This window comes from Novosphingobium nitrogenifigens DSM 19370, from assembly GCF_000192575.1.
GTDB classification, from domain to species: Bacteria; Pseudomonadota; Alphaproteobacteria; order Sphingomonadales; family Sphingomonadaceae; genus Novosphingobium; species Novosphingobium nitrogenifigens.
Genome location: NZ_GL876935.1, coordinates 198,287 through 313,629, shown reverse-complemented (window position 1 = coordinate 313,629; position 115,343 = coordinate 198,287). Strand labels below are relative to the sequence as shown.

Genomic DNA, 115,343 nt, shown 5'->3' with positions numbered 1-115,343 from the left:
CTTCTTCGTCGGACAGCGATTTGAAGCGGACGATGGTCTCGCTCAACGCTTCGCGCAAGTGTCCGTCGGGCGTGATGACGGCAATCGCGGAATAGACGCGGTGGCGTCGTCCCGACAGCAGCGACAGGCAACGGCGTGCGGTCGCTTCGTCTTCGGCCTTGGGCAGGATGCGGGCGCCGACGCCGACAACGGTGTCACCTCCCAGAATGACGGCATCGGGGCGCAGCGCGGCTGCGACGCGCGCTTTTCCTGCGGCAAGGCGCACCGCATGGGGGCGGGGCCTTTCACCTTTCAGCGGCGATTCGTCGATGTCGGCAGGAACGATCGCATCGGGCGTGATGCCGATGCGGGCCAGCAGTTCGCGACGTCGCGGGCTCGCCGAAGCGAGAACCAGCGGCGCACGCGATGCGTTCGGTTCGGATGCCATGGCAGGCGGGGCCATGGGGGCTGGGCGCGGGCTCAGTACGAGCCGGGGCCGCCGCGACCGGGCATGAAGCGATAGGTGATACGGCCCTTGGTCAGATCGTAAGGGGTCAGTTCCACCAGCACTTCGTCCCCGACGAGCACGCGAATACGATTCTTGCGCATCTTGCCGGCGGTGTGGCCGAGGATTTCATGGTCGTTTTCCAGGCGCACGCGGAACATCGCGTTGGGCAGGAGTTCGACCACCGTGCCGCGCATTTCGAGAAGTTCTTCTTTCGCCATCGGCGGGGTCGGAAGCCTTGTGATGAATGGCACTGCCCGGCGGACCGGCCATGTGCAAAAGGGACAATAGGGTTGGCTTGAACGGGCCAGAGGTCCGCGCGTGGCGCCAATAGCCGCAGTTGCGCGAAAAGAAAAGCCCGCCGCTGTGTGCAATTCCGGTACATTGCCGGGAACGGCTGCCGCGATGGCACGCGCGGCAGGCGGCCGAGGCGACAAATTGATACCAATTGACCGTTGTCGCAGGGGCGTTCGATCCGCCAAGGCCGGTGGTGGCGGGAAAGGCGGCTGGAGCCTGAACCGTCCGGAAAAGACATCCACACGTTCGCGGCTTTGCCTCATCCGAGGCCGCGCGTTGCAGCCGAATTGACGACTGAAACCCTGTGAAACGCCATTTTCCTCCGGCTCGTGCCGTTCTTCTTCTTCCTCTTCTTGCCGCCGGTTTTTCGCCGGTGAGCGCCCGTGCGCAAGAGCAGGCGACTTCTCCCGAAGCGGGAGAAAGTGCGCCGACGGCGGAAACGGGGACAGGCGGCCATGGGCCCTGTCGTGTGCCGCATGGACCGGGGGAAGGGGCTCGGCCCGAAGGTATGGGGCCGCCGCCCGAGGGGATGGGGCCACCGCCTGACGGCATGGGCCCTCCGCCCGGCGGGATGCCGCCTGGTTGTCCGCCGCCCCATGGGAAAGCGGGAGCGCAAGGGCGGGTGCCATCGACGTCGTCCGCCGAGGTAAAGCCGGTTGCCGCGCCTGTGCCGGAAGCGCGGCCCGTGGTGGCGGCACCTGCCGCGCCGTCGGATACTGCGGTAGAAGGGAAAGCACCGGAGACGAGTGCGGCCTCTTCAACCGCACCCGAAATCTCGGTCAACGGCGAGGCGATCGAGACCGCCAATTCGCGCGGGCTGACCAAGAAAGGCGAAATTCTCGTCGTTGCCCGCCGTTTCAAGGGACAGGTGCAGGCCGATCAGCCGCCGATCGTGACGCTCGATGAAGAGGATATTGCCTCTTATGGCGTGTCCTCGATCCAAGAACTCGTTGCCGCGCTGGTGCCGCAGACGGGCACGGGGCGCGGTCGTGGCGACGGCACGCCGGTTTTCCTCGTCAACGGCATGCGCATTTCCAATTTCCGCGAAATGCGCGGGCTCCCGCCCGAAGCGATTCGTCGCGTGGAAATTCTGCCCGAGGAAGTCGCGCTGAAATACGGGTTCCGGCCCGACCAGCGCGTGGTGAACTTCATCCTCAAGGACAAGTTCCGCAGTTTCAACAACGAGTCGAATTTGAGCCTGCCCGGGCGCGGCGGCTATACGGCGTTCAGCGACGAGGCGACGATTGCGCGCATTGATCACGGCGCGCGCACCAATATCACCGGCACTTATTCGATCCAGACGCCCGAAACCGAAGCCGCGCGTTCGATCATCCAGTCCAATCCGGCAAGTGCGGGGCAGCCCGATCCCGCCAATTACCGCACGTTGCAGGCCGGATCGAAAAGCGCCGCGCTCAATGCGACGATGGCACGTCCGCTCGGGATCGGAACGGGGCTTACCATCAACGGCTTGATCCAGCGGGATGCGACCGATGCGCTCAACGGGATCAAGTCGACCGAGCCGCTGCTGGCATTGCTGACTTCGACCCGCACGACGACCGGATCGGTGGGGGTGGGGCTCAATATGCCCGCCGGGTCATGGCTGCTTTCGACAACGCTCGACGGAACGCACGTCAATGCCGACAGTTCGATCGATCGTTCGGCCTCGCTGACACCGCAATACGCCCACAGCGTGACCGACACGCTGACGTCGCTGGCGACGCTGGTCGGGGCTCCCGCGACGTTGCCTGCGGGGCAAGTCGCGCTGACCATGAAGGCCGGTTACACATGGTCGGGCATCGCCAGCAGCGATACCCGCACCGACAACGGTGACACCCATTTGCGCCGGGGCGAGACCCAGGCCGGGTTCAGCCTCGACCTGCCGATTGCCAGTGCCAAGAACCATGTTCTTTCCGCGATCGGCGATCTGTCGCTCAATCTGAATGGTGAAATCCATTACCTGTCGGATTTCGGCAGCCTGTTCGACTGGGGCGGGGGCGTTACCTGGAAGCCGACGCAGAAACTGGCGCTGACGGGGACGTTCATCGGCACGGCGGCCGCGCCGACGCTGTCCAATCTGGGCGCGCCGAGCACGGCGACGCAGGGCGTCTCGGTCTATGACTTCGTGCGCGGGGAAACCGTGCTGGCAACGGTCATCAGCGGCGGCAATCGCGATCTGCGCCGGGAACAGCAGCGCGACCTGAAATTCGCGGTCAACTGGACGTTGCCCTTCGGTGGCGGGTACGACACGCTGGTCGTCGAATATTTCCGCAATCATTCCGACAACGCGACAAGCAGCTTTCCCTTGCTGACCGCGACCGTTCAGGACGCCTTTGCCGATCGCGTCACGCGCAATGCGGCAGGCCAGATCACCTCGATCGACGAAACTCCGGTCACGATCGCAATGTCGCGCAGTTCGCGCATCCGCACGACGCTCAATCTTGCCGGGACTTTAGGTAAACCCGATCCCAACATGCAGCGGCGCGGTTTCGGCATGCGCGGGCCGGGTGGCCCCGGTGGTCGTCCGCCGGGCGGGGGCTTCGGTCGCGGCGGCGGCGGTTTTGGCCATTCGGGCGGCGGTGGTGGTCCCGGCGGTCCCGGCGGTGGTCCCCCGCCCGGTCCTCCGCCGACGGATGGGCGCGGACGCTGGAACGTCTCGCTCAGCTACAGTCTCGAACTCTACAACACGGCCCAATTGGTGTCGGGCGGGGCGGTTCTCGACATGCTCGGGGGGGATGCGCTGACCGGAACGGGCGTGGCGCGCCATACGATGAACCTTGACGGCGGCGGTTTCTATCGCGGGATCGGCCTGCGCGTGAATGCCAGCTATGCCAGCGGGACCAATGTCTCGTCGAGCGGGGCGGACGGCACCACCGCGCTGCACTTCGGATCGCTGGCGACCGTGAACATGCGCCTGTTTGCCGATATCGGACGCATGCCCAAGCTGATCCGCCATGCATCGTGGCTGAAAGGCGCGCGGCTTTCTCTCGCGGTCGACAACCTGTTCGACGGACAACAGAAAGTGACCGATTCCACCGGCGCGACGCCCTTGCGATATCAGGCGGGCTATCTCGATCCGGCAGGGCGCGTGTTCAAGCTGGAATTGCGTAAGCAGTTCTGAGTTTGCGGATTAAAGAACGGCACGGCGTCCCTGCACGAATTCACGTGCCTGATCGAGACGTCGGTCCTTTTCGATGGTGTCGTAGTAATCGTGCACGGTGCGCAGCGCGACGACATCAGGCATGGGCACGCGCTCGTCGAATTTCACTCCGAATTGCGAGGCCCGGCGCCAGACGACGGTCCCGAAGGCCTCGATTCCGTTGACTTCGAGGACGACGGAGGCCCCGATGGCCGGAGGAATGCCGGGAACGCAGATACAGGCCCCGGTCTGTGACATGTCGATCAACTGGCAGGGGAAATGCCCGGTGATCAGCACGATCCGTGCAGGGAGATTGAGCCGCAACCGTGCCGCATCGCGCCGGCCCGGTGGCTGGGTGCTGGGAGCAAAACGGAAAGACGGTACGCTCATGGCGCGAGGGTATGGCGAGGATGCCTAATCCGGGATCGCCGGGGGCATCCGTATGTTTACGGGTGATGTGCGGAGCGGCACCTGTGAAATAGAGGTTGTGGAACGGGTTGGGGGGCTTCTGGTCAAGACCGGCGCGACGTCCTATCTCGGGCCGGCCATGGCTCGCTCATCTTCTCCCCACAGTCCTGCTGGAACGCCGCCTTCGCCGCACGGGGCAGAGCGTTTCAACGAGGAAAAGGCGACATCGGCCATTCGCGGCGCCGACCAGCCTGACATGGATCAGGGCATCGCCGTCATCCGCGAGGTCGTGGCGACGCTCAAGCCGCAGCCGGGCGTCTATCGCATGCTCGATGCGCGCGGTGACGTGCTTTACGTGGGCAAGGCGCGCGCGCTGAAAAATCGCGTGGCGAATTACACGCAAGTCGATCGTCTGCCCAATCGCCTGCGCCGGATGGTCAGCCTGACCCGGTCGATGACGATCGTTACTACCAATTCCGAAGCCGAGGCGCTGCTGCTCGAAGCGCAGCTGATCAAGCGCTACCGGCCTGCGTACAATGTCCTGTTGCGCGACGACAAATCGTTTCCGTTCATCCTCTTGCGTTCCGACCACGCCTTTCCCCGGATCATGAAGCATCGCGGCGCGCGCAAGGCGAAAGGGAATTATTACGGCCCCTTTGCCAGCGCCGGGTCGGTCAACACCACGATCAACGCCTTGCAGAAGCTGTTCCTGCTGCGCAGCTGCAACGACGGGTTCATGGCGCGGCGCGACCGCCCGTGCCTCTTGTACCAGATCCGCCGTTGCTCGGCCCCTTGCGTCGGGCGCATCGACGAAGAAGGCTATGCCGAACTCGTCCGGCAGGCCCGCGATTTCCTGTCGGGGAAGTCCGGTGCAGTGCAGCGCGAGATCGAGGCGCAGATGAGCGAAGCGGCCGAAGCGCTCGATTTCGAACGCGCGGCGATGCTGCGCGATCGCTTGCGCGCGGCGACGTTCATTCAGGGGAGCCAGGCGATCAATGCCGAAGGGGTCGGGAATGCCGATGTCTTTGCCGTCGCGGCCAAGGGTGGGCATGTCGGCATCCAGGCCTTCTTCATCCGGGGCGGGCAGAACTGGGGTCATCGCGCCTTTTTTCCGACGCACACCGATGGGCTGGAGGAAGCCGAAGTGCTGACCAGTTTCCTTGCCCAGTTCTATGAGGATGTGCCGCCGCCGCGCCTGATCCTGGTCGACCGGCTCTTGCCCGAAGCCGACTTGCTGGCCGAAGCCTTGCAAGGCGGAGCTGGCGGCAAAGTCGAAATCTCGGTGCCGCAACGCGGGGACCGCCGCCGTCTGATGGAACAGGCCGAACGCAATGCCGTCGAGGCGCTCGACCGGCGGCTGGCCGAAACCGGAACCAAGGCAAAGATCTTTCGCGAGATTGCCGACTTTCTCGAACTCGGCGATCCGCCCGACCGCATCGAGATTTACGACAACAGCCATATTCAGGGGACCAATGCGGTCGGCGGCATGGTCGTTGCCGGGCCGGAGGGTTTCCGCAAGGGGCAGTACCGCAAGTTCAATATCAAGCGTCCGGAAACGCAGCCGGGCGATGACTTTGCCATGATGCGCGAAGTCATGGCACGCCGTTTTTCCCGTGCGCAGGACGAGGATCCCGAGCGCGACAAGGGCATGTGGCCCGATCTCGTCCTGATCGACGGGGGCAAGGGGCAGATGACCGCGGTGCGCGAAACGCTCGAGGAACTGGGGATCGAGGACGTTCCCCTGATCGGCGTGTCCAAGGGGCCCGACCGCAACGCCGGGCGCGAGGTATTCCATTTTCCCGACGGGCGGGAAAAGATGCTGCCGATCAATTCGCCGATGCTGTTCCATCTGCAGCAATTGCGCGACGAGGCGCACCGCTTTGCCATCGGAGCCCATCGCGCCAAGCGCAGCCGGGCGATCACGGCCAGTCCGCTCGACGAGATACCGGGCATCGGTCCGGCCCGCAAACGGGCTCTGCTGCTGCATTTCGGGACAGCGGGAAAAGTGCGGGCGGCCAGTCTCGAGGATCTTCAGCGCGCGCCGGGCGTCAGCGCGGCGGTGGCGCAGACGATTTACGACTTCTACCACCCCTAGGCTCAAGCCGATAAGGGGGAACCCGGAAACCCGGTTTCAGTCGGCTTGCACCATGCCTGATGCATGGTTCCGATGCGGGGGCAGCGGTCGTTCTGTCCGGCATGGGAGGTTCGACTGTGTTGGGGAAAAAGGGGCGCTTGGCGCTTTTCCTTGGTGTGGCCGTCTGCGCGTTGGGGTTTGCCGGAGCATCGTCGGCACAAGACGCCGATGGGGCGGGAAGCCCGTTCGAACTGGCATTCTGGCAGTCGGTGTCGGCAAGTCGGGATCCGGTGCTCTATCAGGCCTATTTGCGCGAATTTCCCGGCGGGACGTTTGCCGCCATCGCAAAGGAAGCGATCGCAAAGGGCGCTGTCGTGACGGCGCCGCCGCCTGCGCCCAAATGGACATCGCTTGCGCTGCCCTCGCCACCGGTCATGGCCGTTCCGTCCATGGCTCTCGTGCCCCGGCGTGCCCGCATGCAGGCGGCCGTCTATGTCACCAGCGGGCCGACCCGCATACCGACCACGGCGACGACTTCCCCCGCGATGGAGGATCTGACCACCGGCGTCGTTCCCACGGCATCCCCGCTCGGCATGATGCTGGGCTTGCCTATGGTCAGATGACGCCCGCGAGCGCGTCGGACCCGTCCGAAGCGATGACGCTGCCGATCCGTCCGGCGATGATGGCGGTTCCCGAGGTCAATCTGCCTGCCAGCTTTTGTTCCGACGAGGCGAGGAACCAGTTTCATGAAGGGCTTTACGATCGCTATATCACCGTGACCGCCAATCGGTACGGCGGCGGGGCAACTCGTGTCGAGGATTGCCAGATGCTGGATCAGGTTGTCGCGCAACTGGCGCGTATGCCGGACGGCGCGGTCCTGAATGCCGTGGCCGATGCGATGATCGCACATCCCCAGCTTGACGATTTCGCCTGTCTTCCCGGGCATTGATCCCGCTTTCTCCGATCCGGGGCAGCGGAGATCCTGTCTTGCAAAGCACAGGCTTAAGGCTTCGATAACCGGACTTCTTCAGTCGCTTCCTACCAACGGGAAATAGGGTATGGAGGAGTGGCGGGGCAGGGGGCGTCGGTAAAATCGTCCGTTGTATTCACGCAGGAACAATCAGGTCGGTCGGGTGCGCAGGAACAACCATAGGATCGTTTTGGCTCTGGCTGCGCTGCTTTGCGCAACGGGGATGAATCAAGTAAGCGCGCAGGCACAGATTGCCGCCGCCAACGGGGTCGGAACGCCGTTCGAACTGGCATTCTGGCAATCGATCGACAGCAGCGGCGATCCCGCACTTTACGAGGCCTATCTCGCCCGTTTCCCCAACGGGACGTTCGGCGAGATTGCCCGGGCAAAGATCCAGGTGTTGCGGGCTCGTCTGGTGCCTCCGGTGCAGACTTCGGTTCCGGCGCCCATGGCTCCTGCCGCAGCGGTTCCGTCCACAGTCGGAGGGAGCCTCCCGGTTCCCGTCGATGCCGCTCCGGCGCGTCCGATGCCCTTGCCTGCAACTGCCGCTCCTCCGTCCCCGGCGTCCTATGCCGCGGCAAGCGCTCAGGCTCCGGTTGCGCAGGTTCCGGCGGTTCCTGTCCCCGCAGCACAGGCGCCGGTTCAGCAGGCCATCGTGCAACCGGCTGTGGCGCAAGTCCCGACGCAGGACGCGCCCACCGCTCCTGCGGCACAATCGGCGACATTGGGGCAATTGCTTGCCGCTCTCGCCAACAGCCAGGCATCGGGACAGCCCTCCGCTCAGCATACGGCTGTCGCTTCCCCGGGAAGTGAGCCGGTTCCGCCCCCCGTTGCCCATGCGGCGGTTTCGCCCGGGCTGAGCCTTCCCCCGCAACCTGCTCTGGAACCCGTTCCGCAAGTCGTTTTGCCGACCAGCTTCTGCTCGGCCGATGCGCGCAATGCCTTTCACGACACGACCTATGTCACGGCCGTCACCATCGCTCGCCGCAACAACGAGGCGGCGGTTGCCTATATGAAGCAGTTGCAGGGTCTCTACGAACAATACCAGCTCAGCCATGATCCCGAGACGATGAACGCGCTTGCGGCAGCAGCGCACGCCTATCAGCCGGTGACCCAGACGACGTTCTCGACGCAGGCTGCCCTGGTGAAGCAGTTCGATGTGCTCATGGCTGTGCCGCTCCTGCCGTGTCAGGCCTTGGTCGCGAAGTGATCCGGGCGCGGGCCATGCGCGGGGGAATCGCTGTCCTGGCCGCTCTGGCGTTGCTCTGTTCGGGTGAGGCTCGGGCGGCCTGCATCGACGAACCGGTGACGACGGCGGCCCGTTTGCATGAATTCGAAATGATGATGATGGACGTGTCGTTGCGCTGTACCCGGCTGGGCATTGCGATGCAGGCCGATTTCGACGGCATGGTCACCGCGCATCGCTCTCTGTTCGACGAAGCGTCGGTCCGCTTGCGGCGCTTTTTCGGGGAAGGCGTCGATGGGCCCCGTCATGGCAGTGCCTATGACCGCTATGCGACGCTCCTTGCCAATCGCTATGGCGGGGGCAATACCAGCCTCGATGCTTGCCGCGTTTTCGACGGCGTGGCGGCCGAAGTGGCCAAGGCCGGGGACGGCGGCCGCATGCTCGGCGCCGTTGCAAGAGCGATGATCGAGCATCCCCTGCTCGAACGCGCGACCTGCTCCCCCGCGCCTTAGGTTTTTTTAGCCAGGGGGCGGATGAGCCCTTCCTGGGCGACGCTTGCGACATAGCGGCCGTCGCGGGTATAGATGCGGCCCCGGTTGAAGCCGCGCGCGCCGCCTGCCCAGGGGCTGTCGCAGACATAGAGCAGCCATTCATCGGCGCGGAAATCGTCGTGGAACCAGATGGCATGGTCGAGGCTGACGGCCATGACATTGCCGGTGATCCAGCTGAGCCCATGGGGCAGTGTGCAGGTGCCCAGAAGGTTCATGTCGCTGGCATAGGCGAGCACGGCGCGATGCACGCGCGGATCGTCGGGCAGGGCGGCTGCGGCTCGGAACCAGGTGTGCGAGCGGGCTTCGCGCGGGGCCGCGCCCATCCAGTGGCGCGCTTCGACCGGGCGCAATTCGATCGGACGCGTGCGCAACATGATCTCGCGCTTGTCCTCGGGCAAGCGATCGATGAATTCGGCGCGCAATTCAGCTTCGCTGCGCAGGCCTTCGGGCGGTGGCACGTCGGGCATGGGGTCGGCGTGAAAGGCGCCTTCCTCGCGACGGTGAAACGAGGCGAGCAGCGTCAGGATCGGCTTGCCCGCCTGCGCCGCGACCACGCGACGGTTGGCAAAGCTGCCGCCGTCGAGATCGCGTTCGACCGTGAAATCGACGGGCAGCGTTTCGTCCCCGCCGCGCAGGAAATAGGCGTGCAGCGAATGAACCGGACGATCGGGTGCCACGGTGCGTTCGGCTGCGACCAGCCCTTGCGCGATGACTTGTCCGCCGAACATGCGCCCCTTGCCGCCGGGGCGACGGTGGCCGGTAAAGGCATCGGGCCCGGCATCATCGACATCGAGCAGGCGCAGCAGGCCTGCGACAAGCTCTTGGGAGGTTGGTGCCGGGTGGGCAGGGGCCGTGATTTCGCTCATGCGAATCAGTCTGGCGCGACCTACCGTTTACGTCAACGTAAAAACCGGCGCCCGGATCGTGTCCGGACGCCGGTTCCTCCTCCCCAACCGGTTATGATGTGGCGTTCAGCCCGCCGCGTGCCCGGCGAGAGCCGCCAGCAGCAGCAGCGCAACGATATTGGTGATCTTGATCATCGGATTGACGGCCGGGCCTGCGGTATCCTTGTAGGGATCGCCGACCGTGTCGCCGGTGACGGCGGCCTTGTGGGCCTCCGATCCCTTGCCGCCGTGATGGCCGTCCTCGATGTATTTCTTGGCATTGTCCCATGCCCCGCCGCCCGATGTCATCGACAGCGCGACGAAGAGGCCGCTGACGATCACGCCCAGCAGCAGCGCGCCGAGCGCGGCAAAGCCGTTGGCCGACCCCGCCACCATGGTGATGACGAAATAGACGGCCACCGGGGCCAGAACCGGCAGCAGCGAGGGCACGATCATTTCCTTGATCGCGGCACGAGTGACGAGATCGACGGTGCGGGCATAGTCGGGGCGGCTGGTCCCGGCCATGATGCCCGGATTGGATGCGAACTGGTCGCGAACGTCGACGACGACATCGCCCGCCGCGCGCCCGACGGCGGTCATGCCCATCGCGCCGAAGAGATAGGGCAAGAGCGCGCCGAGCAGCAGACCAACGATGACATAGGGATTTTCGAGGCTGAAATCGACTTTCAGCGTCGGAAAGAATTCACGCAGGTCGGTGGTATAGGCGGCAAAGAGCACCAGTGCAGCAAGACCGGCCGAGCCGATGGCATAGCCCTTCGTCACGGCCTTGGTGGTGTTGCCGACGGCGTCGAGGGCATCGGTCTTTTCCCGCACGCTGTCGTCGAGCCCCGCCATTTCGGCAATGCCCCCGGCATTGTCGGTGACCGGCCCATAGGCGTCGAGCGCCACGACCATCCCGGCCAGCGCAAGCATGGCGGTCGCGGCATAGGCGATCCCGATCAGTCCAGCGAGCTGATAGGCGATGACGATCCCGGCACAGATGACCAGCGTGGGAAGGGCGGTCGCTTCCAGACTGATCGCCAGCCCCTGAATGACGTTGGTGCCATGGCCCGTCACCGATGCCTTGGCGATCGAGCGGACCGGGCGATAGGCGGTGCCGGTGTAATATTCGGTGATCCAGATGATGAGCCCGGTGATGACCAGGCCGACCATGGCGGAATAGAACAGCGCCTGTCCGGTCACGCCCTGATTTCCGAGCGGGGCGTGCATGTTGCCCAATGTCGTCGACATGGCGAACCAGATCGCCGGAACCGACAGGATCGCGGTGACGAGGAAGCCCTTGTACATCGCCCCCATGATGTTGTTCGAACTGCCGAGCCGGACGAAATAAGTGCCCACGATCGAGGTGACGATGCACACGCCTCCGATCAGGAGCGGCAGGCTCATCAACGGCAGCAGGAGATCGCCGATCCCTTTGACCAGCAAGGCGGTCAGGACCATCGTCGCGCCCACGGTCACGACATAGGTTTCGAAGAGGTCGGCGGCCATCCCGGCGCAGTCGCCGACATTGTCGCCGACATTGTCCGCGATCACCGCAGGATTGCGTGGGTCATCCTCGGGAATGCCCGCTTCCACCTTGCCGACGAGGTCCGCGCCGACGTCGGCCGCCTTGGTGAAAATACCCCCACCGAGGCGCGCGAAAATCGAGACCAGCGAAGCCCCAAGCGCCAGTGTCGACAATGCGGTGACGACCGTGCGGTCGGACGGCGCATGTCCGGCAGGCCCGATCAGGAACCAGAAGAAACCGGCAATGGCGAGCAGGGCAAGGCCCGCGACCAGCATCCCGGTAATCGCCCCGGCCCGAAAGGCGAGCGTCAGTCCGGCCTGTAACCCGTTCTGTGCGGCGGCGGCGGTGCGGACATTGGCCCGCACCGACACGTTCATGCCGATGAACCCGGCCACGCCCGAGAGGACCGCGCCGATGACGAAGCCGGTTGCCGCGATCTGTCCCAGGAAGGCCAGCACGATCCCGGCGACGATGACCCCGACCAGCGCGATGGTCGAATATTGGCGCTTGAGATAGGCCTGCGCGCCTTCCTGGATGGCGCCGGCGATTTCCTGCATGGCGGGACTTCCGGCCGGGGCGCCCAGCACTTGTCGGCTGGTGATGAAACCATAGACTATGGCCAGCAATCCCAATCCGATTGCGGTTTCGACAAGTATCACGATGGCACCCCCTTTGCATTCGGGCCGGACATGCCGTCGGGCAATGGTCCAAAGCTCCGTCCTCGTCGTTGCGAGGATTGAGAGAAGGCTACCTGTTTAATTGTCCCCCGCAAGCATTTCCTTGCGCAAGCTCAATGGTTTGGGCGATCGTGCCAATATCCGAGCCGACCCTGTGGCGGCGCACCATCGAGCAAGAGGCTGTAAGGCCCGGATTCTGTGACGCGGCCAATTGCATATGCGTCGATGGGCGGTCGAACGCCGGGGGGGAGAGTGAACAGCAACTGATAGTCGTCGCCCCAGCCCAGCGCTTCGCGCAGGCGTTCGGGCGGCAGGGTCTCGGGGACCGGAACAGCCGCCGATTCCAGTGCGATGCACACACCGCTGGCTTCGGCAAGCCGCCGGGCATCGATCAGCAGGCCGTCCGAAACGTCCATCATCGCAGTGACCAGCGGAGCCAGCGCGATCCCTTCGGCAAGGCGCGGGACCGGACGGCGGAACGCGGTCGTATCGATGTCACTGCGGTGATCGCGCAAGGCTTCGAAGCCGAGCATGGCGGCGCCGACCGGGCCGGTGATCCACACGCTGTCCCCGACATGCGCACCGTTGCGCGCCGGGACGGGAACATGCGTCGCGCGGCCGAGCGCGGTCAGGCCATGGCTGCGCCCGCCCGCAGGCGGCGTGATGGTGTCGCCGCCGAGCAGGGGCACGTCATAAGTGTCGAGCACTTCGCGCAAGCCTTGGGCAAAGCGCGCATCGTCGGGACCGAGGGCATAGCCGATCAAGACGCCGACCGGGCGTGCGCCTTTGGCGGCAAGGTCCGAGAGATTGGTGGCGACCAGTTTCCAGGCGATGTCGGCTTCGTCCTGTCCGGCCAGCCAGTGGACGCCTTGCGCCATCATGTCGTGCGTGACGACCAGCGTTTCGGTGCCGAAAGGAAGGACCGCGACGTCGTCGGTCAGCGCGCGCGCCGCAGGGTCGCGGGCAAGTGCGCGCATCATGTCGATAAATCGTGCTTCGCCGGAAGAGGCCATGTGCCCCCGGTGAGGCCTGGCGCGCATTTGTCAAGGACAGCCGAGTGGCTTGACGGCCTTCGGACTCCGATTTAATCGATTACTTAAACAAAGAATGGGTAGAGGAGTCGGGAAAGATGGCTACGGCCTATATCGTCGATGCCGTGCGAACGGCGGGTGGGCGGCGCAATGGACGCCTTGCCGGGGTTCACCCGGTCGATCTGGCGGCAACGACGCTCGACGCGCTGGTCGAACGGACCGGGATCGATCCGGCCGCGATCGACGATGTCGTCATGGGCTGTGTCAGCCAGGGCGGGCAGCAGGCCGGGCAAGTGGGGCGCAATGCCGTGCTGGCGGCAAAGCTGCTGCCGCAATCGGTTCCGGCGGTGACGATCGACCGGCAATGCGGCTCGTCGCAACAGGCAATCCAGTTCGCGGCGCAGGCGGTCATGTCGGGTGTGCAGGACATGGTCATCGCTGCCGGTGTCGAAAGCATGACGCGCGTTCCCATGGGCAGCACTGCGATCTTTCACCAGAAGGAAGGGCTGGGGACTTACAAGTCGCCGGGGCTGGAGGCGAAATATCCCGGCGTGAACTGGTCGCAGTTCGTCGGAGCGGAAATGATGGTCCGCAAATACGGCCTTGGGAAAGATGATCTCGATCGGTTTGCCCTGTCGAGCCATGACAAGGCACGCGCCGCGACGCAGGCCGGACTTTTTGCCGACGAAATCGTCCCGGTCGCGATCGAGACGCCCGAAGGCACCGATCTCCACACGATCGACGAAGGCATCCGGTTCGATGCCACTCTCGAAAGCATTGCAGGGGTGAAGCGACTGAGCCCCGAAAGCGCGTTGACGGCAGCGACGTCGAGCCAGATCTGCGACGGGGCAAGTGCGGCGCTGGTGGTGTCCGAAGCCGCGCTCAAGGCGCATGGATTGACGCCTCTCGCCCGTATTCACACGCTCACCGTGACTGCGGGCGATCCGGTCATCATGCTCGAAGAGCCGCTCTTTGCCACCGACAAGGCGCTGGCAAAGGCAGGCCTCACGATCAACGATATCGACCTTTACGAGGTGAACGAGGCTTTCGCTTCGGTTCCGCTGGCATGGTTGCAGCATACCGGGGCCGATCCCGCACGGCTCAACGTCCATGGCGGGGCAATCGCGCTCGGCCATCCGCTGGGCGCATCGGGAACCAAGCTGATGGCGACGCTGCTTCACGCGCTGAAAGCGCGCGGGGGCCGCTATGGCTTGCAGACGATGTGCGAAGGCGGCGGTGTCGCCAATGTCACTATTGTCGAAATGATGTGAAAAAAAAAGCCAGGGGAGGGATCGGCGCATGAAACTGGGAACCGGGATTGCCGCAATCGTTACCGGCGGGGCTTCGGGGCTGGGGGCCGCGACTGCACGGGCGCTGGCGGCCAAGGGCGTGAAAGTCGCGATTTTCGATCTCAACCCTGACAAGGGCGAGGCTGTCGCGGCCGAGATCGGCGGCATTTTCTGCGCTGTCGACGTGACGAGTGAGGAGAGCGTCGACGCTGGTTTTGCCAGGGCGCGCGCGGCGCATGGGCAGGAACGCGTCCTTGTCAATTGCGCAGGGACGGGCAACGCCATCAAGACGGCCGCTCGTGCAAAGGAAACCGGAGAAATTCGCCATTTCCCGCTCGAGGCCTTCGACCGGATCATCCAGATCAATCTCGTCGGCACCTTCCGTTGCATCGCGAAGTCCGCAGCGGGCATGATGACGCTCGATCCGATCGACGAATTCGGGGAACGCGGGGCGATCGTCAACACCGCCTCGGTCGCGGCCGAGGACGGGCAGATCGGGCAGGCGGCCTATTCCGCGTCGAAAGGCGGGGTCGTGGGCATGACGCTGCCGATTGCGCGCGATCTCATGAGCGAGGGGATCCGCGTCAACACCATCCTGCCCGGCATCTTCGATACGCCGCTGCTGCAAGGCGCGCCCGACGCGGTCAAGGCCGCGCTTGCCGCACAAGTGCCTTTCCCCAAGCGACTGGGCAATCCGCAGGAATATGCCGCGCTTGCCCTGTGCATGATCGAGACCGGCTATTTCAACGGCGAGCACGTTCGTCTCGACGGGGCGATCCGCATGGCCCCGCGATGATGCGGTTTCGTAAAAGGGGGCCGTTTTCCCTTGTGCGTATCGCAGACGTTACGGAATAGGGCTCCCGTTTTCCTGAAATGCGCGCACGCCGCTACCCTCGGCGCATTTCTTCGGATATGCCGACTTTTTATACGTGGTGGGAAGAACCAGGTTGGGAATGAACGATACCAGTCAGGATGTGGCGCAGGCCGGGACCGGCGAAGCGGCCGAACAGCAGGGCGCGCGCGACCTGTTGCTGGAAACCGCGTCGCAGATCATGCGCGAAGGCGACCAGGTCGACATTTCGCTTTCCGAACTGTCGCTGCGGTCAGGGCTGAATTCCGCTCTGGTCAAATACTATTTCGGCAACAAGGCCGGGATGCTCAAGGCCTTGCTCGATCGCGACATGGTGACAATCATCAAGTCGGTCGATGCCCTGCTGGCCAAGGACGACATGTCGCCGGTCGCCAAGCTGCGCCGTCACATCGGCAAGTGCATCGATACCTATTACGCCTATCCCTATCTCAACCGTCTGCTGATGCGACTGGTGCGCGACAGCGACGAGGCCGAAGCGCGGCGGATTGCGGACAAGTACCTGACGCCGCTCGGCGTCGCCTATGACCGCCTGATCAAGGCGGGGGTGGAAACGGGCGTGTTCCGTCCGGTCGACCCGCAGCTTTTCTATTTCACCGTGACCGGGGCGGCCGATCGCTTCTTTTCGGCGCGGCTGGTCCTGCGCCACTGCTATGGTCAGGACACGCTGACCGAGGAACTGCGCGACCGTTATCGCGAACATACCGTCGATTTCATCATGGCCGGGATTCTTGCCCACGGAGAGTGACCCGGATCTGCGGCGACGGGAGGGAAAAAGGGGGGGCTGCCGAAACGGTGCGCCCCCTTTTTTCGTCCGGAATGGGACGGGGAATTACGCGGAATGCCGCCGCTGCGCACAAGAATGACGCAATCGATGCCCTTGCCTTGCAAAATGTGTCTCTTGCCAGATGGCGACGAGTGATTAATGCGTGCCGGAATGACTGGAACGAACAGCCGTCTTCTCGATTTTCTTCCCTACCGCCTGGCGGTCACGTCGAATGCGGTATCCGGGATGATTGCGGATGAATACCGTGAGCGGTTCGGTCTCAAGATTTCCGAATGGCGCGTCATGGCGATCTTGAGCGATTGTGGTCCGCTGACCCAGCGCGAGTTGGTCCAGTGCACCGTGACTGACAAAGTTACGGTCAATCGCGCGTGCAAGGCTTTGGAAGAGCGTGGTTTTCTTCGTCGAAGTCCGAACCGGGCCGATGGGCGTTCGCACCATCTCGAGCTGACTGAGGAAGGCCGGGAAATCTGCGAGCAGATCTGGCCGCGCGTTTACGACGCCTATGACCGGGTCTTTGCCGCGTTGACGCCGCGCGAGACCGACCGCTTGCGCGACCTGCTCGACAAATTGCGCGAATCGGTGCGTGGTGAGCGGAACGAAAAGGCGCAGCGCGTACGATAACGCGCCGGAAAAAAGGGACGCTCCCCTGCGGGAACCGTCCCTTTCCCGAAAAATCACATCTTGCGATGGATGAAGTTGTCGCTGAGCGAGCAGGCCGCCGGGCCGAGAATGACGACGAACAGCGTTGGCAGGATGAACAGGATCAGCGGAATGGTCATGATCGCGGGAAGGCGAGCGGCCTTTTCCTCGGCGCGCATCATACGTTCGTTGCGGAATTCGGCTGACAGCACGCGCAGGGCCGAGGCCAGCGGCGTACCATAGCGTTCGGTCTGGATCATCGTGGTGACGACCCCGCGCATCGATTCGAGATTGACGCGATAGGCCAGATTCTCGAACGCGCTCCGCCGCTCGGTCAGGAACGACAGCTCGATCGCGGTCAGCGAGAATTCATCGCCCAGTTCCGGATAGGCGCGGCCCAGTTCGCGCGCGACGCGGGAAAAGGCGGCGTCGATAGTAAGGCCTGCTTCGGCGCAGATGACCAGCAAGTCGAGCGCGTCGGGCAATCCCTTGCGGATGGCGTTGGTCCGTTTGCCGATGAGATTGGCGACGAACACGTCCGGGCCCTTGTACCCGGCAAGGACCATGACCGCAAAGGCGCCGAATTTCTTGTAGTCGGGCCAGGTCGGGAAATAGTTGAGGCCATAGATGAACAGCGCGGCGAGCCCGCCGAGCACCATCGGGCCGATCATTCGCCCGAAAATGACGGCGACGCCCCATTCCTTCTTGCGGATGCCCGCCTGGGCCAGTTTCTGCTGCGCGGTTGCGAGCTGGCTGTCCTGCAGCACGCGCAGGCGTTCGAGAATCGAACGGATGCGGTCGGTCGTTTCGTTGCGCCGGACGATGCTCGTGCGTTTCTTGCTCGCGGCAACGACGATCCCGGCCTTGAGTTCCTCGCGACGTTCGTTGAGCGATTTCACGCGCTTTGCCATCGGATCGCGGACGGTGACCGCGGCATAGATGGCAAGCACGACCGCTACAGCGGCAAGACCAGCCAGGACCGTGCCGACAAAAACGACATCCACGCCCAGAAGGGTGGGACCATGATGGACCGGGGCCGAGGAAAAGGCGCTCATAAGAGGAGGCTCATCACAGGAGGGGGCTCAGATTTCGAAATTGACCATGCGGGACATGATGAAGGCGCCCATCGACAGCCAGATCAGCCCCCCGATCCCCGCAACCATCAGGCGTTCGTCGACGAAGAACTGGCCGAGGTAACGCGGGTTGATCGAATAGATCAGGGCAAAGACGATGAACGGCAATGAGCCGACGATATAGGCCGAGGCCTTGGATTCCGAACTCATCGCCTTGATCTTGAGCTTCATCTGTGCGCGTTTGCGCAGCACGTCGGCAAGATTGGCGAGCGTTTCGGCAAGGTTGCCGCCGGTTTCGCGCTGGATCGCGAGCGTGATGCAGAAAAAGCTGAATTCGGCCAGATCGAGTCGGTCCGCCGTTTCCTGCAGCGCGTCCTCCATCGTCCGTCCGAGCCGGATGCGATCGGTGACGATCTTGAATTCCTCGCTGACGGGGCCTGGCAATTCGTTGGCGACCACCACCAGCGTTTCGCTGATCGGCAGGCCCGAACGCAGGCCGCGTACCAGGAGTTCGAGCGCGTCGGGGAAGCGGGTGATGAAATTGTTGATGCGCTTGTTGATCGCCCAGGACACGGCGAAATGGGGGAGTCCCGCGCCGATCGCAATGCCAAGGGCAAGGCCGAGCACAAGCGATCCGCTTTTGATCCAGACGAACCCGCCGAAAAGGATGACCAGCCCGAGCGAAGCATAGAGATATTGGCTGATCGTCCAGCCTCTGCCGGTCCGATCAAGGCGCAGCGAGAGCGCCTCGAGCCGCGACGAGGAACCGGCAAGCTTGTAGGCCTTGGGCTTTCGTGCGGCGAGGGCCTTGCGATATTGCGCCTCGACTTTGTCGGTTGTGCTTTCCGAATGCCGCAACTTGACCGCCTGAAGCCGCCGGCTGCTCTCGCGCGCGGGATTGGGCCCCATGAACAGGGTGATGCCCGCCCAGGCGGCGACAGTGAGACCGATAGCCATGAGGATGAAGGGCAACGACGACATCACGGGTCCAGTCGCGAGGGGAGGAGGGAAGGGTGGCGCAGGGTCAGGCGGGGGCTCCGGTCTTTACCTTGCCGGGCAGGAATTTGCGGAAATCGAGGCGGTCGAGCAACGAGGCGCTCTTGCCCGCGCCGTTGTCGCCATCGGACCTGGGGCCTCCGCCCTTTCCGCCATCCTTGCCCTTGGGGGCCTTGCCGGTGGGCGCCTCGACGCGATCGGGATCGGTCGCGACGACGGCATCGGCGATGGTACGGATGGCCTGTCCTGCTTTTGCTGCGCGGTTGGCGCCGATGAACGTCTGGCCCAGTTTGCCCGCATTGGCGGCGGCCTTGGCGTCGAAGGGAATGACGTAGTTGATCTTGCGCTCGATCGAGCTTTCGAAATCGGCTTTGCTGATTTCAGCGACGCCCGACTGCACCTTGTTCGCGACGACGAACACCGTCGCGTGGGGCGCATTGGATTTCAGCCACGAAAGCAGGCGGATGCCGTCGCGCGCCCCGGCCAGTGTCAATTCCGTGACCAGCAGCACGACATTCACGGTGCTGAGCAGGTGGGGGAAATTGATCAGCATGTTGCGGGGCAGATCGATCACCGTTGCTTCGAAAGCGTGGCGAAATTCTTCGATCAACTGAACAAAGGCGCTGCCGTCGGTGAGCAGCGGGGAATTGATCGGCGCTTCGGCCGAGAGGATCGACAGGTTGTCGTTGGCGCGGATCATTGCGCGCTCGATGAACAGTCCGTCGATGCGGCTCGGGTTTTCGATCGCGTCGGTCAACCCGCGTCCCGGTTCGAGATCGAGCGTCAGGGCATCGGTGCCGAAGTGGACGTCGAGATCGAGCAGCGCGGTCGGCATCTTGTTATCAGTACTGAGCAGCCATGCGAGCGAAGTCGCCATCATCGAGGCGCCGACACCCCCGCGCGTGCCGACGATCGCGGTCGAGACGTGGCTCTTGGCAGCACCGCCCTCGCCATTGCGCGGGGCCGTGAAAATGGCTTGGGCCTGGGCAAGCGAATCGCGCAAGGCTCCCGGAGCGAGCGGCTTGAGCAGGTAGTCCTGAATGCCCGAGGACAGGAGGTCGCGATAGAGCCGGACATCATTGACCTGACCCACGGCGATGACGACGGTGCCGGGTTCGCACACCTCGGCAAGGGCATTGATGTCGTTGAGCGGGTCGCCGCTTTCGGACATGTCGACCAGCAGGATAGCCGGGCTGGCGGTGATGGCCAGCGACTGGATCGCGTTGCGCAAGCCGCCCTTCATCACCTTCTCGGGCTGCCAGCCCATGTCGATGACGACCGAGCGCAGCACGTCGATCGAGGCGTCGTCGCACACATAGGCGGCGAACATGTCGCGATTGCCCGATTTCCATGGAGCGTTCATGGTTCGCTCTGCTCCTGCCTTACTGGGTTGACTGCGAGGACGTCTGCTTGAGAGCCTGTGCCCCGGTCGCAGCCTTGTTGCGGTAGGTGTCGATCGCCTTGGTATTGCTCATGACGACCGTATCGCCGACGCCGGTCTGGCCGTGGACGAGGTCTTCCTTGTTGGCGACCATGGCAGCCATGTTGGCATTCGTCGCGCAGCCGAAATTGCGCGACGTCGCGTTGTTGAAATTGGCGTCGGAGCGCGCTTTCCAGTCGGGGCAGCCCGGGACGCTGGCATAAGTGCGCGAGACGACGATGCGGACGGTGCCTCCCGCAAGCGCGCCTTCGGTCACCGGCGCCGCTCCGTTCAGCATCAGGCCGAAACGGCTCATGACAGCCTCGACTGCAGCGCGGGTCACGGCCGAAGAGGCCGGATCGTCGATCGAGACGCGGTCGCCGAATTTCAGGCCGAGCGCGCTGAACCAGTCGGAGAGACGACGCAGTTGAGCCGGTTCGATCCCGCCGTCGGGAAGCGTCGGCACGTCGAACGTGTAATTGGTCCGTTCGATCACCGGCTGATGCGCGCTCTCGAGCGAGCGGTTGGTCGGCATCCCGCCGCATCCGGCGAGCGCAAGAGCAAGGCCGCCCACGATCGTGGCGCTGGCAAGACGGCGCAGACCCGAAGGGGCGTGGCGGGGAGAGGGCTGGTGCTGGGCCATGATCTTGTCTGTCCCCTTCACTGGATGCTGAAGCCGGGCTGGGTGTCGTTGCTTGCCTGCTTGCCCCGGCGCGGACGGTCCGCCGTATCGGGGGCCGATGCGCCGGAGGCATCGCCGATCCGGGGCGATGCGGCCTGTTCCGGAGCGGCCGGAGCCGGGGAGGGGGCCGGAGTGGCGGGCGTCGATTGCTGGGTTGCAGGCTTCTCGGTCGGCTTGGGGCGCTCGCCATCGACGACGCCGTCGCTTTCGAGATTGCCGAGGATCTGCTTGAGTGCGCCTGCGCTCTTGAACCCGTCGGTGGGCAAGTGGATCTCGCTCGGATCAACCGGATTGACGAGATAGGGGGTGACGATGATCACCAGCTCGGTTTCGCCGCGCTGATAGGAGGTCGAGCGGAACAGCGAGCCCAGGATCGGCAGGTCGCCCGCGCCGGGCATCTTGGCGATGGTGTTCTGGCTTGAATTCTTGAGCAGGCCCGCGATCATGAAGCTCTGGCCCGAACCCAGTTCGATTGTCGTTTCGGCACGACGGACGGACAGGGCGGGCACCGAATAGCCGTTCAGGGAAACCGCGCCATCGCTCGAAAGCTCCGATACTTCGGGGCGGACGCGCAGCGAGATGCGGCCGTTGGCAAGGACGGTCGGCGTATAGGCAAGGCTGACGCCATAGTTCTTGTACTGGACCGGCACGGTGCCGAGACCCGAGCTGACCGGGATCGGGTATTCGCCACCGGCCAGGAACTCGGCGGTTTCACCCGACAGTGCCGTCAGATTGGGTTCGGCCAGCGTGCTGACAAGGCCGATCGATTCGGCAAGGTCGAGCGCGGCCAGGAAGCTCAGACCGAAAACCTTGCTGGCAAGGGCCAGAGTGGTGCCGGTGCTGACCGGACTGACCGCCGTTGCTCCGGTCGTCGTGGCCGTGCCCATGCCAAGTGGGCCGCCGGGTACATATTGCGGAAAGAACGAGCGGCCCTGGCCCAGACCGAATTTCAACCCGCTGGTCGCGTCCGCAGTCGTCCAGTTCGACTGGATCGAACGCGTCAGCGTGCGGCTGACTTCGGCAAATTTGACGTGCAGGTTGACCTGCAACGGGGTGGCCATCTTGAGGCGGCTGATGACGTTGGTCTTTTCGCCGACGAAAGCCTTGACCAGGCGTTCCGCTTCGGCGGCGTCTTCGGGTGCGGAGACCGTTCCGGTCAGCAGCACCGTGTTGTTCATTGTTGCGGTCGCGATGTGCGCTTCGGGCATGGCCATGTGCAGCATCTGGTCGATGCTGTCGAGATTGTTGCCCACCCGGATATTGGCCGACCAGATCACGTCGCCGCGACCGTTGCTGGCATAGACGGTGGTTTCCCCGCCCGCCTTGCCGAAGATGTAGAGCTGGTTGCCCGACTTCACCTGCACGTCGGCGATGTTCTCGTTGGCGACGAACACATCGGTCATGTTGCCCGGCAGCGTGACCAGCTCGCCGCGCCCGATGCTGATTGCCAGCGAACGGGCGGGGGCGGTGACGCCGGGGGTCATCGGCGGCGTGGTGTGGAGGACGGCAAGAGCGCGGGGCTTTGCCTTCATATGCGGAGTTGCAGCCGAAAGTGCCGCAGGCAGTCCGGGCAGGATCGCGACGACGGCGACGCCAAGCGCGGTGGAAACGAGACGCTTCTTCATCGTCTGGCCTTTCGAGCCGATCGAGGCGGGAGTTTCGAGAATACCGGTCATCTCAGTTTCCCCCGTGCAGGCTGACTTCCTGCGTATCCTTGCCGCGGGTGATGCGGACGACAGGGCCACGATGGAAAACCAGCTGGGGTTGACCGTTGCCGGCGCCGGGGCGGCTGGGGCTGGCCTGCGAAGGCGAGCTGTCCGCGCTGACGCCGTTGATCGAGTTTGCCGAGGGCATCGTCTTGCGCTGGAAGCGCGAGACATCGCCGCCGGTCACATAAGTCGTGCCCTTGTCGATGGGCTTGCCCATGGCGGCCTTGATCAGGCGGTCTTCCTCGGCCTTGCTGGCACCGGCGGGAAACTTGACCTGGCCCGAGGCGACGGCCTGTTCGAGTTCAGAGGAATTGTCGGCGATCGAGCGCAGCGACAGGCTGATCGTGCCGATCGATTCGGCGACGGCGAGTTCTTCGGCAATCTTGGGCGTGGCTTCGACGGTGACGAGGCTGAAGCCCTTGACGCGAGTGTGGCCGTCGACGGTTTCCTGATCGGTCGACTGGTCGGTCGCCAGTACGCGCAGGTTCTTGAGAATGGTCTCGGTCGCCTTGAGCGCCTGCGATTCGCCGTCACCCTTGACCGACTGGGTCAGCAGCAGGTCGACGTGGTCGCCAGGGAAGACGAAGCCGGCAACGCCGGTGCGGGTGCTGACCGGGATCGTCACGGCGCGCATGCCCGGCCCGAGTGCGGCGGCAAGGAAGCCGCGATCGCCCGGGGCGACCAGCGAGCCGGTGGTGATCGGCTGTCCGGCGGTGATCGGATTGCGGACGACCGTGCCGAGCAGCTTCTGCATGTCGGTCTTGTCCTGCAGGAAATAGGCGTCCTGGACGAGGTCCTTGGGCCAGGCCTGGTACGACACTGCATCGGCGGTGATGATCGTGCCGACCGGCAGGGCGCGTTGGGCAACGAGAACCTTGGGGCCGTCGAGAACCTTGGCTGCGGCAATGGCCTGCGGCGTCGATCCTCCGGTGAGCAGGGCGCGTGCGGCAAGGCTGGTGGCGATGGCGAAAATCAACGCCCCCACCAGCAAAATGAGCTTCTTCCTGTCCATGACCTGCTTATCCCGCCCTGAGAACCTTTGCCTGAAATCCGCCAAACTGGTTAAGAATGGCCTAGTGCCCCACCGTAATCAGTCCGATTTCGCGTATTTTTGAACCTGTATGTGAAACGTTTGCTCAACTGGCCCATCGTCTGTCCGTTGTCTGATCGTCAGCCGAGGAGGGGATGGGCGTGAGTCCAGTCCGTGCTGGCCAGGATCCACAGGCCGGCCCCGGCGATGGCAACGCCATAGGGGATCTGGAGTCGATTCTTGCGGCGCCGCGTTACGTGCCACATGCCCAGAACGATCGTGAGCAAGCCTCCGGCCAGAGCCATGATCAGCAGCAGACGCAGGAACAGAACCACCGGCAGCCACAGTGCCAGCGCAGTCAACAGCTTCACGTCGCCGCCGCCCATCGCCCGAAGGGCAAAGAGTCCGGCGAGCACCGCGAAGGTTCCGACCGCCAGAGCAAGTTGCAGCGCGACGCCCGGCCACAGCGACAGTCCGCTGGCCCACCAGAACAGCGGCGCGCCCAGCGCGACAGTGGCGTTGAGCCAGTTGTCGATCTGCCGACGACGGAGGTCGGTGAAAGCTGCAACCAGCAGTGCGATTGCCAAGGCTCCTACCAGCCCGTAAACGATCCATGTTTCGTGCATGACCGAGGTTATGCAGGACGATCACTTACCAAACGGTAACCAACATCAGCCGCAGAAAACGGGGCAGATACGGACCCGAAGGCGGCATAGGGAGGCAGGCCTTGGCGGACCGACCCGAGATGTCCCGACTCGAAATATCCGAGCCCGAAATGGCGATGTCGGATCGTCCCTTGCCGATCAATCGGCGCGCGATTCCCGACCCGGCTTGCGAATCGATGTGGCTGACCGAGGACGGTGCGCCGATCCGCCGCATTGATTGGCCCGGTGCGCCCAGAGACGGGGAGGGGCTGCGCAGGGGGTCGATTCTCTTCCTGCCCGGGCGGGCCGATTTCTATGAGAAATACCTCGAAACGCTCGACGGCTGGCATCGTCAGGGCTGGCGGGTAACGGCGCTCGATTGGCGCTGGCAAGCCGGGTCAGGGCGATTCCGGGCCGATCCCAAGGTTGGCGACGTTGCCGATTTCTCGATATGGATCAACGATCTGGCTTCGTTCTGGCGGGACTGGACCGAACTGGTGCCGGGCCCTCACGTTCTTGTCGGGCATTCGATGGGCGGGCATCTCGTCCTGCGCACGGTTGCCGAAGGTCTGGTGCGTCCCGATGCCCTGGTATTGAGCGCGCCGATGCTCGGGTTCGTGACTGCTGTACCGGAATGGTTGCAGCTAACGTATGCCGGATTGATGTGCCGTCTGGGCGATCCCGGGCGCATGGCATGGACGGGTGGCGAGCGGCCGGGCGAGGACGCGGACCAGCGTGCACGCGATCTTACACATGACCCGGCCCGCTATGCCGATGAATTGTGGTGGCGGTCCCATCGTCCGCAACTCGATCTGGGACCGGCAAGTTGGCACTGGGTGCGCAAGGCTTGCGAATCGTTGCGGCGACTCGCCACGCCGGACTTGCTCGAATCGGTGAATGTGCCTGTGCTCTTGCTGGCAGCGCGTCACGACGCGTTGGTGTCATTGGTCGCAATCGAGCGTGCGGCGGCACGCTTGCCGGATGCGGAACTCTGCGCCTTTGGCGAGGAAGCCGCGCACGAGATCCTGCGCGAGTGCGACGCGGTACGAGAAAGGGTGCTTGCCACGATAGCCGATTTCCTCGACCGGAAGGCACCGCGTTCCCTCACGCGATGACGTCGATCAAGGATATGCCATGACTGAAACCAGCTCTGCCGATCTTTCCGCCGCGAATCATGCGTTCGATATCGCGATCATCGGAGCGGGGATGGCCGGGGCAAGCCTTGCGGCCGAATGTGCCGCCCATGCGCGGGTCCTGCTGATCGAGGCGGAGGACGCGCCGGGTTATCACACGACCGGGCGATCGGCTGCGTTCTGGGAAGAAAGCTATGGCGGGCCGGGCGTTTTGGCGCTGACCCATGCATCGGGCCGCTTTCTCGGGGAACTGGGCCTGCTCGAACCGCGCCCGGGCCTTACCATCGGGCGCGCCGGGGATCGCGAACGGATCGAGGCTTTCGTCGAGGACTATGCGCGCCTCGGCGTCGATATTCGCATGCTTGACCGGAACGCGATCGCGGCCCTGGTTCCGGGGTTGAAGGAGGCATGGCAATATGGCGCGATCGAAGGCCGGGGCGCGGATATCGATGTCGCCGGTCTGCATCAGCATTACCTTGCGCTGGGCAAGCGGACCGGGACTTTGCTCAAGGTCCGCGCGCGCGTCGAAGCTCTGACGCGGGACGCCGACGGCTGGCGGCTGGAATGGCGTGGGGGATCTGCCCGAGCAGGCGTGATCGCCAATGCTGCCGGGGCCTGGGCCGATACGGTTGCCGGGCTTGCCGGGGTTGCCCCGCTCGGCATCACGCCGTTGCGACGGACCATGGTGCAGCTGCGCACCGATCCCGCGCCGCCTGCGGACATGCCGCTGACCTTCGGGATCGACGGGGATTTCTATTTCAAGCCGCAGAGCGGGCGCTTGCTGGTGTCGCCGCATGACGAAACGCCCGATGTTCCGCATGATGTCGCGCCCGAGGAACTTGATGTCGCGATTGCCATAGACCGCATGGAAAACGCGCTCGACTGGCGGATCGGCGGGATCGACCGGCGCTGGGCAGGCTTGCGCAGCTTTTCGCCCGATCGTCTGCCCGTCTATGGCTATGATGCGCAGGTTCCCGGCTTTTTCTGGTTCGCGGGGCAAGGCGGCTTCGGCATCCAGACGGCGCCTGCCGCCGCGCGGCTCGGGGCCCAGCTCCTGCTCGATCGCGGCCGCGACGCGATGACCGACATGATCGACGCGGGCGTCTATGCCCCGGCGCGGTTCACCGTTCCTGCGTAAAAGGGCGATCCGGCCGGTATAAGGCCGCGCGCCGCTTGAGCGAGACGACCCGCAATGAGTTCATCTCATTGCGGGTCCGTATAAGAGCCGAAATTCGCAAAGCAGGCGATTTTCGGCCCTGATCCTTTCGGAATTACGCGGCGATGGCCGCGTCGCTGGCAAGGCGATCGACGCGTTCGTTCTCGGGATGGCCGGAATGGCCCCGGACCCAGACCCATTCGATCTTGTGCGGACGAGCAGCCGTAACCAGCGCGCGCCAGAGGTCCTCGTTCTTGACCGGCTTGTTGTCGGCGGTCTTCCAGCCCTTTTTCTGCCAGCCGAAAATCCACTTGGTCATGCCGTCGAGGACATAGCGGCTGTCGGTGTGAAGGCGGATCGCGCAGGGTTCCTTCAACGCTTCGAGAGCGCGCAGGACGGCGGTCATTTCCATGCGATTGTTGGTCGTTTCACGTTCGCCGCCCGACAATTCGCGTTCGTGCGCTCCTGAGCGCAGCAAGGCGCCCCAGCCGCCCTTGCCGGGATTGCCCTTGCAGGCGCCGTCGGTGAAGATTTCCACCTCTTTCATGCGAAAATCTCCGGGTGATCACGATAATATTCGAGCCGCCGGGCAAGCGGCAGCGGGTCCTTGCGGATTACCAGCGCATCGGCGGGAGTGTTGAGCCAGTCATAGGCGCGGCTCATCACGAAGCGCATCGCCGCGCCTTGTGCCAAGAGGGGCAGGGCCGCGCGTTCTTCATCGGAAAGCGGACGGACGCCTTCGTATCCTTCGAGCAGGGCACGGGAGAGGTCGGCCCGGAAGTTGCCGTCCGCCGGATCCCAGCACCAGGCCAGATGCGTGACCGCGACATCGTAGGCCGCCATGTCGTTGCAGGCGAAATAGAAGTCGATGAGGCCGGTGACCGTGTCGCCCAGAACGAGGACGTTGTCGGGAAAGAGGTCGGCATGGATGACCGTTTCGGGCAATCCCTTGGGCCAGGCGGCGGCAAAGCGGGGCAATTCCGACGCCACGAGGTCGGCGAGCCAGGGCGCGATCGTCGCAAGGCCGTCCGGGCCGCACGCCTGGGCAAGCCGTTGCCATTCAGCGATCCCCATGGCGTTTGCCCGCGTGGCGGGAAAGTCGGCGGCGGCCCTGTGCAGGCGGGCCAGTTCCCGTCCGGCGGCGCGGGCCTGTCCGGCGGTCGGCGTGCTGACCGAAACGCCGGGGAGGAATTCGATCAGGGCCACGGCCTTGTCGCCGATCATCCGGTAGAGCGCGCCGTCGCGGTCGTGGATGGTGCGTGGAACCGGGCACCCCTTTGCCGCGAGATGATCGAGCAGCGAAAGGAAATAGGGGAGGTCGTCGAGCTCGATGCGGAATTCGTACATCGTCAGGATGTAACGCGCGCCGTTACCGTCGCACCCGGTGGTTTCGATCAACCAGTTACTGTTCGAAACCCCCTCGGCAATGCCCTTGGCCGAAACCAGCGTGCCGACGTCATAGGTGGCGATCAACGCCGCCATGTCCTCGGCGCCGAGGTGGGTATAGACAGCCATGTCTGCAAAGCTCCCGGGTGTTCGGTGTGGCCGCGCGGTTCGCGGCATCGGTGGTCTATGTCGCGTTCACCGGTCCCGCGACCGACACGGGAACCGGTGGTGGTGTGTGGACCGGCAATGCCGGTCCGTGTCTCAGTCGGCCAGTTGGCGCGGCAGCTTGAACACCATCTTTTCGACTGTCGTGGTCACGGTTTCGGTTTCGAGTGTCCGCAGTCCGGCAAGGCGTTCGATGACTTCGCCGACCAGGATTTCGGGCGCCGAGGCTCCGGCCGTCAGGCCCAGGGCGGAAATGCCTTCAAGCCAGGCCGGGTCGATTTCCTCGGCGCGCTGGATCATGCGGGCAGGAGCACCGGCACGTTCCGCCACTTCGACGAGGCGCAGCGAGTTCGAGCTCATGGGCGAGCCGATCACAAGAACCAGATCGCATGCCGGGGCAATGGCCTTGACCGCCGCCTGACGGTTCGACGTCGCGTAACAGATGTCTTCGGCGCGCGGACCGGCAATGCCCGGAAACCGCGCACGCAAAGCCGAAACGATCCCGGCAGTATCGTCGACCGACAGTGTCGTCTGGGTCAGGAAAGCCAGCGGTACGTCCTGCGGCGGCACGAGTCGTTCGACATCCTCGATCGTTTCGACCAGAGTCATGTCGCCTTCGGGAACCTGCCCCATGGTCCCGATCACTTCGGGATGGCCGCGATGGCCGATGAACAGAATGTGGCGTCCGGCCTCGACATGGCGCTCGGCCTGGCGATGGACCTTGCTGACCAGGGGGCAGGTCGCGTCAAGCCATTGCAGGCCCCGATTGTCGGCTTCGGCCGGAATCGTCTTGGGCACGCCGTGGGCGGAAAACACGACCGGCGAACCATCGGGAACTTCATCAAGTTCCTCGACGAAAATCGCGCCTTTGGCTTTCAAGCCATCGACGACATAGCGGTTATGGACGATTTCGTGGCGGACATAGACAGGCGCGCCGTGACGCGCGAGCGTGCGTTCGACGATCTCGATCGCACGATCGACTCCGGCGCAAAAGCCGCGCGGCGCGGCGACAAGCACCTTGAGCGGCGCCTTCTCGGCCGCAGGGGTTGGGCTGGGAGCGTTCATTTCGGCATCCTTAGAGTCCGCCTCGACGATCGCCAAGAGGCGACCTTTCAAGGACAGTACCGGCCCGGCCGGCGTTTCGAACGGGACGCTTAGCAGGACGGGCGCTTCATCACAAATCCGCGATCGCCGGATTGCCCATCCGGACGCTGCTGGCTAGAGGTGATGCCGTCATCATGCCGGACAAGCGTTTTCCGGCGTTGGACGGACTTCGCCAATCAGGGATCTCGCGTACAGATGCTCGCCACCATTGCCCGTACCGCCCGGATCGGCGCCCTTCTTTCCCTGCCCATGCTGGTGCTCTCCGGCTGCACCAAGAATCACGGCGAACTCGTCGTCGATGACACGGTCGGCGTGACGGCCCTGCGCAGCCCGTGCCCGCTGGTCGAAATTCCCGAAATGACGGGCGATGTCACTTTGCTCGCGCCGGGGCGTACCGATGCCGGTGCCATCGATGTGGTTGCCGCGATCACCAATCTGCGCAGTTCGTGCGACGCGGCGATGCACTTGCCGCAGCTGACGACGACGATCGATTTCGATGTCGTCGCCCGTCGTTCGGACACGCATGGCGCCCGTCATGTCGAACTGCCCTATTTCACCGCGATCCAGCGCGGCGGGGCTTCGACCGTTGCCAAGCATGTTTCGACCATCGCGATTGATTTTGCCGACGGTCAGGACCGCGTTACCGTCCACGGCAAGACGGGGACCACGATCGCCCGCAGCGAAGCGACGCTCCCGCTCGAGATGCGCAACCGCCTGATGCGCAAGCGACAGGCCGGGGACGCCGACGCCGCCGTCGATCCGCTGTCGCAGCCCGACGTCAAGGCCGCGCTTGCCAAGGCGACGTTCGAGGCGCTGGTCGGTTTCCAGCTGACCGACAAGCAGTTCGCCTACAACGCAACCCGCTGATTTTTCGGTATCGCGACCGGGGCGGTCCGTCCCGGTGCGGCGATCCGGTCCGATCCGCCGCGCGGGGGTTTCCCTCGTGCGCCAACTTCCGCTATCCGCAAGAACGCCATGACCGATCTTCACATCTCCAAGTCGCCTGTCCAGCGGGCCCTGTTCGCCGAATTCGCGGCTGTCATCGACGCCGCCCTCAATGCGCTTGAAACAGCCGGGACCTTGCCCGGCGGCCTGGCGCGCGGTGCGGTCACGACCGAGCCGCCGCGCGATCCCGCGCACGGCGACCTGGCGACCAATGCGGCGATGGTGCTGGCCAAGCCTGCCGGAACCAATCCGCGCGCACTGGCAACGGCGCTGGTTGCCGAACTGGAAAAGGACCCGCGCGTCACGGCGGCCGAGATCGCCGGGCCGGGCTTCATCAATCTGCGTCTGGTTCCGGGCGCATGGCTTGACGAACTGGGGCTCATTTCTGCGCTGGGTGCCGATTACGGCCGCTCGACCGTGGGCGGCGGCAGCATCGTCAATGTCGAATACGTTTCGGCAAACCCGACCGGCCCGATGCACATGGGGCATTGCCGGGGTGCGGTCGTAGGCGACGCGCTGGCGAGCCTGCTCGATTTCGCCGGGCACAAGGTCGTCCGCGAATACTATATCAACGATGCAGGCGGGCAGGTCGACGTTCTCGCCCGGTCGGTCCACTTGCGTTACCGCGAGGCGCTCGGCCAAGACGTCGGAGCGATCCCCGAAGGTCTCTATCCGGGCGACTATCTTGTTCCGGTGGGACAGGCGCTCGCTGCCGAATTCGGCGACCGCTATGCCGCCGCCCCCGAAGCGGACTGGCTGGTCCTGTTCCGCACGCGTGCGGTGGCTGCGATGATGGACATGATCCGCGCCGATCTTGCGCTGCTGGGCATCCATCACGACGTCTTCTCATCCGAAGCCGAGCTTCAGGCGGCGGGCAAGCCTGCCGCTGCCGAAGCGTGGCTGCGCGAACACGATCTCGTCTATGACGGGCAACTCGAAGCGCCCAAGGGCAAGGTTGCCGACGACTGGGAGCCGGTGGAGCTTCCGCTGTTCCGCTCGACCCGTTTCGGTGATGACCAGGATCGCCCGATCCGCAAGTCGGACGGCAGCTGGACCTATTTCGGTGCCGACCTTGCCTATCACTTCCAGAAGGCGGAAACCGCCGATGCGCTCGTCGACATCTGGGGTGCCGACCACGCCGGGACGGTCAAGCGGATCAAGGCTGCCGTTGCCGCGCTGACCGGCGCGCAGGGCAAGCCCAAGCCGTTCGAGATCAAGCTGGTGCAGATGGTCCAGCTTCTGCGCGACGGACAGCCGGTGAAGATGTCGAAGCGGGCCGGGACGTTCGTCACGTTGGCCGATGTCGTGCGCGAAGTGGGCAAGGACGTGGTGCGTTTCACCATGCTGACGCGCAAGCCCGACGCGCAGATGGACTTCGATTTCGCCAAAGTGGTCGAAGCCTCGAAGGACAATCCGGTCTTCTATGTGCAGTATTGCCATGCCCGGGTGTGCTCGACGCTGCGCAAGGCTGCGGGCGAAGGGTTCGCTCCCAATGCTGCCGAGCTTGCCCTGCTCGGGGACGAGGAACTCGCGCTGATCCGGCTTGCCGCACAGTTTCCCCGCATCGTCGAAGGTGCGGCGGCGGCCCGCGAACCGCATCGTATCGCGTTCTTCCTCTACGACCTCGCCGCCGGTTTCCACGCCTATTGGAACCTTGGCAACGACCGTCCGGACAAGCGTTATATCGTGGCGGACAATCCCGCCCTGACCGGCGCGCGGCTTTTCCTGGCGGCGCAGGTCGGGCAGGTGGTCCGGAACGGCCTTGCCATTCTGGGCGTTACCGCGGCCGAGGAATTGTAATACCATTCGGCAAGAACTTTGGCTTATTGCGGAATGGAGTGATCCCTGCGCGGCGCGTGGGGGAAGCGATCCGCGATGAGTGGAACCCCGTGCGGGTCCATCCGGCGCGGGTCCATGCAAGGCAGAGATCGGATCGATGAACGGCGACGAGCACACGGCGGGCGGTTTCCGCACCGGCGGGGACACTTTCGGCAGCAAGCAGGCTTCCGGCAACTGGCAGAACGATCTCCCCGGCGATCGCCCGCATGACGCGGATGCGACACCGGGGCTCGATCTTGGCGGTGAAGACCGGCTGCCCTGGCTCGAAAGTGCCGACGATCTCGACGATGCGCCCGCCGCTGCCGGACATTCGCGCCTGATTTTGGCCGGGCTCGTCGCGCTGATGGTGCTGGGCGGCGCTGTCTACGGCATTTTCTGGCTGACCCATCGCCCGCACGAAGTGGCTGCTGCCGACGGCAGCCTGATCGAGGCGAGCAAGGAACCTTACAAGGTTCCCCCGTCCAATCCCGGCGGCAAGACGTTCCAAGGAACCGGGGATGCCAGCTTCAAGGTGAGCCAGGGTGAACATCCCAGCGCCAGCCTTGCCGGAAGCGCGGGCACGACGCCGCCTCCCGCTCCCGCAAGCAGCCCGGCGGCCGATGCGGGCAAGGGCACGCCTGCGCCCAAGCCGAGCGAGACTCCCAAGCTCGCCGAAGCGGCGAAGGCCGCTGCAACCGGCGGCATCGGGGTTCAGGTCGGCGCCTATTCGAACACGGCGACGGCCGAAGCGGGCTGGACTCGCCTGGTCGGCGCGCACGACATCCTCAAGGGCCTCAATCACCGCGTCGTCGAAGGCAAGGCCGACATCGGCACCGTCTATCGCCTGCAAGTGGTCGCAGGCGACATTGCTTCGGCCAACAGCCTGTGTGGCCGTCTTCAGGCCGATGGCGTGAAGTGTCAGGTCAAGCGCTGAGCCCAAGTCGGGGAACGCCGGGTTTCCCGACGGTTTTCCCCGGCGCAAGGCGTTCTGCGACTTGCCGCCGGGCTCTGCCTTGCGCCATGACATGATCCCATGCTTCCGGCGATTTTCGGCCTGTCCGGCCTCGAACTGACTGCGGACGAGCGCGCCTTTTTTCGCGATGTCGATCCGGCAGGATATATCCTGTTCGCCCGCAATGTCGGGACGCGCGACCAGTTGCGGGCGCTGACCGACGATTTGCGCGCGCTCTCCGGGCGCGAGCGCACTTTCATCTGCATCGATCAGGAAGGTGGCCGGGTTGCCCGGATGAAGCCGCCTGTCTGGCCCGTCTATCCGCCGCAGGGTGTGTTCGACCGCCTTTACGATCTGGCTCCGGCGAGTGCGATCGAGGCCGCCCGTGCCAATGCCGAGGCCTTGGGGCTCGATCTGGCCCGGGCCGGGATCACGGTCGATTGCCTGCCGCTGCTCGACGTACGAGTGCCGGGTGCCGATGACGTGATCGGGGATCGCGCGCTTGGCAGCGAACCGATGCGCGTTGCAGCGCTTGGCCGCGCGGTTGTCGACGGTCTTGCCCGCGCGGGCGTGACGGGTATCGTCAAGCATGTGCCCGGCCACGGACGCGCCCTGGCCGACAGTCACAAGGCCTTGCCGACCGTGACGGCAAGCGCGGCTGATCTCGAGATCGATCTTGCGCCGTTCCGCACGCTTGCCGACGCCAAGGCGGCGATGACGGCTCACGTCTGCTATACCGCCTGGGATGAAAGTGCTCCGGCGACATTGTCGGCCAAGGTCATTGCGCAAATCGTGCGCGGGACGATCGGTTTCGGTGGTCTTTTGTTGAGCGATGATCTCGACATGCAGGCGCTGACCGGCACGATTCCCGAACGGGCGGCGCGGGCTCAGGCAGCCGGGTGCGATCTTGCGCTCAATTGCTGGGCACGCATGGACGACATGGTGGGGATCGCCGCGGCGCTGGCGCCGATGAGTACGGAAACTAAAGCCAGACTCGACCGCGCGCTTGCCGATACCGACATTGCCCCCCTCGATCCCGACGGGCGGCAGGCGGAACTGACTGCCAAACGCGACGCCTTGCTGGCCCTGGTGCAATGAACGACGGCGCGGCGCCCCCGACAGGTGCGCCCGACAGCGATTCGTTCGGGACCGACGACTGGTTGCCGGCGGCGAGTGCGCCGACCGGTGACGAGGCGCTCTATCTCGAACTCGACGGCTGGGAAGGGCCGCTCGACTTGCTGCTCGACCTTGCCCGGCGGCAGAAAGTCGATCTGCGGCGGATTTCCATTCTCGATCTCGTCGACCAGTACCTCGCCTATATCAACCGGGCGAGCGAACTGAGGCTCGAACTGGCGGCCGATTATCTCGTCATGGCGGCCTGGCTTGCCTATCTCAAGTCGCTGCTGCTCTTGCCGCGCGATCCGGAAATGCAGCCCAGTCCCGAGGAAATGGCCCTGCGTCTGCAATTGCGGCTGCAACGGCTGGGTGCCATGCGCGAGGCGGGTGCGCGCTTGATGGCGCGCGACCGGCTGGGCCGCGATGTGTTCATGCGCGGCGCGCCCGAGGGGATCAGCATCGACCGCAAGATGCGCTGGACCGCGGGATTGTTCGACGTGATCCAGGCCTATGGCGGGGTCAAGGCGCGCAATGCCCCGGTTGTGCACATCGTCCGCGAACGACCGGTCTTTACGCTTGAGGCAGCGTTGGAACGGGTGTCCCGTCTGCTTGGTGTCGCCATCGACTGGATGGACTTGCGCCTGTTTCTGCCCCAGTTCGACAAGGCGACGACCGACCCGCGTCTGGCCCGGTCGGCACTGGCGTCCAGTTTCGTCGCTGCGCTCGAACTGGCGAAACAGGGGAAGGCCGAACTGGCGCAGGACGGCGTGTTCGGTCCGGTTCGCCTGCGCGCCGCGCGATCGGGGAGCAACGCGTGAACGAGCCCGACGACGATCTCGTCCGCGCGGTCGAGGCGACGCTGTTCGCATCGGAAACGCCGCTGACGCCTGAAGAACTCAGTCGCCATCTCGGCGGCGCGCCGGTGAAGCCGGCGCTTGCCAGTCTGGCGGCGCATTATGCGGGACGGGGCGTGCATCTGGTCGAGCGGGGCGGACGCTGGCATTTCCAGACGGCGCCCGATCTTGCTCATCTCTTGCGCAGGGAGCGCGAGGAGCCGCGCCGTCTGTCGCGTGCGGCGGTCGAGGCCTTGGCGATCATTGCCTATCACGAACCGGTCAGTCGCGCCGAGATCGAGGCGATCCGGGGCGTGCAGACGGCCAAGGGTACGCTTGACGTGCTGATGGAGGCTGGGTGGGTGCGGATCGCCGGACGGCGCGAAGTGCCCGGAAGGCCGACGATCTATGCGACGACGCCGGCGTTTCTGGCCCATTTCGGGCTGACCACACGGCGCGATCTTCCCGGGATCGATGAATTGCGGGCGGCCGGGCTGCTCGACCCGGTCGATGCGGCTTATGCCGCGCTCACCGGCAGCGAAGCGGGGAGCGCGGCGTCGGAGTCTGGGGCCGAAGAGTAACCTTGTGCGCGCCCTTTGCGAAAAGGGGCATAAATTGTCCCCTTGCGCGTCTGGCAGTCTGCACAAAAAGCGCCTATCTGGGGCGCGAAGGAGATTTGAGATGGGTGGCCTTTCCCTACCGCACCTGATCATACTGGCGCTGGTTGTTCTGATCCTGTTCGGTCGTGGCCGGATTTCCGAAATGATGGGTGACTTCGGCAAGGGCATCAAGAGCTTCAAGGAAGGCATGGCGGACGAAAACAACCGTCAGGTGCCCCCGCCGCCGCAGATCCAGCAGAACCAGGCGCCCCAGCAGGCCCCGGTTCAGCCTGCACAGGCTCCCGCTCAGCCTGCGGCCCAGAACGATCCCCAGAGCCCGGCTTCCTCGGGAACGACGTCTTCGGGAACCACCGGCGCGGCCTGAGCCGTTCCAGTTCGGACATACCCGGTCTTTTCCTGGATCATGCTCGTTTGAACCATGTTTGACATCGCCCCATCGGAATTCCTGCTCGTGGCGGTGGTCGCCATCGTGTTCATCGGGCCCAAGGACCTGCCCATGGCGTTGCGCACGGCCGGGCGGTGGATCGCCCGCATGCGCCGCGTCTCCAATCATTTCCGCAGCGGCATCGAAACGATGATCCGTGAGGCGGAAATGGAGGAGCTTGAGCGCAAGTGGCGCGAGCAGAATGCGGAAATCATGGCTGCAAACCCTGCCGTGCCCGAAACGACGCCTGCTCCGCTTCCCGACCCGGCTGCGGGGCAGACCGTTGCCGCCGCTGCCGACCAGCATGACGCGGTCCCGCATGCAGTGCCGGTGCTCGGGTCGATCGATCCGGTTCTTGCCGCCCATGCGCCGACCGAACCGGACCAGCCTCTTTCGACCGAGAGCGCAGCCGTTCCCCATACCGACAAGTCTGCATGATCAACGATATCGACGAAACCCAGGCCCCGCTGCTCGAACACCTGCTCGAGCTGCGCACGCGCCTTTTGCGTTGCATCTATGCGCTGACGATCGCGTTCGCGATCTGCCTCTATTTCTCCGACGGCATTCTGGGCATTCTGGTCCATCCGCTGGCCCGCGCCTTTCCTGAAGGCCAAGGGAAGCTGATCTACACCAAGCTTTACGGTGCGTTCTTCGTCGAACTGAAAGTGGCGCTGTTCGCGGCTTTCTTCGTCAGTTTTCCGATCATTGCCAACCAGCTCTGGGCTTTCGTTGCACCGGGTCTTTATGCGCGCGAGAAGAAGGCGTTCCTGCCGTTTCTCGTCGCGACGCCGATCCTGTTCGCGATGGGGGCGAGCCTTGCCTATTTCGTGGTCATGCCGACCGCGTTCCGCTGGTTCATCGGGTTTCAGGGGATGCACGGCGGGCTTCAGCTCGAAGCGTTGCCGGGGGTTGAGGAATATCTCAACCTGGTGATGCAGTTCATTCTCGCATTCGGCACCAGCTTTCTGTTGCCGGTGCTGCTGATGCTGCTCAACCGGGCAGGGCTGGTGACGCGGGCGCAGCTTGTGGCCGCTCGTCGCTATGTCGTCGTGGGTATCACCGCGCTCGCGGCGGTGATCACGCCGCCCGACGTCGTCTCGCAATTGATGCTCGCGATCCCTCTGCTGATCCTCTTCGAGGGCACGCTGATCGTCATGCGCTTTGCCGAAGCCAGGGAAGCGGCTGAAAAGGCCGCTGCCGAGCAAGTGGTCGAGGGCGGCGCGGCCTGATCGTCCGATGCGGGCTGGCAATGTGGGCGGGGTTATTTCCCGCCCGCTGGACTTTCCGCATCATAGACTTTGCCGCCGCCGATCCATGTCTGGAGCACATGGGTCTTGCGGATCGCTTCGGGCGAGGCAGTCATCGGGTCGGTGTCGACGAGGATGAAGTCTGCGCGCAGGCCCGGAGCAATGCGGCCGAAGCGGGTTTCGGCAAATCCGGCATAGGCGGCTGCACTCGTGTAACCGGCAAGGGCGGTCAGGCTGTCGACGCGTTCTTCCGGGCGCCATCCTCCGGCCGGGGCTCCGCTCGCATCCTGACGGGTCAGGGCGACGGCGATGCCGGTCCAGGGATCGGGCAGTTCGACCGGAGTGTCCGATCCGAAAGCGAGGACCGCGCCCGCCTGCTTGAGGCTGGCCCAGGCATAAGCGCCTTTCAGTCGATCCGGACCCAGCCGGGCTTCGGCCATGAGGCGGTCGGAGGTCTGGTGCACCGGCTGCATCGAGGCGACGATGCCTCCGTTTGCGGCAATACGTGTCACCAGCGGCCAGTCGGCGGGATCGATAATCTGCGCATGTTCGACGCGCCAGCGACGATCGCCGTGATAAGTGTGCGACAGGTCCTCGATCGTGGTCAAAAGGACGCCGTTGGCCTTGTCGCCGATGGCATGGACCGCGACCTGAAACCCGTCCATCGCCGCGCGGCTCATGAGATTGCCGAGCTGCGTTTCGCTGAGCAGCGACAGGCCATGGGTATCGGGCTTGTCGGCATAAGGCGCCTTGAGCCAGGCTCCGCGCGATCCGAGCGCGCCGTCGAGGAACAGCTTGACCCCGCCCATGCGCAAGCGGTCGGCATAGAGCCAGGGCGTCGGGCCGGGCCCGGCGATTTCGGCCATCGTGTCGGTTCCGGCCGCATAGGCCATGATCCGCAGGTACAGCCGGTTGGCATCGCCCGCGCGGCGGAACGTCATCCAGTCGCGCGTCGATGTCCCCATGTCGGCAATGCCGGTCACGCCGCGCCGGGCCAGATCGGCTTCCGCCGTGGTCAGGGCCAGATCGTCGTCGCGCGGCGTGGGCGGGGGCACGGCCTTGTCCACCAAGCCTTGCGCCTTGTCGACCAGAACCCCCGCCGGGCGTCCGTCGGCAAGCCGCTCGATCGCGCCGCCTTCGGGCGTCGGGGTGGAGGCGGTGATCCCCGCAGCCTTGAACGCCGCGCTGTTGGCCCAGCCGGCGTGATAGTCGGCGCGTTCGAGCCAGACCGGGCGATCGCCGACGGCACTGTCGAGCTCGGCAGCGGTCGGGAAACGGCCGAGGCCCCAGCGTTCCTGGTTCCAGCCGCTGCCGATGATCCACGGACGATCGGGATGCGCGGCGGCGAAGGCCTTGATCCTGGCGAGTGCGTCGGACAGCGAGGTGGTCTCGGACAAGTCCAGCGTCAGCAGCGCGTAGCCGGTTTGCATGACATGGCCATGCGCATCGATGAGCCCGGGCAGGAGCACCCGTCCTTTGCCGTCGATATGGAACTGGTATCCCTTGCGGCCCGGCTTGGGCAGCTTGTCGCCGGGGCGATAGACCGTCTTGATCACGCCGCTGTCGTCGAACAGGAACGCGGCAAAGGACTGCAGCGTTCCATCCGGGGCGATCGTCTCGCCCTTGATGTTGTCGACCAGCGTGTCGGCGTGGGCAGGGGCGGCCAGCGCGCTTGCGGCCAGCAGCATCGATCCGATCGTCCGGCGCATGGGGCGGGTCATTCCCCGTGCTTGCGCGGCAACCGCCGGATCAGGGCGCTGGTATCCTGACGGGCGCCGCCCATGGCCTGCACTTCGGCATAGAACTGGTCGATGAGCGCAGTGGTGGGCACGCTGGCGCCCAGATTGCGGGCTTCCTCGATGGCAAGCCCAAGGTCCTTGCGCATCCAGTCGACGGCAAAGCCGAAATCGAATTCGTCGCGGGCCATGGAGTGGAACCGGTTGTCCATCTGCCACGACTGTGCCGCGCCGCCGCTGATCGCCTCGAACACCTTGTCGAGATCGAGCCGCGCGGCCTGGGCAAAGCGGATCGCTTCGGAAAGGCCGGCGATGGCCCCGGCGATGCACATCTGGTTGGCCATCTTCGCGGTCTGTCCGGCGCCCGACTTGCCGACGTGGACGACACGCTTGGCATAGGCGGCAAGGACGGGGCGCGCCGCTTCGACCGCCTTTTCGCTGCCCCCGCACATGATCGAGAGAGTGCCCGCTTCGGCGCCCGATTGTCCGCCGGTGACCGGCGCATCGACGCAGAGCAGTTCCTTGTCCCGCCCTTCGACCGCGATCTGGCGCGCGATTCGCGCCGATACGGTGGTATGGTCGATGAATACCGCCCCGCGCCGCAAAGTCGAAAAGACGCCGGTGGGGCTCAGCACCACGTCGGCCAGGTCGTCGTCGTTGCCGACGCAGGTGATGACCGCATCGGCGTCCTGCGCGGCTTCGGCAGGGCTGCTCGCGACGCGCACGGTGATGCCGGGATTGGCTTTCATCCATGCCTGCGCACGGGCCGGGGTGCGGTTGTAGATGGTCAGCCGGTGGCCGGCATTGCCAAGGTGACGTGCCATCGGCGAGCCCATGACGCCAAGGCCGAGAAACGAGACGTGAAGCGGTTCGGTCATGGCGGTCTGTTTAGCCGGTTTGTCGCCGACTGCCAGCCGGTTTCCGGTCATATGCCCGCAAGGATGCAGGGCTGTGTGAAAAGGTTGTGGGAGCGAGGCGGCGTAAGGCGCGAAAGAGGCAAAAATCCTTGCCGCGCGGGGCTGCGCGCGTTTAGCATATGCAGCGATGCTCAATTCTGCGGCGCAACATTCGCTCTGGTCTCATCGGCTGTTCGTGGCCTTGTTCTGGGTCACGCTGGCAGGGGCCGTGACGATGGCGGTTCTGCCCAGTCCGCCGCATACCCCGATCGACGGCTTTGGCGACAAGTTCGAGCATATGCTGGCTTTCGCCACGCTGACGGTGCTTGCCGAATTCGCTTTTCCCGTGATGCCGCGCCTGCGGATTGCCGAGCGGCTTTCCTTCCTCGGCGCCTTGATCGAGGTCGTGCAGTCGATTCCCAGCCTTCATCGCGATTGCGACATTCGCGACTGGGTGGCCGACACGATTGCCATTCTTGTCGTCACGACCCTTCTGGCGCTGCTCCGGCGCAAGGGGTGATGTCCTCCGGCAAATCGCCGGGGCCATGCAAGGGCGCAAAGCGCGGTTTCCTTCGGGCTCGCTTTGGATTAGGGGCTTTGCGATGCAACAGTCTGCCCTTTCCGCCGCTCAGGACGCTTCGGCGCCGCTTCTGACTCTCGATGACGTTCGCGCTGCCGCCGGACGCATTGCCGGGCAGATCGTGCGCACGCCAACGCTTCACAGCAAGACGCTGAGCGCGATTACCGGCGCGGAAATCTGGCTGAAGTTCGAGAACCTGCAGTTTACCGCCGCCTACAAGGAACGCGGCGCGCTCAATGCCCTGCTCAACCTGACTGAGGAACAGCGTCGGCGCGGGGTCATCGCGGCTTCGGCCGGCAATCACGCGCAGGGGCTTTCCTATCACGGCACGCGTCTTGGCGTCCCGGTGACGATCGTGATGCCGCGCACGACGCCGACCGTCAAAGTGCTCCAGACCGAAAGCGTCGGGGGCAAGGTCGTGCTCGAAGGCGAAACCTTCGACGAAGCCTACGCCCACGCCCGTTCGATGGAGCGTCAGCTCGGGCTGACTTTCGTGCATCCGTTCGATGATCCGCTGGTCGCGGCGGGGCAGGGGACGGTCGCGCTCGAAATGCTCGAGGACGTGCCCGATCTCGACATGCTGGCCGTGCCGATCGGCGGGGGCGGGCTTCTGAGCGGGATGGGGACGGCCGCTCGCGCGCTCAAGCCCGGGATCGGTCTGGTCGGCGTTCAGGCGCAGCTGTTCCCGTCGATGTTCGACAAGCTCAAGCACATGGAACTGCCATGCGGCGGGGATACCCTTGCCGAAGGGATCGCGGTGAAGGAGCCGGGGCAGTTCACTTCGGCGGTGCTTGCCAATCTCGTCGACGACATCGTCCTTGTCGATGAAGCCCATCTCGAAGGGGCGGTCGCCCTGCTGCTGCAGATCGAGAAGACCGTCGTCGAAGGCGCAGGCGCAGCGGGCCTTGCCGCAGTGATCGCCAATCGCGAGATCTTTGCCGGGCACAAGGTCGGCATTGTCCTGACCGGCGGCAATATCGACACACGCCTCTTGGCCAACGTGCTGTTGCGCGACCTTGCCCGGTCGGGCCGTCTCGGTCGACTGCGCATCACCTTGCAGGATCGCCCCGGCGCCCTGTTCAAGGTGGTGGAGGAATTCAACCGGCATCAGGTCAACATTCTGGAAGTCTGGCACAATCGCATCTTCACTTCGCTTCCGGCCAAGGGGCTGACCGCCGAGATCGAATGCGAGGCGCGCGATCGCGAACAGATCGACCGCCTGGTCGAAGCCCTGCGTGCGCGTGGGTACGAAGTCTTGCAGGTCGAACTGGGCTGATCGCCGCGAAACAGGCTATGCACCCCCGTCCGGGTTAACGGTTTCGGGCGGGGGTGTCCTGTCTCGGGACAGTGCGTCGGCTTTCGCGAAAAACAGCATCATCAAATGCGTCGATAGCTCGTCTTTCGAGGCGAAATGCAGTTAACGGCCTTTAACCGCAAGGCGGGCTGGGGCATTGTCGGGCGGTCGGTTCGACATGTCGCAGGCCCTTCAACAAGGGTATGTGCAAGTCGGGCGCGGCACAGGACGCTTCTTCAAGAAAAGATGGTCAGGGTCGTGAGCGCACCGGTTCGTTTTCCTCGCTTCTTCGTCACCAGCCCGATGCCGTGCCCCTATTTGCCGGGCCGCACCGAGCGGAAGGTGTTTACCGAACTCAAGGGTGAGAACGCGGACGACCTTAACGACGCGCTGAGCCGCATCGGGTTTCGCCGCAGCCAGACGGTTGCCTATCGCCCCAGTTGCGTCGGGTGCACGGCCTGCGTTTCCGTGCGGGTGGTTGCGGGCGAGTTCACGCCTTCGTCCAGCCAGCGCAAGACCTTGCGTCAGAATGACGACCTTGTCGTCACGCTGAGCAAGCCATGGTCGACACCCGAACAGTACGAGCTGTTGCAGGCTTATCTCGCCGTTCGGCACCCCGGCGGGGGCATGGCGGCGATGGATGAAGTCGATTTTGCCGACATGGTGGAACATACGCCCGTTACAAGTTATGTGATCGAGTACAGGGAGCCCAATGCCGATGGCACTCCGGGGCGCTTGGTCGGGGCTTGCCTGACCGATCGTCAGGGGGATGGGCTTTCTATGGTTTACAGTTTCTACGACCCCCACCATCCGACGCGGACCGGGCTTGGCACGTTCATCATTCTTGATCACATCCGGCATGCGGCGCGGGGCGGGCTCCCTTATGTCTATCTCGGCTATTGGGTCGAGGGATCGGCACGGATGCAGTACAAGGTCCGCTTCCGGCCGATGGAGCGGCTCGACCGTGACGGTTGGGTGCGTTTCGATCCCGATGAACAAGCCCACGCCATCGACCGGGCGTCCGTGCTCTCCCGCGCAGAACTGCTTGCCGCAGCCGGGATCGATACCGACGGTAACAGCACCGGCGGGCTCAACAAGGATGGTCTCGCTTCGGCAGGTCTCGTCCGCGTTTGACGGCCGCGTGCCGCTCGGCCTCGATGGGCTCGCGGCGGTAGTGCGTGGAGTGGTCCTGCTCGTTCCAGGCTGTCTTGCCGGGATGGCGCTGATCCCGATCGGGGCTTTGGCCCAGACGGCAGCGACGCAGAGTGCAACGACTGAGGCGGCAACGGGGCAGGCAGTAACGGGGCAGGCAGTAACAACGGGGCAAACCCCTGTTGCGACTTCGGCGGCTGCAACATCGGTTCAACCTGGCGGCCAATCCATTGCCCAGCCTTCAGCCCCGGCTCCCTCGTCCGATGCCGCGCTCAATGACCTGATCCCCGATGCGGCGGTGAAGGATCCTGAACTCTGGGCGCTCGACACCGATGCGGCAAAGCAGGCTCCTGATCCGTCCACTTTGCCGTCGGTGAGTTCGCTTGATGGGGCGGGGCTTGACGGGACGGGCGCCACGACGGCGACGACACCGCCGACCGAGGTGCAGAAGTCGGAAGCCGTGAAAGGGGCACAGGCACCCGAGACCTTTCCCGGCATCACCATTCCCTGGCCGGACACGACCGACTTGCCTCCGGTTCAGCAGCTCGCGCCCGACCCCGACATCAGCGACGCAGAATCGGTCGCGCGCGAGGCCAGCGAGGCGCTCGATATCGCGCTCCCGCGTGGCGGATGGCGCGGTCCGTTCGGGGCCGACGCGGTGATCGAACATGTGGGGACAGGTGTCGAACTCGCGTTCCCGCGCGACGCGGTCATTCCCGAAGCCGATGACCTGACCGACCGTTTCGCGGCCCTGTCGTCACTGCGCGCGCTCGACAAGAGCAGCGACAACCTCGCCCAGATCTCGCGCCGGGCGCGGGAAGACAGTGCCGTCCTGCTGCAGGTCCTGCACCTTTACGGCTATTATGATGCCGAGATCAGTCAGTCGATGCCGGGGCTTGACGACGGCGTTGCCTCGGCGGCAGCCAACGACCCCACCAAGTCGGCCGCAGGCAAAGTCGTGGTGCGGTTCGAGATCGTGCCGGGTATGCGGTATCAGATCGGCGAGCTTGATATCGGTAACATCAACCATGTTCCCGATGCGCAGCAGATCCTGGCGGCATTTGCCCTCAAGACCGGGGATCCGGCCAATACCGAATCGATTCAGGCCGCCCGCGACCGTCTGATCGATAAGCTCGGAACGATCGGCTATGCTTTTGCCAAAGTCGATGACGCGGCGCTCAGTGTCGATCACGAGACCCATCTGGCGGATCTGACGATTCCGACCGCGACCGGTGGCAAATATGTTTTCGGGCAAGTCACCAGTTCGATGCCGCGTTTCATCAATGCGCGCCATTTGCAGCGGATTGCCCGTTTCCGGCCGGGACGGACATTCGACCACCGCCTGATCGACGATTTCCGTCAGGCGGTACTGGCCACCGGATTTGTCGGCTCGGTCAAGATCACCCCGCGCGAAGTGGTTGCGCCCACGGCAACCAGCCCGGGTGTCGCGGATATCGACGTAAAGCTTGCCAAGGGTCCGCAGCACACCATCGCCGGGCAGATCGGCCAGTCGAGCGGGGAAGGGTTCCGGCTCGAAGCGAGCTGGGAAGACCGCAATTTCTTTCCGCCCGAAGGGATGCTGCGGTTCCGCGCGGTGCTGGGCACGCGCGAACAACTTGCCGGGGTCACCTTCCGACGCAGCAATTTTCTGGCCCGGGATCAGGCGCTCAATGTCGATCTCTATGCCCAGACCCAGGATACCGACGCGTACAATGCCCATATCGTGTCGGCTGCGGCGAGCATTGCCAAGCAGACCACGCTTATTTTCCAGAAGGCTTGGTCCTATTCGCTCGGGGTTGAAGTGCTGGCGACGAGCGAACTTGCCGCAGGGTCGGCAGCGGGGACGGCTCGCACGACCTATTTCATCGGTGCCTTGCCGGGAAAAGTGTCGTTCGACCGCAGCGACAACCTGCTCGATCCGACCAAGGGGTTTCGCATCGCACTGGCGGTCTCACCCGAAATCTCGGTGCAGGACGGACCGAAGTCGACTTATGTGAAATCACAATTCGATGCCAGCGTGTACCAGCACGTGACGAGCGGCGTCGTGCTGGCCGCACGCACCCGGATCGGGACGATCCGGGGCACCGTGATCGACAACATCGCGCCCTCGCGCCGGTTCTATGCGGGCGGCGGCGCCTCGATCCGCGGGTTCGGCTATCAGTCGGTGGGGCCCAAGGATTCGACCGGAACGCCCGTCGGGGCCCTGTCGCTCAGCGAGTTCTCGCTCGAGGCGCGGATCAAGACCGGCATTTTCGGCGGTGGGTTCAGTATCGTTCCCTTCGTGGATGCCGGCATGGCGGGCAGCACGTCGACCCCGACGATGAAGGGCGCCAAGATCGGCGCGGGGATCGGCGTGCGTTACAAGACTCCTTTCGGCCCGATCCGTCTCGACGTCGGCACGCCGCTCAATCCTTCGCCAGGTGACAACCGCATCGGGGTCTATGTGGCTCTGGGGCAGGCTTTCTGATGGCGGAGGAGAACGACATCGTTCCCCCGGCGGAAGGAGGCGTCGCGGCTGTTCCGCCGCAGCGTGGTTTCGTGGCGACATGGAGCCGGCGGATCGCGCTCACCCTGTTCGGGCTGGCGGGGATCATGCTGCTCGGCCTTGCCGTGCTCGATTCCGCGCTCGGCCATCGCCTGATTACCGACCGGGTCGCCGCGCTGAAATTGCAGAGCGGTCTGGTCATTCATATCGGCCGGATCGAAGGATCGCTGTTCGGCCGGTCGCAGTTGCACGACATCGTGCTGGCTGATCCGCATGGCCGCTTCATGAAAGTGCCCGATGCGGAACTCGACTGGCGGCCGCTTCCCGCGATCCGGCTCGTGCTGGGGTGGGGCGGCGGTGGCCTCGACATTCGCACGCTGGCCTTGCATCGCGGCCTGCTGCTGCGGGCGCCACATCTTAATCCGGGCGATCCCAATTCGCCGATCCTGCCCGATTTCGACATCCGCATCGACCGCTTTGCCGTCGATGGACTGACGGTTGCCCCGGGTCTTGCCGGAGCGCGGCGGAAGATCGATTTCGTCGCCAGTGCCGACGTGCATGGCGGGCGTGTCAAAGTCCGGCTGGGCGGCAAGCTCGGCGGCAAGGACAGGCTGGCGCTTCATCTCGACAGTGAGCCCGACCGCGACCGCTTCGTGCTCGATCTCGATTATCGCGCGCCCAAGGATGGCGTTCTGGCCGGGCTGACCGGGGTGCATCGTGCCATCGTCGCGCGGGTCGGGGGTTCGGGCCACTTCTCGCAATGGCACGGCTGGGGGGCGGCTTATGTCGATGGACGGCGCCTTGCGGGCGCGGTGCTCGATAATCGCTCCGGAACGTACAGCCTGCTCGGGCTTGTCCGCCCCCAGACCGCGTCGCACGGTGCCCTTGCGCAACTGGCGGGCGATCGAGTGGCCGTGCGGTGGAACGGGACGTTCGCGGCCAGTCGCCTTGACGGTACGTTCCACGCACACAACGCACTGCTGCGGTTCGATGCAAAAGGTGCGCTCGATCTGGCCCGCAACCGCGCCGACGATTTTGCGCTGACCTTGCGCCTCGATCGTCCGGACTTGCTTCCCGTCGATTTTGTCGATGTGGTTCAGCCGGGGCAGGCCGTGCTCAAGGCTTCGCTCAACGGACCGTTCACGGATCTGGCCGTTCGTCACGATCTTACCCTGACACGGCTCGTGACCAAGGCTGCACGTTTCGATCAGATGCATACCTCGGGCGTGGCGCATTGGCGCGGCGGGCGGCTGACGCTGCCTTTGGCGGTGAGCGCGGCGCGGATCGATACCGACAATCCCTGGCTCGACCGGCATCTGGCGGGAACCACCCTCGACGGCACGCTGACGTATGGCAACGGGCGTCTTTCGGGCGACGGCTGGCGCGTGAAGGCGCATCAGCTCGACGGCAACTTCGCGCTCAAGGGTGATACCGGGCGCGGCGGTTACGCTCTTGCAGGGCGGATCGACAGTCATGGACTGGTCGTTCCCAAATTCGGCGTATTCGATGCGACCGGCAAGCTGGTGGTGACGTTCGCACGCGGCTTGCCGTGGATGATGGCTGCCAATTACGGCGGTACGGTCAGCCGGTTCGAAAGCGGCGGTGCAACAAGCCTCCTGGGACCAAAGGCGAAAGTGACAGGCGGTCTCCACTGGGGTGGGGGAACGATCCCTCTGCGCCTGACCGGCGTTCGGATCGAATCCCAGCGCGCGACGATCATGGGGAATGCGACCTATGGCGACGACAAGCGGTTCCAGCTCGATTTGACCGGACGTCACGCCGAATACGGGGCTTTCGATGCCAAGGCGATGTTCGGCGGACATGGGACGAGTGGAGAGATGCACCTTGCCAATCCGGTTCCGGCCGTCGGTATTCGCAATGTCACTTTGACGCTCGCGACTGCGCCGGGCGGGTATCGTGTGGTGGGCAAGGGGGATTCGCGCCTCGGGCCGCTGACCGCGACGGTCGACATTCTTGCTCCCAAGGATGCCCCGACCAACACTCCGACGCGGATCACGCTGACGGATGTGCGCGTCTATGATACACGTCTGACCGGGACGCTGACCTTGGGGGACAACGGTCTGGACGGGGATCTGGCACTTGCTGGCGGAGGCCTTGACGGGACCATTCGTCTTGCCGGGCGCACTGGCGGCGTGGGCGTCGGCGGCCAAGCGGTCGAGGCGACGATCAATGCCCGGGCAGCGAAGTTCGGTGGGGATCGTCCGATTTCGATAGCGCAGGCCAATATTACGGCCAACGGGCTGTTTTCCAATGACAACACCACGCTCGAAGGATCTTTGAAAGCGCAGGGGATCTCGGTCGGAAACTTCTTCATCGGGCGCCTGATCGCCGATGCGGCAGTGGTCAACGGCACAGGGTCGGTCACGGCTTCTCTGGCAGGGCGCCGTGGTACCCGCTTTGCCTTGCAGGGGACAGCGGCGTTCGCGTCCGACAAGGTCATAGTCTTTGTCGCGGGCGATTACGCGGGGACCACGATCTCAATGCCACGCCGCGCCATTTTCGAGCGCGAAGGCGCGGGCTGGCGGCTCGAACCGAGCCAGATCAGTTTCGGTAGCAGTGCGGTCATTGCTGAGGGGCATTTCGGCGGTGGGCCGACCGATCTTCATCTGGCGGTATCGCGGATGCCGCTCTCGGTTCTCGACATCGTCTACGCGGACCTTGGCATGGGCGGGCTCGTGTCTGGGCAGATCGACTATCGCAACGATCATACCGGGCGCCCGTCGGGGCACGCGGCGCTTCAGATCAAGGGGGTGAGCCGATCCGGGCTGGTGCTCAGTTCGCGTCCGCTCGATCTCGCCTTGGTTGCTTCGCTCGATGCCAATTCGTTGCAGGCGCGTGCCGTTGCCAAGGACGGCACCGCCTTGCGTGGCCGTCTTCAGGCGCTCATTTCCGACCTGCCTCGTGGCGGGACCATGCTCGACCGCATTCGTGCAGGGGCCTTGCGCGCGCAATTGCGCTATGCCGGACCCGCCGATGCCTTGTGGCGCATGGCGGCAATCGACGCCTTCGACTTGACCGGACCGGTCGGGATTGCCGCCGACATCAGCGGGAACCTCGACAATCCGCAGATCTCGGGGGCTGTGGCCAGCCACGGACTGCGTGCCCAGAGCGCAGTCAGCGGATCGGACATCAAGAACATCGACCTTTCCGGCAGCTTCAACGCGTCACATCTTTCGCTCGCGCACTTTGCCGGAACGACGCCCAACGGCGGTCGGATCGTCGGCAGCGGCTCGGTCGATCTCAGCGATGTCTCGACCCGGGGGCCGCGGATCGATCTGCGGTTGGGGGCGGTCAATGCCGAGTTGATCAACCGGCCCGAAATGGGCGGCACGATCAGCGGACCGGTACGGATCGTTTCGGATGGCCACGGCGGCACGGTCGCCGGACGCCTGCAGATAGAGAATGCGCGCTGGGCGCTGGGGCGTACCAGTGCGAGCCAGACTTTGCCCACGATCGCGGTGACCGAACGGAACGCCCCGGTGGATACGCCGCCGTCACGCCCACGTAACCAGCCATGGAAATTGTTGATCGACGCGAAGGGTTCGAACCGCATCGACGTTCGAGGTATGGGTCTGGAAAGTGAATGGTCTGGTGACGTGCGAATTCGGGGCGATACCGCAAATCCGCAGATATTCGGTTCGGCCGAAGTGATCCGGGGCAGTTACGAATTTGCAGGCAAGCGGTTCGACCTGTCGCGCGGGCGCATCCGTTTCACTGGAGAGGTGCCGATCGATCCCCAGCTGGACATCGTTGCGACCGGGGACGCCAACAGCGTCACCGCGACGATCAGCATTGCCGGATCGGCGCTCAAACCTTCGATCACGTTCTCCTCTACGCCGTCGCTTCCCGAAGAGGAATTGCTCAGCCGCATTCTGTTCGGCAGCTCGATCACCCAGATTTCGGCACCGGAAGCCGTGCAACTGGCGGCCGCACTGGCGTCGCTGCGCGGTGGAGGCGGGCTCGATCCGATCAACAAGCTGCGCGGCGCGATCGGGCTCGATCGCCTGCGCGTGATCAGCGCGGATACGACCACCGGTCGCGGAACTTCGCTGGCTGTCGGAAAATACCTTGGTCGACGTTTTTACGTGGAGCTTGTGACCGACGGTCGCGGCTATAGCGCCAGCTCGATCGAATTTCGTCTGACTCGCTGGATAGCCTTGCTGGCGACGGTTTCGACGATTGACGACGAATCGATAAACCTCAAGGTCAGCAAGGATTATTGAGCGATGATTGCGCCACCGGGCCTCGCGGATCTCCATGCATCGGGTGACGGTGATGTGACACCAAAAATTACAAAAGTTCACGTTCCTGCGTCACCAACATGTCATACCATCGGGGTTGTACTACTATGGTGAAAAACGTTGACCCTGGGCGCCCAATCTGTGACCTCACTCAAAGCTATGCCCCCCTCGGGGGCGGCGGTATCGGTACCTATCTGCGCGAGAAGCGGGATTATGTACTGTCCCATACCGACCTGAAGCTGTTGCAGATCGTGCCCGGATCCGAGGATCGCGTCATCGAGCATGGTCGCCACATCTGGGTTGAAATCCGCGCGGGAAAGGTGCGGGGAAGCCCGAATTATCGTTTCATCCTGAGGACTTCGGCCGTGCGCGAAGTGCTCGAACGCTATCGCCCGCAAGTCATTGAATCGCAGTGCCCGTGGGTCTTGCCGTGGACCGCGATCAACTATCGTCGCGCGCATCCCGAAACCGCATTGGTGGCCGGGTACCACACCGATTTCCCCAATACTCACGTCCATCGCGTAGGCTCGGCGCTGTTCGGCGATTTCGTGGCCGGAGGACTGCGGCGGCTTTCGGCAAGCTATGCCGAAATGACCTATCGCGAATTCGATCGCGTCTACACGCTGGGGCAGGACATGCGTTCGGTCCTTGCCGGGTATCGCGTGCCCCATGTGGACGTCTTGTCGCTGGGGGTTGATGCGCGGATTTTCCATCCCGAGCGTCGCGATCCCGGTCTGCGGGCCGAACTCGGCCTTCCTCCCGGCGATGGTCCGCTGCTGATCTATGCGGGACGCATAGACAATGAAAAGCGGGCCGATCGCCTGCTGTCGATGTTCCGTCTTCTGCCCCCCGAACTGGGTGCGGCCATGGTTTTGGTCGGCGACGGAAAGTTGCGGGCTTCCATGGCGGAAGCAGCGCAAGGCCTGCCGATCGCCTTGCCCGGTTATTGCGCCAACCGTCATGAACTGGCGCGCCTGCTCGCTTCTGCGGACATCTATGTCTCGGCAATGGCCGACGAGACATTCGGATTGTCGGTGCTGGAAGCACAGGCCTGCGGTTTGCCGGTGGTCGGTTTCGCGTCCGGCGCAATGGTGCAGCGTGTCTTGCCGGGGCTCGGCAAGCTGGTCCCGCTCGACGATGTCGAAGCCATGGCCCATGCCGTCATGCAGGTCTGGCAAGGCGATTGCGCGGCAACCGGACGTCTCGCGCGCGCCCATGTGTCGTCCCACTATGCGTGGGAGCGGACGTTCGAACGCCTGTTCAACGAAGTTTATCCGCAGGCCTTGTCCGAAGCCTGGCGCCGCCGCCGCCGTGCAGGCTGGTTCCGGCGTGGAGAGCAGGACAGTCTTGCCAGCGTCAAGGCGGGCTGATCTTTTGAAATCCTGACAGGTGGAACGATGCCGGGGCAGGACCCCGGCATCGTCCGTTTTTACCTGTCGTGTTTTTCCCTGTCGTTCAGGCGATCACGATCGTCTTGATTTCCATGAAGTCCTTGAGCCCGTGGCGACCGCCCTCGCGGCCGTTGCCCGACTGCTTGTAGCCGCCAAAGGCGCCGCCCTTGACGCCGCCCCACTGGTTCACCGCGACAAGGCCTGCACGCAGCTTGCCGACGATGCCCTTGGCCGTTTCCGGATTGCCGGTGACCGTCGCCGAGAGGCCGTAGCTGGTGCGATTGGCCAGTTCGATCCCTTCTTCGAGCGTGTCGTAGGTGGTGATCGTCGCCACCGGGCCGAAGGTTTCCTCGTGGAAAATGGTCATGTCGGGCGTCACGTCGGAAAAGACAGTCGGACGGATGAAATAGCCGCGATTGACGCTGTCGGGCAGGCCGGGGCCGCCTTGCAGCAGGCTTGCGCCTTCCTCGATCGACTTTTCGATCAGGCCCTGCACCTTGGACCACTGCGCCTTGTTGACGACCGGGCCGATATGCGCGCCTTCCTCGGCGGGGCTGCCGACTTTGACTGCGGCGAAATAATCGCGAACGAAAGCTTCGGCTTCGGCCTTGCGTGCGGTCGGCACCAGCAGGCGCGTGGGCGCGATGCAGCTCTGGCCGGTATTGGCCACGACCCCTTGCAGCGTTCCGGGCAGGTTCGCGGCAAAATCGGCGTCTTCCAGAACCAGATTGGGCGACTTGCCGCCCAATTCCTGATGCACGCGCTTGACCGTGTCAGCGGCGTTCTTGGCGATCTGGATGCCCGCGCGGGTCGATCCGGTGAAGCTTACCATGTCGACGTCGAGATGCGTGGTCAGCGCTACGCCGACGCCCAGGCCGTCGCCCTGGACGAGATTGAACACGCCTGCCGGAACGCCCGCTGCGTCGAGGATTTCCGCGAAGATGGCCGCATTCGACGGACATTCTTCCGAAGGCTTCAATACCACGGTGTTACCGGCCAGGATGCAGGGTGCGACTTTGGCGCAGATCTGGTTGAGCGGCCAGTTCCACGGGGTGATCGCCGCGACCACGCCGATGGGTTCATAGACGATCCGGGCATTGGGCGCGCCGACTACCGGTTCTTCCCATTCGAAATCGTCGACCGCTTCGAGCGTGCCGAGCAGATAGCTGATCCCGGCGCCGACCTGGGCGGTCGCGGCAAAGCTGATGGGCGCGCCCATTTCCTCGCTGATGACTTTGGCAAGGTCGGGGATGCGCTTCTTGTATTCGGCGATGATCCGCGCCAGCAAGGCCTTGCGCTCGTCGAGCGTGGTCTGGCTGTAGCTGACGAAAGCCTTGCGGGCGGCGGCGACGGCCTTGTTAACATCGGCCTGGCTGCCGAGCGTGATCGCGGCGCAGGGTTCTTCGGTGGCCGGATTGATCACCTCGTAACGGCGACCGCCTTCGCTCTCCACCCAATGGCCATCGATATAGTGTTTCAACAGTTCGCGCATGGTTCCTCCAAAGGCGTGGGCATCAGTGTGCTCCTGATTGCCTCATTGTCCGACAGTGTGAAGCCCTCGCCGGAAAATGCAAGATTGGTTGCGGTATGCAACTTTATTTTCGGGGCGAAGCGCGCTGTCCTGCCGGTGGCCGTCAAAGGGTCAGTATCGCTTGAAAAAACGGCGGATTTACAGCCGATCGGATGGTTGAAGTGGTGGAGCTTGTTAGCCGACGCTAACTGTTTGTTTGTCAAATTCATGCAAGTCTGCAGGCATGGGGTTCGCAGCTCGGAAATCCTATGATGCCGAACGGCAGATCGCGACCGGGGTACGAACCGGTTGGGTCGCTCTTGCGACGTTTTTCGGCCTTGTTGCGCTCTCACTCATCCTCATCGGTGCGCTCAAGCACGCCATCGACGGGGCCGACGACCTGGTCCGTTCCGACGAGCGCCAGCTTGTTCAGCGGTTCCTCATGCGCTCGCTTGAAAGCGAGGCGGTGGAGAACAGTGGCCTCTTCAAATGGGACGATGCCGTCATCCATGCCCAGCTTCTGGACAGTCCCTGGCTCGACCGTGAGTTTGGCGACTATTCGCTGGAATCGCACGAGAAACATCGTTCCTTTCTGGTTGCGTCGGACGGTCGCCTGCTGCGCTCGTGGAAAGACGGCGTCCCGACGGGAGACAGCAGTTACCAGCAGGTCCGTTGGTCGGTCGAAGCCCTGATCGCCCGGAGCGCGCAAACGGGACAGGTTCTCGGGAGTATCGCGGGCTATCGGACGCTGGCCGATCATGTGCGCTGGCCGATCGGGCGGGACGGGCTGATGTTGCCGCGCTGGGCAGGGGGGCTGGTCGGCGTCGAAGGGCGTCCGCAACTGGTCACCGTGGCGACGATCGTACCCGATCTCGATGCTCGCCTGCTGAACCGTAGTCCTGCCTATTTCGTGACCATGCAGCCGCTCGATCAGGCTGCGATCGTTGGCATGCGGCGCAATCTGGTCATGTCCGATCTCGTTGTCAGTGCCGCCGGGCCTGCTGCCCATGCTGAAAACGCGATTCCCTTGACTGGCGTTGACGGCGCTCGGCTGGGCTGGCTGGTGTGGCATGCGAAAAGCCCGGGGCCGACCATCCTGCGCCGCGCCGCGCCGATGCTGTGGGTCTGGTTGTTGTTCTTCGTCGGGGTCGTGGTTGGCGGCGGCGTCATTCTGCGCCGCATGTGGCGCGTGACGCGCGAATTGCTGGTCAGCGAAGCACAGGCGCGTCACAATGCCTTGCACGACGGGATGTCGGGGCTGCCCAACCGCATGTATTACATGCAGCGCCTGCACGAGGAACTGGCCCGCCATCTCGCGGGGGAAGTGCGGGGGGATGTCTTTGTCGCCTATCTCGATCTCGACGGGTTCAAGGGGGTCAACGATGCGCTCGGGCACCACGTCGGGGACGAACTTGTCCGGCAGGTCGCCATGCGGTTGCGCCATGTGCTGCCGGCAGGTGACTTCATCGCCCGGTTCGGGGGCGACGAATTCGTCCTGATGCGCTGCGCCGAAGGCGGACGAGCCCAGGCCGACGCCTTTGGACAGGATGTCATGACCTTGATGCGCGAGCCGTTTCTGGTCGTGGGGCATACGATCGAGGTTACGTGCAGTTGTGGGATCAGCTGGGGCCCCTCGCACAGCGAGGACCCGGGCGAACTGCTGCGTCGTGCCGACATCGCCCTTTACCGCGCCAAGCAGCTCGGCCGGGCGCGCTATCGGCGTTTCACGCGCGACATGGATGCCAGCGTCAAGCTTCGTTCCGAACTGGAAGTCGAATTGCGCCGCGCCATCGCTCGCGACGAGCTCACGATGGCCTATCAGCCGATCGTCAACGTCGGAGACGAGCGGATCGTCGGGGTCGAGGCGCTGTTGCGCTGGAACCACCCGGAGCGGGGAGCCATTCGTCCCGACTTGTTCATACCGATCGCCGAACAGAGCGGGCTGATGACGGTGCTGGGGACCTGGATGCTGCGGCGGGTCTTTACCGAATGTCGCGATTGGCCGACCTGCGACATTTCGGTCAATCTGTCGCCGTTGCAGATCATGGCCGGGAATTTCGTGGCGACGATGGCGGGGCTTGTTGAAGAGACCGGGATCGACCCGCGGCGCGTGGTTCTCGAAGTGACCGAGGGCATGATGCTCGACCGGTCCGAACATGTCGCGACCATGCTGGGCGAACTCAATGCGATGGGGTTCCGTATCGCGCTCGACGACTTCGGGATCGGTTATTCGAGCCTCAGTTATTTGCGCTCGTTCCAGTTCGAACGGATCAAGATCGACCGCTCGTTCGTCTCGAACATCGAGAGCGATACCGATGCTCATGCGATTCTGTGCACGATCGCCTCGCTCGGACGGAGCCTGCGGATGAAGGTCGTCGCCGAGGGCGTCGAGACCGACAGCCAGTTGCAACTGGTGCAGGCGGCTGGATGTGGGCTGGTGCAGGGCTATCTGTTCTGGAAGGCGATGCCCGGTAATGAGGCTCGCAACCTTCTCGTCGATCAACTGGCCGAAGCGGAGCGCCTGACGGCCAGAACGTGGATCGCGAAGGGCTGATACCCTGAATGAGTCCGCTATTATCCGTTGTCAGAAGTCCGGTCGCCGGCATTGCTGGCGGTTTCGGTCTTGGGGTAGATAAAGCCGAATGCGGACGAGGGGCGCATGCCGAGCGAGCCGGTCGGCGCATACCACACGCGAACCTGCGACCAGTCACCGGCATCGGAAACGTCGACGGCCATGACGCCGCGCTCGACCATGCCGGGGCGCGACCAGTTGGCGTGGCTGATCAGGATGTGGCGTCCGTCGATCACCTTGCTGACAACGGCAACGTGACCCATCGGCATCGAGTGGCTGGCGCGGAACGCGAGGACCGCACCGGGGCGGGGGGCATTGCCGCGGGTATAGACGCCGTCGGCGTGACCCCACCAGTCACGGGCATTACCCGAAAGCTGCACGTCGGAATTGGCGCGAGCATATGTGACGCACTGCAACCGGGCCTGTGCAGGAGCGGGCACGGCGGCAACGGTTGCAAGAGCAACGAGACCGGAGGCGAGGCGCAGGATGGGTGAACGCAACATGAGCGTATTCGTAAGGATTTATGCGGATTCGCGAACCCCTGGGCGGCTCGCTTCGCCGTGCTCGCCCAACCGTTCATCCCGCCTGTAGAGAGGCTGTGGAAAACCCACGGCAAACGTTACCAAATGGTTGCGCAGTGCAAAAAGAAACGCCCGGACCGAGGGGCCGGGCGTTCCTGAAACCGTCTTGCAGGCCGGGGCGACGAAGCGCCCCGGACGCAGGATCAGGCGCTGTAGTACATGTCGAATTCGACCGCCGACGGGGTCGTTTCCCAACGCGACACTTCCGGCCACTTCAGTTCGATGTAGGCATCGATCTGGTCCTTGGTGAACACGCCGCCTTCGAGCAGGAATTCGTAGTCCGCTTCCAGAGCGTCGAGGGCTTCGCGCAGCGAGCCGCAAACGGTGGGAACGAGCGACAGTTCTTCCGGCGGAAGGTCGTAGAGGTTCTTGTCCATGGCTTCGCCCGGGTGGATCTTGTTCTTGATCCCGTCGAGGCCGGCCATGAGCAGGGCCGAGTAAGCGAGGTAGGGGTTGGCCATCGCGTCGGGGAAGCGGAATTCGACGCGCTTCGCCTTGGCGCCAGCGCCATAGGGGATGCGGCACGAAGCCGAACGGTTGCGAGCCGAGTAGGCCAGCAGCACCGGCGCTTCGAAGCCCGGAACCAGACGCTTGTAGCTGTTGGTGGTCGGGTTGGTGAAGGCATTCAGAGCCTTCGCGTGCTTCACGACGCCGCCGATGAAGTAGAGGCAGGTGTCCGAAAGACCGGCATAGCCGTTACCGGCGAAAAGCGGCTTGCCTTCCGACCAGATCGACATGTGGGTGTGCATGCCCGACCCGTTGTCCGCCTTGATCGGCTTGGGCATGAACGTGGCAGTCTTGCCATAGGCCTGTGCGACCTGGTGCACGACGTACTTGTAGATCTGCATGCGGTCGGCGGTGGTGACCAGCGTGCCGAAGGTCAGGCCGAGTTCGTGCTGGGCCGAGGCGACTTCGTGGTGGTGCTTGTCGCAGGGCAGGCCCATTTCGAGCATGGTCTTGACCATTTCGCCGCGGATGTCGACGAGGCTGTCGACCGGAGCGACGGGGAAGTAGCCGCCCTTGGCGCGCGGACGGTGGGCAAGGTTGCCGACTTCGTAGACGCGGTTCGAGTTGGTCGGCAGTTCGATGTCGTCGATCTTGAAGCCGTTGCCGTCGTAGCCGTCGTAGAAGCGCACGTCGTCGAAGACGAAGAATTCAGCTTCCGGGCCGACATAGATGGTATCGCCGATGCCGGTCGCCTTGAGGAAGGCTTCCGCGCGCTTGGCGGTCGAACGCGGGTCGCGGGCGTAGAGTTCGCCGGTCGAGGGTTCGACGATGTCGCAGTTGATGATCAGCATCGGCGAGGCCGAGAACGGATCGACATAGACCGAGTCCAGGTCGGGCTTCAGGATCATGTCGGATTCGTTGATCGCCTTCCAGCCTTCGATCGACGAACCGTCGAACATCAGACCGTTTTCAAGCTCATCCTCGCCGAGCACCGAGGCAACCATCGTCAGGTGCTGCCACTTGCCCTTGGGGTCGGTGAAGCGAAGATCGACCCATTCGATCTCCTCGTCATTGATCCGGGCGACAATGTCCTTAGCAGTTGCCATCGCAAGTCCTTCTGGTTGCCCCGACGGGCGGGGCTTTCGTCTATAAAGGTTGGCGGGAATTCGGGATCGGTTCCGACGGCCGCCCCGTCTTCTCGGGCCGCCGGTGGAAGGAAGCCGGAGACATGCCTTGCAGCGCGCTCCGGTTCCGAAAAGGTTCAGATGGCGTCGTCGTCGCGTTCGCCGGTGCGGATGCGCAGCGCGCTTTCGACCGGAATGACGAAAATCTTGCCGTCGCCGATGCGGCCGGTCTGCGCGGCCTGGGCGATGGCTTCGACCACGCGGTCGACGAGGGCGTCGGCAACGACGACTTCAAGCTTCACCTTGGGCAGGAAGTCGACGACGTATTCGGCGCCACGGTAGAGTTCGGTATGTCCCTTCTGGCGCCCGAAGCCCTTGGCTTCGGTAACGGTGATGCCGGATGCGCCCACTTCGTGCAGCGCTTCCTTCACTTCGTCCAGCTTGAAGGGCTTGATGATCGCTTCGACCTTCTTCACTCGATCAGACCCCTGCGAGCCGGTCCCTGGTTAACACTTCGGACCGGCGGTTGTCCCAATGTGGACGATGCTAACAAGAATCGTGCCACGCCCAGATCCCGATCCCTAGGCCATCGCTGCGCACCGCGAAAGCCGCAAAATGCAGGGTTTGGGCAAGATTGGAATGGTGGCCACCCATTGGACATTATGCAAGTTGCGCGATCGCGGACAAATCCTGCGCAAAATTTGCGCAGGGGTTGCCTAAATATTGTGCACGCCGTGTCCGAAGGGGCTGTTGATGGATCAGGCGTAGGGCGGGTGGTGGCGTCCGGCCGGGCTCAGCGTGAAAATCTCGCAGCCGTCCTCGGTGATGCCCACGGTATGCTCGAACTGCGCCGACAGCGAGCGGTCGCGCGTGACCGCCGTCCAGCCGTCGTCGAGGATCTTTACGCCGGGCTTGCCCAGATTGATCATCGGCTCGATCGTGAAGATCATGCCGGGGCGCAGTTCCGGGCCGGTTCCAGCGCGGGCGGCGTGAATGACTTCGGGCGAGTCATGGAAGAGGCGGCCGATGCCGTGGCCGCAGAAATCGCGTACCACGCCGTACCGCTGGCGTTCGGCATGGGCCTGGATCGCGGCGCCGATATCGCCCAGACGAGCGCCAGGACGCGCCTGTTCGATCCCGATCATCAGGCATTCATAGGTGACGTCGACCAGCCGCTTGGCCTTGAGCGGCACGTCGCCGACCAAGTACATGCGGCTCGAATCCCCGTGCCAGCCGTCGAGCAGGGGAGTGACGTCGATATTGACGATGTCGCCGTCCTTGAGCGTGCGTTCGGACGGAATGCCGTGGCACACGACATGGTTGATCGAGATGCAGCAGGAATGGGTATAGCCGCGATAGCCGAGCGTTGCCGGGACCGCGCCCGCAGCAAGGGTCATATCGCGCACGACAGCGTCGAGGTCGGCTGTCACGGCGCCGGGAACGGCAAGCGGGGCCAAGGCGTCGAGGATCTCGGCAGCCAGTCGGCCCGCCTTGCTCATGCCCTCGAAGGCAGCAGGCCCGTGGAGCTTGATGGTGCCGTCGCGCGGCTGGATGTCGGTATCGTCGGCGATCACGTATTCGGTCATGCCCATACTATAGGGATGGCTGTGCGATATGGCGAGGGGGCATCAAATTCCGCTCGCACTTCGATAGTCGGTGGGGCAAGACTGTGCGCACGATGACTGACAGAAATGCCTTGATCCAGCCCGATCGCGGGCAGAAAGCCGTTTCCATCCAGCTGCTCGACAAGGCCGGATTGGAACCTTTTCTCAAGACCTTGGGCGAGGGGCAGCGCGCGGCGCTTGCCGCCCAGAAATTCGAGGCCGCGCCCGGTGAACTGGCGATCGTGCCTGATGGTACCGGGTGGTATGGCCTGTTCGGAATCAAGGCGGGCGAGGTGCTCGGGACATGGGCTCTCGCCCGTCTGGCAGAGGCTTTGCCGGGAGGCACGTATCGCCTTGCCGCGTCTCCTGCACGACCGTTGCCGCGGTTGGGCGACGCACTCGTCGGCTGGATCTGTGCGCAATACCGCTTCGACCGCTACCGCACCGAAAGTACCGCGACCGAACCGCGCATCCTGCTGTGTTCCGAGTTGCGTGCGATCGAGCCCGCGCTTGCCGAAGCGGCGGCGATCTCGCTCGTGCGCGACCTGGTCAACACGCCTGCCGAAGACATGGGACCGGCGCAGCTTGAAACCGAGGCGCGTTCGCTGGCCAAGGCATTTGGTGCGGAAGTCCACGTGATCGCGGGCGACGCGCTCGAACGCGATTATCCGATGGTCCATGCGGTCGGCCGTGCGGCCTCGCGCCATCACGCTCCCCGCCTGATCGAGCTCGAATGGGGCGATCCGCGCCACCCGCGCGTCGCCATCGTGGGCAAGGGGGTCTGCTTCGATACCGGCGGCCTTGATCTCAAGCCCAGTTCGGGCATGGTGCTCATGAAAAAGGACATGGGGGGCGCGGCTCATGCACTTGCGCTGGCGCGGCTGGTCATGGGCCATGCGCTTCCCGTGCGACTCCACCTCCTGATCCCGGCGGTCGAGAATGCGGTTGCGGGCAATGCCATGCGACCGGGTGACATCCTGCGCTCGCGCAAGGGGCTGTCGGTCGAGATCACCAATACCGATGCCGAAGGGCGCCTGATCCTGGGCGATGCGCTGACCCGCGCGAGCGAAGCCGAGCCGCAACTGGTGATCGACTTTGCTACGTTGACCGGCGCGGCGCGGGTTGCGCTGGGGCCTGATCTTCCCGCGATCTTTGCGCGCAAGGACGCAACGGCGGCGGAATTGTCGGCGGCCGGAGGCGAGCGGGAGGACCCGGTCTGGCGCCTTCCCTTGCATGAGGACTATCGCGACTATCTCAAGTCCGACGTTGCCGACATCGTCAACAGCCATGCCAACGGCTTTGCCGGGGCAAGTGTTGCGGCCCTGTTCCTCGATCGCTTTGTCGGCGAGGGGATCGACTGGGTCCATTACGACACCTTCGCGTGGCGACCGGTGGCAAAGCCGGGGCGGCCCAAGGGTGGCGAGGCACTCGGCCTGCGTGCGGCCTGGGGTCTGTTGCTGGCCCGTTATCGCGATTTGAACCCCGATACTTGAACCGGCACGTCAATTCCATTACGCGCCCGGCTCTGTTTTTACGGGGACACCGGACCTTTGAGCGCTCACATCACTTCTGCCACGGACCTTGCCGCCATCATCGGACGGGAGCTGCCGCTGTGCGGTCGCTCCGAAAAGATCGATCCGCTGCACCGTCCGGTGCGCGGTGATCTTGCCCATATCCGCTGTGCCGGACGCGTTTTCGTGCCGCATTATGCGGTGCCGATGCCGCGTGCGGCCAAGGCCGATGGGGCGGCACTGCGACGAACGGCAGGTGCCGACGCCGAAGTGCTGATCACTTTGGCATCGGGTGACGTGTTCAACGTTCTCGACATTGCCGGTGCCTGGGCTTGGGGCCAGCAGGGCGAGGACGGCTTTGTCGGCTATGTCGCGCTTGACGATCTGGAGGCCCTATGACGACCAGTGTTTTCATTGACGGAGCGGCCGGGACTACCGGGCTCGAAATCGCGGCACGTCTGGCCGGGCGCGAGGAATTCGCACTGGTCACTTTGCCCAACGATCGTCGCAAGGACGCGGCGGCCCGGGCTGAAGCGATCAACGACGCGGATGTCGTGATCCTGTGCCTGCCCGACGATGCGGCGCGTGAGGCGGTTGCTCTGATCGCCAACGATCGCACGCGGGTGATCGATGCCTCGACCGCGCATCGCGTGGCGCAGGGGTGGACGTACGGCTTTCCCGAGATCGTCGGGCGCGAGACGGTTGCCGAGGCCAAGCGGATTGCCAATCCGGGGTGCTATCCGACCGGCTTCATCGCGTTGCTGGCGCCGCTGGTCCGTGCCAATCTCCTGCCCGTTGCATGGCCTTATTCGTGCAATGCGGTTTCGGGCTATTCGGGTGGCGGCAAGGCGCTGATCGAGCGGTTCGAAGCCGATTCCGCGATCGCGTGGCGTGGATACGGTCTGGCGTTCGGTCACAAGCATCTGGCCGAGATGCAGGCCTATGCCCATCTCGCGATCGAGCCGCTGTTCCTTCCCGCCGTCGTGCCTGCCTATCGCGGCATGGTCGTGGAAATCCCGCTGCCGTTGTCGATCATTCCGGGCAATCCCGATCCGATCGCGCTGCGTGAAGCGCTGGCCGCGTTCTATGCCGGTTCGCCGGTCGTCAGCGTGGTCGAGGATGCGCCCGACAGCGGCGAGATCCTCATGCGCGACGGGGCCGAACCGTGGGACGGCCTGCGTCTTCACGTCATTGCCAGCAAGGACGGCGGTCAGGCCCGCCTCGTCGCCGAACTCGACAACCTGGGCAAGGGTGCGAGCGGGGCGGCGGTGCAGAGCCTGAACCTCATCAGCGGGCTGCCCGAAACGGCCGGCTTGCGCCTTTGATCATTTCGCCCGAGAGGTGAGATCAAGGGGAGCCGCTTCTGCATTGGGCAGGGCGGCTCCCATTTCATGGGCGAGGGTCGGGGCGATCGCGCGCATGTCGATCTCGCCCAGGTCGTGGCCCTTGGCGATGCCGGGGCCCGCAATCAGAAACGTCGAACGCATTTCCGGCGCAGCCGGGAAATAGCCGTGCATGCCCTTGTAGGCGCCTGACGGAACCGCAAGAGGCAGGCCGTTGCCGAGATAGGGCGCGGCAATCGCCCCGATTTTCAGATTGACGAAAAAGCTCGGCGGCGGGTTGCCGGTGGCAAAACCGACTTGTCCGGCGGTCACGACGGCGGCGATCCTTGCAGCCGGATCGGCGGCCAGTTTGTTGAGCAGGGCCGCGACGCGAGCCTTGAGTGCGGCGTCGTCTGGGCGCGCCAGCACGATGGCGAACGAGCCGCCGCAAGCCCATGGCGTTGCCTCCCATCCGGTGATCGCGCCCTTGGCATCGACCGTGACCAGTCCGGCCTCGATGAAGGCGTGGTAGAGATTGATCGCGGTATCGGCGGCGGCAAATCCGTGGTCGCTGACCACCGCGATGACCGCATCGGGATGGGCGCGGCGCTCGGTCGCGACGAGATCGCCCACGAGCGTGTCGATCCCTTCGAGCGTGTGGCGCGCTTCGGGTGTATCCGGGCCGGAATGGTGCTCGTCATGGTCGAGCGCGGCGAAATAGACGGTGATGAAGTCGGGAGCGTGGCGTTCGATCAGGGTGCGGGCAAAGCCTGCGCGGTTGCGGTCCCCGGCGAGCGTCTCGTCCTTGCCGTCGGCATAGGCTTCGCCGCGCGCGGCTTCGAGGTCGTTGACAAGGCCCGGCGTCGCCAGTGCGCGCACCAGTTTACGGTCGTCGGCATGGCCGGTGCGCCAGATCTGCGGCAGGTTCCAGGTGACGTGGGCTACCCCGACCGAGACCGGCCAGTGGACATTGGCCGTCGACAATCCGGCCGCATGGGCTGCGTCCCACAGTGTCTGCGCCTTGTTGTCCTCGGCATACCAGAACCAGCCGTCGTCGTTGATGTGCAACGGATCGAACGTCGTGTTGGCGACGATGCCGTGCCGGGCGGGGGCAACCCCGGTGATCAGCGTCGTGTGGCTGGGATAGGTCAGCGTCGGCAGGACGCCGACGACGCTGTGGGCATAGCTGCCGTCGGCAAGGAACTCGGTGAGATGGGGCAGCGACAGCCCGCGCGCCCTGGCGTCGAGCACGTCGGCCGGGCGCAAGCCGTCGATGGAAATGAGGAGGACCGGATGGGCCATGGCCTGTGGCGCGGCGCAAGCGAGCAGCGCCGCGCTGAGAGAGGTATGCAGGACACGGGAAAGCGACGGGAACGGCAAGGCGGGCATCGCGGTCATCCTCGGATGGGGGGTGTTCGAAGGGCGAAAAAAAGGCCCGCGTGCCGGTGAGCAAGCGGGCCTTCTGGTCATGTGTCCAGACTGGTCGTTCCGGGCTCAATCTTCCGGAGCGATAGTGATCCGGGCGCCGTCGAGAGCGTCGGTGATCGACAGCTGGCAGGACAGGCGCGACGTTTCGTTGCGGTGCTCCGAGCTGTCGAGCAGGTCGTTTTCGTCTTCGCTCATCGCGCCGAACTGACCCGCGAATGCCGGGTCCACATAGACGTGGCAGGTCGCGCACGAGCAGCAGCCGCCGCACAGGGCAAGGAGTTCGTCGAAACCGTTGTCGCGGATCGCTTCCATCACGGTAAGGCCGGTCGAGGCCTCGATGGTGGTCTCTTCGCCGGCACGGTTCACGACAGTCAGCTTCGGCATCGTCAAGGTCTCCGTCTGGTCTGGCTCAGCCATCGCGGTCGATCGACCGTAACGCGGCTGGTCGCCTTTGGGCAGGGCTGCTATCGCTCGGGCAGGGCTTTGGCAAGTCTGCCCCGCTGCGACGTCAAAAAGGAAGGGGCACCGGCCCGGCGACGGGACATGCGCAGGGCACGAGAGGATGACCACACGCAATGGGATTGACCGCAGACCAGATCCGTACCGGGATGGATCATGTTGCCGCACAGGCTCCCGCTCTGGAGCGGGCTCTGGCGCGCGTCGGCTATCCCGAGCCGCGCATCCGTGACCGTGGCTGGCGCACGCTCTTGCGCACGATCGTGGGGCAGCAGGTGAGTGTGGCGGCGGCTGCGTCGGTATGGTCGCGGCTCGAGGCGCTGCTGGGGCAGGGCATGGCCCCAGCAGCCGTGCTGGCGGCATCCTTCGACGATCTGCGGGCCTGTGGCCTGTCGCGCCAGAAACAGGGCTACGCGCGCTCGTTGTGCGAACTGGTCGAAGAGGGGGCGATCGATTTCGAGGCGCTCCCCGGCGATGACGAGGCAGCGATCGAACTGCTTACCCGGATCAAGGGGATCGGTCGCTGGTCGGCGGAAATCTACCTGCTCTTTGCCGAAGGGCGTCCCGACATCTGGCCGGCCGGAGATCTTGCGGTTCAGGTTGGTCTGGCAAAGCTGCTCGACTTGCCCGAGCGGCCCGACGAACGCACGACCCGCAGCCTTGCCGACGACTGGCGCCCGCATCGCGGCTCGGTCGCGATCTTTACCTGGCACTGCTATAACAATCCTGCGCTTTAGGCGCATTTCATCCCGCAAAGCGGTCGATTGCCGAGGCCAGGGCAAGGTCGCGTCGGGACAGGCCCCCGGCGTCATGCGTGGTCAGGCGAATGTCGACGCGGTTCCAGACATTGAACCATTCGGGGTGGTGATCGGCCTTCTCGGCCAGGATCGCCACGCGTGTCATGAAGGCAAAGGCTTCGGCAAAGTCGGAAAAGAGGAAGCGACGGGTAATGGCGAGGCCATCGTCGGCAAGGCTCCACGCGGGCAGCCGGGCAAGGCCTTCGTCGCATTCTGCGGGGCTCAGGCGGGTGAGGCTCATGGCGGGATAACTTCCCCTTGGCGGTTCTTGTTCGGGAACCGGGTTTCCCGTATCGCAGCCCGTCATGCAATCCTGCCGCCTTGCCGCTCATGACATTTCCTGCCGCCGTGGCGATCGGGTTCTCCTGCGCGGTGTGGGTTTTCGGTTGCGTTCGGGCGAGGCGCTCCATCTTGCCGGGCCGAACGGGATCGGTAAATCGAGCCTGCTGCGCATTCTTGCCGGGCTTTTGCGGCCGTTTTCCGGACATGTCGAAGCCGAAGGGGGCATGGCGTTGAGCGACGAACGTCTGCCGCTTGACGTGCACCGCCCGCTTGGCGCGGCGCTCGATTTCTGGCGTCAGCTCGACGGGGCGGCGGACGTCTGCAACGACTTCGGGCTCGAGGACTTGCTCGATGTGCCGGTGCGCTATCTGTCGACGGGACAGCGCAAGCGGGCGGCGCTCGCCTGCCTTGCGACCGGCGGCGCACGCATCTGGTTGCTCGACGAACCGCTCAACGGGCTCGATGCGCATTGGGCAACGGCGGCGCAAGCGGCGATCGAGGCGCATCGCGCGCGGGGCGGCATCGCCGTGATCGCGTCGCACCAACCGCTCGAACTGCAACGGCTGGAAGTCCTGCCGTTGCTGGATCATGTCGGCTGAGGGGCAATCATGGCACAGGCACCCCGGCAACTCGCTCTCATCTTTCGTCGCGACCTTGGGTTGCTCCTGCGCGGTGCGCGCGGGCGGGGCGGGGCCCTGCTGCCGCTGCTGTTCTTCCTTTCGGTCGCGATGCTCTATCCGTTCGGCGTCGGACCCGACGCTCGCCTGCTGGCCCGGACCGGGGCGGGGGTGGTCTGGATCGCTGCGCTGCTGGCGGCGATCCTGCCGCTTGACCGCCTGATCGAACCGGACATCGAGGCCGGATTGTTCGACCAGTGGGCCTTGCGCGGATTGTCCGAGGAGGCGCTGGTGCTGGTGCGGATCGCTGCCCACTGGATCAGCTTTGGCGGGCCGCTGCTGCTCGCGACTCCGATCGCGGCGGGCCTGCTTTCGCTCGACGGCTGGCAACTCGGGCGCGTGGAAATCGGCCTTCTGCTCGGGACGCCGGGGCTTGCTGCCATCGGCGTCACTATTGCGGCGCTGATTGCGGGGCTGCGCGGCGGTGCTGCGCTCGGCGGCTTGCTGATGATTCCGCTGGCGGTGCCCTTGCTCATTTTCGGTGCGGGGTCGTTGCAGCCCGATGGGGCGGACGGCCTCGTGCTCTTGGGGGCGGCCAGTCTGGTCGCTGTCGCCATTGCGCCCTTCGCGGCCGGGGCTGCAATCCGGGCTTCGCGCGAATAGGACGGCTTGCAGCCAGGGGGCTGGGGCGACAAAGCTGCGCTTTGGGGGGCAGAGCGCTTTTTCAATTGCCGAGCCCCGCGCTCTTTTCTACCTCGGGGCTCATGAATCCCAACACACCCTGCGTTACCGGCGTGCGCCCAGACACTCTCTCGCTGATCGGCAATACGCCGCTCGTCCTGCTGCGGGGGCCGAGCGAAGCCGCCGGAGCCGAGATCTACGGCAAGTGTGAATTCGCCAATCCGGGGGCCTCGGTAAAGGACCGCGCGGCGCTGTGGATCGTGCGCGACGCGGAAGAACGTGGTGCGCTTGGGCCCGGCGGCACAATTGTCGAAGGGACTGCGGGAAACACCGGGATCGGTCTGGCCTTGGTCGCCAACGCGCGCGGCTATCGCACCGTCATCGTCATGCCCGAGACCCAGTCGCGCGAGAAAATGGACACCCTGCGGGCACTGGGTGCCGAACTGGTGCTGGTTCCCGCCGCGCCGTTTTCCAACCCGGGGCATTTCGTTCACACCAGCCGCCGCATCGCCGAGGAAACCGAAGGGGCAGTCTGGGCCAACCAGTTCGACAATATCGCGAACCGCCGCGCTCACGTCGAAAGCACGGCTCCGGAAATCTGGGCGCAGATGGAAGGCCGCATCGACGGCTTTACCTGTGCGGCCGGGACGGGCGGCACGATCGCGGGCACCGGGCTGGGGCTCAAGGCGTTCGACGAGAACATCACCATTGCGCTGACCGATCCTCACGGTGCGGCGCTCTACAATTACTATGCCCATGGCGAGCTCAAGGCCGAAGGGTCGTCGGTTGCCGAGGGAATCGGGCAGGGCCGGATCACCGCCAATCTCGAAGGGGCGCCGATCGACACCCAGTTCCGCATTTCCGACGAGGAAGGCCTGAGCTGGGTTTCGCGTCTTCTTGCCGAGGAAGGGCTTTGTCTCGGCCTGTCGAGCGGGATCAACATTGCCGGTGCGGTGGCGCTCGCCAAGCAGTTGGGCAAAGGCAGCCGCGTGGCGACGATCCTGTGTGACACCGGCTTCCGCTACTTGTCCTCGCTCTACAATCCGGCCTGGCTGGAAGCGAAAGGACTGCCGGTCTTCCCCTGGCTCAAGCGTTGATGTAATCTGACGCGCGATGGCGCTGTTCAGCATGACATCGGAACGACTGACGCGGTTGCGTCGTCGTCAAGCGACGCCCGTGGCCGATGCCACGCTTCAGGCGCCGCACCATCATGTCCATCCCGGAGCCCGCGAATTGCGGTCGCAAGGTATTCATCGTCTTCAGGTCGGGATTTTCGGGCTTGCCGCGATGCTCCTGCTGGTCAGCCTTGCCAGCGTGATCATGGATCGGGTTCAGACCGCAGATCAGGGCGTGGTCGTCAGCGGCCCGAGTGCAACGGGGACGGCGTCCCCGGCCGCGGCCAATGATCCCCTGGCTGATCTCGGAGTCGCCCCGGAAGTTCCCGTAAACGGCGACTCCGCGAACAAGCAGGCCAAGCCCGCGCACTGACGTCGAGACCGGGGTTGGGGGCTTCTCGCTCGGCCTGATTGCCGACTGCATCTACGCACTGCGTTTTCCGGCGGCCCGCATTCTCCCGCATGCCTTTTGCGGGAAAATGCGGGCCGTTGTGATTCTCTGTCGTCGCGCGGCGCCGATTCGCACGGGTTGTCGGCCTGATCGCCTCTTTTGGGCGACTTTACGGGAAAACGCGGGACAATGACCTGAAATCCCTGCTTCCGCTTCTCTTCGCCAAGTTGAAATGACGGAAATCTGCGCTTTTGATGGTTATTCGGCGGGCAACTTTTGCGCCTTGCGCGATCACTCCGTTTTGGAGGTGCTACGGGTAGGCACGTAGAATCAACGTTTCACCGCTTTATCCCGTAAATTCCCGTTGTCGCCCGTCCTTGCCCGCGATAAGACTAAGTCCATCGGGACAGCAGCCTCATTGCATCTGTGGGGGAATGGCTGCCGTGCAGTGCGCACGGCGGGTCGAAGGTGTTTTGTCTCGACAAGTCGGGGGTTTCGCGGGTGACGGGTGTTCCGTCCAAGTATTGGGGGCAGGGCTTTTCGCCGCGTGGCGAGAAGAGCCGCTTTGTCCTGCCTGCAGATTTCCGGAATACTGTCCGCGCGGCTTCTGACGACCAGCGTATTCTTTGTCTCGACAAGCATCACAAGCTGCCCTGTCTCGTGGGTTTCGGCCTGTCCCGCGCCGAAAGCTTTGCCGATCAGATCCTGCACGAAGAGCGCGTCGCCCTTGAGCGCGGTGAGCCGTTCGATCCCGATGAACGCGCCGCCCAGCTTTACGGCTTTTTGCGCACGACCTTCGACGAATCGGGACGCTTCGTCCTTCCCGACCATCTCGCCGAACAGGCGCAGGTGGGCGAGGCGCTCTATTTCCATGGCGGAGGCAGCAATTTCACGATCTGGTCGCCCGATGTGCTGTTTGCGATGGGCCCGGGCTGGGACAGCGCCAAGGCAACCTGCCGTGCGCTCATGGCCGAAGGACAGGGACGTGGTGGACGGGGGAAGCGCAAGTGACCGGTTTTGACGCGACGTCCCCGCATATTCCCGTTCTGATCGATGAAGTGCTGGTCGCGCTGGGCGCCGGACCGGGCATGACCATGGTCGACGGCACCTTCGGCGCGGGCGGCTATTCGCGCGCGCTGGTTGCTGCGGGTGCGCGGGTCCATGCGTTCGATCGTGATCCCGACGCGATTGCCGCCGGGCGCTTGCTGGCCGAGTGCGCGGGCGAGGATCCGCAGCTTGTCCTTCATCACCGTCGCTTTTCCGAACTCGCCGAGGGCCTTGCCGAAGCGGGCGTGGAGCAGGTCGACGGCGTCGTCTTTGACATCGGCGTCAGCTCGATGCAGCTCGATCAGGCGAATCGCGGCTTTGCCTTTTCCAGCGACGGTCCGCTCGACATGCGGATGGCGCAGGAAGGGCCCAGTGCCGCCGATTTTCTCAATACCGCCGACGAAGCCGCGATTGCCGACGTTCTCTATATCTACGGCGAAGAGCGTCAGTCGCGGCGGATCGCCCGGGCGATCGTCGCGGCACGCCCGCTGACGACGACGCGTCAATTTGCCGAAGTCGTGCGCAAGGCACTCGGCTATCGCCCCGGGGCACCCAAGGATCCGGCGACCCGCAGTTTTCAGGCGGTGCGCATCCATGTGAACGGCGAGCTTGATGAACTGACCGCCGGGCTTGCTGCGGCCGAGCGCGTGCTTGCGCCCGGCGGACGCCTTGCGGTGGTTACCTTCCACAGTCTGGAAGACCGCATCGTCAAGCAGTTCCTGCGCGAAGCGGCGGGGCTCGTCCCTGCCGGATCGCGCCATCTGCCGGTGCTTGCCAGCACCGCACGTCCCGTTTTCGAAAAGCCTTCCTCACCGATCCGGCCGGGTGAGGAAGAACTGGCGCGCAATCCGCGCGCACGTTCGGCCACTTTGCGCTGGGCCGTCCGCAGTGACGCGCCCGCCCGTCAGTCAGGGAGCCATTCGGCATGATCGTCCCCGCTCAACGCCTGCGTTCGATCGGTTGGATCGCGGTGCTGCTGTTTTGCGCGGCGCTGGTGATGGTGCTGGCATTCCGGGTGAATGCGCTGCGCAGCCAGGTGCATCAGTCCCAGCTCAAGATCATCGCGCTCAAGCAGGAGACGATGTATCTCGAAACCGAATTCGAAACCCGCGCCAACCAGCAGCAGCTGAAGTCGTGGAACGATGTCGAATTCGGATATGTGGCGCCCACGGCCGCGCAATATCTCGACAACGAACGCCAGCTTGCCGCCTATTCGAAGCCGGTCGAGCCTGGTGCGCCTGCGCCGGTGCGGGTCGCGAGCGCGGATGACAGCGGGGTTCCGGCAGTATTCCCGGCGATGGTCTCGCCGCTGTCGGGCAAGCCCTTGGGCGAAGCGGTCGAGGCTGCGCGCGACACCTCGGATGCTCATGATTCGTCGGACACGCACGGAAGTGCCGACGAACCGGCTGCGCCTGAACATCGGGCACGTGCCGCAGGGGTGGCTGCTGCGGCCGGTGGCCTTGCTGCTCTTGGTGATCGTCTGGGAACCGTCCGGCATGTGGACAAGGTGAAGTCGACTGCGCCGGCACATTCCGCCAAGGACCATGCCAAGGCTGCCCATGAGAAGGGGGCTTCGGCCAAGAGCACCCACGAAAAGGCGGCTCATGAAAAGGCAGGCCATGAGAAGGACGCGAGCCGCAAGCCGAGCCATGAACGGCCCGCGCTTGCAACCGCAGTCAAGGCAAAGCCCGCCAAGGCGAAGTCGACGGTGGACAAGCCGCATGCCGGGGCTTTTGCCGCCCATGCAGCGCGGCCTAAGGATCGTGTGGCGAGCGCGGCGCCTGTCAAGGCGCATGGGCTCGATCCGCATCGCCGGGCGGCGAATGGTTCGCCGCTCATCAAACTTGCACTGAAGGACGCGAAGACGAAAAGGTGACCCTGGCCCATTCCACTCAGGTCAACGGTACGGCAAAGGCGACCGCGATAACCAGCGGGCGGTTGCACCTCGCCAACTTGCGTCAGCGTTCATTGGCAACGGCAAGAACCCGGTTGCTGTGGGTGGTGATCGGTTTCGTCTTCTTCACGCTGACCGCATTCGTGCGGATCGCACAGCTCGGTATCGTTCAGCAGGCGCCCGAACATGGTCCTCTGGGTGAGGCACTGGTGCCGCCGCGCGCCGAAATCCTCGATCGCAACGGGGTTCCGCTCGCGCGTGCCTTTCCGGCCTATTCGCTGTGGTTCAATCCCAAGGCACTCGGCGAAAACGGGTCGCCGCTGGTCAAGACGCCCGAGGAAGTGGCGCGCGCGCTGTCGCAGATTTTCCCCGATCTCGATTACGCGGACGTTCTGGGCAAGCTGAAGACGGGGAAGGGCACCTATCTGCGCCGTCGCGTCCTGCCCGAGGAAGCGAACAAGGTTTTCGCGCTGGGCGAGCCTGCTCTTGAATTCCCGCGCGAGACGCAGCGGTTCTATCCGCAAGGCTCGCTGGCCGCGCACGTTCTGGGCTATGTCGATGCCGACGGCCATGGCAAGCTCGGCATGGAAGAAGTGCTCGACCAGCGTCTGACCGACCCGGCGCATCGGGCTGAGCCGGTGACCTTGTCGATCGATTCGCGGGCGCAAGGCGCGCTTGAGGACGAATTGTCGCGCGGGATGCTCGAAACCCATGCCAAGGGCGCGGCGGGCATCATTCTCGACGTCGATACCGGCGAGTTGATTTCGATGGCCTCGTTGCCCTCGTTCGATCCCAACCGTGGGGATCTGGCGCGCAATGCGCTGGTATTCAACCGCGCCTCGAACGAAGTCTATGAACTGGGCTCGGCGTTCAAGCCGATCACTATTGCATCGGCGATCGACGCGGGTGTCGTGACCGATCTTGCCGTGCGCTATTCGGCCGCTCCGCTCAAGATCGACGGCTTCACCATTCACGACAGCCACAATTTCGGCGCCTCGCTCAATGTGCCCGAGGCGTTGATTCATTCGTCCAACATCGTCACCGCGCAAGTCGCTGACAAGCTGGGCGGCGCGCGCCTGCGCCAGACCATGCTTGCGCTCGGGATGAATGCCCGTCCGACGGTCGAATTGCCCGCACGCGGCTTCCCGATCTGGCCAAAGGGCGACTGGCCGCGCCTGCGCACGATGACGGTCAGCTATGGCCACGGCATCGCGGTTACGCCGCTGCACCTCGCAGCGGCTTATGCGGCGCTGGTCAACGGCGGGATCTGGCGTCCCTCGACACTCTACAAGGTCGATCCGGCACACGTTCCGGCCGGTCGCCGGGTGTTCCAGGCATCGACCAGCGCCCGCATTCGCCAGCTTTTGCGCCTGATCGTGGTCGACGGCACCGGGCGAAAGGCCGATGCGCCTGGCTTCCGCGTCGGGGGCAAGACCGGTTCGGCCGAAAAGGCGGGCGGCAGGGGCGCTGGGTACAAGAAGACGTCGTTGATCGCCACGTTTGCAGCTGCCTTTCCGATGGATCGTCCGCGCTACGTCGTCATCGCCATGCTCGACGAACCGCAGGCGACGGTTGCAACGTCAGGTCAGCGCACGGCGGCATGGAACGCGGCGCCGATCGTCGGCCGGGTCGTCGGACGCGTGGGGCCCATGCTCGGCGTGGTTCCCGATGCGGAACGCGATGTCGACGTGTCTGATTTGACGCCGCTTGTTGCCAATGGAGATGGCGAATGAAACTGGCCGCCCTCGTTGCAGCAGCCGGTCTCGACCCGGTCCCGGTCGAATGCGACGGGATCGACGTGACCGGCTTTGCCATCGACCATCGCAAAGTCGCGCCCGGTACGGTGTTCGGCGCCTTTCCCGGCGCACGCGTCAATGGCGAGGATTTCATTCCAGCTGCGATCGCCGCCGGAGCGGTTGCGGTCGTTGCCCGTCCCGAGGCGGTGGTCGAGGGCGCGGTGCATATTCCCGATGCGGAACCGCGGCGCCTGTTCGCGCGCATTGCGGCCGGTTTCTTCACGCCGGTGCCCGAAACGGTGGTTGCCGTCACCGGCACCAACGGCAAGACTTCGACCGTCGAAATGACTCGCCAGATCTGGCGCATGGCCGGGCATCGTTCGGCCTCGATCGGAACGCTGGGCGTCACCACTGCGGATGAGAGCATTTCGACGGGGATGACCACGCCCGACATCGTCACGTTTCTGGCGAATGTGTCGGGTCTCGCGCGTGAGGGCATCACGCATCTTGCCTATGAAGCCTCCAGCCATGGGCTCGATCAGTACCGCAGCGAAGGTCCTGTTGTGGCAGCGGGGGCCTTTACCAACCTGTCGCGCGACCATCTCGACTATCATCCATCGATGGAAGCCTATTTTGCCGCCAAGATGCGCCTGTTCGACGAAGTCGTCGGCGAAGGCGGTGCGGCCGTTGTCTGGGCTGACGATGAATGGTCGGACCGCGCGATCGACCATGCCCGTCGCCGGGCCTTGCGCGTGCTGACGGTCGGGGAGCGGGGCGAAACCATTCGCCTTGTCGGGCGCAAGCCGACCCTGCTTGGACAGCAGCTCGATCTCGTGCACGAAGGCCAGGCGCGGAAAATCACGCTTCCGCTGATCGGCGCCTATCAGGCGGCCAATGCGCTGGTTTCGGCAGGGCTTGTGCTGGCGACCGGTGGCGATCCGACACAGACTTTCGACGCGCTCGGGCGGTTGCAGCCGGTGCGGGGACGCCTTGAGCGCGCCGCGATCACGCGGACCGGCGCGCCGGTCTATGTCGATTACGCCCATACGCCCGATGCGATCACGGCGGCTTGCGCTGCCTTGCGCCCCCATGTCGAAGGACGTCTGATCGTCGTCTTCGGTGCCGGGGGGGATCGCGATCCGGGCAAGCGCGGACCGATGGGGGCTGCCGCTTGTGCGGGGGCTGATCTGGTCATTGTCACCGACGACAATCCCCGTGGCGAGGATCCGGCGGCCATTCGCGCGGCGGTTCTGGCCGGATGCACGGGCGTGGCCCGGGAAACCGGGGATCGCCGCGCGGCCATTGCAGAGGCGATTGCGCAAGCCGGAAAGGGCGACATCGTCCTTGTCGCGGGCAAGGGGCACGAGCAGGGGCAAGTGATCGGGCGTGGCGACGCGGCCCGGACTTTGCCATTCGACGATGTGGCGGTGGTGCGGGAGTGCACGGGATGAGCCGAGTGGAAGACGCGGTGCTGGATTGGCCGGTGGAACCCGACGACAATCGCGGGACGGCTCTGTGGCGTGCAGCGGACATCGCGGCGGCAACGGGCGGCAAGCTCGGTGGTGGCGACTTTGCCGTCTCGGGCTGCGCGTTCGACAGCCGCGAGGTGATGGAAGGGGATCTTTTCATCGCTCTCAAGGGCGAGAACGCCGATGGTCATCGCTTCGTCGACGGCGCTTTCCTGAAAGGGGCGGCGGGGGCTCTGGTCGAACAGGCCGTTGCCCATCCCCATGTGCTGGTCGCCGATACCATGGCGGGGCTCGAAGCTCTGGCCCGCGCGGCACGGGCGCGGCTCGATCCGGCTGCGCGAGTGATCGGCGTCACCGGCTCTGCGGGCAAGACCGGGGTCAAGGAAGCGCTCTTTGCCGCGCTTGACCGGTCGAGCCGGGGCCGGGCACATCGTTCGGTCAAGAGCTACAACAACCATGTCGGGGTGCCGCTCAGCCTCGCACGGATGCCTGCCCGGACGCGTTTTGGCGTGTTCGAGATGGGCATGAACCATGCGGGCGAGCTGTCCGCGCTGACCCGGCTGGTACGGCCGCATGTCGCCATCGTCACCACAATTGCGCCCGCGCATATCGGCCATTTCTCCGGCGAAGCGGCGATTGCCGAAGCCAAGGCCGAAATTTTCGAAGGGCTTGAGCCGGGCGGGGTTGCGATCGTGCCGGCCGACAGCCCCCATTGTGCGCTGCTGGTCGCCCACGCGCAGCGTCATGCGGGGCTGGTCATCACGTTCGGCACGGCAGAGCATGCCGATGTCCGGCTTGTCGACGCGTTGCCGACCGTGACCGGCGGAACCCTCGTCACGGCCGAATTTTCCGCCCGCACCGGGGCCGCTCGCAAGCTGTGCTATACCGTGGCGCAGCCCGGCGCGCATTGGGCCGCCAATTCGCTGGCGGTCATGGCGGCGGTCGCGGCGGTCGGCGGCGATCTCGGCGCGGCGGGGCTGGCGCTTGCCGAGATGGCCGGTCTGCCCGGACGCGGCGCCCGCCATGCGATCGCTGCGAGCGGCGGCGACGGTTCGGGCAAGGCGCTGCTGATCGATGAAAGCTACAACGCCAATCCCGCCTCGATGAGCGCGACGATCGCCGCGCTCGGCGCGACTCCGGCCCGGCGCCGGGTGGCGGTGCTGGGAGCCATGCGCGAGCTGGGCGAGGGCGAGGCGGCCTATCACGCTGCCCTTGCGGAACCGATTGCGGCGGCCGGGATCGATCGCGTCGTTCTCGTCGGCGCCGAAATGGCGGCACTCGCCGACGCGCTGGGGAAAAATGCGCAAGGCGCGCTTGCCGCCGGGTTTGACATGGTCCACGTCGCCACCGCCGCAGAAGCGGCAGAATGCCTGGCCGCAGCCGGTCCGCAAGGCGGGGACGCCATCCTCGTCAAGGGATCGAATTCGGTCGGGCTCGGCGCGTTGGTCAAGGCCTTGATCGCGCGGAACGGCGAAAGCGCGGATACGAACGGTGGCCACGGGGCGACCAGGGAAAACTGAATGCTGTATATTCTTGCCCAGTGGCTCCATTTCGAGGGCCTGACCAATCTCATCCGGTACCAGTCGTTCCGGTCGGGTGCCGCGTTGATGACGGCGCTGGTCATCGGGCTGGTCATCGGGCCGCGCTTCATCAACATGCTGCGCATCCGCCAGGGCAAGGGGCAGCCGATCCGCGCCGACGGCCCGCAATCGCATCTCGCCAAGCGCGGGACGCCGACTATGGGCGGGCTGATGATCGTCATCGCGCTCTCGGTCGCGCTTCTTTTGTGGATGGACCTGGGCAGCCGTTACGTCTGGGCCTGCCTCACCGTGACGCTGGGCTTTGGCCTCATCGGTTTCCTCGACGACTATGACAAGGTCACCAAGTACGCGCACAAGGGGGTTCCGGCCAAGCTGCGCCTGCTCGGCGAATTCATCGTCGCGGGCGTTGCGGTGGCGCTGGTGACGACCGAGACCAATCTCTACGTCCCGGTGTTCAGCAATCTCTATATCCCGATGGGGCCGTTCTATTACGTCTTTGCCGCTTTCGTCATCGTGGGCGCGGGCAATGCGGTCAATCTGACCGACGGGCTCGACGGGCTCGCGATCATGCCGGTCATCATCGCTTCGGGGACGTTCGCGATCATCGCCTATCTCGCGGGCCGCGCCGACTATGCCCATTACCTCGGTATTCCCCATGTGCCCAAGGCGGGCGAACTGGCGATTTTCTGTGCCGCGGTGATGGGCGCGGGACTTGCGTTCCTGTGGTTCAATGCGCCTCCGGCCGCCGTGTTCATGGGCGATACCGGCAGCCTCGCGCTGGGAGGGACGCTCGGGGTCATTGCGGTCTCGGTCCACCATGAAGTCGTGCTGGCGATCGTGGGCGGCCTCTTCGTGATGGAAGCGGTGTCGGTGATCGTGCAGGTCTTCGTCTACAAGCGGACCGGCAAGCGGGTGTTCCGCATGGCGCCGATCCATCACCATTTCGAACAGCTCGGCTGGAAGGAATCGACCGTCGTGATCCGCTTCTGGATCATCTCGATCGTCCTCGCCCTGCTGGGACTGGCAACGCTCAAGGTGCGCTGAGGCGCCCGGCTCAAACCGTGCTGAAAGCACAAGGAACGCGATGATCACTTCTTCCCGCTTTGCCGGACAACGCTATGCGGTTCTGGGACTGGCCCGTTCGGGCCTTGCCAGCGCCGAAAGCCTGCTTGCCGGCGGAGCGGAGGTGACGGTCTGGGACAGTCGCGAAGAACCCCGTGCCGCGTTCGAGGGGCGAGCGACGATCGTCGATCCGCTGACGATCGACCTTACTGGATTTGCCGGTGTGGTGGTTTCGCCCGGCGTTCCGCTCAACCGTCATCCGATCACGGCCCATGCGGCTGCACATGGTGTTCCCGTCATCGGCGACATCGAGCTTTTCGCCGCCATTCGCCCGGAATTGCCGCCTCATCGCGTGGTCGGCATCACCGGGACCAACGGCAAGTCGACGACGACCGCACTGGTTCATCACATCTGCCGCGAGGCGGGCTTCCCGGCACGCATGGGCGGCAATATCGGCCTTCCCGTTCTGGGGGAGGAAGCGCTTCCGGCAGGTGGGGTCTATGTCCTTGAACTGTCGAGCTACCAGATCGACCTCACGTATTCGCTGGAAGCCGATGTCGCTGCGCTGATCAATATCAGCCCCGATCACCTTGACCGTTATGACGGGTTTGCAGGCTATGCGGCGTCGAAAGCCCGGCTGTTCGCCATGCAGCGTCCCGACCAGCATGCGGTGTTCGGGACCGGGGACGCTGATACCGGCGCGATTGCCGACGCGGTCGCCCATGTGCGCGAGGCGCGGTTCGTTCACCGCCCCGATCCCGCGCTCCTTTCCGGGCAGGCCGATTGGCCCTCGCTGCAGGGGCCGCACAACCTTCAGAATGCGGCGATTGCCGTTGCCATTGCCGAGGCGCTGGGTATTGCCGAAGCGGTCTGGCGCCCTGCGCTCGCGAGTTTCGTCGGTCTGCCGCATCGCATGGAACGCGTTGTCGAGGTGGACGGCGTGCTCTTCGTCAACGACAGCAAGGCGACCAATCCCGCCTCGACCGCGCCCGCGCTGGCAGCCTATCCGCGCATCCACTGGATTTGCGGTGGCGTGCCCAAGGGCGACGATCTCGACGATTGCGCCCCGTGGTTCGACCACGTGGTTGAGGCCTATACCATCGGCGAGGCAGGACCGCGCTTTGCCGAGATCCTTCGTGATCACGTACCCGTCCGGCGCAGCGAGATGCTGTGCGACGCGGTGCGCGACGCGATGGCGGCGGCCAAACCGGGCGACGTCGTCATGCTTTCGCCTGCCTGTGCGAGTTTCGACCAGTTCCGCGATTTCGAGGCACGGGGCGACGCTTTCCGCGAGATCGTCGCGGCACTGATCGCCGATCGCGACGCACCCTGTCCCGACGGGACGGGGGCTGCTTCCCGCCCGCCGTCTGCGAGGTCGTGATGGCCACTGCTCACGCAACGCCCACCCGCGCCGTTCCCGTTCCCACCCGCGACGGCGGGGTGCGGGTCATCGGACGCGCCAACCGCTATCGCCGAAGCCGCCGCAGCGAGCTGGTCATCTGGTGGCGGGAAATCGACCGGGTCCTCCTTGGGCTCGTGCTCTTGCTGGTGACGATCGGTGCAGTCGCGGTGGCGGCAGCGTCTCCGGCCAGTGCGCATCGCCTGTCCACCCAGCAGAAGTCGCTCGGCGACCTCTACTTCTTCTGGCTGCACTTGCGCTGGCTCTCGCTCGGGTTGCTCACCATGTTTGCAGCGTCCGTCCTGCCCAAGGAAACGGCGCGGCGCGTGGCGATCATTCTGGCTGCGGCGATGATCATGGGGCTCGTTCTGGTGCCGCTGGTCGGGACCGAGGTCAAAGGGGCGCGGCGCTGGCTCAATCTCGGGATCAGCCTGCAGCCGTCGGAGTTCCTGAAACCCGGCTTTGCCGTGGCGCTGGCCTGGATCCTGTCCTGGCGCGCCCGCGATCCCAACATTCCGGTGATCGGGATTTCGATGGCCCTGATGGGGCTCGTTGCGGTCCTGTTGATGGCGCAGCCCGACTTCGGCTCGACCGTGCTGTTCATGGCGGTGTGGTTCGTGCTCGTTCTCTTGGCGGGCCTGCCGGTTCGGCATATCGTCGGGGCGATCGGCCTGATCGTTGTGGGCGTGATCGCGGCCTATCTCTTCTATCCCAACGCGACGCACCGCATCGACGCATTCCTTTCGGGCGGCAGCGAGTTCGACCAGGTCGACCTTGCCATGCGCACTTTGCTCAACGGCGGGTGGGGCGGCACCGGATTGTGGCTGGGTACGCGCAAGATGGCTTTGCCCGAAGCGCATACCGACTACATCTTCTCGGTGATCGGCGAGGAATTCGGTCTCATCATGTGCGGGGTGATCGTGCTGATCTATTGCGCGATCGTGATGCGGGTCCTGTTGCGGCTGCTGGACGAGGATGATCTCTTCACCGTGCTGGCGGCTTCGGGGCTGACCGCGCAGCTTGCCGGACAGGCGTTCATCAACATTCTCGTCAACCTTCAGCTCTTCCCGTCGAAGGGGATGACCCTGCCGCTGATTAGCTATGGCGGATCTTCGACGATCGCCTTGCTGCTCGGCGTCGGGTTCCTGCTCGCCATCACGCGTCGCAACCCTTATCTGTCGCGCGATACGCTCGATCCGAAGGACCGGCCCCAAAACATGACGGCTCAACTATGACCAGGGTTTCGCGCCATTACGTGCTTGCCGCAGGCGGCACCGGCGGCCATCTCATCCCCGCTTTCGCGCTGGCGACCGAGCTGGAGCGGCGGGGCCATCATGTGGCGCTCATCACCGATGATCGCGGGGCGCGCATTCCGGGCAAGCCTTCGTTCCTGCCAGCCCATGTCCTGCCTGCCGGGCGTCTGGGCAAGAACCCGGTCGCCCTGTTCAAGGGGCTGCGCGCGATCTGGCAGGGCAGGGCCATGGCGCTGCGCCTGTTCGAGAGCTTTCAGCCCTCCTGCGTGATCGGGTTTGGTGGCTATCCCGCGCTCCCGGCCTTGCTGGCGGCGCAGTCTGCGAAGATCCCCTCGGTCATTCACGAACAGAATGCGGTCCTGGGGCGGGTCAATCGCCTGCTCGCCGGACGCGTGAACGCGATCGCGACGGCCTATCCCGCTGTCGAACGCCTCGCCGCCAAGTGGGCGGATAAAGTCCACATGGTCGGCAATCCGGTGCGGGCCGAAGTGCTCGAACTGCGCAAGGAACCGTTCCCGCTGCTCGACGAGGACAGCGTGCTGCGCGTCTTGGTGACCGGCGGCAGCCAAGGCGCCTCGATCCTTTCCGAAGTGGTACCCGATGGGCTGGCGATGTTGCCGCCCGCGCTTCGCCATCGTCTGCAAGTGACGCAGCAGTGCCGCCCCGAAGACCTCGAGGCCGTGCGCGCGCGCTATGCCGGGCATCAGATCCCTGCTGAACTGGGCACGTATTTCGAGGACATGGCGAGCCGCCTTGCCGAAGCGCACCTGTTCATCGGGCGCAGCGGCGCCTCGACCATTGCCGAACTGACGGCGGTCGGGCGTCCGGCCATTCTGGTGCCCCTGCCGATCGCGACCGACGATCACCAGAGCGCCAATGCGCGTGAACTGGTCAGGGCAGGCGGTGCGCGCGCGATCAAGCAAACCAGCTTCACGCCCAAGGAACTCGCCAAGCAGATCCAGGCGATCGCGCTCAAGCCCGAGGCGCTGGCCAATGCGGCCCATGCCTCGTGGAATTGCGGATTGCCCGATGCGGTCGAGGATCTGGCCGATCTGGTCGAAAGTTTTGGGGGTGAACCGATCATGGATGTGATCCGCGTCGGGCGGTCGAAGGCGCAGGCGGCAACGGCCGCCGCTCCGGTCGCCAGTGCCCGGATCCCCACCGCGCGCGCCTCTGCCGGGCAGGAGAATGGGGCATGAAGGGTGTTGGCGTTGAAATCGGCACGATCCATTTCGTCGGGATCGGCGGGATCGGCATGTCGGGCATTGCCGAAGTCATGCACAACATGGGCTATTCGGTGCAGGGTTCGGACATTGCCGAAGGCTATGTCGTCGAAGGTCTGCGCAAGCGTGGGATTGCCGTGATGATCGGCCATGCGGCGGCCAATGTCGCGGGTGCGGCGGTGGTCGTGACCTCGACGGCGGTCCGTCGCGACAATCCCGAAGTGGTCGCAGCGTTGGAAGCGCGCATCCCGGTGGTGCGTCGCGCGGAAATGCTGGCCGAGCTGATGCGGCTCAAGAACACGGTCGCCGTAGCCGGGACTCACGGCAAGACCACGACGACGTCGATGGTCGCGTGCCTGCTCGACGCCGGGGGGATCGACCCGACGGTCATCAACGGCGGGATCATCAATTCCTACGGTTCGAACGCGCGTCTGGGCGACAGCGACTGGATGGTGGTCGAAGCGGACGAGAGCGACGGTTCGTTCCTCCGTCTCGACGGCACGATCGCGGTCGTCACCAATATCGACCCCGAACATCTCGATCACTACGGCAGCTTCGACCGGGTCAAGGCCGCGTTCGTCGAGTTCATCGAGAACGTCCCGTTCTATGGCGCGGCGATGCTGTGCATCGATCACCCGGTGGTTCAGGCGATCATTCCGATGGTCCGCGACCGGCGGGTCATTACCTATGGTTTTTCCGCCCAGTCGGACGTTCGCGGCGAAGCGGTGATCCCGGTCCCGGGCGGCAATCGCTTTACCGCCGTCCTGCGCCAGCGCGACGGCACGTTCCACCGGATCGAGGACATCGTCCTGCCCATGCCGGGGCGCCACAATGTGCAGAACGCACTGGCCGCGATTGCGGTCGCGCGCGAAATGGGCGTTGCCGACGACGTTATCCGGGACGGTTTCGCCAAGTTCGGCGGGGTCAAGCGCCGCTTTACCAAAGTCGGCGAGATCGAGGTCGACGGCGGTCTTGTTACCGTGATCGACGACTATGGCCATCACCCGGTCGAAATCCGGGCGGTGCTCGCCGCAGCCCGCGAGGGTGCGCGCGGACGGGTTATCGCAGTGGTGCAGCCCCATCGCTTCACGCGCCTGCGCGATCACATGGAAGAGTTCCAGAGCGCGTTCCACGATGCCGACGTCGTCTTCGTCACGCCGGTCTATGCCGCAGGCGAAGCGCCGATCGAGGGTGTCGATGCGGCGGTCATGGTCGAAGGGATCAAGGCGCGCGGCCATCGCAGTGCGCACAGCATTGCCGGAGTCGGCGAACTTGCCCGCGAACTGGCGCCGATGGTCCGCGCCGACGACATGATCGTGTGTCTGGGCGCAGGCGACATCACCCGTTGGGCGGCGGGCCTTGCCGATGCGATCCGGCGCGAAAGGGCCATGGCGTGAAAGCGCCGCGCGGCAAGTTGACGGCCGACGCGCCGCTCGCTCCGCTCGTCTGGTTCAAGGCGGGCGGTGCGGCGCAATGGTTGTTCGAGCCTGCCGATACCGCCGATCTTCAGGACTTTCTTGCCTTCCTTGCTCCCGAGATTCCGGTCATGGCGCTGGGGCTCGGCTCCAACCTGATCGTGCGCGACGGCGGTGTTCCGGGGGTGGTCGTCCGTCTGGGCAAGGCCTTTGCCGGGGTGAAGGCGCTCGACGGGGTGACGCTCGAATGTGGCGGTGGCGCTTCGGGGGTGCTGGTATCCTCGACCGCGCGCGACAACGGGATTGCCGGGCTTGAATTCCTGCGCTCGATTCCGGGAACCGTTGGCGGCTTCGTGCGGATGAACGGCGGGGCCTATGGTCGCGAAGTGAAGGACATTCTGGTCGATTGCGACGTTGTCCTGCGCTCTGGCGCCCTGGTCACGCTCTCGCTTGCCGATCTGGGCTATGCCTATCGCCATTCCGACCTTGCCGAAGGGGCGATCGTGGTTGCTGCGCGGTTCCGTGGCGAGCCGGGCGACCCGGCAGCTATTCAGGCGGAAATGGAACGGATCGCGGCGGCGCGCGAAGCATCGCAGCCCTTGCGCACACGGACGGGCGGTTCGACGTTCAAGAACCCCGACGGCCACCGGGCCTGGGAACTCGTCGATCGGGCCGGGTGTCGCGGCCTCGAACTGGGCGGCGCGCAAGTCAGCGAGAAACATACGAACTTTCTCATCAACACCGGCGAAGCCACCAGCGCCGAGATCGAGGCGCTCGGCGAACTGGTCCGTCAACGCGTGAAAGACGCGACGGGCGTCGAATTGCATTGGGAAATCAAACGCGTGGGTAACAAGAGCGAGGATCAGCAGTCGTGACTTTGCCGAAACTTCATGTCGCGGTGCTGATGGGCGGTTGGTCCAACGAGCGCCCGGTCTCGCTGATGAGCGGAAACGGCGTCGCCGACGCTCTGGAATCGCGCGGGCACAAGGTGACGCGGATCGACATGGGGCGCGACATCGCCCAACGTCTGGCCGAGGCCGCGCCTGATGTCGTGTTCAACGCGCTCCACGGGACGCCGGGCGAAGATGGCACGGTGCAGGGCATGATGGACCTGATGGGGCTTACTTATACCCATTCGGGCCTGACCGCCTCGGTCATTGCCATCGACAAGGAACTGACCAAGCAGGCGCTGGTCCCGCACGGCATTCCGATGCCCGGTGGGCGCATCGTCAAGAGCGAGGACATTTTTGTCCGTGACCCGCTGCCGCGTCCCTATGTGCTCAAGCCCGTCAACGAAGGCTCTTCGGTCGGCGTGGCGATCGTGACGGTTGAAGGGAACTACGGCAATCCGATCGGGCGTGAAACGGTGGGCCCGTGGCAGGCTTTCGATCACTTGCTGGCCGAGCCCTATATCCGCGGGCGCGAGCTGACGACGGCGGTCTTGGGCGACAGCGCGCTGCTGGTGACCGAACTGCGCCCGAAGTCGGGTTTTTACGATTTCGACGCGAAATATACCGACGGGATGACCGATCACATCTGTCCCGCCGACATTCCCGAAGAGATTGCGCAGGCGTGCAAGGACATCGCGCTCAAAGCCCATCGCCTGCTCGGATGCCGCGGTACCAGCCGGAGCGATTTCCGCTGGGACGATGAACAGGGCATCGACGGGCTGTTCCTGCTCGAAGTCAACACCCAGCCGGGGATGACGCCCTTGAGCCTCGTGCCTGAACAGGCGCGCGCGCTCGGCATGGATTATGCGACGCTGGTCGAGGCGATCGTCGCCGAAGCGCTCGAGCGCAAGAAGGGGGGCTGATCCATGGCGCAGACGATCCGGCGCAGCGGCAAGGGCGTACGGCGCGCCGCCGTCACGCGCGGGGCCAAGGCACGGGTCGCCACCGCACGCAAGCAGACCGGTACGCTGGTCGGGCAGGCGGTGCGCCGGATTCCGATTTCGGACGAGGCTCTGCATCGCCTTCTGATCGTGGGCATGGTCGGCGGGGTGCTGGCGCTGCTTGCGGCAGGCGCGATGGTGGCCGGGGTGCCCGACATGGTCGAGCAGCACTTCGCCGAAATCGCCGGAAACGCAGGGTTCAAGGTCAAGCGGGTAGAAGTTCGCGGCGTCAATCGCATGAACGAACTGACCATTTACGAAAAGGTCTTGGGCCAGCGTGACGAAGTCATGTCCCGGCTCGATCTTGCCGCCTTGCGCACCGATCTTTTGCAGCTGTCGTGGGTGAAGGACGCGCGGGTTGCCCGGCAATTGCCCGATACGCTGGTCGTCGATGTCGTCGAGCGCAGCCCCCACGCGGTCTTGCGCGAAAACGGGCATTTCACTCTGATCGACGAGACGGGACACGAACTCGAAGCTGTCCCGGCCTCGCGCGCCAAGGGCATGCTGGTCCTGACCGGAACCGGCGCCGAAGGGCAGATCGCCGGGCTCGACAAGCTGCTCGACACTGCGCCCGCCTTGAAGTCGCAGGTCGCGGAAGCCGAATGGGTCGGTAACCGGCGTTGGAACCTGACGTTCAAGACCGGCCAGGTCCTGGCTCTTCCCGAAGGGGACGATGAAGGGGCCGCCGCGCTGCTGACGTTCGCGCGGATGGATGGCGTCGATCGTCTGCTCGGCGGCAAGGTGGCTGCATTCGACATGCGCGTGCCCGATCGCATCTATCTGCGCATTCCCGGCCACGCCGATGAAATCGCGGCGGAAGCCAAGGCTGCTGCGGTTGCCAAGGCTGCGGCCAAGGCATCGGGAACGAGTGCGCCCGCCCGGACGGGCACTTCGGCCGATGGTGGTGGGCATGCCGCTCCCCGTCCGGCCGCGACGGCGAAGGATTGAGCGCAAGACAATGGCCATTCCTCGCATCACCAAGGTTTTTGCTGCCGTCAACATCGGTTCGTTCCGCACCTCCGCGATGATCGCGGGGCTTGCTGAAACGGGCGATCTGGTTGTTCTGGGTTCGGGGCATCGCGCTTCCGAAGGGGTCAAGCGCGGCTATGTCATCGACATGAGCGCCGCGACCCATTGCGTGCGCGATGCCATCGAGCGCGCCGAAAAGATGGCCAATGCGAGCGTCCAGTCGGTCTGGATCGGCTGCTCGGGCGCGGGGCTCGCCAGCACCACCGCCCGCGTCGAAGTCGACATCGGCGGCCGCCGGATCGAGCAGGACGACATCGAGCACCTGCTGATGGCGGGGCGCGAAGTGATCCAGCCCGAAGGGCGGCTGGTCCTCCACGCACAGCCTGCGCATTACACGCTCGACGGCGCGCATGGCGTGCCTGCGCCCAAGGGGCTTCATGCCGAACGTCTGGCGGTCGACATCCATGTCATGCTCGCCGACGGTGCGCCGGTCCGCAATCTCAAGGAAGCGGTCGAGCAGGCCCATTTGCGAGTCGAGGCGGTCGTCGGTTCGCCGGTCGCGGCAGGGCTTGCCTGTCTCACTCCCGAAGAACGCGATCTTGGCGTTGCCCTTGTCGAATTCGGCGCGGAAGTGACGACGGTTTCCGTCTATGCGGCAGGGATGCTGCTTGGAATGCAGGTCATTCCGTTCGGTTCGGGCGACATTACCGATGCCGTCGCGTCGGCTTTCGGCATCCGCCGCTATCAGGCCGAACGGTTGAAGTGCATGTCGGGCTCGGCGATCGCGAGCCCTGCCGACCATCGCGAAATGATCCCGGTGAATGCGCCCGGTGATCCCGAAGGGGCGGGGCCGATTGCCCGCCATGCCGACGACAAGAACCGGATTCCCCGCGCGGAACTGATTTCGGTCATTACCCAGCAGCTCGGATATTTCACCGAAGAAGTCTCCAAGGCTCTGAAAGCCATGGGCTTTACCGGACAGCGCGGGCAGCAGGTAGTCCTGACCGGCGGGGGCGCGCAATTGCCCGGCCTTGCCGATTTCGCGCAAGGGGCGCTCGGGCGTCCTGTGCGGATCGGATTGCCGCCGACCATGCTCGGGCTGCCGCCGGGCAATGCAACGCCCAGTTCCTCGACTCTGGTCGGGCTGCTGCTCTATGCCGCAGCAGAGCCGGTCGACATCCGCACGATCGGTCCCAAGGGGCGCACAGAGACGCGAACGGGATTCGCGGCTCTGCTGGCGCGAATCTGGCGTGCGCTGCGCGAGTATTTCTGAGCGATGTGCGGTGTGGGAAATGGGGCCGGAGGGGCAGGATGCGATGGATCGCACGAATTCGGCCCTTTCCGGAGGCAAATAAGCGCTCCATTCTGTGGAAAAGCCGTGATTGACTTTGATTCGACGAATCGATCCGTGCCAAAGCTGGCACTCGACATTGGTAAAGCTGGGAACCGCACCGGGAGACCGACATGAGCATCAACATCGGACCGCCCTCGATCGATGAGCTGCGGCCCCGTATCACGGTGATCGGGGTTGGCGGCGGCGGCGGCAATGCCATCGCCAACATGATCCGCGCCGGAATCGAAGGCGTCGACTTCGTCGTCGTCAACACCGACGCGCAGGCGCTGAACAACTCGATCGCCGAAACCTGCATTCAGCTCGGGCCGACGATCACACAGGGGCTGGGTGCCGGCGCTCGTCCTGAAGTGGGGCGCGCCGCTGCCGAGGAGACCTTGGCCGAGCTCGAACGTGCGCTCGAAGGCGTGCATATGTGCTTCATCGCGGCCGGGATGGGCGGCGGTACGGGAACCGGCGCTGCGCCGGTGATCGCCGAAGCGGCGCGTCGCAAGGGCGTACTGACCGTCGGGGTCGTGACCAAGCCGTTCCTGTTCGAAGGTACGCGCCGGATGCGTTCGGCCGAATCCGGGATCGAGGAGCTGCAAAAGCACGTCGATACCCTGATCGTCATTCCGAACCAGAACCTGTTCCTCGTCGCCAAGGCGGAAACCACTTTCAAGGAAGCGTTCCAGCTTGCCGACGAAGTGCTCCAGCAGGGCGTGCGTTCGATTACCGACCTCATGGTCATGCCGGGCCTCATCAACCTCGACTTCGCGGACGTCCGCTCGGTCATGGGCGAGATGGGCAAGGCGATGATGGGCACCGGCGAAGGCGAGGGCCCGAACCGTGCGCTCGAAGCGGCGGAACGCGCGATCGCCAATCCGCTGCTCGACGGCGTGTCGATGCAGGGTGCCAAGGGCGTCATCATTTCGATCATCGGCGGCGACGACATGAAGCTGCTCGAAGTCGACGAAGCGGCCAACCACATCCGCGAACTGGTAGATCCGAACGCGAACATCATCTGGGGTTCGGCGTTCAATCCCGATCTCGACGGTAAGATCCGCGTGTCGGTCGTCGCGACCGGCATCGATCAGTCGCCAGGGCAGGCCGAAATCGCGGCTCGTCCGGTGTCGCTCGGCGGTGCTCGCGGTCCGGCGATCCCGGGTGCGGCTCCCGCGCCTCAGGCGCCCGGCATTGCCCCGCGTCCGGCCGTTGCCGTTCCGCAGGCGCCGGTCGCGCCCGTGGCTCAGGCTCCGGCTGCGCCCCAGGCCGGTTTCGCACCGGTTCCGCCGGTGGCCGCTCCGGTCGAAGCCGAACCTGCCGCACCGGTTGACGAACCTTTCGATCTGACGCTCGACCTGAGCGAAGATCTCGGTGTCGAACCCGAAGCTCCTGCCGTGCCGCGCGTTGCGCGCGGTGGTCCGGCGGAAGGCGACTATCCAACGGCACCTGCGCCGGTGGCCCAGCCTGCTCCGCAGGCGGCTCCGGCGCGTGGCGCCGGGGGATCGACGCTGTTCGAGCGCATGGCCAATCTGTCACGGGGCAATCGCGCTCCCGAAGCCGAGCAGGGCGAGGACGAGCGCGGCGCGCTCAATATCCCGCGCTTCCTCGGTCGACAGAACAACCAGTAAATCTGTTCGGTCATCGCACCGGACTTAACCATTCGTCGGGCTGGGGGCAGCATCCATCGCATGCTGTCTCCGGCCCTTCGTATTCCCGCTAGGGCGGGCCAACGATGATTCGCTTCCCTCACGCGTCTCGCCTTTCCGCTCGCCGACTGTCATGGTCCGGCGCGCTGGTTGCTGTCGGTCTTCTTGCGGCGGTTCCTGCTTCTCTCTCTGCCCGACCTCAGGTCGAGGACGAGGAGGAACCCGCAACGGTATCGCGTCCCGTCATCCAGTCGACTGCGCCCAGTGCCGGACAGGCTCTCAATGTCGCGCTCGGGCGTCTCGCAAAGGACCCCCGGAACGTCGATGCCTTGGTTGACGCGGGCAAGGCGGCCCAGACGCTGGGTGACAACGAGGCGGCCCTCGGCTTTTTCACGCGCGCGGATCAGGTCGCGCCGGGCAATGCATCGGTAAAGGCGGAAATCGCCGGTGCGCGCCTCCACATGGGCGATCCCATCGACGCTTTGCGCTGGTACGAGGATGCGGAGCGCGTCGGCGCCGATCCGGCGACGCTGGCGCTCGATCGCGGATTGGCTTTCGATCTCGTCGGCGACAATGCCGCCGCCGTTGTGCAATATCGCCTGGTTCTGGCTCGGCCTGGTATCGATCAGGCCACGCGGGACGAGGCGACGCGCCGCTATGCGCTGAGCCTTGCCATCGGTGGCGACCGGCGTGGTGCCGATCTTGCCCTGGCGCCGCAGTTGCAGCGTCAGGACCGCGCCGCCTGGCGTGTTCATACTTTCATGCTGGCGATCGGTGGGCGGTCGGAAGAAGCGGTGACGCTGGCTCGCTCGTCGATGCCGGCCGACCTTGCCAATGCGATCGCGCCGTACTTGCGTTTCATGGGGCGCCTCACGCCCGCGCAGCAGGCTGCTGCCGCCAGCCTTGGGCGTTTCCCTCGTGCAGCTGATATCGGTCGCGACGATCCGCGTATCCTGACTTACGCGGCTGCGCATCCCCGGGTTCCGCTCGGGGCGTCGACGGCGACGCTGGCATCCAATGCGCAAGCAGCGAACGATTCGCGCAATGCGGGTCGTGGACGTCGTCAGCGCGGGCGAGGGGGTAATCCTCCGCGTCAGGAGCAGGTCGCAGCCGCCGAAGCGGCGGTCCCGCTTCCTCCGCCACCGCCGCCGGTCGCTTTCGCGACGCAGCCGGTGGTGCAGAAAGTTCCCGAACCCCAGCGTCCGGCGGTTTCCGTGCCTGCGCCGGTTACGTCCCAACCATCGATTGCTCAGCCGTCGATCAACGCGGCGTCGGCTGCTCCGCCCCTGCCGCGCCCGACCGTGCTGTCGAAGCTTGATATGCCTGCGCCGCGCCGGACATTGCTGCAGGCGCCCGTGGCCACACCCGCTCCCGCGCCCGTTGCGCTTCCACCTGCTCCTTCCTCAGCTGTATCGCCGCCGCCGGTGCCATCCGCGCCGGTGGTCTCGACGCCTGTGGCCGCATCTCCAGCGGCCCCCGCCGCTCCGGCATCCGCAGCAGTGCCCGTCGCCGGAACTTCCGCGCCGGTGCAGATGGTCGGCGTTCCGGTCGTTCAACCCACGCCTGTCGTTCAGCCCACACCGGTCGAGGTCGCGCAGTCGGCGACGCCTGCGCCGATCGAACGGATCGCGATTCCGGCGGCCGAACCGGTGAAGTCGTCGGCACCCGCAGCCAGGGATGTGCGCGATCATACGGTGGCCGCAAGGACCAGTGCGTCGAAGCCGGTCAGGGAAAAGCCCGAGGAAAAGGTCGTCAAAGGCAAGGCGGCCAAGGACGCCACCGTGCATGACAGTGCGGATAATGGCGACGACACTGGCAGCAAGGCGGGCAAGACGGCCAAGGGCAAGCAAGCCAAGGATGCTGCCGCTTCCGACAAGGGGGCAAAGGACAAGTCCGGTCGCGACAAGTCGGCCAAGGCGACATCTGAAAAGGACGCAAAGGCTGCCGACGAGAAGGCGGGCCGCAATGTTTCCGCGAAAGACGCCAAGGGCAAGGACGCCAAGGGTAAAGACGTCAAAGGCAGGGACGCGAAGGGGAAGGATAAGGCGGACGAGGACAGCTCGCTCGGCCCGTGCAAGCCGGAGCCCAAGGCTGCGCATGGGAAGGCGCCCCAAAGTCGGAATGCCAAGAGTCGGAATGTCCAATCCCGGACCTCGGCGCATCATGGTCGCGATGCCGAGACCTGCGTGCGCGAGGATCGTCCCGATGGGCCCAAGTCCGTGTCCCGCGACACCGATAGCAGTTCTGCCGATATCCCGGTCGCTAAGGGCAAGGGGGGCAAGGATCTCAAGGGCAAGGATGTCAAGGGTTCCAAGGGCAAGGACATCAAGGATGCGAAGGACACCAAGGAAAAGGGACGTGGTGCCCATTATGCCAGTCGGATCTGGGTTCAGGTCCTGACCGGCGGGGATCGCGACAAGATGGCGAGTGAATGGCACGGTCTTGTGCGGCAGGCGCATATGCTTCGCGCGCGCAAGCCCTACATCACGCCTTGGCGCAGCAATTTCCGCCTGCTGACCGGTCCTTTCGCCAGCGATGCCGAAGCGCAGGATTTCATTGCCGATCTGCGCAAGGAAGGGGTGTCGGGCTTTGAGTGGACGAGCCCTGCCGGACAGGCAGTCGACAGCCTGCCGCAGTAAGGATTTTCGCTTCTGCCGGGACTGCTCCTTTGGGTGATTGGGGTCGTTTCGGCAAAAAAGGCGGAGATGGTGACCCAATAGGGAATGGACCCTGGGGGGGCAGCATGCGATCTTTACTTCGTGTCCACAGGTTTTACACAGGCTTGTCGAGTTTTGCGCAACGGGTGCATCGCCTGTCATTGCCCAGACCCGGGACCTTGGCGATTGATTGGGGCAAGCGATGCCGTGGCTACATGGGCGGGAAAGTCCCGCAAGGTGGCGCCCGATGCTCTGGAGTGCCGATGATGCGGACTGCCCACGACGATCATGAACGCGAGGACGCCGCGCCGGTCGACATGCTGGCGTCTCTGTTCGAAGCGCGCGGATGGCCTTTTGAATTCGTTTCCGATGACGAGATCCACGGAGAGATCCAGGGGTCCTGGGCGAATTACCAGATCCGCTGCATCTGGCGGTCTGAAGACCATGTGCTGCAGATGCTGTGCCTGCCCGACATTCGCGTGGCCGACGACAAAAAACCCGCCGTGTGGGAAGTCATGTCGCTGATCAACGAGCAGGTCTGGGTCGGCCACTTCGACATGTGGTCGAACGGCGGCGTGTTGCTCTATCGTCATGGGCTCATGCTCGGTGACGAAGGCCTGCTCAGTCTCGGACAGGCGCAGGCCGCGATCGAGGCTGCGGTCGATGAATGCGACCGGTTCTATCCGGTGTTTCAGTTCATCCTGTGGGGGGACAAGAGTCCCGCAGATGCCCTGGCCAGCGCTCTTGTCGATGCGGTGGGCGAAGCCTGAAGGCTTGACGGGGTTCCGGGGCGGTCGCAGGGAGAGCATCGCTTTCCCGTAGACCGGCAAACAGGAGCCACCGACCCATGCAATTCCTCCAATTCGGCTGTGGCAACATGGGCGGGGCCATGCTGGCCGGATGGCTGGCGGGCGGCTTCGATCCCGCAGCCTTCACGGTTATCGACCCCTATCTCGACACCGCTCCCGAAGGGGTTGCGCTGCTGAAGGCAGCTCCCGAACAGGGCGGGCCGGTCGATGTCGTCCTGCTCGGTTTCAAGCCGCAGCAGCTGCCTGCCTCGGCCCCCGCGATCGTCCCATTCGTCGGGCAGAACACTCTGGTCCTGTCGGTTCTGGCCGGTGTCGATCTTGCGACGCTCAAGGCAACATTCCCGGCGGCCGGGGCTGTGGTCCGGGTCATGCCCAATCTTTCAGCAGCCCTCGGCAAGTCGCCGATCGCCCTGTGCGGCGATGCGACCGGTGCGTTCCGCGACACGACCGATGCGCTGATGGCTCCCTTGGGGCAGAGCGAATGGCTCGACGACGAAGCGATCATGGATCTGATGACGGCGCTGGCCGGATCGGGCCCTGCTTTCGTCTATCGCTTCATCGACGCGCTCGCGACCGGCGCGACGGCGCTCGGCCTTCCCCGGGCGCAGGCTGACCGGCTCGCCCTGGCCATGGTCGAGGGGGCAGCAGCCCTTGCCGCTGCATCGCCCCATGCCCCGGCCGAACTCGCGCGCCGCGTCGCCAGCCCGGGCGGCACGACGCAGGCCGGGCTCGATGTGCTCGATGCCGATGGTCGCATCAATGCGCTCGCCGAAGATACCCTGCGTGCGGCGCGCGATCGCAGTATCGCGATGATGGCCGAAGCAAAGGCGCGCGCTGCTGCGGGTTGATCGGCAGTTCATTCAGTCTTCGGCAATGGACCTTGCGCTAATGCCCATTTTCGACGGTTCTGCTTGAAAGCGCGGCAGTCCGGGGCGATATTGAGCGCAAGGGTCGGATTGCGGCCCACTGATGGAGACATGGAGCAAATGGCAAACTGGAACGATCCTCAGCCCTCGTCGACGGGCTTCGGCGCGTCTCCGAGCCTTTCCGGCACTTGGGGCCGTAGCACCGTCTACGATGCCGGTCTTCGCCGGCACATGCTTTCGATTTACAATTACATGGCCTCGGGCGTGCTGCTTTCGGGCATCGTCGCGCTCGGCTTTGCGACGTCGGGTCTTGCTGAAGCGGTGCTCATGACGCCGCTGCGCTGGCTGATCGCGCTTTCTCCGCTCGCTTTCACCATGGTCATGAGCTTTGGCGTGAACCGCCTCTCGACCGGTGCCATGCGCGGGCTGTTCTGGGCGTTCAGCGTGGCGATGGGGCTTTCGCTCTCGTCGATCTTCTTCGTCTACACCGGTCCTTCGATCGCGGTGACCTTCTTTGCGACCGCGGGCGCTTTTGCCGGTCTCAGCCTGTTCGGCTACACCACGCAAAAGAACCTGTCGGGCATGGGGACTTTCCTCCTCATGGGCCTGTTCGGCATCCTGATCGCGTCGCTGGTCAATCTGTTCCTGCATTCGCCGGGACTTTCCTGGGGCATCAGCTTCCTCGGCGTGTTCATTTTCGCGGGTCTCACCGCCTATGATACCCAGAAGCTGAAGGAACAGTACGCCTATGTCGCGGGAACCGACATGGCCGGCAAGGTGGTCGTGCTGGGCGCTCTCGAGCTCTACCTCGACTTCATCAACATGTTCATGATGTTGCTGCGCTTCATGGGCGACCGTCGCTGATCGGGACACCGTCTCGAGTGGCGATCCGTCCGATAGTCGGAAACGGATTTCGTTCTGTCGTGCCCGGCAAGGCTTATGCCTTGCCGGGCATTTCTTTCTGTGGGCGGCGAGCGTAAGGCTCGGGCAAAGGGGCGGCGATGCCGTTTCCGATGTGTTGCAACTGATGTGATTTGAGAAACAAGGGGGTACACCATGACCGACCGCACGCGTTCGCGCGGATGCCGACCGGAGCCTTCGGGCGTGGGTGAGGCCTGCATTTTCGGTGTTTCGTTCGATGGCCGCCGTCTCATGACCCGGATCGGCCTTGTCGGCGGCGCGGCGCTCGCCGTGGCGCTGGCATCCTGCGCACCCAAGGCGCCGCCTCCGCCGCCCGCACCGCCGCCGCCGCCGGTTGCGGTCATTCCGGCTCGGCCGACTCCGCCCGACGGCGCGGCCCCCACGATCGTTCCTCCTCCGGTGGAAGCGGACGGGACCCGCGATTCGGTCAATCGCAAGATCTCGACCAACCAGTATGTCTGGAACCTGCGTTCGGCCTACACCGTCGCCGCGCTCAATTGTCATGATCCGCGCAATGCCGGGATTCTTCCGCATTACGGCGCGTTCCTGAAGCGCAACGTCAAGGAGCTCAAGACCGTCTATGGCGAGATGGATCACGAGTTCCGCAAGAAGTTCGGCCGCAACGGCGAAGTGATGCGCGACGACTATCTGACGACGCTTTACAATCACTATGCCCTGCCGCCGACGATGTCGCAGTTCTGTGACGTGATCGACAAGGTCATGGTCGATGGTGAAGCGGTTCCGACGAGTGAGCTTGGCACTTATGCGCTGGCCAGCGTGCCCAAGATCGAGAAGATCTTCGACGATTTCTACGATCGCTATGACAAGTATCGCAACGCTCTTGCCGAGTGGGAAGAGAAGTACGGGCAGGGCGGGCGCGTGAAGATCGAGCCGCTGGCTGATCAGCCGCCGGTTGCTTCCTCGCCCCCTCTGGCTGCTGCCGGCCCGATCGGCTCGCGCTGATCGGGAAGGGAACCTCTAAAAAAGCGCGCTCTTTTGAAAAACTGTATTTTTGGGGCTTGGCAAGACTCCAAAACCTGCGCTAAGGGCGCGCCTCCCGACAGGCAAGGTTAGCCAGGTCAGTCGGTGAAACACTGGAACGGGGCCGTAGCTCAGCTGGGAGAGCGCGTCGTTCGCAATGACGAGGTCAGGGGTTCGATCCCCCTCGGCTCCACCAGTGTACCGTCAGGACATGGGCTTTGATGATCGCGGTCCATGCCTCTCCCGGCACAGCCTGCGTCTCGCGCTGACATCGCTGCCACGTTTGGTGGTGGTGTGAGGTGCGAGGGGTGGGCCGTTTGCCGTTCTTGCGCGGGTGATGCGGTATTGTGCCGGGGTCCTTGCGCGTATGCCGGACCGTTACCCATGCATTTTCTCGACCAGGCCAAGATCTATATCCGCTCGGGCGCCGGTGGCCCCGGCGCGGTCAGCTTTCGGCGCGAGAAATATGTCGAATACGGCGGCCCCGACGGCGGTGACGGCGGCAAGGGCGGCGACATCGTGTTCGAGGCGGTTTCGGGCCTCAATACCCTGATCGACTTTCGCTATACCCAGCATTTCAAGGCCCAGCGCGGCCTGGGTGGTGCGGGCAAGAACCGCACCGGCGGCGGGGGCCGGGATCTCGTCATCAAGGTTCCGGTCGGGACCCAGGTGCTGGACGATGATCGCGAGACGGTTCTGATCGACCTTGTCGAAGTCGGCCAGCGCGTGGTTTTCCTGCGCGGCGGCGATGGCGGGCGCGGAAACGCCAGCTTCAAGTCATCGACCAATCGTGCGCCACGTCAGTGCGGGCCGGGCTGGCCGGGGCAGGAAATGTGGGTCTGGCTGCGGCTCAAGCTCTTGGCCGATGCCGGTCTCGTGGGCCTGCCGAACGCAGGCAAGTCGACTTTCATCAACCAGATCAGCAATGCGCGGGCCAAGGTCGGTGATTACGCTTTCACCACGACTCGTCCGCAATTGGGCGTGGTTCGGCACCACAATCGCGAATTCGTGCTCGCTGACATTCCCGGTCTGATTGCCGGGGCGGCCGACGGGGCGGGCATCGGTGACCGTTTCCTCGGTCATATCGAACGCTGCCGGGTGCTCATCCACCTGATCGACATTCACGGGACCGATCCGGCCGAGGCCATGGCGATCGTTGCTGACGAACTCGAAGCCTATGGCGCCGGGCTGGATGAAAAACCGCGCCTTGTCGCACTCAACAAGATCGATCTTGTCGATGCCGAACTCGTCCGCGCTTTCACCGACGAACTGATGGCTGCCGGGGCTGAGCGGGTGTTCCCGATTTCGGGCGCGACCGGCAAGGGGATGGACGCACTGCTCGACGCGGTGCTCGAATATCTGCCTGCCGCGACGATGACCGAACGTCCCGATGGCGAGATCGAGGACGCGGAGGAACAGCGTCCTTGGTCGCCGATCTGATATTTACCATCCGACCCGTGCCTGTCGTGCGTCGGGACGGGGTGAGGATCGGGGCAATGCCCTTCACCTGCAACGGCAATTCGCATAAGCGGCATCGGACATGACCAATTCCACGCTTGCCCAGCTGCTCGACCCCGCCATCACGCCCCGCCTTGTCGTCAAGGTCGGTTCGGCGCTTCTGGTGGGCAAGGATGGCGAGCCGAGACGCGAGTGGCTGACGGCGCTGGTTGCCGAACTGGCGGCGGCGCGCGCGCGCGGGCAGGATGTCATCGTCGTTTCCTCGGGCGCGATCGCGCTCGGTGCGCGCCGACTCGGCCTTGCCAAAGGCGGACGCGGTAGCCTTGCCGATGCGCAGGCCGCCGCTGCCGTGGGGCAGATTGCTCTTGCCGGATTGTGGGCCGAATTGCTGGCCGGGCACGGGCTTACGGCGGCACAGGTACTGCTGACGCTCGACGACCTCGAGGAACGACGGCGCTGGCTCAACGTGACGGCCACTCTGGGCACTCTGCTGGCGCGCGGGGCGGTTCCGGTCATCAATGAAAACGATACCGTCGCGACTGAGGAAATCCGGTTCGGCGACAACGACCGGCTGGCCGCCCGGGTGGGGCAGGCTGCCGGGGCGAGTGCCGTCCTGTTGTTGTCGGACATCGACGGCCTTTATGATCGCGATCCGCGTCTGCCCGGCGCAACCCGCATTCCCGTGGTGCGCCGCGTCACGCCCGAGATTCGGGCCATGGCGACCGGAGGCTCGTCCTCGGGTCTCGGGTCGGGTGGCATGACCTCGAAGTTGCAGGCCGCCGAGATTGCCGGACTTGCCGGCATGGCTCTGGCGATCATCGATGGTCAGCCGGTCGCGCCTGTGGGCGAGGCTCTGGCTTCGGGACGGGGCACCTTGTTCATGGCTCGCCCGCGCAAGGGCGCGCGCAAGGCCTGGCTCGGCGGCAAGCTGCGCGTGCGGGGCAGCGTCCATGTCGACGAAGGCGCCGCTGCGGCTCTGGCGCGCGGGTCCAGCCTGCTTGCCGCCGGTGTGACGCGTGTCGAAGGCAGCTTTGTCCGTGGCGACGCGGTTTCGGTGGTGGGCCCCGGTGGCGACGTGCTGGGACGGGGCTTGTGCGAATACGATGCCGGCGAATGCGCGCGGCTGATCGGACGGCACAGTCGCGAGCACGAGGAAATCCTGGGCTATGCACCGCGTTCGGCGCTGGTCCATCGCGATCAGCTGGTCCTGATCTGATGAGCGATCTGCGACGGTCCCAATTGATTGCGATTACCGGGGCGACCGGCTTTGTCGGGCAGGCGGTGCTCGACCTTGCGTCACGCGAAGGGCTGGAAATCCGCGCTCTTGCACGTCGTCCGCAGGAAGCGCGGGCGGGTGTCGAATGGGTGCAGGGCGACCTTTCCGACGAACGCGCGCTTCTGCGCCTCGTTGCGCGCGCCAGTGTCGTCATTCACATTGCCGGTGTGGTGAACAGCCCCGATCCCGAAGGGTTCGAAACGGGCAACGTGCGCGGCACGCTCAATGTCGTCAACGCGGCGCTCGCGGCAGGGGTCGGGCGTCTGGTTCACGTGTCGTCCCTGTCGGCGCGCGAGCCCGAGCTGTCGCTCTATGGTTCGTCCAAACGGCGGGGCGAGAAGATCGTTGCCGCCTCCAGCCTCGACTGGACGATCGTGCGCCCTCCGGCCGTCTATGGCCCGCGCGACACCGAGATGTTCGAGCTGTTCCGCCTTGCCAGCAAGGGCGTGGTGCCTCTGCCGCCCGATGGTCGCACGTCGGTCATCCACGTCAACGATCTTGCTCGGCTTTTGCTCGCGCTGATCCCCGGCGGGGAGGACGTGACCAGCATGACGTTTGAGCCCGACGACGGCACCGAAGGTGGCTGGAGTCATGTCGAGCTTGCCAAGGCCATCGGCATGGCGGTGGGGCGTCGCGCGATCGCGCTGCCGCTGCCCCGGCGCCTGCTCGAATGGGTGGCTCGGGCCGATCGGGCCGTGCGCAAGGACAGGGCCAAGCTGACACTCGACCGTGTCGGGTACATGTGCCACCCCGACTGGACCGCAGGCGCGGGGCACAGGCCGCCATCCGCGTTGTGGGAGCCGCAAGTCGAAACCCGGATGGGGCTTCATGCGACCGCCGCCTGGTATCGCGAGGCAGGCTGGCTCAAATAAGTGCGCGAGGCTTGCTTCCCGGTCTCAGGGGGCGGCCATGATCGAATTGCGCCCCTGCTCCTTGGCGAGATAAAGTGCCTCGTCCGCCGCGCGCATGGCGTCGCGCGGGGATGGGTAGGCAAAGACATCGGCGACACCCCCGGAAAAGGTGATGCGACCGATGGGCTCGTCGGTGCGGCGATTGACGAATCGGCGTTCCGAGAAATTCTCGCGCACGGCGTCGAGTTTTTCGCGCACCTCGTGCTTGGTCATGCCGCGAAAGAGCAGGACGAATTCCTCGCCGCCGTGGCGGGCGACATGGCAATTCTGGTTGCTGAGGCGGTCGAGCGTTTCGGCGACCGCCTTGATCACCCGATCGCCGGTTTCGTGCCCTTGGGAATCGTTGATCGCCTTGAAATGGTCGATGTCGCAAAAGGCGATGCTCAGGCTTTCGACCGCATTGCGAGTCTCGTGATAGATCCGGTTGAACATGGCATCGAAAGCCCGGCGATTGGGCAGGCCGGTGAGGTAGTCGACTTCCGCATCGCGCTGCGCCCGGGAAAGGCGGGTGCGCAGGGTGCGCACTTCCGATTCGCTGGCGCGGATATCGGTTTCCAGCTTGCGGTTGTGATCGAGGATGGTTCGGCCGAGCTCGATCAGGTCTTCGGGATCGAAAGTCTCGGGGGTCTCGCTGGCGCGGGTGACTTCCTTTTCCAGAGCAGCGTTGCAGTGGGCCGCACTCATCCGGGCGTCGTGGGCGGTCTTGGCAAAGCGGCCGAGCGAGTCCTCGAACTGCACCATCATGGCCTTGATCGCTTCGGCTTCGTTTTCCTTGGTCAGGAGCGTGTTGAGCCATTCCTGCGTGATCGTCTCTCCGGCCAGCCGCTTCTGGCCGATCTTGCGGGCGAGTTGCGGGTCCTCGCCGCTGAACGCGGCATGGGCAAGAAGCAGGTTCTGCGCCGTGATCGGCAGCCGCGACTTGAGCAGGAACTCGGTGATTTCCTGCATCAGGCGTGCATTGGCATGGTCGATCAGCGACAGCGCGGCTGTCGGCGAGGTTGCCGGGGTGGCGGTCGGAGGCGTTGCTCCGATTTCCTCGCCTCCGGTGCCAAGGGAAAGAAACCGCAAGATACGGCTTCCTGCAGTGGACATGATCTGCTCCGGATAAGACTTGGTCCGACTGTGTCGGTCCACAGGTTCTACCGGTGCTTCATGAGGATCGCTCGCCGGGGCGCTAGGGAAAAGAGCCTATCTGCCGAGGAACGCACCGGCGAGGTTTTGTCCGGGATCAGGCGTCGGCGAGGTAACGGTCGGGACGGTGCCAGACCAGCACGATGGCATTGGTGGCAAAGGCCGCGACAAAGGACCAGAACCCGCGCTCCAGACCCAGTGCGAGAAAGCCGATCCCGACGATGACGGCATCGCATCCCATCGAGATCGCGCCGAAATGCCATCCCGTGCGGCGGCTGAGCCAGCGGGCGACGACGGCAAGGCCGCCGACTCCGGTCGCATGGCGGGTGACGGCAAGAATGCCCATGCCAACGACCGTGCCGCCGACGATGGCGGCAAGCGGACGATTGATCGCCGCGACCACCAGCCCCTGTTCAACCACCCCGACCAGTCCCATGACCAGCAGTGTCGCGATCGTCGTGCGCACGGTATAGGGCGTGCCGAGCATGCGCCAGAAAGCGAGGAAAATCGGCAAGTTGATCGCCGTGAACAGCGGCCCGGGCGCCACCGGCAGGAAATAGGAGAGCATCAGCGCAATACCCGCCACACCACCCGTCGTCAGGCGCGCGGCATGGAGCAGGGCGATGCCCAGTGCGAGAAGGATGCAGCCCGTGACGATGCCGTAGATGTCTTCGGCAAGGCTGTGCGGAACCGCCGGAGGACGGGCACTGGGCGCGCTCTCGATCGGGGAAAGGGCTTCGCTCATCCTGCGCGCAGTTCCTCGGCCAGAAGGCGGAATTCCTCGCCACGAGGCGAATTCTTGCGCCAGACGAGCGCGATCTCGCGATAGGCGTGTTCGCTCTGCAAGGCGCGTGCGACGATCCGGGTGTTGGCCAGAATGCCCGCCGTGATCGCCATTTCGGGCAACATGGTCAGGCCAAGGCCGTTGTCGACCATCTGGACGAGGGTATGGAGCGATGTGCCGATCATTGTGGCACTGGCCCGCAGTTCGGGCCGGTTGCACGCTGCCAGGGCATGATCCTTGAGGCAGTGGCCGTCTTCGAGCAGGAGCAGGCGATTCTCGTCGATCGAGGCAGGCGTGACCAGCGGCGGCGGATCGCGCGGGTCGTCATGGGGAAAGGCGACCAGCAGGGGATCGTTGAACAAGTGCTCGCACTCGACCTCGCCGGTGGCGAAGGGCAGGGCGAGCAGCACGCAGTCCGCACGCCCGTGATGGAGCGATTCGATTGCAGCCCCGCTCGGCTCTTCGCGCAGGAACAGCTTCAATTGCGGCCGTTCGGCGCGCAGGCGCGGCAGGATCCGGGGCAGGAGGAATGGTGCGATCGTCGGGATCACACTCATCCGCAATTCCCCCGCCAGCGGCAGTCCGTGCGACTGGACGAGATCGGACAGCTCCTCTGCCTCGCGCAGCAGGCGGTGCGCTTTTGCCACCACCTGATTGCCGAGCGGGGTGAAGCGCACGACCCGCCGCGTCCGTTCGACAAGAACGACGCCGAGCAGGGTTTCGAGTTCGCGCAGGCCCGCCGACAACGTCGATTGCGAGACGAAGCAGGCGTCGGCCGCGCGTCCGAAATGGCCATGCTCATGCAGTGCGACAAGATATTGCAACTGCTTGAGCGTGGGCAGGTAAGTGCTCATTGCGATGGCTCAGTCGCCATCGGTTGTCGCAGGTGGAGCGAGTGCTTCGACCCGCTCTTCCGCGGGCTCGCCCGGTTCGGCAGCATCAGGCTCGCTTTCACCGGGAAGGCTGTCTTCACCCTCGATCGGCTCAGGGGTGACTTGCTCGACCTCGGGATCGACATGGGCACTGTTGCCGATGTCGTCGATGTGCGCCATTTTCAGCTTTCCGCCGACGACTGCGAAGGCAAGCTTGCCTTCGACAAGGTCGAGGGCATCGCGGCCGAACTGTTCATAGCGCCAGCTTTCGAGAATCGGCAGGCCCTTGCGCTGACCGGCGGCGAGCGCTTCGAGATCGTCGCTGCGGGCAAGCAGGCGGGCGGCAATGTCGATTTCGCGGCTGCGGATCTTGAGCAGGAGCTTGAGCAGGTCGGCAACGAGCGCGCCTTCCTTGCCGAGCGGGGCTCCACGCGGCGCGCGCGGGGGCATTTCGGCATCGGTCAGCGGCTTGGCATCGGCGATGCACTGCATCAGCCGTCGACCGATCTCGTTATCGCGCCAGCCCGAGGACAGGCCGCGCACCTTGGCCAGATCGGCCTGTTCGCGTGGCGGGTGGCTGGCGAGGTCGGCAAGCGTTTCGTCGCGCATGATGCGGCCGCGCGGGATGTTCTTGTCCATCGCCTCGATCTCGCGCCATGCGGCAAGAGCCTTGAGGCGGCCGAGCACGGCGGCGTTGCGGCTGGGCGGGCGGATCTTCTGCCAGACCGACTGCGGATCGCTGCGATAGTTTTCCGGGTCGGCGAGCTTTTCCATCTCGATGTCGAGCCATTCGCCGCGCCCGGTCTTGATCAGGCGCTTGAGAATGCGGGGAAAGATCTTCGACAGGTGAGTGACGTCGCCGATCGCGTATTCGATCTGGCGCTCGGTCAGCGGGCGGCGCGACCAGTCGGTGAAGCGCGCGCCCTTGTCGATCGAGAAGCCAAGCCAGCTTTCGACGAGATTGGAATAGCCGATCTGCTCGGACTGGCTGACGGCCATCATCGCGATCTGGGTGTCGAAGATCGGATGTGGGGTCCGCCCGGTCAGGTTGTAGATGATTTCCACATCCTGCCCACCGGCATGAAAGACTTTGAGGACATCTTCATTGTCGACGAGAAGGTCGAGCAGCGGGGACAGGTCGATGCCCGGAGCCATCGGGTCGATGGCGGCCGCTTCCTTGTCGTCGGCGATCTGCACCAGGCACAGTTCGGGCCAATAGGTGTTCTCGCGCATGAATTCGGTATCGACGGTGACGAATTCGGCCTTGGCAAGACGGGCGCAGATGTCGGCAAGTGCGTCGGTCGTGGTGATCAGCGGATGGATCTTCATCGGTCTTTTTTCTTGTTGGTCCTCGCCTCGCCGCCCCGGAAAGGGCACGGTGCAAATGACGCTTGGGTTACCCCCGTCCGGGGGCGGCGGCTTGACAAAATGACGGCCATCGCCTCTTGGCCGCAATCAAACCCCTGCCTTAATGCAGCCTCTTTGGAAAGACCCTCGATGCATCCTTATCGTTCCCACACTTGCGGTGCCCTGTCGCGCGAGCATGTCGGCCAGAACGTCCGGCTGTCCGGCTGGGTCCATCGCAAGCGCGACCACGGCGGCGTGCTGTTCGTCGACTTGCGTGACCACTATGGCATCACCCAGATCGTTGCGGACACCGACAGCCCGGCGCTCGCGCTGCTCGAATCGCTGCGCGTCGAAAGCGTGGTGACGATCGAGGGCAATGTGAAGGCGCGCGCGGACGCGACCGTCAACGCCAACCTCTCGACCGGCGCGATCGAAGTCTATGCGCGCGGAGCGACCGTGCTTGCCGCGGCCGAGGAACTGCCGCTGCCGGTCGCCGGGGAGCAGGAATATCCCGAGGACATCCGTCTTCGCTATCGCTTCCTCGACCTGCGCCGCGAAACGCTGCACGCCAACATCGTCAAGCGCACGAAGATCATCTCGGCCATGCGCCGCAAGATGGAAGGCGTCGGCTTCACCGAATATTCGACGCCGATCCTGACCGCGTCGAGCCCGGAAGGTGCGCGCGACTTCCTCGTGCCCAGCCGTATCCACGGTGGCAAGTTCTATGCGCTGCCGCAGGCGCCGCAGCAGTACAAGCAGCTCTTGATGGTGGCCGGTTTCGACCGCTATTTCCAGATCGCGCCCTGCTTCCGCGACGAAGATCCCCGCGCAGACCGCCTGCCGGGCGAATTCTACCAGCTCGACCTTGAAATGAGCTTCGTTACCCAGGAGGAAATCTGGGAAACGATGGAGCCGGTGATCGGCAGCATTTTCGAGGATTTCGCCGAAGGCCAGGCGGTCACGCCGATCGGCAGCTTCCCGCGCATTCCCTATGACGAAGCCATGCTCAAGTACGGCTCGGACAAGCCGGACTTGCGCAACCCGCTCATCATCACCGACGTTTCGGCGCACTTTACCCAGTCGGGTTTTGGCCTTTTCGAAAAGATCGTCGGTGGCGGCGGTGTCGTGCGCGCCATCCCTGCGCCCGGCACGGCGGACAAGAGCCGCAAGTTCTTCGACGAGATGAACGAGTGGGCCCGCGCCGAAGGCTACGCCGGGCTGGGCTACGTCACGCGCAAGGGCGGTGAATTCGGCGGTCCGATCGCCAAGAACCACGGCGTCGAAGGCATGGAGAAGATCTATGCCGAACTCGGCCTGGGTGCGGACGATGGGCTGTTCTTTGCCGCGGGCAAGGTCGATCAGGCCGCCAAGCTGGCAGGCGTTGCCCGCAATCGCGTCGGCGAACAGCTCGGCCTGATCGAGCAGGGCGCGTTCCGCCTGTGCTGGATCGTCGATTTCCCGTTCTACGAATGGGACGAAGACGAGAAGAAGGTGGAATTCAGCCACAATCCGTTCTCGATGCCGCAGGGCGGGATCGACGCGCTCAACAATGCCGATCCGCTGACGATCAAGGCGTTCCAGTACGACCTTGTCTGCAACGGCTATGAAATCGCCTCGGGCTCGATCCGTAACCAGAGCCCGGAAACCATGGTCCGCGCGTTCGAGATCGTCGGCCTGACCAAGGCGGACGTCGAGGAACGCTTCGGCGGCCTCTATCGTGCGTTCCAGTACGGGGCGCCGCCGCACGGCGGGATGGCTGCGGGCGTTGACCGCATCGTCATGCTGCTCTGCGGAGCGCAGAACCTGCGCGAAATCTCGCTGTTCCCGATGAACCAGCGAGCCGAGGACCTGTTGATGGGCGCACCTGCACCTGTCAGCCTCAAGCAGCTTCGCGAGCTTTCGATCCGCGTGGTCGAACCCGCGAAATCCTGACCGTCGCGCTGCTCGGGGCAGGGCGGCATCGCACCATCCGGGCGATCCGTCCCGCTCCTTGCAGCGTCCCACTTGCCAGCAGGGCTTGCGGCCATTAGGGCGAAGCGCTGAACGGTTTACACAATCCTAGTTTCGTCTGAAGGGACAAATCGAATGAGCGATACCGCCGACCGCGTTAAGAAGATCGTTGTCGAGCACCTCGGCGTCGAGGCCGACAAGGTCACTGAAGACGCAAGCTTCATCGACGATCTGGGTGCCGACTCGCTCGACATCGTCGAACTCGTCATGGCCTTCGAAGAAGAATTCGGTGTCGAGATCCCCGACGACGCGGCTGAAAAGATCGCCACTGTCGCCGACGCGATCAAGTACATCGACGAAAACAAGGGCTGATCGCCCAAAACTCCCCGAAACCTGAACCGGGTGCTTGGCCCGGAACAGGACCCGGACAGGCTTTTGCGACCGGCAAGGGGGGAGGACTAAGGCAGGCTCAGCCCGTTTTGAGGGGCTGGGCCTGTTTTCATTTTTTCCGGAGAACGCAATGCGTCGTGTCGTTGTTACCGGCCTTGGGCTGGTCACTCCGCTGGGGGCGGACGTCGAAACTGTCTGGGCCAACCTGATTGCAGGCAAATCGGGCGCAGGTCCGATCACCCGGTTCGATGCGAGCGACCAGAAATGCCGCATCGCCTGCGAAGTGAAGCCGGCCGATCATGAATACGGCTTTGATGCTTCGCGTCGTGTCGATCACAAGATCCAGCGCCAGGTCGATCCCTTCATCGTCTATGGCATCGATGCCGCCGGACAGGCGCTCGAAGATGCCGGACTTACCGACATGAGCGAGGAAGAGCGCCTGCATGCAGGTTGCTCGATCGGCGCGGGTATCGGTGGTCTGCCGGGGATCGAAAGCGAATCGCTGGTGCTCGCGGCCAAGGGCCCTGCGCGCGTCAGCCCGCACTTCGTTCACGGCCGTCTTATCAACCTGATCTCGGGTCAGGTGTCGATCAAGTACGGGCTGATGGGGCCGAACCATGCGGTCGTGACCGCCTGTTCGACCGGCGCCCACTCGATCGGTGACGCTGCGCGGATGATCAAGGACGGCGATGCCAACATCATGCTGGCGGGCGGTGCGGAAAGCACGATCTGTCCGATCGGCATTGCCGGTTTCGCCCAGGCTCGTGCGCTCTCGACCGCGTATAACGACGAACCGACCAAGGCCAGCCGTCCCTATGACCAGGGCCGCGACGGTTTTGTCATGGGCGAAGGCGCGGGCGTGGTCGTGCTCGAGGAATACGAGCATGCCCTGGCACGCGGCGCGAAGATCTATGCCGAAGTCGTCGGTTATGGTCTTTCGGGCGACGCCTATCACGTGACGGCTCCGCATCCGCAGGGTTCGGGCGCCTATCGCTCGATGGAAATGGCGCTGCGCAAGGCGGGCATGACGCCGGCCGACATCGACTATGTCAACGCCCACGGCACCTCGACGCCGCTCGGCGACGAACTCGAACTGGGCGCGGTGCGTCGTCTCTTCGGCGATGCCATCGGCAATGTCTCGATGTCGTCGACCAAGTCGGCGATCGGGCACTTGCTCGGCGGCGCGGGCGCAGTCGAATCGATCTTCTGCATCCTGGCGATCCGTGACCAGATCGTGCCCCCCACGCTGAACCTCGACAATCCGAGCGAAAGCTGCCTGGGCGTCGATCTCGTCCCCCATGTTGCCAAGAAGCGGAAGGTGCGTGCCGTGCTGAACAACTCGTTCGGTTTCGGCGGCACGAACGCCAGCCTCGTCCTCAAGGCGATCTGAGCGTCTTGACCGGAATGCGCGGCGCAGGGGAAACCCGGCGCCGCACGTCCGGAACTTGCCGGTCGCGCCGTATCGGGGCCCGGCCATGATCTGCCGCGCGAAAGGAAGACAATGATCCGCCGCATCGGAAAGGTTCGGCTGGCAATCCTTGCCGCCTTGTTGCTGGTCGTGGGATACGGCGTCCATTTCCTGTGGGGATGGTACGGACCCGGTCCGCTGGACAAGGATGCCTCGTTCATCGTGTCGGATGGCGCCGGGATGACCAGCGTCGCCGAAAACCTCGAAGCGCAAGGCGCGATCGCCTCGGCTTTGACGTTCCGTGCACGAGCACGCCTGCTCGGTCATGCCGGAGGGCTTCAGGCGGGCGAATTCATCCTGCCCGCCCATGCGAGCGGGGCCAAGATCCTTGCCATTCTTCAGGGCAGGGAAGGCGTCATGCGGCGTCTTTTCACCGTGCCTGAAGGCATGCCCTCGGCACTGGTCTATGAAAAGCTGATGGCGCAGCCACTGCTGACCGGGAAAGTGGACATGCCTGCCGAAGGCTCGATCCTGCCCGACAGCTACGATTTCCAGCGCGGACAGTCGCGTGCCGACCTTGTCGCGCGCATGCAGAAGGCGATGAGCAAGACGCTTGCCGACCTCTGGGCCAAGCGCAGTCCCCGTACGGTCGCCAAGACGCCCGAGGAAGCCATCGTTCTGGCCTCGATCGTCGAGAAGGAAACCGGGAAGCCGTCCGAACGGACCATGGTTGCCGGGCTCTATTCCAATCGCCTGAAGAAAGGGATGCGCCTGCAGGCGGACCCCACCATCATTTATCCGATCACCCAGGGGCGTCCGCTCGGCCGTCGCATCCGGGAATCGGAAATCCATGCGGTCAATGATTACAACACGTATACGATGACCGGACTGCCAAAGGGGCCGATCACCAATCCCGGACGGCTCAGCATCGAGGCGGTGTTGAACCCGGCCCAGACCAATGCGCTTTACATGGTCGCCGACGGCACCGGCGGGCATGTCTTTGCCGACACGCTCGACCAGCATAACGCCAATGTCCGCAAGTGGTTCGCCTTGCGTCGCGCACGCGGCCAGATGTGACCGGCGGGATGGGACGGTCTTTACCGTTTGGTAACCGTCCCTGCGTTAAGTGTTTTTACGGAAGGCAGCCTCACTCCGGGGTAAGTCTTCAGAGCGGGAACATTACGGCTTTTTCCGAGCCTTCATCCACCACCGGTTACCGGTTTTGCCGAGTGTTCCCGCCGACTTCCCCAAGATTCGATGCTTGCGGAAACCGCTCGTGACCACGGCACGGGCGCCTTTTCTCGTTCTGGCGACGTTGCCTGCCCCCTTGCAGGCGCGGCTCGATGCCTTGCGGCGTGCTCATTATCCGGTCGAACACAATCGCTCGCCCGCCCATCTCACGCTTTTTCATGCCGTGCCGGGAATGGTCGCCGCTGAATTGGCCGATCTTCTGGCCATGCTTACCGGCTCGATGCCGCCGCCGCGTGCTCGCTTTGGCGGAGTGGTCGATCTCGGCTCGGGAACCGGGGTGGGGGTGGCCAGCCCCGAACTCGCCGATCTGCGCGAGACGATCGCCGAGCGTTTCCACGGCCTGTTGAGTGGTGGCGACGCCGTGCCGCCGCGTTTTCACGTCACGGTGCAGAACAAGGTCGAGCGGCCAAGGGCGCGGGCGCTGCAGCGGGATCTTCCGGTCCTGTGGCAGCCGTGCGACGCACAGATACCGGGCATTGCCATCCACCGGGTCGTGGATGGACAATGGCAACCGGCAGGGAGCTGGCGTTTCCGCGGTCGGTGATGATCCCGACCGGGCAAGTCTGCGATCAATTGGCCTTTGTGACCGTGGCGCCGACGATCGTTGTCGTGGCGCTGCCGCTGCCGGAAATCGAGATCCGGAACGGGCCGCCGAATTCCTGTGCCGCAGGACCATAGAACGAGGGTGTGATCTGCCCGGTTCCGCCCTTGGTTCCGGTCAGGCTGCCTTGCGCGGGCATTCCCGAGGACAGCGTTCCCGATGCGTTGAACGTGCCGTAGTCGGTGCTGCTGCTCTTGAGCGCGATGGTCCCGGCGTATCCGCCGATGTTGAAGTCGATGTCGAAAGCCGAGGCACCCTTGACGGCGTTGCCGGTTCCCGTGCCGCTGTCGAATGCGGTGCCATAGGCGACGCCGGCATAATGGGCGGTGCCGGTGCGGGCCGCGAGTGTGGCGGCGTCGGTCGTCAGCCCATAGACGAAATAGGTGTAGATCGAGGTCCCTTGCGCGGCGGCATCGGGAGTTTCCCGCCAGCGGCCGAAGCTCATGTAGGTGAGTGCGAGTTCGCTGTTCCCGGGGCGGTACATGTCGAGTGCCACGGTGGCGCCGTTCACGGTTTTCTGGAACGAGGTGAAATTGGTGTCGGTCGCGGCGACCCTGTCGCTGTTGGCCAGCGTGGTCTGCGCGAGGTACGAACTGCCCCCGCCGATCGTGACGTCGCCTGCAGTTGTGACGGCAAGCGGGTTCGTGCCAAGGCTGGTCGAGCTGCCGGTCGAGGGCGTTGAGTCGAGTTCAGCGGCTGCTGCCGCATAAGTCTGATCGGTCGCGGGATTTGCGACGGAAAGATTGATCGGGGTTGTTCCGGGACTGGCGATGCCCCAGATCGCGCCGCTTGCCGCGCTGCCGTCACTGCCGCTGGAGGAAAAGGCTGCGCCCAGTTCCTGCGCGCTCGGCCCATAGAAGCGGCCCGAGAGCGTGCCGCTCGAACTGTTGCCGCTGCCGCTGTAATGGACCGTGCCGGTAAAGGCATTGGCTGACGAGGACAGGGTTCCCGTTCCGGTGAGCGAACCCGTGCCGCCGATGACCGCGCCCGAGGCAAGGCCGGTTTCGGTGGTCGTCGCGCTGGTCGAGAGGATCCCGTCGAGGAAATCGACGTCCAGTCGCCCGGTCCCCTGGAACATGCGCGCCTCGGTGCCGGGCAGCGTGACCAGACCCACGACCGTGGTCGCATAGGCGGCCTGTCCGGTGCGCGGTACGGCCGAGGCAGGGGTGTCGAGGCCGTAGGTGAAAATGTCGAAGGTCGTTGCCTCGCCGGTGCCGCTGACGCTGTAGCGCTGCCAATAGGCAAGGCCCGAATATTGCGGCGCCGCGCTGTTGTAGCCGGTGACATTGGCGGCCAGCATGGTCAGCCGGTCGGTCGTCGTGCCGCTCGTCTTGCTGTAGACGGCAATGCCGTTGGCGGCGCTGGCCATGTCGGCAGGCGCGAAAGTCTGGCTGCGTCCCTGCGTCGTGATCGTGTAGCTGTTCGACGTCGCATCATAGCTGATTGTCAGCGGTTTCGCGGTCGACGAACCGGCGGTGGTGTTGCCGGTGACGAGATCGAAGGCTGCGGTCTGGCTGGCGCCGTCGTTGGCAAAGCTCTGGCTTGCCACCAGTTTGGCAAGGCTGGAATTGCTGGCCGGCGTGGTGTTGGCGCTGGCCACGGACGAGGCCCCGTCGCCGCCGCACCCCCCAAGCGTCATCACGCCGGCAAGCATGCCCATGCTTGCGGCCGTTTTGCGAAATGCCATCAATGCCCCCCGTTTCCGGTTCCCGTACCCATCCCGTCCCGGAGCATATCCATCCGCTTCCGATCAGAATGCGGAGGCTATTCCCACTTCTCCGGCGACTCTTTTATAATCATAGAGTTGGACGGTTGATGCGTTCCGTTCTAGCCGCAAACGCAGGAGCGGTGACAAGGAACCGATGCGAATTTGGCGCAATGTCGCGGCAAGGTTCAGGCCATAGGCCTGATCGCGTCGGCGATCGTTGAACAAGGCAATGCGGGCATCGGCGGCAAGGTGGCTGTAGGACAGCGTAGCCGTCACGGTCGCCCGGCCTATTTCGCGAAAGACATAGGGGCTGAAGCCGAAGCTGGTCGTGGCATAGCCGGGATCGCGGGTATCCTGGCGATTGCCGAAGAGCGAAAGACCCCCGCCAAAGCGGGCCGAGAACGCGCGGTCGAGACCTGCCGTGCCGCCCCAGGCCGAACCGGTTTCCAGAGCGTTGCGGTGATTGTCGACAAAGGCGTGGTTGGCGCTCACCCGCAGCAGCCCGCGCTTGCCCAGCCGATGTTGCCAGTCGATCGCGGCAGTCGTGGCGGTGGTATAACTTCGCCCGCCGTACCAGCGCAGTGCCGCGCCACCGCTCAGGCTGACGCGATCGTCGCCCAGGCTCCATTCGGGGCCGATCTGCGGGGCGACCACTTCGTCGTCGAAACCGGGGTCGCGATAGAGACTGGCGCTGCCGGACAGGCGCGCGAGCAGGGACAGGCGCGGCGTCATCCGCAGTCGTGCGAACGCCTGTGTCCGGACGACCAGCCCCATGCCCGAAGTTGCGCGCGCGTCCCGGCTGAGCGTGAAATCGCCAATGACGGTGCCCATGGTTGACGCCGTGGTCGCGCGATTGACGTTGCTGTCGGGGGCCAGCGCGAGTTCGATGCTGCCGCTCATGGGGCGCTGCGCCTCGAGCGCCTGTTGATAGAAACGCACCATGCGGGCGATGTCGGCGGGAAGGCCGATCGCTTGCGCGGCGCGCAATTCGCGCCCGGCCGCGCCGGTCCGGCCCATTTCAGCTTCGAGGCGTGCCAGTTCGAGCCGCACCGGTGCGGCATTGGGCTTTTCATCAAGTATCCGTCGCAAGAGCAAAGCCGCTTCGGTCCGACGATGGAAGGGACCGGCGAGCAGGCGAGCGAGACGAAAGCGCGCCTCGCAACGGATGTCGATGCCCGGATTGCCGATCAGTGCACGCAGGGCTCGTTCGGCGGTGTCATAGTCACCTCGTTTTGACGCCGCCTCGGCAAAATCGAACATCTGCACAGGTGAAAGCTGAAGCGTCCCGGTCGTCGGGGAGGGTGGCGTGAACGGGGGGAGCGCGGGCGTCGAAACGGCCATGAGCGTCGGCGCCAGAGCAAGGATCAGCACCGGCACACCGCATTTCTCCCCCGACGTTCATCGCCCGGACAGAGAGTAACAGGAATGGGGAACCTGCGTAGCGGGTCCGCCAAATCGGAGGCATTCATCCGACCCGACCACCCCCTCCACGACCGGTGTCACTCGCGGTCGCTCAAGACGAACTTTGCCCCAGTTGAGATTTTCTGAGCGGACGCAATTCAATTGAATTGGTAGAGATTGAGTCGACGGCGGTTCCCTCACTGCCGTTCATGAAGCACAAAAGGATTTGCGTGATGTCCCGAAAGTCAGCCCCCTCGTCGCGTGGAACGGTCCACTATCCCCTGCCTCGTCTGCCGCATCCCTCGTGGCGGATGGCTGCCGCCGGAGAGGCCGCGCGCGCCGAACGGGTTGCTGTCAGCGCCGAGGATTTCTGGAACCGCCTCGGCCTCTGACCGGCCGCCGCCCGATCCGGAATGCCGCTCATGTCGCGTGGTTTCCATTCGCATGATCGCAGGGCACATTTTGGATCAACCATTAAGAGCGAATCGATTACACAAAGTGTCATGAAAAACGCGCTGATCATCCGCCATGTGCCCTATGAAGGGGTTGCGGGGTACCGTTTGCCGATCGAGGAAGCAGGATATGACGTCGCACGCATCGACGTCTGCGACCCTGCATTTTCCTGTCACGATCTGACCGAGCCGGACCTTGTCATCATGATGGGCGGACCGATGGGCGTCTATGAACGCGACCGGCACCCGTGGATCGCGTGCCAGTTGCGTCGTCTGGCGCGGCGTCTGGAAGCGGGCCGCCCGACATTGGGCGTGTGCTTTGGTGCGCAGATGATTGCCGCAGCCATGGGTGCGGAAGTCTATCCCGGGGGCGCCAAGGAGATCGGGTTCCACCCGATCGAGGTGCACGATGCGGATAGCCCCTTGCGCCATGTCGCCGGGGTTCCGGTTCTGCATTGGCATGGCGACACGTTCACCTTGCCCGACGATGTCGAACTGCTGGCCTCGAGCCATGTCTATCCGCATCAGGCATTCCGGCGGGGCAGCAATATCCTAGCCCTGCAATTCCACGCCGAAATGGGCGAGGATCCGCGCTTTGACGCCTGGATCGAGCAGGGACCGCATGAACTGGCCGCAGCCGGTCATACGCCGGAAACCTTGCGCAATGCCCACGACGAGCATGGACCCGGTGCCGTGGCCGCGGGACGTGCGATGATCCGCGAGTGGCTGGCCCAGTTAAATTAGGCTTCGCTGCCAGCCGACGATGCGCTCGAGTGCCTCGTTCAACATCGCTTCGGGCTTGCAATGGCAGAGCCGCAGGATGTGCTGCGGCGCGTCGTCGCCTTCCCACAGGGCCGAGAGCGGGATCGATGCCACGCGGGCCTCGCGGACAAGCCGCTCTGCTGCCTCGCGGTCGCCGAGCGCAATGCCGCTGGCTGCAAGGTCGATGCAGGTGAACCAGGTCGCTTCGCCGGGCAGGACCGTCAGTCCGTTGCGCGCAAGACCTTCATTGAGGATGCGGCGGGTGGCCGCCCAGCCTGCCACTTGCCCCGCAACCAGTGCGTCGTCGGCAAGGCCTTCGGCCACGGCCCATTGCAGCATCGGCGGAGTGGTGAAGGTCAGGAACTGATGCGCCTTGGCGAGAACCGCAGCCATGGCCGGGGCGGCGATCATCCAGCCGACTTTCCATCCGGTCGCGCCGAAGATCTTGCCTGCCGAACCGATCTTTACCGTGCGTTCGGCCATGCCCGGTTCGGCCAGCAGCGAGCGATGAGTGCCGCCGTCGAAGCGCACGGTTTCCCAGACTTCGTCGCAGATGGCGTAAAGGTCGTGTTCGACGGCGAGTTCGGCCAGCAAGGCGCGTTCCCCGGCATCCATGATCTTGCCGGTGGGATTGAGAGGATCGTTGACGATCATGGCCCGCGTGCGGGGCGTGATCGCCGCGCGGATCGTCTGTGCGTCATAGGACCACGCGGGCGGTTGCAGGGGCACGAACACCGGCACTGCGCCGACCCGGCGCACCAGCGGCGCATAGGCGTCATAAGCAGGCTGGAACATCAGGACTTCGTCGCCCGGACTGGCAATCGCCAAGATGGCCGCCGCGATCGCCTCGGTCGCGCCCGAGGTCACGATCACTTCTTCGCGCGACAGGGCAAGGCCTTGCTGGCGCCCGTAGAAATCGGCGACGGCGTCGCGCAGTTCGGGGACACCGGCCATCGGGGGGTAGTGTTGCGACCGTTCGGCCATGGCGCGGGTGACGGCTGCGGACAGGACAGGCGGAGGCGGCCCGTCGGGAAAACCCTGGCCCAGATTGATCGCTTCGTTCGCGCGGGCAAGGCCCGACATATGTTCGAAAATCGTCGTCGGGAGCGCGGTATAGACCGCGTTGAGCGCATGCATCGGGTTCGCTCCGCAAGGATCGGGTTCAGGGACGGGATACGATCGCTCCGCCCTTCATCACCAGGGTGATGTGGCGGACGGCGACGACATCGCGGGTCGGATCGCCCGCAACAGCAACGAGATCGGCGAGAAGTCCTGCTTTCACGCGGCCGACCCGGTCGCTCAGGCCGAAATGACGGGCATTGCCCGATGTCGCCGCGATCAGGACTTGCGCCGGGGCCATTCCGGCGGCCTGCATCTGCTCCATCTCGCGTGCATTGTCGCCATGGGCAAAGACGCCGACATCGCCGCCTACGCAGATCGGCGTTCCGGCGGCAAGGGCAAGGTGAAAGGCCCGGATCGAATCGGTGACCATGTCCGGGGCAGGAACTGCGCCGTTCCATCCGCGATAGTGCGCAATCGCATCGGTGGCCGACAGGGTCGGGCAATAGACGATGCCTTTGTCATGCATGGCGCGGAACAGCTCCGCCGTGCCTTCGTCTCCATGTTCGATGGTATCGACACCGGCGGCAATGGCCCGCCGCATGCCTTCGGCGGTTACCGCGTGGACCGCGACGGGGCGTCCGGCATCGTGGGCGACGGCAACGGCGGCGCTCATTTCCGCAAGCGTCAGGGTGGGGCGACTGGGTTCGCCGCGCTGGTAATGATAATCGGCGTAGAGTTTGACGACATCGGCCCCGGCGGCGATCTGGTCCCGCACGGCGCGAACGGTTTCATCGACGCCGGACACTTCCTGCGCGCCCAAGGGCACGGCGACGCCGGGCTCGAAGCCTTTCGGACCATAGGCGCCGCGCGCGACAATGGCGCGGGTGGCGACGATCATCCGGGGGCCGGGCACGATCCCTTGCGCAATGGCATCGCGCAGGCCGACGTCGGCATAGCCCGCGCCCTCGGTGCCGAGGTCGCGTTCGCTGGTGAACCCGGCGAGCAAGGTGGCGCGCGCCTGCGCGACGGCACGCGCGGTACGCAGGGCCAGAGCCTCGTGCAGAACCTGATCGTCCCACGATGTCTGGTTATAGGGGTGAAGGAACAAGTGTCCGTGCCCCTCGATCATTCCCGGCATCAGCGTCGTTTCGGGAAGGTCGATGACGTCCGTCCCGGCCGGGGACGCCAGCGCCGGACCGACCGCGACAATGCGCTCGCCATCGACCAGGACCTGCCACCCGCGATGCGGCACGGGATCGGTTCCGTCGAAGACTTGCGCGGGGCGCAACAGGATCGGAGTGGCCAGCGCGGGCAGGGCCATGCCCAGCGCCAGCGGAACGGCAACAGCAGACAGTAAACGACGCATCATGCTGCAAAGACTAGGCCTGCGGGGCTCGCTGTCCACTGCTCTTGTCGCGAATTCAGGCGGCGGCGTGACGCAATTTGGCCGCGAGGCTGTCGAGCGAGGCGATCAGGTCGGGCAAGTGCGCCAGCATCTCGGGATCTTCGCCGGTGGCCGCGATCATGTCGCCCGGAACGCAGGTCAATTCGTCGGCCACCGTCCGTCCCCGTTCGCTCAACTGCACACGCACGACCCGTTCGTCGGCACTGTCGCGGCGCCGTTCGACTAGGCCTGCCGCCTCCATCCGCTTGAGCAGGGGGGTCAAAGTGTTGGATTCCAGAAACAGCAATTCGCCCAGTTCCCCGACCGTGCGGTCGTCGCCTTCGCGCAGCGCGACCAGCACCAGATATTGGGGATAGGTCAGCCCCCAGCGGTCGAGCACCTGTTTGTACAGCCGATTGAAGGCAAGGCTCGCGGCATAGATCGAAAAACAGACGAACGGGGCGAACGGCTTTTCGCGGCTGGAGGCCGGGTGGGGCGAGGGGTGTGACATGGCCGGAATATAAATCGTGCGCGATCTAATCGCAAGGGATTGACCCCTGCGGCGAATCGGATCATATAGATCGTACACGATCTAATCGTTCTCGATTAAAATGAAGTCGAGCTCATTATCCCGAACCAGATGCCGATCCGGCATAGGAGACCCGTCATGTCGATTACCCCTCTCTATACCACTCACGCCACGGCAACCGGCGGACGCGACGGTCGCGCCCGCACCACTGACGGTTCGTTCGAAGTCACTTTGGCAACGCCCAAGGAGCTGGGCGGTAACGGCGCTGGCAACAATCCCGAACAGCTCTTCGCGGCCGGCTATGCCGCCTGCTTCATCGGCGCGATCAAGTATGCGGCCAGTCAGGACAAGAACTTGCCCCGCGTACCCGTCGATGTTTCGGTGACCTCGACCGTGGGGATCGGTCCTCGTGCCGAAGGCGGTTTTGGCCTCACCGTTGCTCTGGAAGTGAGCCTGCCGGGCGTCGAACGCGCAGGTGGCGAAGAACTGATCGCCCGTGCGCATCAGATCTGCCCCTATAGCCATGCGACCCGCGGCAATATCGACGTTGTGCTCACGCTGGCCTGACGGAATGCGACGAAAGGGGGAGGGGCGGCCCGATGCCGTTCCCTCTTTTTCGCGCGCGCCGGGTGAGGGGCAGTGCTAACGCGTGGGGACGTCGATCCCCCGCACGAGGCCATGCCGTTGTTGTCCCGTCTTTTCCGCGCCTTGCGCCCGCTTCCCGTTCAGGTTCTCATCGCCATTGTCGCCGGCATCGTGGTCGGGACCCTGGCGCCGGGCGTGGGCGAAAATATGCGCATCCTCGGCGACATTTTCGTCAAGCTCGTGCGGATGGTGATCGCCCCGGTCATTTTCGTCTCGATCGTCACCGGGATTGCCGGAATGCGGGATCTCGCTGCATTGGGCCGCGTCGCGGCACGGGCTTTCGGCTATTTCGCGGTGCTTTCGCTCGTGGCCCTGGCGCTTGGCCTGGTCATGGCCAATCTCGTGCATCCGGGCAGCGGTTTCGCGATCGCTCCGGGGGCGCTCGATCCCGGCAAGGTCGCCGATTTCGC

Annotated in this window: 104 protein-coding genes and 1 tRNA gene (2 of these 105 running past the window's edge); 70 read left to right on the top strand and 35 right to left on the bottom strand. The window is 64.6% G+C overall.

Annotation, left to right across the window (positions count from 1 at the left end):
• Positions 1-427, bottom strand: the 5' portion of a protein-coding gene (locus tag Y88_RS17600; protein ID WP_018075580.1) for a Maf family protein. It extends 173 nt beyond the left edge of the window; the window shows 427 of its 600 coding nt (coding positions 1-427); it begins with the start codon at positions 425-427; its stop codon lies off the left edge, out of view.
• A 32-nt stretch (positions 428-459) separates the two neighbouring features.
• A complete protein-coding gene (infA, locus tag Y88_RS17595) occupies positions 460-705 on the bottom strand; it encodes a translation initiation factor IF-1 (RefSeq protein WP_008071722.1) in 246 nt (81 codons plus the stop codon).
• Between the two features lie 698 nt (positions 706-1,403).
• Between infA and Y88_RS17590 the strand changes: the two genes are divergently transcribed.
• The gene (locus Y88_RS17590) at positions 1,404-3,899 is read left to right on the top strand and encodes a TonB-dependent receptor (RefSeq protein WP_232281134.1); all 2,496 of its coding nucleotides are present in this window, start codon (positions 1,404-1,406) and stop codon (positions 3,897-3,899) included.
• Between the two features lie 9 nt (positions 3,900-3,908).
• Here Y88_RS17590 and Y88_RS17585 read toward each other — a convergent pair whose 3' ends face one another.
• Positions 3,909-4,307, bottom strand: coding sequence for a PilZ domain-containing protein (locus Y88_RS17585; RefSeq protein ID WP_018075581.1), 399 nt, complete (start codon positions 4,305-4,307; stop codon positions 3,909-3,911).
• A 157-nt stretch (positions 4,308-4,464) separates the two neighbouring features.
• Here Y88_RS17585 and uvrC point away from each other — a divergent pair, with 157 nt between their 5' ends.
• The 5 genes from uvrC to Y88_RS17560 all read left to right on the top strand — a co-directional run bounded on the left by uvrC (position 4,465) and on the right by Y88_RS17560 (position 9,067).
• On the top strand, positions 4,465-6,420 hold the full coding sequence (uvrC, locus tag Y88_RS17580; protein ID WP_026166890.1) for an excinuclease ABC subunit UvrC: 1,956 nt from the start codon (positions 4,465-4,467) through the stop codon (positions 6,418-6,420).
• Positions 6,421-6,557: 137 nt separating this feature from the next.
• Positions 6,558-7,022, top strand: coding sequence for a hypothetical protein (locus Y88_RS17575; protein WP_157132687.1), 465 nt, complete (start codon positions 6,558-6,560; stop codon positions 7,020-7,022).
• Positions 7,019-7,348: a hypothetical protein gene (locus Y88_RS17570; protein WP_008071709.1), complete on the top strand. Its 330-nt coding sequence runs from the start codon at positions 7,019-7,021 to the stop codon at positions 7,346-7,348. The genes Y88_RS17575 and Y88_RS17570 overlap by 4 nt, the downstream gene beginning before the upstream one ends.
• A 244-nt stretch (positions 7,349-7,592) precedes the next feature.
• Positions 7,593-8,579: a hypothetical protein gene (locus Y88_RS17565; protein ID WP_008071708.1), complete on the top strand. Its 987-nt coding sequence runs from the start codon at positions 7,593-7,595 to the stop codon at positions 8,577-8,579.
• Positions 8,580-8,593: 14 nt separating this feature from the next.
• Positions 8,594-9,067 carry a hypothetical protein gene (locus tag Y88_RS17560; protein WP_018075583.1) on the top strand — a complete coding sequence of 158 codons (474 nt, stop codon included), beginning with the start codon at positions 8,594-8,596 and terminating at the stop codon, positions 9,065-9,067.
• On the opposite strand, the gene Y88_RS17555 is transcribed toward Y88_RS17560, so the two are convergent.
• The 3 genes from Y88_RS17555 to thiL form a co-directional block, all read right to left on the bottom strand.
• Positions 9,064-9,972, bottom strand: a complete 909-nt coding sequence (locus Y88_RS17555) for an acyl-CoA thioesterase (RefSeq protein WP_008071706.1) — start codon at positions 9,970-9,972, stop codon at positions 9,064-9,066. The two genes, Y88_RS17560 and Y88_RS17555, sit on opposite strands and share 4 nt — an antisense overlap.
• A 105-nt stretch (positions 9,973-10,077) precedes the next feature.
• Positions 10,078-12,177, bottom strand: coding sequence for a sodium-translocating pyrophosphatase (locus Y88_RS17550; protein WP_008071705.1), 2,100 nt, complete (start codon positions 12,175-12,177; stop codon positions 10,078-10,080).
• 131 nt (positions 12,178-12,308) lie between these two features.
• Complete coding sequence (thiL, locus tag Y88_RS17545) at positions 12,309-13,208, bottom strand: thiamine-phosphate kinase (RefSeq protein WP_008071703.1); 900 nt, start codon at positions 13,206-13,208, stop codon at positions 12,309-12,311.
• 116 nt (positions 13,209-13,324) lie between these two features.
• Here thiL and Y88_RS17540 point away from each other — a divergent pair, with 116 nt between their 5' ends.
• The 4 genes from Y88_RS17540 (at position 13,325) to Y88_RS17525 (ending at position 16,791) form a co-directional block, all read left to right on the top strand.
• Entirely contained in the window at positions 13,325-14,497 is a 1,173-nt protein-coding gene (locus Y88_RS17540; RefSeq protein ID WP_008071697.1) for an acetyl-CoA C-acetyltransferase, read from the top strand.
• Between the two features lie 28 nt (positions 14,498-14,525).
• On the top strand, positions 14,526-15,311 hold the full coding sequence (locus tag Y88_RS17535) for an SDR family NAD(P)-dependent oxidoreductase (protein WP_008071696.1): 786 nt from the start codon (positions 14,526-14,528) through the stop codon (positions 15,309-15,311).
• Positions 15,312-15,468: 157 nt separating this feature from the next.
• On the top strand, positions 15,469-16,131 hold the full coding sequence (locus Y88_RS17530) for a TetR family transcriptional regulator (RefSeq protein ID WP_008071695.1): 663 nt from the start codon (positions 15,469-15,471) through the stop codon (positions 16,129-16,131).
• 189 nt (positions 16,132-16,320) lie between these two features.
• Positions 16,321-16,791, top strand: a complete 471-nt coding sequence (locus tag Y88_RS17525; RefSeq protein WP_018075584.1) for a MarR family winged helix-turn-helix transcriptional regulator — start codon at positions 16,321-16,323, stop codon at positions 16,789-16,791.
• 53 nt (positions 16,792-16,844) lie between these two features.
• Here Y88_RS17525 and Y88_RS17520 read toward each other — a convergent pair whose 3' ends face one another.
• The 7 genes from Y88_RS17520 to Y88_RS17490 all read right to left on the bottom strand — a co-directional run bounded on the left by Y88_RS17520 (position 16,845) and on the right by Y88_RS17490 (position 24,345).
• Entirely contained in the window at positions 16,845-17,864 is a 1,020-nt protein-coding gene (locus Y88_RS17520; RefSeq protein ID WP_008071693.1) for a type II secretion system F family protein, read from the bottom strand.
• 27 nt (positions 17,865-17,891) lie between these two features.
• Positions 17,892-18,863 (bottom strand): type II secretion system F family protein, encoded by a 972-nt coding sequence (locus Y88_RS17515; protein WP_008071692.1) that lies wholly within the window; start codon positions 18,861-18,863, stop codon positions 17,892-17,894.
• A gap of 43 nt (positions 18,864-18,906) precedes the next feature.
• On the bottom strand, positions 18,907-20,241 hold the full coding sequence (locus tag Y88_RS17510; RefSeq protein ID WP_008071691.1) for a pilus assembly protein CpaE: 1,335 nt from the start codon (positions 20,239-20,241) through the stop codon (positions 18,907-18,909).
• A gap of 19 nt (positions 20,242-20,260) precedes the next feature.
• Positions 20,261-20,941: a CpaD family pilus assembly protein gene (locus Y88_RS17505; protein ID WP_232281133.1), complete on the bottom strand. Its 681-nt coding sequence runs from the start codon at positions 20,939-20,941 to the stop codon at positions 20,261-20,263.
• A 17-nt stretch (positions 20,942-20,958) separates the two neighbouring features.
• Complete coding sequence (locus tag Y88_RS17500) at positions 20,959-22,656, bottom strand: type II and III secretion system protein family protein (protein WP_008071688.1); 1,698 nt, start codon at positions 22,654-22,656, stop codon at positions 20,959-20,961.
• 1 nt (position 22,657) lies between these two features.
• Positions 22,658-23,701, bottom strand: a complete 1,044-nt coding sequence (gene cpaB / locus Y88_RS17495) for a Flp pilus assembly protein CpaB (RefSeq protein ID WP_008071686.1) — start codon at positions 23,699-23,701, stop codon at positions 22,658-22,660.
• Between the two features lie 158 nt (positions 23,702-23,859).
• Entirely contained in the window at positions 23,860-24,345 is a 486-nt protein-coding gene (locus Y88_RS17490; protein WP_008071684.1) for an A24 family peptidase, read from the bottom strand.
• Between the two features lie 149 nt (positions 24,346-24,494).
• On the opposite strand from Y88_RS17490, the gene Y88_RS17485 reads away from it, so the two are divergent.
• Positions 24,495-25,478 (top strand): alpha/beta hydrolase, encoded by a 984-nt coding sequence (locus Y88_RS17485; RefSeq protein WP_008071683.1) that lies wholly within the window; start codon positions 24,495-24,497, stop codon positions 25,476-25,478.
• A gap of 19 nt (positions 25,479-25,497) precedes the next feature.
• A complete protein-coding gene (locus Y88_RS17480) occupies positions 25,498-26,634 on the top strand; it encodes an NAD(P)/FAD-dependent oxidoreductase (protein ID WP_008071682.1) in 1,137 nt (378 codons plus the stop codon).
• Between the two features lie 133 nt (positions 26,635-26,767).
• On the opposite strand, the gene rnhA is transcribed toward Y88_RS17480, so the two are convergent.
• From rnhA to ispH, 3 genes are all read right to left on the bottom strand, one after another.
• Positions 26,768-27,199: a ribonuclease HI gene (gene rnhA / locus Y88_RS17475; RefSeq protein WP_018075587.1), complete on the bottom strand. Its 432-nt coding sequence runs from the start codon at positions 27,197-27,199 to the stop codon at positions 26,768-26,770.
• Positions 27,196-28,167: a homoserine kinase gene (gene thrB / locus Y88_RS17470; RefSeq protein WP_008071680.1), complete on the bottom strand. Its 972-nt coding sequence runs from the start codon at positions 28,165-28,167 to the stop codon at positions 27,196-27,198. The genes rnhA and thrB overlap by 4 nt, the downstream gene beginning before the upstream one ends.
• Positions 28,168-28,299: 132 nt before the next feature.
• On the bottom strand, positions 28,300-29,268 hold the full coding sequence (gene ispH, locus Y88_RS17465; RefSeq protein ID WP_018075588.1) for a 4-hydroxy-3-methylbut-2-enyl diphosphate reductase: 969 nt from the start codon (positions 29,266-29,268) through the stop codon (positions 28,300-28,302).
• A gap of 234 nt (positions 29,269-29,502) precedes the next feature.
• Here ispH and Y88_RS17460 point away from each other — a divergent pair, with 234 nt between their 5' ends.
• The 9 genes from Y88_RS17460 to tatC all read left to right on the top strand — a co-directional run bounded on the left by Y88_RS17460 (position 29,503) and on the right by tatC (position 37,244).
• Positions 29,503-30,174, top strand: a complete 672-nt coding sequence (locus Y88_RS17460) for a hypothetical protein (protein WP_008071678.1) — start codon at positions 29,503-29,505, stop codon at positions 30,172-30,174.
• Positions 30,175-30,282: 108 nt separating this feature from the next.
• A complete protein-coding gene (gene argS, locus Y88_RS17455; RefSeq protein WP_008071668.1) occupies positions 30,283-32,052 on the top strand; it encodes an arginine--tRNA ligase in 1,770 nt (589 codons plus the stop codon).
• Positions 32,053-32,188: 136 nt separating this feature from the next.
• Positions 32,189-33,004 carry an SPOR domain-containing protein gene (locus Y88_RS17450; protein ID WP_008071665.1) on the top strand — a complete coding sequence of 272 codons (816 nt, stop codon included), beginning with the start codon at positions 32,189-32,191 and terminating at the stop codon, positions 33,002-33,004.
• A 99-nt stretch (positions 33,005-33,103) separates the two neighbouring features.
• Complete coding sequence (gene nagZ / locus Y88_RS17445; protein WP_008071663.1) at positions 33,104-34,120, top strand: beta-N-acetylhexosaminidase; 1,017 nt, start codon at positions 33,104-33,106, stop codon at positions 34,118-34,120.
• On the top strand, positions 34,117-34,956 hold the full coding sequence (locus tag Y88_RS17440) for a segregation and condensation protein A (protein ID WP_008071661.1): 840 nt from the start codon (positions 34,117-34,119) through the stop codon (positions 34,954-34,956). Before nagZ ends, Y88_RS17440 begins: the two co-directional genes overlap by 4 nt.
• Positions 34,953-35,552 carry an SMC-Scp complex subunit ScpB gene (scpB, locus tag Y88_RS17435; protein WP_008071659.1) on the top strand — a complete coding sequence of 200 codons (600 nt, stop codon included), beginning with the start codon at positions 34,953-34,955 and terminating at the stop codon, positions 35,550-35,552. The genes Y88_RS17440 and scpB overlap by 4 nt, the downstream gene beginning before the upstream one ends.
• Before the next feature lie 100 nt (positions 35,553-35,652).
• The gene (locus Y88_RS17430) at positions 35,653-35,955 is read left to right on the top strand and encodes a twin-arginine translocase TatA/TatE family subunit (protein ID WP_008071657.1); all 303 of its coding nucleotides are present in this window, start codon (positions 35,653-35,655) and stop codon (positions 35,953-35,955) included.
• A 54-nt stretch (positions 35,956-36,009) separates the two neighbouring features.
• On the top strand, positions 36,010-36,453 hold the full coding sequence (tatB, locus tag Y88_RS17425) for a Sec-independent protein translocase protein TatB (protein WP_008071655.1): 444 nt from the start codon (positions 36,010-36,012) through the stop codon (positions 36,451-36,453).
• Positions 36,450-37,244 (top strand): twin-arginine translocase subunit TatC, encoded by a 795-nt coding sequence (gene tatC, locus Y88_RS17420; RefSeq protein ID WP_008071654.1) that lies wholly within the window; start codon positions 36,450-36,452, stop codon positions 37,242-37,244. Before tatB ends, tatC begins: the two co-directional genes overlap by 4 nt.
• A 32-nt stretch (positions 37,245-37,276) precedes the next feature.
• Here tatC and Y88_RS17415 read toward each other — a convergent pair whose 3' ends face one another.
• Together Y88_RS17415 and Y88_RS17410 are read right to left on the bottom strand one after the other, a co-directional pair.
• On the bottom strand, positions 37,277-38,983 hold the full coding sequence (locus tag Y88_RS17415; RefSeq protein WP_018075589.1) for an amidohydrolase: 1,707 nt from the start codon (positions 38,981-38,983) through the stop codon (positions 37,277-37,279).
• Positions 38,980-39,876 (bottom strand): NAD(P)-dependent oxidoreductase, encoded by an 897-nt coding sequence (locus tag Y88_RS17410; protein ID WP_026166891.1) that lies wholly within the window; start codon positions 39,874-39,876, stop codon positions 38,980-38,982. The genes Y88_RS17415 and Y88_RS17410 overlap by 4 nt, the downstream gene beginning before the upstream one ends.
• Positions 39,877-40,042: 166 nt before the next feature.
• Between Y88_RS17410 and Y88_RS17405 the strand changes: the two genes are divergently transcribed.
• The 6 genes from Y88_RS17405 (at position 40,043) to Y88_RS17380 (ending at position 51,037) form a co-directional block, all read left to right on the top strand.
• Positions 40,043-40,414, top strand: coding sequence for a VanZ family protein (locus tag Y88_RS17405; protein ID WP_008071650.1), 372 nt, complete (start codon positions 40,043-40,045; stop codon positions 40,412-40,414).
• An 82-nt stretch (positions 40,415-40,496) separates the two neighbouring features.
• Positions 40,497-41,750, top strand: coding sequence for a threonine ammonia-lyase (locus Y88_RS17400; protein ID WP_008071647.1), 1,254 nt, complete (start codon positions 40,497-40,499; stop codon positions 41,748-41,750).
• Positions 41,751-42,026: 276 nt separating this feature from the next.
• Complete coding sequence (locus tag Y88_RS17395; RefSeq protein ID WP_008071645.1) at positions 42,027-42,902, top strand: arginyltransferase; 876 nt, start codon at positions 42,027-42,029, stop codon at positions 42,900-42,902.
• Positions 42,868-45,387, top strand: coding sequence for an autotransporter assembly complex protein TamA (locus Y88_RS17390; RefSeq protein ID WP_018075591.1), 2,520 nt, complete (start codon positions 42,868-42,870; stop codon positions 45,385-45,387). The genes Y88_RS17395 and Y88_RS17390 overlap by 35 nt, the downstream gene beginning before the upstream one ends.
• Entirely contained in the window at positions 45,387-49,649 is a 4,263-nt protein-coding gene (locus Y88_RS17385) for a translocation/assembly module TamB domain-containing protein (RefSeq protein ID WP_008071639.1), read from the top strand. Before Y88_RS17390 ends, Y88_RS17385 begins: the two co-directional genes overlap by 1 nt.
• A 125-nt stretch (positions 49,650-49,774) precedes the next feature.
• Positions 49,775-51,037: a glycosyltransferase gene (locus Y88_RS17380; protein ID WP_018075592.1), complete on the top strand. Its 1,263-nt coding sequence runs from the start codon at positions 49,775-49,777 to the stop codon at positions 51,035-51,037.
• 85 nt (positions 51,038-51,122) lie between these two features.
• Here Y88_RS17380 and Y88_RS17375 read toward each other — a convergent pair whose 3' ends face one another.
• Positions 51,123-52,550 carry an aldehyde dehydrogenase family protein gene (locus Y88_RS17375; protein ID WP_008071635.1) on the bottom strand — a complete coding sequence of 476 codons (1,428 nt, stop codon included), beginning with the start codon at positions 52,548-52,550 and terminating at the stop codon, positions 51,123-51,125.
• 262 nt (positions 52,551-52,812) lie between these two features.
• Here Y88_RS17375 and Y88_RS17370 point away from each other — a divergent pair, with 262 nt between their 5' ends.
• Positions 52,813-55,122 (top strand): EAL domain-containing protein, encoded by a 2,310-nt coding sequence (locus tag Y88_RS17370; protein ID WP_008071631.1) that lies wholly within the window; start codon positions 52,813-52,815, stop codon positions 55,120-55,122.
• Between the two features lie 20 nt (positions 55,123-55,142).
• Here the strand turns inward: Y88_RS17370 and Y88_RS17365 are convergent, their stop codons facing one another.
• The 4 genes from Y88_RS17365 to map all read right to left on the bottom strand — a co-directional run bounded on the left by Y88_RS17365 (position 55,143) and on the right by map (position 58,884).
• Complete coding sequence (locus Y88_RS17365; protein ID WP_008071629.1) at positions 55,143-55,643, bottom strand: CHAP domain-containing protein; 501 nt, start codon at positions 55,641-55,643, stop codon at positions 55,143-55,145.
• A gap of 221 nt (positions 55,644-55,864) precedes the next feature.
• The gene (glnA, locus tag Y88_RS17360; RefSeq protein ID WP_008071627.1) at positions 55,865-57,274 is read right to left on the bottom strand and encodes a type I glutamate--ammonia ligase; all 1,410 of its coding nucleotides are present in this window, start codon (positions 57,272-57,274) and stop codon (positions 55,865-55,867) included.
• 155 nt (positions 57,275-57,429) lie between these two features.
• The gene (locus Y88_RS17355) at positions 57,430-57,768 is read right to left on the bottom strand and encodes a P-II family nitrogen regulator (protein WP_008071625.1); all 339 of its coding nucleotides are present in this window, start codon (positions 57,766-57,768) and stop codon (positions 57,430-57,432) included.
• 282 nt (positions 57,769-58,050) lie between these two features.
• The gene (gene map / locus Y88_RS17350) at positions 58,051-58,884 is read right to left on the bottom strand and encodes a type I methionyl aminopeptidase (RefSeq protein WP_008071623.1); all 834 of its coding nucleotides are present in this window, start codon (positions 58,882-58,884) and stop codon (positions 58,051-58,053) included.
• 86 nt (positions 58,885-58,970) lie between these two features.
• Between map and Y88_RS17345 the strand changes: the two genes are divergently transcribed.
• Genes Y88_RS17345 through argC form a run of 3 tightly spaced genes read left to right on the top strand, consistent with a single transcriptional unit; the run spans position 58,971 to position 61,732 of the window.
• Positions 58,971-60,389, top strand: a complete 1,419-nt coding sequence (locus tag Y88_RS17345; protein WP_026166894.1) for a leucyl aminopeptidase family protein — start codon at positions 58,971-58,973, stop codon at positions 60,387-60,389.
• Between the two features lie 57 nt (positions 60,390-60,446).
• Complete coding sequence (locus Y88_RS17340) at positions 60,447-60,806, top strand: SH3 domain-containing protein (protein ID WP_008071620.1); 360 nt, start codon at positions 60,447-60,449, stop codon at positions 60,804-60,806.
• On the top strand, positions 60,803-61,732 hold the full coding sequence (gene argC, locus Y88_RS17335; RefSeq protein WP_008071611.1) for an N-acetyl-gamma-glutamyl-phosphate reductase: 930 nt from the start codon (positions 60,803-60,805) through the stop codon (positions 61,730-61,732). The genes Y88_RS17340 and argC overlap by 4 nt, the downstream gene beginning before the upstream one ends.
• Here the strand turns inward: argC and Y88_RS17330 are convergent, their stop codons facing one another.
• Both Y88_RS17330 and Y88_RS17325 read right to left on the bottom strand, forming a co-directional pair.
• Entirely contained in the window at positions 61,733-63,127 is a 1,395-nt protein-coding gene (locus Y88_RS17330; RefSeq protein WP_008071609.1) for an alkaline phosphatase family protein, read from the bottom strand.
• Positions 63,128-63,223: 96 nt separating this feature from the next.
• Complete coding sequence (locus tag Y88_RS17325; RefSeq protein ID WP_008071608.1) at positions 63,224-63,541, bottom strand: 2Fe-2S iron-sulfur cluster-binding protein; 318 nt, start codon at positions 63,539-63,541, stop codon at positions 63,224-63,226.
• Positions 63,542-63,732: 191 nt separating this feature from the next.
• On the opposite strand from Y88_RS17325, the gene Y88_RS17320 reads away from it, so the two are divergent.
• Entirely contained in the window at positions 63,733-64,350 is a 618-nt protein-coding gene (locus Y88_RS17320; protein ID WP_008071607.1) for a DNA-3-methyladenine glycosylase family protein, read from the top strand.
• 7 nt (positions 64,351-64,357) lie between these two features.
• Here Y88_RS17320 and Y88_RS17315 read toward each other — a convergent pair whose 3' ends face one another.
• Positions 64,358-64,651: a 4a-hydroxytetrahydrobiopterin dehydratase gene (locus Y88_RS17315; RefSeq protein WP_008071606.1), complete on the bottom strand. Its 294-nt coding sequence runs from the start codon at positions 64,649-64,651 to the stop codon at positions 64,358-64,360.
• 64 nt (positions 64,652-64,715) lie between these two features.
• Between Y88_RS17315 and ccmA the strand changes: the two genes are divergently transcribed.
• The 29 genes from ccmA to Y88_RS17170 all read left to right on the top strand — a co-directional run bounded on the left by ccmA (position 64,716) and on the right by Y88_RS17170 (position 97,217).
• A complete protein-coding gene (ccmA, locus tag Y88_RS17310; protein WP_008071605.1) occupies positions 64,716-65,291 on the top strand; it encodes a heme ABC exporter ATP-binding protein CcmA in 576 nt (191 codons plus the stop codon).
• A 9-nt stretch (positions 65,292-65,300) separates the two neighbouring features.
• A complete protein-coding gene (gene ccmB / locus Y88_RS17305) occupies positions 65,301-65,972 on the top strand; it encodes a heme exporter protein CcmB (RefSeq protein WP_008071598.1) in 672 nt (223 codons plus the stop codon).
• Positions 65,973-66,073: 101 nt separating this feature from the next.
• Positions 66,074-67,087: a cysteine synthase A gene (locus tag Y88_RS17300; RefSeq protein WP_008071592.1), complete on the top strand. Its 1,014-nt coding sequence runs from the start codon at positions 66,074-66,076 to the stop codon at positions 67,085-67,087.
• A gap of 31 nt (positions 67,088-67,118) precedes the next feature.
• A complete protein-coding gene (locus Y88_RS17295; protein ID WP_232281132.1) occupies positions 67,119-67,478 on the top strand; it encodes a hypothetical protein in 360 nt (119 codons plus the stop codon).
• Positions 67,479-67,964: 486 nt separating this feature from the next.
• The gene (locus Y88_RS17290) at positions 67,965-68,507 is read left to right on the top strand and encodes a division/cell wall cluster transcriptional repressor MraZ (RefSeq protein WP_008071589.1); all 543 of its coding nucleotides are present in this window, start codon (positions 67,965-67,967) and stop codon (positions 68,505-68,507) included.
• Entirely contained in the window at positions 68,504-69,472 is a 969-nt protein-coding gene (gene rsmH / locus Y88_RS17285) for a 16S rRNA (cytosine(1402)-N(4))-methyltransferase RsmH (RefSeq protein ID WP_008071587.1), read from the top strand. Before Y88_RS17290 ends, rsmH begins: the two co-directional genes overlap by 4 nt.
• Complete coding sequence (locus Y88_RS17280; protein WP_008071585.1) at positions 69,469-70,419, top strand: hypothetical protein; 951 nt, start codon at positions 69,469-69,471, stop codon at positions 70,417-70,419. Before rsmH ends, Y88_RS17280 begins: the two co-directional genes overlap by 4 nt.
• Positions 70,416-72,170 carry a peptidoglycan D,D-transpeptidase FtsI family protein gene (locus Y88_RS17275; RefSeq protein ID WP_008071583.1) on the top strand — a complete coding sequence of 585 codons (1,755 nt, stop codon included), beginning with the start codon at positions 70,416-70,418 and terminating at the stop codon, positions 72,168-72,170. The genes Y88_RS17280 and Y88_RS17275 overlap by 4 nt, the downstream gene beginning before the upstream one ends.
• Positions 72,167-73,624 carry a UDP-N-acetylmuramoyl-L-alanyl-D-glutamate--2,6-diaminopimelate ligase gene (locus Y88_RS17270; protein WP_008071582.1) on the top strand — a complete coding sequence of 486 codons (1,458 nt, stop codon included), beginning with the start codon at positions 72,167-72,169 and terminating at the stop codon, positions 73,622-73,624. Before Y88_RS17275 ends, Y88_RS17270 begins: the two co-directional genes overlap by 4 nt.
• Positions 73,621-75,162 carry a UDP-N-acetylmuramoyl-tripeptide--D-alanyl-D-alanine ligase gene (locus Y88_RS17265; protein ID WP_018075595.1) on the top strand — a complete coding sequence of 514 codons (1,542 nt, stop codon included), beginning with the start codon at positions 73,621-73,623 and terminating at the stop codon, positions 75,160-75,162. Before Y88_RS17270 ends, Y88_RS17265 begins: the two co-directional genes overlap by 4 nt.
• A complete protein-coding gene (mraY, locus tag Y88_RS17260) occupies positions 75,163-76,227 on the top strand; it encodes a phospho-N-acetylmuramoyl-pentapeptide-transferase (RefSeq protein WP_008071580.1) in 1,065 nt (354 codons plus the stop codon).
• A 40-nt stretch (positions 76,228-76,267) separates the two neighbouring features.
• A complete protein-coding gene (gene murD, locus Y88_RS17255) occupies positions 76,268-77,626 on the top strand; it encodes a UDP-N-acetylmuramoyl-L-alanine--D-glutamate ligase (protein ID WP_008071579.1) in 1,359 nt (452 codons plus the stop codon).
• Positions 77,626-78,879, top strand: coding sequence for an FtsW/RodA/SpoVE family cell cycle protein (locus tag Y88_RS17250; protein ID WP_018075596.1), 1,254 nt, complete (start codon positions 77,626-77,628; stop codon positions 78,877-78,879). The genes murD and Y88_RS17250 overlap by 1 nt, the downstream gene beginning before the upstream one ends.
• Positions 78,876-80,096 carry an undecaprenyldiphospho-muramoylpentapeptide beta-N-acetylglucosaminyltransferase gene (gene murG, locus Y88_RS17245; RefSeq protein WP_018075597.1) on the top strand — a complete coding sequence of 407 codons (1,221 nt, stop codon included), beginning with the start codon at positions 78,876-78,878 and terminating at the stop codon, positions 80,094-80,096. Before Y88_RS17250 ends, murG begins: the two co-directional genes overlap by 4 nt.
• Positions 80,093-81,517, top strand: coding sequence for a UDP-N-acetylmuramate--L-alanine ligase (gene murC, locus Y88_RS17240; protein WP_008071576.1), 1,425 nt, complete (start codon positions 80,093-80,095; stop codon positions 81,515-81,517). Before murG ends, murC begins: the two co-directional genes overlap by 4 nt.
• Positions 81,514-82,410, top strand: a complete 897-nt coding sequence (gene murB / locus Y88_RS17235) for a UDP-N-acetylmuramate dehydrogenase (RefSeq protein ID WP_008071574.1) — start codon at positions 81,514-81,516, stop codon at positions 82,408-82,410. Before murC ends, murB begins: the two co-directional genes overlap by 4 nt.
• Positions 82,407-83,348 (top strand): D-alanine--D-alanine ligase, encoded by a 942-nt coding sequence (locus Y88_RS17230; RefSeq protein ID WP_008071573.1) that lies wholly within the window; start codon positions 82,407-82,409, stop codon positions 83,346-83,348. The genes murB and Y88_RS17230 overlap by 4 nt, the downstream gene beginning before the upstream one ends.
• A 3-nt stretch (positions 83,349-83,351) precedes the next feature.
• Entirely contained in the window at positions 83,352-84,374 is a 1,023-nt protein-coding gene (locus Y88_RS17225) for a cell division protein FtsQ/DivIB (RefSeq protein ID WP_008071571.1), read from the top strand.
• Positions 84,375-84,384: 10 nt separating this feature from the next.
• Complete coding sequence (gene ftsA / locus Y88_RS17220) at positions 84,385-85,668, top strand: cell division protein FtsA (protein ID WP_008071568.1); 1,284 nt, start codon at positions 84,385-84,387, stop codon at positions 85,666-85,668.
• A 191-nt stretch (positions 85,669-85,859) separates the two neighbouring features.
• Positions 85,860-87,359 carry a cell division protein FtsZ gene (ftsZ, locus tag Y88_RS17215; protein ID WP_008071567.1) on the top strand — a complete coding sequence of 500 codons (1,500 nt, stop codon included), beginning with the start codon at positions 85,860-85,862 and terminating at the stop codon, positions 87,357-87,359.
• A gap of 104 nt (positions 87,360-87,463) precedes the next feature.
• Entirely contained in the window at positions 87,464-90,016 is a 2,553-nt protein-coding gene (locus Y88_RS17210) for a tetratricopeptide repeat protein (RefSeq protein ID WP_008071565.1), read from the top strand.
• Between the two features lie 281 nt (positions 90,017-90,297).
• Positions 90,298-90,804 carry a type III secretion system chaperone family protein gene (locus tag Y88_RS17205; RefSeq protein WP_018075599.1) on the top strand — a complete coding sequence of 169 codons (507 nt, stop codon included), beginning with the start codon at positions 90,298-90,300 and terminating at the stop codon, positions 90,802-90,804.
• Positions 90,805-90,881: 77 nt separating this feature from the next.
• Positions 90,882-91,691 (top strand): pyrroline-5-carboxylate reductase family protein, encoded by an 810-nt coding sequence (locus Y88_RS17200; protein ID WP_008071563.1) that lies wholly within the window; start codon positions 90,882-90,884, stop codon positions 91,689-91,691.
• Between the two features lie 138 nt (positions 91,692-91,829).
• Positions 91,830-92,573, top strand: coding sequence for a Bax inhibitor-1/YccA family protein (locus Y88_RS17195; RefSeq protein ID WP_018075600.1), 744 nt, complete (start codon positions 91,830-91,832; stop codon positions 92,571-92,573).
• A gap of 192 nt (positions 92,574-92,765) precedes the next feature.
• Complete coding sequence (locus Y88_RS17190; protein WP_008071560.1) at positions 92,766-93,593, top strand: hypothetical protein; 828 nt, start codon at positions 92,766-92,768, stop codon at positions 93,591-93,593.
• A 138-nt stretch (positions 93,594-93,731) separates the two neighbouring features.
• Positions 93,732-93,807, top strand: a tRNA-Ala gene (locus Y88_RS17185).
• Positions 93,808-93,995: 188 nt separating this feature from the next.
• The gene (gene obgE / locus Y88_RS17180; RefSeq protein WP_008071559.1) at positions 93,996-95,051 is read left to right on the top strand and encodes a GTPase ObgE; all 1,056 of its coding nucleotides are present in this window, start codon (positions 93,996-93,998) and stop codon (positions 95,049-95,051) included.
• 100 nt (positions 95,052-95,151) lie between these two features.
• A complete protein-coding gene (proB, locus tag Y88_RS17175) occupies positions 95,152-96,285 on the top strand; it encodes a glutamate 5-kinase (protein WP_008071556.1) in 1,134 nt (377 codons plus the stop codon).
• On the top strand, positions 96,285-97,217 hold the full coding sequence (locus Y88_RS17170; protein WP_018075601.1) for an NAD-dependent epimerase/dehydratase family protein: 933 nt from the start codon (positions 96,285-96,287) through the stop codon (positions 97,215-97,217). The genes proB and Y88_RS17170 overlap by 1 nt, the downstream gene beginning before the upstream one ends.
• A 24-nt stretch (positions 97,218-97,241) precedes the next feature.
• On the opposite strand, the gene Y88_RS17165 is transcribed toward Y88_RS17170, so the two are convergent.
• The 4 genes from Y88_RS17165 to rnd form a co-directional block, all read right to left on the bottom strand.
• Positions 97,242-98,324 carry a GGDEF domain-containing protein gene (locus Y88_RS17165; RefSeq protein ID WP_008071546.1) on the bottom strand — a complete coding sequence of 361 codons (1,083 nt, stop codon included), beginning with the start codon at positions 98,322-98,324 and terminating at the stop codon, positions 97,242-97,244.
• A 160-nt stretch (positions 98,325-98,484) separates the two neighbouring features.
• A complete protein-coding gene (locus tag Y88_RS17160) occupies positions 98,485-99,132 on the bottom strand; it encodes a YitT family protein (RefSeq protein WP_008071544.1) in 648 nt (215 codons plus the stop codon).
• A complete protein-coding gene (locus Y88_RS17155) occupies positions 99,129-100,025 on the bottom strand; it encodes a hydrogen peroxide-inducible genes activator (RefSeq protein WP_008071542.1) in 897 nt (298 codons plus the stop codon). The genes Y88_RS17160 and Y88_RS17155 overlap by 4 nt, the downstream gene beginning before the upstream one ends.
• A gap of 9 nt (positions 100,026-100,034) precedes the next feature.
• Positions 100,035-101,372, bottom strand: coding sequence for a ribonuclease D (rnd, locus tag Y88_RS17150; RefSeq protein WP_008071540.1), 1,338 nt, complete (start codon positions 101,370-101,372; stop codon positions 100,035-100,037).
• A 168-nt stretch (positions 101,373-101,540) separates the two neighbouring features.
• Here rnd and aspS point away from each other — a divergent pair, with 168 nt between their 5' ends.
• The 5 genes from aspS to Y88_RS17125 all read left to right on the top strand — a co-directional run bounded on the left by aspS (position 101,541) and on the right by Y88_RS17125 (position 106,933).
• A complete protein-coding gene (gene aspS, locus Y88_RS17145; protein WP_008071539.1) occupies positions 101,541-103,322 on the top strand; it encodes an aspartate--tRNA ligase in 1,782 nt (593 codons plus the stop codon).
• A 153-nt stretch (positions 103,323-103,475) separates the two neighbouring features.
• Positions 103,476-103,712 carry an acyl carrier protein gene (locus tag Y88_RS17140; RefSeq protein ID WP_008071537.1) on the top strand — a complete coding sequence of 79 codons (237 nt, stop codon included), beginning with the start codon at positions 103,476-103,478 and terminating at the stop codon, positions 103,710-103,712.
• A gap of 148 nt (positions 103,713-103,860) precedes the next feature.
• On the top strand, positions 103,861-105,120 hold the full coding sequence (fabF, locus tag Y88_RS17135; protein ID WP_008071535.1) for a beta-ketoacyl-ACP synthase II: 1,260 nt from the start codon (positions 103,861-103,863) through the stop codon (positions 105,118-105,120).
• A 111-nt stretch (positions 105,121-105,231) separates the two neighbouring features.
• Positions 105,232-106,215 carry an endolytic transglycosylase MltG gene (gene mltG, locus Y88_RS17130; RefSeq protein ID WP_008071534.1) on the top strand — a complete coding sequence of 328 codons (984 nt, stop codon included), beginning with the start codon at positions 105,232-105,234 and terminating at the stop codon, positions 106,213-106,215.
• A 199-nt stretch (positions 106,216-106,414) separates the two neighbouring features.
• Complete coding sequence (locus Y88_RS17125; RefSeq protein ID WP_008071533.1) at positions 106,415-106,933, top strand: 2'-5' RNA ligase family protein; 519 nt, start codon at positions 106,415-106,417, stop codon at positions 106,931-106,933.
• A gap of 25 nt (positions 106,934-106,958) precedes the next feature.
• Here the strand turns inward: Y88_RS17125 and Y88_RS17120 are convergent, their stop codons facing one another.
• Complete coding sequence (locus tag Y88_RS17120) at positions 106,959-108,650, bottom strand: transferrin-binding protein-like solute binding protein (RefSeq protein WP_018075603.1); 1,692 nt, start codon at positions 108,648-108,650, stop codon at positions 106,959-106,961.
• A gap of 90 nt (positions 108,651-108,740) precedes the next feature.
• Positions 108,741-110,075 (bottom strand): tetratricopeptide repeat protein, encoded by a 1,335-nt coding sequence (locus Y88_RS17115; RefSeq protein ID WP_008071531.1) that lies wholly within the window; start codon positions 110,073-110,075, stop codon positions 108,741-108,743.
• Positions 110,076-110,332: 257 nt separating this feature from the next.
• Between Y88_RS17115 and Y88_RS19255 the strand changes: the two genes are divergently transcribed.
• A complete protein-coding gene (locus tag Y88_RS19255) occupies positions 110,333-110,491 on the top strand; it encodes a hypothetical protein (RefSeq protein WP_008071530.1) in 159 nt (52 codons plus the stop codon).
• A 111-nt stretch (positions 110,492-110,602) separates the two neighbouring features.
• A complete protein-coding gene (locus Y88_RS17110; protein ID WP_008071529.1) occupies positions 110,603-111,295 on the top strand; it encodes a glutamine amidotransferase in 693 nt (230 codons plus the stop codon).
• Here Y88_RS17110 and Y88_RS17105 read toward each other — a convergent pair.
• Genes Y88_RS17105 through Y88_RS17095 form a run of 3 tightly spaced genes read right to left on the bottom strand, consistent with a single transcriptional unit; the run spans position 111,287 to position 114,270 of the window.
• A complete protein-coding gene (locus Y88_RS17105) occupies positions 111,287-112,450 on the bottom strand; it encodes an aminotransferase (protein ID WP_008071528.1) in 1,164 nt (387 codons plus the stop codon). The genes Y88_RS17110 and Y88_RS17105 overlap by 9 nt on opposite strands.
• Positions 112,451-112,475: 25 nt before the next feature.
• Positions 112,476-113,744 (bottom strand): metal-dependent hydrolase family protein, encoded by a 1,269-nt coding sequence (locus Y88_RS17100; protein ID WP_008071527.1) that lies wholly within the window; start codon positions 113,742-113,744, stop codon positions 112,476-112,478.
• Between the two features lie 52 nt (positions 113,745-113,796).
• A complete protein-coding gene (locus Y88_RS17095) occupies positions 113,797-114,270 on the bottom strand; it encodes a MarR family winged helix-turn-helix transcriptional regulator (RefSeq protein WP_008071526.1) in 474 nt (157 codons plus the stop codon).
• A 156-nt stretch (positions 114,271-114,426) separates the two neighbouring features.
• On the opposite strand from Y88_RS17095, the gene Y88_RS17090 reads away from it, so the two are divergent.
• Complete coding sequence (locus Y88_RS17090) at positions 114,427-114,855, top strand: organic hydroperoxide resistance protein (RefSeq protein WP_008071524.1); 429 nt, start codon at positions 114,427-114,429, stop codon at positions 114,853-114,855.
• A gap of 111 nt (positions 114,856-114,966) precedes the next feature.
• Positions 114,967-115,343 carry the 5' end (the start) of a C4-dicarboxylate transporter DctA gene (gene dctA, locus Y88_RS17085; RefSeq protein ID WP_008071522.1) on the top strand. The gene runs 898 nt beyond the window's last position, so 377 of the gene's 1,275 nt are visible here — the first part of the coding sequence; its start codon is at positions 114,967-114,969; its stop codon lies off the right edge, out of view.

Coding starts and splice junctions, on each gene's coding strand:
- Y88_RS17530 (WP_008071695.1), top strand. CDS start 15,469: ATGAACGATACCAGTCAGGATGTGGCGCAGGCCGGGACCGGCGAAGCG.
- Y88_RS17205 (WP_018075599.1), top strand. CDS start 90,298: ATGATGCGGACTGCCCACGACGATCATGAACGCGAGGACGCCGCGCCG.
- Y88_RS17105 (WP_008071528.1), bottom strand. CDS start 112,450: ATGCATGCGCTCAACGCGGTCTATACCGCGCTCCCGACGACGATTTTC.
- thrB (WP_008071680.1), bottom strand. CDS start 28,167: ATGGCTGTCTATACCCACCTCGGCGCCGAGGACATGGCGGCGTTGATC.
- Y88_RS17155 (WP_008071542.1), bottom strand. CDS start 100,025: ATGAGCACTTACCTGCCCACGCTCAAGCAGTTGCAATATCTTGTCGCA.
- map (WP_008071623.1), bottom strand. CDS start 58,884: ATGGGCATGACCGAATACGTGATCGCCGACGATACCGACATCCAGCCG.
- Y88_RS17100 (WP_008071527.1), bottom strand. CDS start 113,744: ATGATGCGTCGTTTACTGTCTGCTGTTGCCGTTCCGCTGGCGCTGGGC.
- ccmA (WP_008071605.1), top strand. CDS start 64,716: ATGCAATCCTGCCGCCTTGCCGCTCATGACATTTCCTGCCGCCGTGGC.
- Y88_RS17375 (WP_008071635.1), bottom strand. CDS start 52,550: ATGCGCGAACTGTTGAAACACTATATCGATGGCCATTGGGTGGAGAGC.
- infA (WP_008071722.1), bottom strand. CDS start 705: ATGGCGAAAGAAGAACTTCTCGAAATGCGCGGCACGGTGGTCGAACTC.
- murC (WP_008071576.1), top strand. CDS start 80,093: ATGAAGGGTGTTGGCGTTGAAATCGGCACGATCCATTTCGTCGGGATC.
- Y88_RS17525 (WP_018075584.1), top strand. CDS start 16,321: ATGACTGGAACGAACAGCCGTCTTCTCGATTTTCTTCCCTACCGCCTG.
- Y88_RS17320 (WP_008071607.1), top strand. CDS start 63,733: ATGGGATTGACCGCAGACCAGATCCGTACCGGGATGGATCATGTTGCC.
- Y88_RS17555 (WP_008071706.1), bottom strand. CDS start 9,972: ATGAGCGAAATCACGGCCCCTGCCCACCCGGCACCAACCTCCCAAGAG.
- Y88_RS17325 (WP_008071608.1), bottom strand. CDS start 63,541: ATGCCGAAGCTGACTGTCGTGAACCGTGCCGGCGAAGAGACCACCATC.
- cpaB (WP_008071686.1), bottom strand. CDS start 23,701: ATGGACAGGAAGAAGCTCATTTTGCTGGTGGGGGCGTTGATTTTCGCC.
- Y88_RS17190 (WP_008071560.1), top strand. CDS start 92,766: ATGACCGACCGCACGCGTTCGCGCGGATGCCGACCGGAGCCTTCGGGC.
- murG (WP_018075597.1), top strand. CDS start 78,876: ATGACCAGGGTTTCGCGCCATTACGTGCTTGCCGCAGGCGGCACCGGC.
- Y88_RS17370 (WP_008071631.1), top strand. CDS start 52,813: ATGGGGTTCGCAGCTCGGAAATCCTATGATGCCGAACGGCAGATCGCG.
- ftsZ (WP_008071567.1), top strand. CDS start 85,860: ATGAGCATCAACATCGGACCGCCCTCGATCGATGAGCTGCGGCCCCGT.
- Y88_RS17295 (WP_232281132.1), top strand. CDS start 67,119: ATGACATCGGAACGACTGACGCGGTTGCGTCGTCGTCAAGCGACGCCC.
- Y88_RS17090 (WP_008071524.1), top strand. CDS start 114,427: ATGTCGATTACCCCTCTCTATACCACTCACGCCACGGCAACCGGCGGA.
- Y88_RS17415 (WP_018075589.1), bottom strand. CDS start 38,983: ATGACCCGCCCCATGCGCCGGACGATCGGATCGATGCTGCTGGCCGCA.
- Y88_RS17510 (WP_008071691.1), bottom strand. CDS start 20,241: ATGAACGCTCCATGGAAATCGGGCAATCGCGACATGTTCGCCGCCTAT.
- Y88_RS17560 (WP_018075583.1), top strand. CDS start 8,594: ATGCGCGGGGGAATCGCTGTCCTGGCCGCTCTGGCGTTGCTCTGTTCG.
- Y88_RS17585 (WP_018075581.1), bottom strand. CDS start 4,307: ATGAGCGTACCGTCTTTCCGTTTTGCTCCCAGCACCCAGCCACCGGGC.
- Y88_RS17330 (WP_008071609.1), bottom strand. CDS start 63,127: ATGACCGCGATGCCCGCCTTGCCGTTCCCGTCGCTTTCCCGTGTCCTG.
- uvrC (WP_026166890.1), top strand. CDS start 4,465: ATGGCTCGCTCATCTTCTCCCCACAGTCCTGCTGGAACGCCGCCTTCG.
- Y88_RS17200 (WP_008071563.1), top strand. CDS start 90,882: ATGCAATTCCTCCAATTCGGCTGTGGCAACATGGGCGGGGCCATGCTG.
- ccmB (WP_008071598.1), top strand. CDS start 65,301: ATGGCACAGGCACCCCGGCAACTCGCTCTCATCTTTCGTCGCGACCTT.
- mltG (WP_008071534.1), top strand. CDS start 105,232: ATGATCCGCCGCATCGGAAAGGTTCGGCTGGCAATCCTTGCCGCCTTG.
- Y88_RS17210 (WP_008071565.1), top strand. CDS start 87,464: ATGATTCGCTTCCCTCACGCGTCTCGCCTTTCCGCTCGCCGACTGTCA.
- Y88_RS17385 (WP_008071639.1), top strand. CDS start 45,387: ATGGCGGAGGAGAACGACATCGTTCCCCCGGCGGAAGGAGGCGTCGCG.
- Y88_RS17280 (WP_008071585.1), top strand. CDS start 69,469: ATGATCGTCCCCGCTCAACGCCTGCGTTCGATCGGTTGGATCGCGGTG.
- Y88_RS17565 (WP_008071708.1), top strand. CDS start 7,593: ATGAATCAAGTAAGCGCGCAGGCACAGATTGCCGCCGCCAACGGGGTC.
- tatC (WP_008071654.1), top strand. CDS start 36,450: ATGATCAACGATATCGACGAAACCCAGGCCCCGCTGCTCGAACACCTG.
- Y88_RS17380 (WP_018075592.1), top strand. CDS start 49,775: ATGGTGAAAAACGTTGACCCTGGGCGCCCAATCTGTGACCTCACTCAA.
- nagZ (WP_008071663.1), top strand. CDS start 33,104: ATGCTTCCGGCGATTTTCGGCCTGTCCGGCCTCGAACTGACTGCGGAC.
- Y88_RS17250 (WP_018075596.1), top strand. CDS start 77,626: ATGGCCACTGCTCACGCAACGCCCACCCGCGCCGTTCCCGTTCCCACC.
- Y88_RS17195 (WP_018075600.1), top strand. CDS start 91,830: ATGGCAAACTGGAACGATCCTCAGCCCTCGTCGACGGGCTTCGGCGCG.
- Y88_RS17410 (WP_026166891.1), bottom strand. CDS start 39,876: ATGACCGAACCGCTTCACGTCTCGTTTCTCGGCCTTGGCGTCATGGGC.
- Y88_RS17110 (WP_008071529.1), top strand. CDS start 110,603: ATGAAAAACGCGCTGATCATCCGCCATGTGCCCTATGAAGGGGTTGCG.
- ftsA (WP_008071568.1), top strand. CDS start 84,385: ATGGCCATTCCTCGCATCACCAAGGTTTTTGCTGCCGTCAACATCGGT.
- Y88_RS17120 (WP_018075603.1), bottom strand. CDS start 108,650: ATGGGCATGCTTGCCGGCGTGATGACGCTTGGGGGGTGCGGCGGCGAC.
- Y88_RS17095 (WP_008071526.1), bottom strand. CDS start 114,270: ATGTCACACCCCTCGCCCCACCCGGCCTCCAGCCGCGAAAAGCCGTTC.
- aspS (WP_008071539.1), top strand. CDS start 101,541: ATGCATCCTTATCGTTCCCACACTTGCGGTGCCCTGTCGCGCGAGCAT.
- Y88_RS17535 (WP_008071696.1), top strand. CDS start 14,526: ATGAAACTGGGAACCGGGATTGCCGCAATCGTTACCGGCGGGGCTTCG.
- Y88_RS17140 (WP_008071537.1), top strand. CDS start 103,476: ATGAGCGATACCGCCGACCGCGTTAAGAAGATCGTTGTCGAGCACCTC.
- rnhA (WP_018075587.1), bottom strand. CDS start 27,199: ATGAAAGAGGTGGAAATCTTCACCGACGGCGCCTGCAAGGGCAATCCC.
- Y88_RS17270 (WP_008071582.1), top strand. CDS start 72,167: ATGAAACTGGCCGCCCTCGTTGCAGCAGCCGGTCTCGACCCGGTCCCG.
- ispH (WP_018075588.1), bottom strand. CDS start 29,268: ATGAACGCTCCCAGCCCAACCCCTGCGGCCGAGAAGGCGCCGCTCAAG.
- rnd (WP_008071540.1), bottom strand. CDS start 101,372: ATGAAGATCCATCCGCTGATCACCACGACCGACGCACTTGCCGACATC.
- Y88_RS17160 (WP_008071544.1), bottom strand. CDS start 99,132: ATGAGCGAAGCCCTTTCCCCGATCGAGAGCGCGCCCAGTGCCCGTCCT.
- Y88_RS17170 (WP_018075601.1), top strand. CDS start 96,285: ATGAGCGATCTGCGACGGTCCCAATTGATTGCGATTACCGGGGCGACC.
- Y88_RS17265 (WP_018075595.1), top strand. CDS start 73,621: ATGAGCCGAGTGGAAGACGCGGTGCTGGATTGGCCGGTGGAACCCGAC.
- Y88_RS17450 (WP_008071665.1), top strand. CDS start 32,189: ATGAACGGCGACGAGCACACGGCGGGCGGTTTCCGCACCGGCGGGGAC.
- argS (WP_008071668.1), top strand. CDS start 30,283: ATGACCGATCTTCACATCTCCAAGTCGCCTGTCCAGCGGGCCCTGTTC.
- Y88_RS17490 (WP_008071684.1), bottom strand. CDS start 24,345: ATGCACGAAACATGGATCGTTTACGGGCTGGTAGGAGCCTTGGCAATC.
- Y88_RS17500 (WP_008071688.1), bottom strand. CDS start 22,656: ATGACCGGTATTCTCGAAACTCCCGCCTCGATCGGCTCGAAAGGCCAG.
- proB (WP_008071556.1), top strand. CDS start 95,152: ATGACCAATTCCACGCTTGCCCAGCTGCTCGACCCCGCCATCACGCCC.
- Y88_RS17405 (WP_008071650.1), top strand. CDS start 40,043: ATGCTCAATTCTGCGGCGCAACATTCGCTCTGGTCTCATCGGCTGTTC.
- Y88_RS17515 (WP_008071692.1), bottom strand. CDS start 18,863: ATGTCGTCGTTGCCCTTCATCCTCATGGCTATCGGTCTCACTGTCGCC.
- argC (WP_008071611.1), top strand. CDS start 60,803: ATGACGACCAGTGTTTTCATTGACGGAGCGGCCGGGACTACCGGGCTC.
- obgE (WP_008071559.1), top strand. CDS start 93,996: ATGCATTTTCTCGACCAGGCCAAGATCTATATCCGCTCGGGCGCCGGT.
- fabF (WP_008071535.1), top strand. CDS start 103,861: ATGCGTCGTGTCGTTGTTACCGGCCTTGGGCTGGTCACTCCGCTGGGG.
- Y88_RS17440 (WP_008071661.1), top strand. CDS start 34,117: ATGAACGACGGCGCGGCGCCCCCGACAGGTGCGCCCGACAGCGATTCG.
- Y88_RS17570 (WP_008071709.1), top strand. CDS start 7,019: ATGACGCCCGCGAGCGCGTCGGACCCGTCCGAAGCGATGACGCTGCCG.
- mraY (WP_008071580.1), top strand. CDS start 75,163: ATGCTGTATATTCTTGCCCAGTGGCTCCATTTCGAGGGCCTGACCAAT.
- Y88_RS17300 (WP_008071592.1), top strand. CDS start 66,074: ATGAATCCCAACACACCCTGCGTTACCGGCGTGCGCCCAGACACTCTC.
- Y88_RS17315 (WP_008071606.1), bottom strand. CDS start 64,651: ATGAGCCTCACCCGCCTGAGCCCCGCAGAATGCGACGAAGGCCTTGCC.
- Y88_RS19255 (WP_008071530.1), top strand. CDS start 110,333: ATGTCCCGAAAGTCAGCCCCCTCGTCGCGTGGAACGGTCCACTATCCC.
- Y88_RS17390 (WP_018075591.1), top strand. CDS start 42,868: ATGGTCTCGCTTCGGCAGGTCTCGTCCGCGTTTGACGGCCGCGTGCCG.
- Y88_RS17540 (WP_008071697.1), top strand. CDS start 13,325: ATGGCTACGGCCTATATCGTCGATGCCGTGCGAACGGCGGGTGGGCGG.
- tatB (WP_008071655.1), top strand. CDS start 36,010: ATGTTTGACATCGCCCCATCGGAATTCCTGCTCGTGGCGGTGGTCGCC.
- thiL (WP_008071703.1), bottom strand. CDS start 13,208: ATGGCCTCTTCCGGCGAAGCACGATTTATCGACATGATGCGCGCACTT.
- Y88_RS17345 (WP_026166894.1), top strand. CDS start 58,971: ATGACTGACAGAAATGCCTTGATCCAGCCCGATCGCGGGCAGAAAGCC.
- murD (WP_008071579.1), top strand. CDS start 76,268: ATGATCACTTCTTCCCGCTTTGCCGGACAACGCTATGCGGTTCTGGGA.
- Y88_RS17480 (WP_008071682.1), top strand. CDS start 25,498: ATGACTGAAACCAGCTCTGCCGATCTTTCCGCCGCGAATCATGCGTTC.
- Y88_RS17505 (WP_232281133.1), bottom strand. CDS start 20,941: ATGGCCCAGCACCAGCCCTCTCCCCGCCACGCCCCTTCGGGTCTGCGC.
- Y88_RS17400 (WP_008071647.1), top strand. CDS start 40,497: ATGCAACAGTCTGCCCTTTCCGCCGCTCAGGACGCTTCGGCGCCGCTT.
- Y88_RS17520 (WP_008071693.1), bottom strand. CDS start 17,864: ATGAGCGCCTTTTCCTCGGCCCCGGTCCATCATGGTCCCACCCTTCTG.
- Y88_RS17460 (WP_008071678.1), top strand. CDS start 29,503: ATGCTCGCCACCATTGCCCGTACCGCCCGGATCGGCGCCCTTCTTTCC.
- glnA (WP_008071627.1), bottom strand. CDS start 57,274: ATGGCAACTGCTAAGGACATTGTCGCCCGGATCAATGACGAGGAGATC.
- Y88_RS17430 (WP_008071657.1), top strand. CDS start 35,653: ATGGGTGGCCTTTCCCTACCGCACCTGATCATACTGGCGCTGGTTGTT.
- Y88_RS17225 (WP_008071571.1), top strand. CDS start 83,352: ATGGCGCAGACGATCCGGCGCAGCGGCAAGGGCGTACGGCGCGCCGCC.
- Y88_RS17365 (WP_008071629.1), bottom strand. CDS start 55,643: ATGTTGCGTTCACCCATCCTGCGCCTCGCCTCCGGTCTCGTTGCTCTT.
- Y88_RS17485 (WP_008071683.1), top strand. CDS start 24,495: ATGGCGATGTCGGATCGTCCCTTGCCGATCAATCGGCGCGCGATTCCC.